This is a genomic window from Mesorhizobium sp. WSM4983 (genome assembly GCF_029625765.1).
Lineage (GTDB): Bacteria > Pseudomonadota > Alphaproteobacteria > Rhizobiales > Rhizobiaceae > Mesorhizobium.
In genome coordinates this window covers 983,924-1,099,266 of sequence record NZ_JARTVM010000001.1, presented here as the reverse complement: position 1 = coordinate 1,099,266, position 115,343 = coordinate 983,924, and the positions used below count along the sequence as shown (strand labels likewise).

91 protein-coding genes and 6 pseudogenes (2 of these 97 running past the window's edge) are annotated in these 115,343 nt (G+C 63.8%); 66 read left to right on the top strand and 31 right to left on the bottom strand.

Annotated elements, in window-relative coordinates; genetic code table 11:
• The 3 genes from P9254_RS05390 to otsB form a co-directional block, all read left to right on the top strand.
• Positions 1-804 carry the end of an amylo-alpha-1,6-glucosidase gene (locus P9254_RS05390; RefSeq protein WP_278054296.1) on the top strand. 1,359 nt of this gene lie to the left of the window's left edge, so only the last 804 of its 2,163 coding nucleotides appear in the window; its start codon lies off the left edge, out of view; its stop codon occupies positions 802-804.
• Between the two features lie 188 nt (positions 805-992).
• On the top strand, positions 993-2,786 hold the full coding sequence (locus tag P9254_RS05385) for an alpha,alpha-trehalose-phosphate synthase (UDP-forming) (RefSeq protein ID WP_278054294.1): 1,794 nt from the start codon (positions 993-995) through the stop codon (positions 2,784-2,786).
• Positions 2,783-3,565, top strand: coding sequence for a trehalose-phosphatase (gene otsB, locus P9254_RS05380; RefSeq protein WP_278054293.1), 783 nt, complete (start codon positions 2,783-2,785; stop codon positions 3,563-3,565). Before P9254_RS05385 ends, otsB begins: the two co-directional genes overlap by 4 nt.
• Positions 3,566-3,657: 92 nt before the next feature.
• Here otsB and P9254_RS05375 read toward each other — a convergent pair whose 3' ends face one another.
• Both P9254_RS05375 and P9254_RS05370 read right to left on the bottom strand, forming a co-directional pair.
• Positions 3,658-3,963: a hypothetical protein gene (locus P9254_RS05375; protein ID WP_095779425.1), complete on the bottom strand. Its 306-nt coding sequence runs from the start codon at positions 3,961-3,963 to the stop codon at positions 3,658-3,660.
• Positions 3,964-4,190: 227 nt separating this feature from the next.
• Positions 4,191-5,222 (bottom strand): hydroxyacid dehydrogenase, encoded by a 1,032-nt coding sequence (locus tag P9254_RS05370; protein ID WP_278054291.1) that lies wholly within the window; start codon positions 5,220-5,222, stop codon positions 4,191-4,193.
• A 138-nt stretch (positions 5,223-5,360) separates the two neighbouring features.
• On the opposite strand from P9254_RS05370, the gene P9254_RS05365 reads away from it, so the two are divergent.
• The 5 genes from P9254_RS05365 to P9254_RS05345 all read left to right on the top strand — a co-directional run bounded on the left by P9254_RS05365 (position 5,361) and on the right by P9254_RS05345 (position 10,262).
• Positions 5,361-6,434 carry a LacI family DNA-binding transcriptional regulator gene (locus P9254_RS05365; RefSeq protein ID WP_127239830.1) on the top strand — a complete coding sequence of 358 codons (1,074 nt, stop codon included), beginning with the start codon at positions 5,361-5,363 and terminating at the stop codon, positions 6,432-6,434.
• A 72-nt stretch (positions 6,435-6,506) separates the two neighbouring features.
• Positions 6,507-7,496: a sugar ABC transporter substrate-binding protein gene (locus P9254_RS05360; protein WP_245460845.1), complete on the top strand. Its 990-nt coding sequence runs from the start codon at positions 6,507-6,509 to the stop codon at positions 7,494-7,496.
• Positions 7,497-7,640: 144 nt separating this feature from the next.
• A complete protein-coding gene (locus P9254_RS05355) occupies positions 7,641-8,633 on the top strand; it encodes an ABC transporter permease (RefSeq protein ID WP_067328839.1) in 993 nt (330 codons plus the stop codon).
• On the top strand, positions 8,630-9,406 hold the full coding sequence (locus tag P9254_RS05350; RefSeq protein WP_066992195.1) for an ATP-binding cassette domain-containing protein: 777 nt from the start codon (positions 8,630-8,632) through the stop codon (positions 9,404-9,406). The genes P9254_RS05355 and P9254_RS05350 overlap by 4 nt, the downstream gene beginning before the upstream one ends.
• Position 9,407: 1 nt before the next feature.
• Positions 9,408-10,262 (top strand): sugar phosphate isomerase/epimerase family protein, encoded by an 855-nt coding sequence (locus tag P9254_RS05345; RefSeq protein ID WP_278054287.1) that lies wholly within the window; start codon positions 9,408-9,410, stop codon positions 10,260-10,262.
• Positions 10,263-10,268: 6 nt separating this feature from the next.
• On the opposite strand, the gene P9254_RS05340 is transcribed toward P9254_RS05345, so the two are convergent.
• Positions 10,269-11,927 carry a sulfatase-like hydrolase/transferase gene (locus P9254_RS05340; protein WP_278054286.1) on the bottom strand — a complete coding sequence of 553 codons (1,659 nt, stop codon included), beginning with the start codon at positions 11,925-11,927 and terminating at the stop codon, positions 10,269-10,271.
• A gap of 145 nt (positions 11,928-12,072) precedes the next feature.
• Between P9254_RS05340 and P9254_RS05335 the strand changes: the two genes are divergently transcribed.
• The 5 genes and pseudogenes from P9254_RS05335 to P9254_RS05315 all read left to right on the top strand — a co-directional run.
• Positions 12,073-13,062, top strand: coding sequence for a sugar phosphate isomerase/epimerase family protein (locus P9254_RS05335; protein WP_067328846.1), 990 nt, complete (start codon positions 12,073-12,075; stop codon positions 13,060-13,062).
• Entirely contained in the window at positions 13,059-13,928 is an 870-nt protein-coding gene (locus tag P9254_RS05330; protein WP_278054284.1) for a MurR/RpiR family transcriptional regulator, read from the top strand. The genes P9254_RS05335 and P9254_RS05330 overlap by 4 nt, the downstream gene beginning before the upstream one ends.
• Positions 13,929-13,941: 13 nt before the next feature.
• Positions 13,942-14,877 carry a PfkB family carbohydrate kinase gene (locus P9254_RS05325; protein WP_278054282.1) on the top strand — a complete coding sequence of 312 codons (936 nt, stop codon included), beginning with the start codon at positions 13,942-13,944 and terminating at the stop codon, positions 14,875-14,877.
• A 56-nt stretch (positions 14,878-14,933) separates the two neighbouring features.
• Entirely contained in the window at positions 14,934-15,749 is an 816-nt protein-coding gene (gene pcaD, locus P9254_RS05320; RefSeq protein WP_278054280.1) for a 3-oxoadipate enol-lactonase, read from the top strand.
• Between the two features lie 60 nt (positions 15,750-15,809).
• Positions 15,810-15,971 (top strand): annotated as a pseudogene (locus P9254_RS05315) (4-hydroxybenzoate 3-monooxygenase); the annotation flags it as partial.
• A gap of 13 nt (positions 15,972-15,984) precedes the next feature.
• Here P9254_RS05315 and pcaF read toward each other — a convergent pair.
• The 3 genes and pseudogenes from pcaF to P9254_RS05300 all read right to left on the bottom strand — a co-directional run bounded on the left by pcaF (position 15,985) and on the right by P9254_RS05300 (position 18,844).
• The gene (gene pcaF / locus P9254_RS05310) at positions 15,985-17,190 is read right to left on the bottom strand and encodes a 3-oxoadipyl-CoA thiolase (RefSeq protein ID WP_278054278.1); all 1,206 of its coding nucleotides are present in this window, start codon (positions 17,188-17,190) and stop codon (positions 15,985-15,987) included.
• A pseudogene (locus P9254_RS05305) lies at positions 17,190-17,989 on the bottom strand (CoA-transferase subunit beta). The gene pcaF and the pseudogene P9254_RS05305 overlap by 1 nt, the downstream one beginning before the upstream one ends.
• Positions 17,986-18,844: pseudogene (locus P9254_RS05300) on the bottom strand (CoA transferase subunit A). The pseudogenes P9254_RS05305 and P9254_RS05300 overlap by 4 nt, the downstream one beginning before the upstream one ends.
• Before the next feature lie 194 nt (positions 18,845-19,038).
• Here P9254_RS05300 and P9254_RS05295 point away from each other — a divergent pair.
• The 11 genes and pseudogenes from P9254_RS05295 to P9254_RS05245 all read left to right on the top strand — a co-directional run bounded on the left by P9254_RS05295 (position 19,039) and on the right by P9254_RS05245 (position 29,231).
• A complete protein-coding gene (locus tag P9254_RS05295; protein WP_278054276.1) occupies positions 19,039-19,764 on the top strand; it encodes a GntR family transcriptional regulator in 726 nt (241 codons plus the stop codon).
• A gap of 2 nt (positions 19,765-19,766) precedes the next feature.
• Complete coding sequence (locus tag P9254_RS05290; RefSeq protein ID WP_067328864.1) at positions 19,767-20,798, top strand: ADP-ribosylglycohydrolase family protein; 1,032 nt, start codon at positions 19,767-19,769, stop codon at positions 20,796-20,798.
• Positions 20,795-21,769: a PfkB family carbohydrate kinase gene (locus P9254_RS05285; RefSeq protein ID WP_067328867.1), complete on the top strand. Its 975-nt coding sequence runs from the start codon at positions 20,795-20,797 to the stop codon at positions 21,767-21,769. Before P9254_RS05290 ends, P9254_RS05285 begins: the two co-directional genes overlap by 4 nt.
• 38 nt (positions 21,770-21,807) lie before the next feature.
• Positions 21,808-22,872, top strand: a complete 1,065-nt coding sequence (locus tag P9254_RS05280) for an ABC transporter substrate-binding protein (protein WP_066992230.1) — start codon at positions 21,808-21,810, stop codon at positions 22,870-22,872.
• A 28-nt stretch (positions 22,873-22,900) separates the two neighbouring features.
• Positions 22,901-23,770 carry an ABC transporter permease gene (locus P9254_RS05275; protein ID WP_066992233.1) on the top strand — a complete coding sequence of 290 codons (870 nt, stop codon included), beginning with the start codon at positions 22,901-22,903 and terminating at the stop codon, positions 23,768-23,770.
• Positions 23,770-24,558: an ABC transporter permease gene (locus P9254_RS05270; RefSeq protein WP_067328872.1), complete on the top strand. Its 789-nt coding sequence runs from the start codon at positions 23,770-23,772 to the stop codon at positions 24,556-24,558. Before P9254_RS05275 ends, P9254_RS05270 begins: the two co-directional genes overlap by 1 nt.
• Complete coding sequence (locus P9254_RS05265) at positions 24,558-25,622, top strand: ABC transporter ATP-binding protein (protein WP_278054270.1); 1,065 nt, start codon at positions 24,558-24,560, stop codon at positions 25,620-25,622. The genes P9254_RS05270 and P9254_RS05265 overlap by 1 nt, the downstream gene beginning before the upstream one ends.
• 95 nt (positions 25,623-25,717) lie before the next feature.
• Positions 25,718-26,830, top strand: coding sequence for a Gfo/Idh/MocA family protein (locus P9254_RS05260; RefSeq protein WP_278054268.1), 1,113 nt, complete (start codon positions 25,718-25,720; stop codon positions 26,828-26,830).
• 26 nt (positions 26,831-26,856) lie between these two features.
• Entirely contained in the window at positions 26,857-27,771 is a 915-nt protein-coding gene (locus P9254_RS05255; protein ID WP_278054267.1) for a sugar phosphate isomerase/epimerase family protein, read from the top strand.
• Positions 27,771-28,870, top strand: a pseudogene (locus P9254_RS05250) (fatty acid desaturase family protein). The gene P9254_RS05255 and the pseudogene P9254_RS05250 overlap by 1 nt, the downstream one beginning before the upstream one ends.
• A gap of 46 nt (positions 28,871-28,916) precedes the next feature.
• Positions 28,917-29,231, top strand: coding sequence for a MocE family 2Fe-2S type ferredoxin (locus tag P9254_RS05245; protein WP_095824968.1), 315 nt, complete (start codon positions 28,917-28,919; stop codon positions 29,229-29,231).
• 243 nt (positions 29,232-29,474) lie between these two features.
• Here the strand turns inward: P9254_RS05245 and P9254_RS05240 are convergent, their stop codons facing one another.
• The 3 genes from P9254_RS05240 to P9254_RS05230 form a co-directional block, all read right to left on the bottom strand.
• The gene (locus tag P9254_RS05240; protein ID WP_278054264.1) at positions 29,475-30,455 is read right to left on the bottom strand and encodes a glycosyltransferase family 8 protein; all 981 of its coding nucleotides are present in this window, start codon (positions 30,453-30,455) and stop codon (positions 29,475-29,477) included.
• Between the two features lie 203 nt (positions 30,456-30,658).
• Positions 30,659-32,164: an HAL/PAL/TAL family ammonia-lyase gene (locus P9254_RS05235; RefSeq protein WP_095802323.1), complete on the bottom strand. Its 1,506-nt coding sequence runs from the start codon at positions 32,162-32,164 to the stop codon at positions 30,659-30,661.
• Positions 32,161-33,162 (bottom strand): ornithine cyclodeaminase family protein, encoded by a 1,002-nt coding sequence (locus P9254_RS05230; RefSeq protein WP_127216175.1) that lies wholly within the window; start codon positions 33,160-33,162, stop codon positions 32,161-32,163. The genes P9254_RS05235 and P9254_RS05230 overlap by 4 nt, the downstream gene beginning before the upstream one ends.
• Before the next feature lie 111 nt (positions 33,163-33,273).
• On the opposite strand from P9254_RS05230, the gene P9254_RS05225 reads away from it, so the two are divergent.
• A complete protein-coding gene (locus P9254_RS05225; RefSeq protein ID WP_278054709.1) occupies positions 33,274-34,719 on the top strand; it encodes an MFS transporter in 1,446 nt (481 codons plus the stop codon).
• Positions 34,720-34,724: 5 nt separating this feature from the next.
• Positions 34,725-34,829, top strand: a pseudogene (locus tag P9254_RS05220) (amidohydrolase family protein); the annotation flags it as partial.
• Positions 34,830-34,949: 120 nt separating this feature from the next.
• Here P9254_RS05220 and P9254_RS05215 read toward each other — a convergent pair.
• Both P9254_RS05215 and P9254_RS05210 read right to left on the bottom strand, forming a co-directional pair.
• Positions 34,950-35,948 (bottom strand): ABC transporter permease, encoded by a 999-nt coding sequence (locus P9254_RS05215; RefSeq protein WP_066992267.1) that lies wholly within the window; start codon positions 35,946-35,948, stop codon positions 34,950-34,952.
• 41 nt (positions 35,949-35,989) lie between these two features.
• Positions 35,990-36,733 carry an ATP-binding cassette domain-containing protein gene (locus tag P9254_RS05210; RefSeq protein ID WP_066992363.1) on the bottom strand — a complete coding sequence of 248 codons (744 nt, stop codon included), beginning with the start codon at positions 36,731-36,733 and terminating at the stop codon, positions 35,990-35,992.
• Between the two features lie 451 nt (positions 36,734-37,184).
• On the opposite strand from P9254_RS05210, the gene P9254_RS05205 reads away from it, so the two are divergent.
• Positions 37,185-38,174, top strand: coding sequence for a sugar-binding protein (locus P9254_RS05205; RefSeq protein WP_066992270.1), 990 nt, complete (start codon positions 37,185-37,187; stop codon positions 38,172-38,174).
• A 171-nt stretch (positions 38,175-38,345) separates the two neighbouring features.
• A complete protein-coding gene (locus tag P9254_RS05200) occupies positions 38,346-39,113 on the top strand; it encodes a FadR/GntR family transcriptional regulator (RefSeq protein ID WP_067328889.1) in 768 nt (255 codons plus the stop codon).
• Positions 39,114-39,131: 18 nt separating this feature from the next.
• Here the strand turns inward: P9254_RS05200 and P9254_RS05195 are convergent, their stop codons facing one another.
• Positions 39,132-40,070, bottom strand: coding sequence for an NAD(P)-dependent oxidoreductase (locus P9254_RS05195; RefSeq protein ID WP_278054262.1), 939 nt, complete (start codon positions 40,068-40,070; stop codon positions 39,132-39,134).
• 156 nt (positions 40,071-40,226) lie between these two features.
• On the opposite strand from P9254_RS05195, the gene P9254_RS05190 reads away from it, so the two are divergent.
• Positions 40,227-41,123, top strand: coding sequence for an NAD-dependent epimerase/dehydratase family protein (locus tag P9254_RS05190; protein ID WP_095783976.1), 897 nt, complete (start codon positions 40,227-40,229; stop codon positions 41,121-41,123).
• A 101-nt stretch (positions 41,124-41,224) separates the two neighbouring features.
• Positions 41,225-42,001: a FadR/GntR family transcriptional regulator gene (locus tag P9254_RS05185; protein ID WP_278054260.1), complete on the top strand. Its 777-nt coding sequence runs from the start codon at positions 41,225-41,227 to the stop codon at positions 41,999-42,001.
• A gap of 3 nt (positions 42,002-42,004) precedes the next feature.
• Here the strand turns inward: P9254_RS05185 and P9254_RS05180 are convergent, their stop codons facing one another.
• Positions 42,005-42,334, bottom strand: coding sequence for a DUF3175 domain-containing protein (locus P9254_RS05180; protein WP_278054258.1), 330 nt, complete (start codon positions 42,332-42,334; stop codon positions 42,005-42,007).
• A gap of 271 nt (positions 42,335-42,605) precedes the next feature.
• Here P9254_RS05180 and P9254_RS05175 point away from each other — a divergent pair, with 271 nt between their 5' ends.
• The 10 genes from P9254_RS05175 to P9254_RS05130 all read left to right on the top strand — a co-directional run bounded on the left by P9254_RS05175 (position 42,606) and on the right by P9254_RS05130 (position 54,968).
• Entirely contained in the window at positions 42,606-43,760 is a 1,155-nt protein-coding gene (locus P9254_RS05175; RefSeq protein WP_442920300.1) for an MFS transporter, read from the top strand.
• A 237-nt stretch (positions 43,761-43,997) separates the two neighbouring features.
• Entirely contained in the window at positions 43,998-45,080 is a 1,083-nt protein-coding gene (locus P9254_RS05170) for a substrate-binding domain-containing protein (protein ID WP_095802325.1), read from the top strand.
• Between the two features lie 80 nt (positions 45,081-45,160).
• On the top strand, positions 45,161-47,410 hold the full coding sequence (locus P9254_RS05165) for an ABC transporter permease (RefSeq protein ID WP_278054253.1): 2,250 nt from the start codon (positions 45,161-45,163) through the stop codon (positions 47,408-47,410).
• Positions 47,403-48,185, top strand: a complete 783-nt coding sequence (locus tag P9254_RS05160) for an ATP-binding cassette domain-containing protein (protein WP_066990523.1) — start codon at positions 47,403-47,405, stop codon at positions 48,183-48,185. The genes P9254_RS05165 and P9254_RS05160 overlap by 8 nt, the downstream gene beginning before the upstream one ends.
• Before the next feature lie 192 nt (positions 48,186-48,377).
• Complete coding sequence (locus P9254_RS05155) at positions 48,378-49,406, top strand: LacI family DNA-binding transcriptional regulator (RefSeq protein ID WP_067328901.1); 1,029 nt, start codon at positions 48,378-48,380, stop codon at positions 49,404-49,406.
• A gap of 295 nt (positions 49,407-49,701) precedes the next feature.
• Positions 49,702-50,826 carry a sugar ABC transporter substrate-binding protein gene (locus tag P9254_RS05150; RefSeq protein ID WP_066990529.1) on the top strand — a complete coding sequence of 375 codons (1,125 nt, stop codon included), beginning with the start codon at positions 49,702-49,704 and terminating at the stop codon, positions 50,824-50,826.
• Positions 50,827-50,901: 75 nt separating this feature from the next.
• Positions 50,902-52,449 (top strand): sugar ABC transporter ATP-binding protein, encoded by a 1,548-nt coding sequence (locus tag P9254_RS05145; RefSeq protein ID WP_278054252.1) that lies wholly within the window; start codon positions 50,902-50,904, stop codon positions 52,447-52,449.
• Positions 52,446-53,426: an ABC transporter permease gene (locus P9254_RS05140; protein WP_067328907.1), complete on the top strand. Its 981-nt coding sequence runs from the start codon at positions 52,446-52,448 to the stop codon at positions 53,424-53,426. Before P9254_RS05145 ends, P9254_RS05140 begins: the two co-directional genes overlap by 4 nt.
• Positions 53,423-54,409 carry an ABC transporter permease gene (locus P9254_RS05135; RefSeq protein WP_278054250.1) on the top strand — a complete coding sequence of 329 codons (987 nt, stop codon included), beginning with the start codon at positions 53,423-53,425 and terminating at the stop codon, positions 54,407-54,409. The genes P9254_RS05140 and P9254_RS05135 overlap by 4 nt, the downstream gene beginning before the upstream one ends.
• A 76-nt stretch (positions 54,410-54,485) precedes the next feature.
• A complete protein-coding gene (locus P9254_RS05130) occupies positions 54,486-54,968 on the top strand; it encodes a gluconokinase (RefSeq protein ID WP_278054708.1) in 483 nt (160 codons plus the stop codon).
• An 82-nt stretch (positions 54,969-55,050) separates the two neighbouring features.
• Here P9254_RS05130 and P9254_RS05125 read toward each other — a convergent pair whose 3' ends face one another.
• The 10 genes from P9254_RS05125 to P9254_RS05080 form a co-directional block, all read right to left on the bottom strand.
• Positions 55,051-56,202: a hypothetical protein gene (locus tag P9254_RS05125; protein WP_278054248.1), complete on the bottom strand. Its 1,152-nt coding sequence runs from the start codon at positions 56,200-56,202 to the stop codon at positions 55,051-55,053.
• A 95-nt stretch (positions 56,203-56,297) separates the two neighbouring features.
• Entirely contained in the window at positions 56,298-56,747 is a 450-nt protein-coding gene (locus P9254_RS05120; protein WP_013530871.1) for an RrF2 family transcriptional regulator, read from the bottom strand.
• A gap of 256 nt (positions 56,748-57,003) precedes the next feature.
• Positions 57,004-57,993, bottom strand: a complete 990-nt coding sequence (locus tag P9254_RS05115) for a sulfate ABC transporter substrate-binding protein (protein WP_278054246.1) — start codon at positions 57,991-57,993, stop codon at positions 57,004-57,006.
• A 199-nt stretch (positions 57,994-58,192) separates the two neighbouring features.
• On the bottom strand, positions 58,193-59,233 hold the full coding sequence (locus P9254_RS05110) for a sulfate/molybdate ABC transporter ATP-binding protein (RefSeq protein ID WP_095831663.1): 1,041 nt from the start codon (positions 59,231-59,233) through the stop codon (positions 58,193-58,195).
• Between the two features lie 52 nt (positions 59,234-59,285).
• Complete coding sequence (gene cysW, locus P9254_RS05105; RefSeq protein ID WP_067328919.1) at positions 59,286-60,170, bottom strand: sulfate ABC transporter permease subunit CysW; 885 nt, start codon at positions 60,168-60,170, stop codon at positions 59,286-59,288.
• Positions 60,163-61,014, bottom strand: coding sequence for a sulfate ABC transporter permease subunit CysT (cysT, locus tag P9254_RS05100; RefSeq protein ID WP_066990552.1), 852 nt, complete (start codon positions 61,012-61,014; stop codon positions 60,163-60,165). Before cysT ends, cysW begins: the two co-directional genes overlap by 8 nt.
• 109 nt (positions 61,015-61,123) lie before the next feature.
• Positions 61,124-62,152, bottom strand: a complete 1,029-nt coding sequence (locus tag P9254_RS05095) for a sulfate ABC transporter substrate-binding protein (RefSeq protein WP_127242007.1) — start codon at positions 62,150-62,152, stop codon at positions 61,124-61,126.
• A gap of 200 nt (positions 62,153-62,352) precedes the next feature.
• On the bottom strand, positions 62,353-62,916 hold the full coding sequence (locus P9254_RS05090; protein WP_278054705.1) for a M15 family metallopeptidase: 564 nt from the start codon (positions 62,914-62,916) through the stop codon (positions 62,353-62,355).
• Positions 62,917-63,150: 234 nt separating this feature from the next.
• Positions 63,151-65,241, bottom strand: coding sequence for a penicillin-binding protein 1C (pbpC, locus tag P9254_RS05085; protein WP_278054243.1), 2,091 nt, complete (start codon positions 65,239-65,241; stop codon positions 63,151-63,153).
• A gap of 163 nt (positions 65,242-65,404) precedes the next feature.
• A complete protein-coding gene (locus P9254_RS05080; protein ID WP_278054241.1) occupies positions 65,405-70,885 on the bottom strand; it encodes an alpha-2-macroglobulin family protein in 5,481 nt (1,826 codons plus the stop codon).
• A 278-nt stretch (positions 70,886-71,163) separates the two neighbouring features.
• Between P9254_RS05080 and P9254_RS05075 the strand changes: the two genes are divergently transcribed.
• From P9254_RS05075 to P9254_RS05050, 6 genes are all read left to right on the top strand, one after another.
• Positions 71,164-73,092, top strand: coding sequence for an autotransporter assembly complex protein TamA (locus tag P9254_RS05075; RefSeq protein WP_278054239.1), 1,929 nt, complete (start codon positions 71,164-71,166; stop codon positions 73,090-73,092).
• A gap of 2 nt (positions 73,093-73,094) precedes the next feature.
• Positions 73,095-81,014: a translocation/assembly module TamB domain-containing protein gene (locus tag P9254_RS05070; RefSeq protein WP_278103874.1), complete on the top strand. Its 7,920-nt coding sequence runs from the start codon at positions 73,095-73,097 to the stop codon at positions 81,012-81,014.
• Positions 81,015-81,284: 270 nt separating this feature from the next.
• The gene (locus P9254_RS05065) at positions 81,285-82,943 is read left to right on the top strand and encodes an ABC transporter substrate-binding protein (protein ID WP_095779087.1); all 1,659 of its coding nucleotides are present in this window, start codon (positions 81,285-81,287) and stop codon (positions 82,941-82,943) included.
• Positions 82,944-83,092: 149 nt separating this feature from the next.
• The gene (locus tag P9254_RS05060; RefSeq protein ID WP_067328931.1) at positions 83,093-84,127 is read left to right on the top strand and encodes an ABC transporter permease; all 1,035 of its coding nucleotides are present in this window, start codon (positions 83,093-83,095) and stop codon (positions 84,125-84,127) included.
• A gap of 12 nt (positions 84,128-84,139) precedes the next feature.
• Positions 84,140-85,297: an ABC transporter permease gene (locus P9254_RS05055; RefSeq protein ID WP_278053224.1), complete on the top strand. Its 1,158-nt coding sequence runs from the start codon at positions 84,140-84,142 to the stop codon at positions 85,295-85,297.
• 50 nt (positions 85,298-85,347) lie between these two features.
• On the top strand, positions 85,348-87,558 hold the full coding sequence (locus tag P9254_RS05050) for a dipeptide ABC transporter ATP-binding protein (RefSeq protein WP_066990565.1): 2,211 nt from the start codon (positions 85,348-85,350) through the stop codon (positions 87,556-87,558).
• A gap of 20 nt (positions 87,559-87,578) precedes the next feature.
• Here P9254_RS05050 and P9254_RS05045 read toward each other — a convergent pair whose 3' ends face one another.
• Entirely contained in the window at positions 87,579-88,169 is a 591-nt protein-coding gene (locus tag P9254_RS05045; RefSeq protein ID WP_127245822.1) for a transglycosylase SLT domain-containing protein, read from the bottom strand.
• 212 nt (positions 88,170-88,381) lie between these two features.
• Between P9254_RS05045 and P9254_RS05040 the strand changes: the two genes are divergently transcribed.
• Positions 88,382-89,920, top strand: a complete 1,539-nt coding sequence (locus tag P9254_RS05040; protein ID WP_278057303.1) for a trimethylamine methyltransferase family protein — start codon at positions 88,382-88,384, stop codon at positions 89,918-89,920.
• Between the two features lie 219 nt (positions 89,921-90,139).
• The gene (locus P9254_RS05035; RefSeq protein WP_278057304.1) at positions 90,140-92,566 is read left to right on the top strand and encodes a GcvT family protein; all 2,427 of its coding nucleotides are present in this window, start codon (positions 90,140-90,142) and stop codon (positions 92,564-92,566) included.
• Positions 92,567-92,593: 27 nt separating this feature from the next.
• Here P9254_RS05035 and P9254_RS05030 read toward each other — a convergent pair whose 3' ends face one another.
• A complete protein-coding gene (locus P9254_RS05030; protein ID WP_127325143.1) occupies positions 92,594-92,986 on the bottom strand; it encodes a DoxX family protein in 393 nt (130 codons plus the stop codon).
• Between the two features lie 199 nt (positions 92,987-93,185).
• Between P9254_RS05030 and P9254_RS05025 the strand changes: the two genes are divergently transcribed.
• The gene (locus tag P9254_RS05025) at positions 93,186-93,674 is read left to right on the top strand and encodes a hypothetical protein (protein ID WP_067328944.1); all 489 of its coding nucleotides are present in this window, start codon (positions 93,186-93,188) and stop codon (positions 93,672-93,674) included.
• 124 nt (positions 93,675-93,798) lie between these two features.
• On the opposite strand, the gene P9254_RS05020 is transcribed toward P9254_RS05025, so the two are convergent.
• On the bottom strand, positions 93,799-94,575 hold the full coding sequence (locus P9254_RS05020) for a VOC family protein (RefSeq protein ID WP_278057305.1): 777 nt from the start codon (positions 94,573-94,575) through the stop codon (positions 93,799-93,801).
• 278 nt (positions 94,576-94,853) lie between these two features.
• On the opposite strand from P9254_RS05020, the pseudogene P9254_RS05015 reads away from it, so the two are divergent.
• The 7 genes and pseudogenes from P9254_RS05015 to P9254_RS04985 all read left to right on the top strand — a co-directional run bounded on the left by P9254_RS05015 (position 94,854) and on the right by P9254_RS04985 (position 100,338).
• A pseudogene (locus P9254_RS05015) lies at positions 94,854-95,579 on the top strand (gamma-glutamylcyclotransferase).
• Between the two features lie 111 nt (positions 95,580-95,690).
• Positions 95,691-97,055 (top strand): NAD(P)-dependent oxidoreductase, encoded by a 1,365-nt coding sequence (locus P9254_RS05010; protein ID WP_278057306.1) that lies wholly within the window; start codon positions 95,691-95,693, stop codon positions 97,053-97,055.
• Positions 97,056-97,057: 2 nt separating this feature from the next.
• Entirely contained in the window at positions 97,058-98,371 is a 1,314-nt protein-coding gene (gene preA / locus P9254_RS05005) for an NAD-dependent dihydropyrimidine dehydrogenase subunit PreA (protein ID WP_278057307.1), read from the top strand.
• Positions 98,372-98,480: 109 nt separating this feature from the next.
• A complete protein-coding gene (locus P9254_RS05000; protein WP_278057308.1) occupies positions 98,481-98,999 on the top strand; it encodes an RrF2 family transcriptional regulator in 519 nt (172 codons plus the stop codon).
• An 11-nt stretch (positions 99,000-99,010) separates the two neighbouring features.
• Positions 99,011-99,469: a carboxymuconolactone decarboxylase family protein gene (locus tag P9254_RS04995; RefSeq protein WP_278057309.1), complete on the top strand. Its 459-nt coding sequence runs from the start codon at positions 99,011-99,013 to the stop codon at positions 99,467-99,469.
• Positions 99,470-99,719: 250 nt separating this feature from the next.
• Positions 99,720-99,899: a hypothetical protein gene (locus P9254_RS04990; RefSeq protein ID WP_278057310.1), complete on the top strand. Its 180-nt coding sequence runs from the start codon at positions 99,720-99,722 to the stop codon at positions 99,897-99,899.
• A 100-nt stretch (positions 99,900-99,999) separates the two neighbouring features.
• Complete coding sequence (locus P9254_RS04985) at positions 100,000-100,338, top strand: hypothetical protein (RefSeq protein WP_127241673.1); 339 nt, start codon at positions 100,000-100,002, stop codon at positions 100,336-100,338.
• A gap of 5 nt (positions 100,339-100,343) precedes the next feature.
• Here P9254_RS04985 and P9254_RS04980 read toward each other — a convergent pair whose 3' ends face one another.
• On the bottom strand, positions 100,344-101,060 hold the full coding sequence (locus tag P9254_RS04980) for an SDR family oxidoreductase (protein ID WP_127241672.1): 717 nt from the start codon (positions 101,058-101,060) through the stop codon (positions 100,344-100,346).
• Positions 101,057-101,902 carry an SDR family NAD(P)-dependent oxidoreductase gene (locus tag P9254_RS04975; RefSeq protein ID WP_127324034.1) on the bottom strand — a complete coding sequence of 282 codons (846 nt, stop codon included), beginning with the start codon at positions 101,900-101,902 and terminating at the stop codon, positions 101,057-101,059. Before P9254_RS04975 ends, P9254_RS04980 begins: the two co-directional genes overlap by 4 nt.
• Before the next feature lie 102 nt (positions 101,903-102,004).
• Between P9254_RS04975 and P9254_RS04970 the strand changes: the two genes are divergently transcribed.
• Positions 102,005-102,877, top strand: a complete 873-nt coding sequence (locus P9254_RS04970; RefSeq protein ID WP_127215520.1) for a helix-turn-helix transcriptional regulator — start codon at positions 102,005-102,007, stop codon at positions 102,875-102,877.
• Positions 102,878-102,889: 12 nt separating this feature from the next.
• On the opposite strand, the gene P9254_RS04965 is transcribed toward P9254_RS04970, so the two are convergent.
• Positions 102,890-103,519, bottom strand: a complete 630-nt coding sequence (locus P9254_RS04965; protein ID WP_095812645.1) for a TetR family transcriptional regulator C-terminal domain-containing protein — start codon at positions 103,517-103,519, stop codon at positions 102,890-102,892.
• 254 nt (positions 103,520-103,773) lie between these two features.
• Here P9254_RS04965 and P9254_RS04960 point away from each other — a divergent pair, with 254 nt between their 5' ends.
• The 4 genes from P9254_RS04960 (at position 103,774) to P9254_RS04945 (ending at position 108,318) form a co-directional block, all read left to right on the top strand.
• Positions 103,774-105,102: an aspartate aminotransferase family protein gene (locus P9254_RS04960; RefSeq protein ID WP_127243162.1), complete on the top strand. Its 1,329-nt coding sequence runs from the start codon at positions 103,774-103,776 to the stop codon at positions 105,100-105,102.
• A gap of 69 nt (positions 105,103-105,171) precedes the next feature.
• Entirely contained in the window at positions 105,172-106,422 is a 1,251-nt protein-coding gene (locus tag P9254_RS04955; protein WP_278057311.1) for a Zn-dependent hydrolase, read from the top strand.
• Positions 106,423-106,486: 64 nt separating this feature from the next.
• A complete protein-coding gene (gene hydA / locus P9254_RS04950; RefSeq protein WP_095824943.1) occupies positions 106,487-107,938 on the top strand; it encodes a dihydropyrimidinase in 1,452 nt (483 codons plus the stop codon).
• A gap of 2 nt (positions 107,939-107,940) precedes the next feature.
• Positions 107,941-108,318 (top strand): hypothetical protein, encoded by a 378-nt coding sequence (locus P9254_RS04945; RefSeq protein ID WP_176477743.1) that lies wholly within the window; start codon positions 107,941-107,943, stop codon positions 108,316-108,318.
• Between the two features lie 17 nt (positions 108,319-108,335).
• On the opposite strand, the gene P9254_RS04940 is transcribed toward P9254_RS04945, so the two are convergent.
• Positions 108,336-108,740, bottom strand: a complete 405-nt coding sequence (locus P9254_RS04940) for a cupin domain-containing protein (RefSeq protein WP_067328967.1) — start codon at positions 108,738-108,740, stop codon at positions 108,336-108,338.
• Between the two features lie 116 nt (positions 108,741-108,856).
• Between P9254_RS04940 and P9254_RS04935 the strand changes: the two genes are divergently transcribed.
• The 5 genes from P9254_RS04935 to P9254_RS04915 all read left to right on the top strand — a co-directional run bounded on the left by P9254_RS04935 (position 108,857) and on the right by P9254_RS04915 (position 113,670).
• A complete protein-coding gene (locus tag P9254_RS04935) occupies positions 108,857-109,648 on the top strand; it encodes an ABC transporter ATP-binding protein (RefSeq protein WP_066990627.1) in 792 nt (263 codons plus the stop codon).
• Positions 109,649-110,009: 361 nt separating this feature from the next.
• The gene (locus tag P9254_RS04930) at positions 110,010-110,888 is read left to right on the top strand and encodes an ABC transporter permease (RefSeq protein ID WP_278057312.1); all 879 of its coding nucleotides are present in this window, start codon (positions 110,010-110,012) and stop codon (positions 110,886-110,888) included.
• Positions 110,885-112,039 (top strand): ABC transporter permease, encoded by a 1,155-nt coding sequence (locus tag P9254_RS04925; protein WP_278057313.1) that lies wholly within the window; start codon positions 110,885-110,887, stop codon positions 112,037-112,039. The genes P9254_RS04930 and P9254_RS04925 overlap by 4 nt, the downstream gene beginning before the upstream one ends.
• A gap of 39 nt (positions 112,040-112,078) precedes the next feature.
• Positions 112,079-113,050, top strand: coding sequence for an ABC transporter substrate-binding protein (locus tag P9254_RS04920; protein WP_066990642.1), 972 nt, complete (start codon positions 112,079-112,081; stop codon positions 113,048-113,050).
• Between the two features lie 173 nt (positions 113,051-113,223).
• Entirely contained in the window at positions 113,224-113,670 is a 447-nt protein-coding gene (locus P9254_RS04915) for a CHRD domain-containing protein (protein WP_066990644.1), read from the top strand.
• 51 nt (positions 113,671-113,721) lie between these two features.
• Here the strand turns inward: P9254_RS04915 and P9254_RS04910 are convergent, their stop codons facing one another.
• Positions 113,722-115,343, bottom strand: partial view of a thiamine pyrophosphate-binding protein gene (locus P9254_RS04910; protein ID WP_278057314.1) — the 3' portion only. Its footprint extends 28 nt past the window's final position; 1,622 of the gene's 1,650 nt are visible here — the last part of the coding sequence; the start codon falls outside the window, past its right edge; the stop codon is at positions 113,722-113,724.

Here is a 115,343-nt window from a genome sequence, read left to right as displayed (position 1 = left end):
GAAGTGCAAGGCTATGTCTTTGCCGCTTATCGCGGCCTTGCCGCGCTCGCACGCCGCCGCGGCGAGTTTGCCGATGCCGAACATTGGGAGAACCGCGCCGAGGAAATGCGGATCGCCGTCGAGCGTGACTTCTGGATCGAGGATCTGAACTTCTACGCCATCGCGATCGACGGCGAAGGCCAGCCCTGCAAGGTGCGAACGTCAAATGCGGGGCATCTGCTTTATGCCGGGCTGCCGCAGCCGGAGCGCGCCAAGATTGTCGCCGATCAATTGCTGTCGGCTTCCTTCCATTCCGGCTGGGGACTGAGGACGCTTGCGGACGACGCGATCTTCTTCAACCCAATGTCCTACCATAACGGCTCGATCTGGCCGCACGACACGGCGCTCTGCGGTGTCGGCCTCTCGCGTTATGGAGAGCGCGAAAGTGTCGTGCGGCTGATGAGCGGCACGTTCGAGTCGGCCGTGCACTTCAACATGCGGCTGCCGGAATTGTTCTGCGGCTTCACCCGGGCGCCAGGCGAGGCGCCGATCGCCTATCCTGTCGCCTGTCTGCCGCAGGCCTGGTCGGCAGGCTCCACCTTCATGCTGATGCAGGCCTGCCTCGGTCTGGAAATCGACGGTTGGAAAGGCGAGTTGCGCGTCACCCGCCCACGGATGCCTATCGGTATCGACACGCTCACGCTCCGGCATCTGTCCGTCGGCAATAAGACTATCGACCTCACCTTCCAGCGTGTCGGGGACCGCGTCGTTGCCTTCCTCGCCGATCGGCATGAGGGCCTGGTGCCGCTGATTGTGCGGACTTAGACGGGTCGATTGCGCAATTCCGGACGGAAAACCGTTACGAGAGCGGAGTTCCGCAAATGCATCCGGCAGTCGAAAAATGTCGGAACCGACGAGCGCCCTATGCGTTTGCAAACCGGAACCGGCACACCTCTCCGCAGCCGGCAAGAACGAAAACAAAATAGCGGACAGCCGGAGGCAACCTGGCATCAATGGCACAGTATGGCGTCGACCTCTTGTGGGTCCTTATCCTAGCTAGTCTCGGACTCAGCGCTCTCGCGATCTTCGTCTCAATAACCAGGCACCGTCACCAGCATGCAACGGCTGCGAACACGCCCGGTGCGGGCGAGGACGTCGCATCGGAAGCCGCACGCAAGGTGTTGCGCGAATTCGAGAAGAACGGGCAGTCGGTCGACGCCGCCCTCGTCACCTGGTCACCGGAGACGCTGCGCAAGATCCTTGCCGAGGATCTGCCGGACGCGCAGGTCATCGTCGTCTCCAACCGCGAGCCCTACATCCACAATGAGGACGAGAACGGCGATGTCGAGCTCGTCGTGCCGGCGAGCGGACTGGTCTCGGCACTGGAGCCGATCACGCGCGCCTGCGCCGGCACTTGGATCGCCTATGGCGGCGGAAGCGCGGATCGTCAGGTCGTCGACCGTCACGACCGGGTACAGGTGCCGCCCGAAAATCCATCTTATGCCCTGCGCCGGGTCTGGCTGACCGATGAGGAATATCAGGGCTATTATCTCGGCTTCGCCAATGAAGGGCTTTGGCCGCTCTGCCATATAGCCTTTACCCGACCGATCTTCCGCGAGTCGGACTGGGCGGCCTACGAGGCCGTCAACCGCAAATTCGCCGAAACGGTGGTTGCCGAGGCGCGCAACGAGAGGCCGATCGTGCTGGTCCAGGATTATCATTTCGCGCTGCTGCCGCGCATGATCCGCGAGCGCCTGCCCGAGGCGATTGTCATCACCTTCTGGCACATCCCGTGGCCGAATTCGGAAGTGTTCAGCATCTGTCCGTGGCGCGAGCGCATTCTGGATGGGCTGCTGGGCAGCTCGATCATCGGCTTCCACACCCAGTTCCATGCCAACAACTTCACCGAGAGCGTCGACCGTTTCATGGAGAGCCGGATCGAACGGGCGGATGCCGCGGTGTCCTATGGCGGCCAGACGACTTTGGTCCACGCCTACCCGATCTCTATCGAATGGCCTGTGCAGCTCCTGAAGAGCCTGCCGCCGGTCGAGGAATGCCGCGCGCAAATCCGCGAGCGGTTCGGGATTCCAGCCGACGCCAAGCTGTGCGTCGGTGTCGAGCGCCTCGACTACACCAAGGGCATTCTCGACCGCTTCCATGCGCTGGAGGAACTGTTCATCCGCTACCCTGAAATGATCGGTAAGGCGGTGTTCCTGCAGGTCGCCGCACCGAGCCGGGGCACATTGCCGGCCTACAAGCACCTGCATGAGGAATGCCAGCGGCTCGCCGAGGGACTCAACGAGCGCTACGGCAACGGCAGCTATCGTCCGGTCGTGCTCGTGGCCGAGCATCACTCGCAGAAGGACGTCTACAAGATCTACCGCGCGGCCGACATCTGCCTCGTCACCAGCCTGCATGACGGCATGAACCTCGTGGCCAAGGAGTTCGTTGCCGCGCGAGACGACGAGGAGGGCGTGCTCCTGCTCAGCACGTTTGCCGGCGCCTCGCGCGAACTGCTCGAGGCGCTGATCGTCAATCCTTACGACGCGGCGATGATGAGCGAAGCCATGCGGCAGGCGCTGGTCATGGGGCCCGACGAGCAGCGCGAGCGCATGCGCCGCATGCGCGAGATCGTACGCGACAACAATGTCTATCGCTGGGCCGGCAGCATGCTGCTCGACGCGGCGCGATTGAGGAAGCGCGGCGAGCTCGACCGCGTCACGGCCTTGTCCGACCGCTCGGCAAACACCAACGGCGACAATGTCGTCTCTATCTTCGAACGCAAACAGGCAGTCGGATTCCGATGAACATCCAGGCAGATTTGACACCACCGCTCCCCGAAGGCCGGTGGGCGCTCTTCCTCGATATCGATGGCACCTTGCTCGAGCACGCAGCCCATCCAGATAGCGTCGCGGTCAGCGCGGAGTTGCGTTCGCTGCTGCAAGCGGTCGAGCACCGGCTGGATGGAGCGCTCGCCTTCATCACCGGCCGCTCTATCGCGGCCGTCGACCGGCTGTTCGACCCTGTGAAGCTGCGGATCGCCGGCCTCTACGGGCTGGAGCACAGGCTGACACCGGGCGGGAAAATCGAGGCCGCCGACGAGCCGGCGGATATGGCCGCACTTGCCGACGAAATCGAGCTGGAGCTGGCAAGCAAGGCCGTCTATGTCGAGCGCAAGGGGCCGGTGCTCGCCATCCACACGCGGGCAGCGCCGCAATTGCTGGCCCGCGCGACGGAACTGGTCGAGACAGCACTTGCCCGGCTGCCGAAAGGCTACCGCGTAATTGCCGGCAATGCCGGTGTCGAACTGATGCCGCTGGAGGCGGCCAAGGGCGCCGCAATCCGGCGCTTCATGCAGCTTGAACCTTTCACCGGACGGCGTCCGGTATTCCTCGGCGACGACACGTCCGACGAAAACGGTTTTGAGACCGTCAATGCCGCGGGCGGGATCTCGATCCGCGTGAGACCGCAGGGCGAGACCGCGGCGCGTTTCGCCATCGCCGATGTCGCCAGCGCGATCGCCTGGCTCGCGGCGAATTTCAATGACGGCTTCGAGCCGGCGGACCGCAGCGATCTGGTTGCCTGATCAATCTCGGGAAAAGTGCGTCACGGTCCTTCGTCTGGGATCGCAAAACGGCCCCACAACGGGGCCGTTTTGTCGGTAGCTGCACTGATTGGTTACTTGCTGCCGCCGTTCTCCTTGACGCTGCTGCAGAACTCCGGATGGCTGTTGGCTGCATTGGCGTTCTTGGCCTCGTCCTCACAAGCCGTCATCATCGCGGTCTGGTCCTCCGGCGACATTGCCTTCCACGCCTTCACGAAGGCGTCCTTGCTGACCATCGTCTTCATGCTGGAGTCGGTGTAGAAGGGCTGCATCTTGGCTGGGTCATCCAGCGCCGACGTGCCGGTTTCGCCAGCGGCGAGAGCCGAGCCGGCGACCATCGAAAGGGTCATTGCGCCAAGGCAGATCATCTTGATGTTCATGACATAAACCTCCTGTTTCTCTGGATCGTTCGAGAAACGATCGTGTCATCAACGGAAGGTCCGGATCAAAGTTCCTCTATTCCCGTGAAATGCAGAAAAAAATTCTGAAGAAAAATGGTCCTGAGAGGGCCGAAACTCTCCGTGGTCCGGCCGTTAAGTTTGGTTGCATTACACTCAGGGCGGCAATCAGTAGCAGGAACGCTAATGTTCCAGGCGACGAGGCGCGATCAGTTCCTGTCGACCGGCTTGGAGCGCATCCGCGAAACGGTCTCTCGCTCGGCGCGCTTGGAGCGCATCGGCGGCAGACCGCGATCGACGAGGTCCATGTCCTCCAGCACCATGTCGCCCATGCGCTTGAAGGCAACGTCGAGCGCGCCGGCGCGGTGTGCCGAGCGCAGAAAGCCGGAAAGCGAGCGCACCGGATGGTCCTTCGCCAGCGGCTCCTCGGGAAACACGTCGCTGGCCGCAACGACATGGCCGCTTTTGACCGCTTCCATCAGCGCCGGGAAATCGACGACGCCGGCGCGGCTGAGCAGGATGAAAGCGGCGCCCTGGCGCATCTTGGCGAAAGCGTCGGCGCCGAGAAAACCCTGGTTCTCGCTGGTCACCGAGGCGACGACGAAAACGAAATCGCTTTCCGACAGCACCCTTTCGAGCGAGGCCGGCTCGACGCCATGCTCCACCAGCACGGAAGGCGGTAGCCAGGGATCGAAGACCCTAGTGCGCGTTCGGAAGCCGGTCAGCAGCCGATTGAGAGCGCGGCCAAGATCGCCGAAGCCGATGATGCCGACATCCGAACCCGAGAGGAGTCGCGCCGTCTGGTTGCCGTCACCGCCCCATAGTTCCTTGCCTTGCCGGAAGGCGAGGTCGGCATCGACGATGCCGCGCGCCAAGTTTAGCGCCATGGCAAGGCCGAGTTCCGCCACCGGCTCCGCGAACACCAGGCCGGTGGTGACGACGTGAATGCCGCGGGCAAACAGCGTCTCATAGGGCATGTTGTTGATGAGATTGGTCTCGACGTTGAAGATGCAGCGCAGCGCTTTCAACCTCTCCAGCGTCTGAGGGGTGATCGGCGGCTGGCCGACGATGTAGCGGGCTTCGGCCAGCACATCTGTCGGCAACTCCGAGACGCCTTCCGGCGTTGTCTCGACGATGCGATATCTTTTGCGGAAGCGCGCCAGCTGCGGCGGCGTGAAGATCAGGTCGAGCGTGCGCGGTTCGGGTGCGCTGATCACCAGCGGCGAGGCTTTGTTGGACATGATTTTCCTCCCGGCGCGATTGGATCGCATCAATCATATCAGCGTTTTTACTCCCAATGAAACGATTTACAACAGCGAAAAATCGATTTATCGATTATGTTAACGAGAGGGCGACCACTCGCCTCCGGGAGAAGATTAATGGCGCAACAGCAGGCCCAGCAGCGGCGCGCGTCGATCCACGATGTGGCAAGCCAGGCGGGCGTGTCGGCGGCCACTGTTTCCAAGGTTCTTTCCGGCGTCACCACGGTAAAACCGGAAAACGCGCAGCGCGTCCTCGATGCCGTCGAGCTTCTGGGCTACCGCGTCGATCCGCTCGCCTCGGATATGCGCAGGGCCAAGCGTCGCATCATCGGCGCCATCATGCCGGAGTTCGAAAGCGAGTTCTTCGGCCAGATGGTGAGCGAGCTCGAAGGCCTCGCCGAGCAACGCGGCTATACGCTGGTCGCCGCCTCCAGCCGGGAATCGGAGCAACGTGAGAAGGAGATCCTCGCCCGCATGCATGACTGGCGCGTTGCCGGCGTCGTACTGGCGCCGGTGCGAAACGAGCACGGACCGGCGGCTGGTTTCATGAAAGCGAACGGCATGACAGGGGTGCTGATTGACCGCGTGCTTGCCGATGACGCCTTCGACACGGTTTCGGCCGACAGCGCTGCGGCAAGCGCCGAAGTGGCGCGCGCGCTGGTCAGCCAGGGCCATCGTCATGTTCTTGTGGTCGGTCTCGGCCAGCAGGCGGCGACCGTGCGCGCCCGGCTCGAAGGGTTTCGCAAGATGGCGCTTGAGCTTGCGCCCGACATCCGGATCGACGTCGTACTCTGCGAAAGCGATGTCGGGCCTTTGCGGACGCTGCTTCGCGATTATTTCAGCCAGCGGGAAGACGGCGGCGACAGGCCTACGGCGGTCTATTCGCTCTTCCTGAAGGGCACGCTGGTGGCGCTTTCGGAGTTTCGGCGGCGCGGCTGGCACTGCCCAAACGACATCTCGCTGGTCGGCTTCGACGACGCCGAATGGATGCAGGTGACGTGGCCGGCGATCGCCGCGGTGGTGCAGCCGGTGCGCGAGATCGCCGCCAACGCAATGGAGGTTTTGTTTCGCAGGATCGAAGGCGAGCGCGGCCCGCCGAGGGCGCGGCTCGAACCTTGCAAGGTGTTCATGCGGGAATCCGTTGGCTCGCCAGGCAGCGTCCCGCATTCCGGGGGAGGAGACCGACAATAACCCCCATGTCGACAACGGAAGAAGAGTGCCGGCCCTGGCCGAGGCATCCGGCGCAAACAAACGGAGGACGGAATGACATCGCTTTCCACAAAGATAAATCGATTTACTCTCGCATTGGGCGTGGCGCTTACCTTTGCCGCGGTCGGCACTGCTAAGGCCGAGGACGGCGAATATGGCGTGCTGATGAAGACCTTGGCCAATCCGTTCTGGGGCGCGATGGCGCAGGGCGTCGCCGACGGCGCCAAGGAAGCCGGCGTGAAATACTTCCAGCAGGCGGCCGAAAGCGACCAGGCGGCCGAGCCGCAGCTCAACCTCTGCAACACGATGCTCGAGCGCAAGCCGGTGGCGATGATCACCGCCGCCATCAACTCGACCAACCTTTTGCCCTGCCTGAAATCGGCGCAGGATGCCGGCATCAAGATCGTCGATCTCGACAACAATCTTGACCAGGCGGTTCTCGACAAGGAAGGCGTCAAGGTCACCTTCCATATCGGTTCCGACAACGTCGCCGCGGGTGCGCAAGGGGCCGAATATCTCGTCTCCAAGCTTGGCAAGGACGCCAAGGGTCCGGTGCTGGTGATCGAGGGTCTCTCAGGCAACATCACCGGCGAGAAGCGCGCCAAAGGCTTTGCCGACAAGCTCAAGGAACTGGCGCCGGGGCTCGAGGTGGTCGCCTCGCTGCCGGGCGATTGGGATCGCGGCAAGGCCGCCTCGATCGCCACCGACACACTGACGGCGCATCCCGATCTGGTTGCCATCTTCTGCGCCAACGACGGCATGGCGTTGGGCGCCGTTGAATCGGTCTACGCCGCCGGCAAAGGCGAGCAGGTGACGATCATCGGCGTGGACGGCAACATCGACGCGGTGAAGTCGATCAAGGAAGGCCGCCTGAACGCTTCCGTCGCGCAGCTTCCCTATCTCGTCGGCAAGCAGGCGGTCGAGAACGTCAAGAAGGCGCTGGCCGGCGAGAAGGTCGAGGAAAGCATCGCGGTGCCCACCCTGGTGCTGACCAAGGACGTGCTCGACGCCGGCAAGGAGCCGATGCTGCAATATGTGAAGTAGCAAGAGAAGGGACTAGGGGAGCAGGTCAGTAGGGGAGTAGGTCAGTAGTAGGGGGTAGGAGGAGGAAGGTTTGCACTTCCCAGACCCGGCTCTCTCCCGCTGACTTCCCTATTCCCCTAGTCCCCTACCCAGAAGGGTCAAAACATGGCTTCCGAAACGGCGCAGCCCGGGTTTTGGGCTCGGGTGCAGCGCGCATCCGTCGAGAGGCTCCACATCAGGCTGGAGTCGCTGCTGGTGCTTGTGCTGCTGAGCGCGGCGATGGCGATTCTGTCGCCTTTCTTCCTGTCGCTCAGCAATTTCCTCAACATCCTGCTCGCCACGTCGACGATCGGCGTGCTGGCGATCGCCGCGACCTTCGTCATCGGTTCAGGTGGGCTCGATCTGTCGCTGGGATCGGTCATGGGCCTTGCCGGCGTGGCGGGGGCCTTCGTCGCCGTCAACCTCGGCTGGCCGTCGGTGTTCGCGGTGATCGCCTGCATTCTGGCCGGAAGTATCGCCGGCTACATCAACGGCCAACTGGTCACCCGCGCCTTCGTGCCGGCCTTCATCGTAACGCTCGGCATGCTGGGCCTTGCGCGCGGGCTGGCGCTCGTCATCTCGCAGGGCAGGGCGATCTACGGCCTGCCGCCGGAGATCGTCTATATCGGGCAAGGGAGGCCGCTCGGCATTCCGATGCCCGTCATCATCTTCGTGCTGACGGCGATCGTCGCGCATACGGTGCTTGCCTATACGCGCTTCGGCCGCCACACTTTGGCGCTCGGCGACAGCGAGGGCGCGGCGCGCGCAGCCGGCATCCGCGTCGAGCAGCATCGCCGCATCATCTACACGCTCTCCGGCGCGCTTGCCGGGCTTGCCGGTCTCTTGTTCACCGCCCGCGTCAATGCGGGCGATCCGACCGCCGGCATCAACTACGAACTCACCGCGATCACCGCGGCGATCATCGGCGGCACCAACCTGTTCGGCGGCCGTGCCTCGATCCTCGGCACCATGATCGGCGCTCTGATCATGGGCGTGCTGCAGAACGGGCTGACGCTGCTTGCCGTGCAATCCTATTACCAGCAGATGGCGATCGGCGCGGTTCTCATCCTCGCGGTCTTCATCGACCAGTATCAGGTGCGGAAGGAGTCGCGCGTATGACCCTGCTTTCGCTCCACAAGATCCGCAAAAGCTTCGGGGCGGTCGACGTGCTGCATGGCGTCGACCTGTCGGTCGCAGCCGGCGAGGTGGTCGGGCTGGTCGGCGACAACGGCGCCGGCAAGTCGACGCTGATGAAGACCATCACCGGCATCTACCGCGCCGACACCGGCTCGATCGAGTTCGACGGCAAGGACATCCTCGCCCTCGACCCCGGCCAGCGGCGACGGCTCGGCATCGAGATGATCTACCAGGATCTGTCCTTGGCCAAGCAGCAGGACGTGGCCTCCAACATCTTCCTTGGCCGCGAGCCGACGAAAAGGCTGCTCGGCCTCTTCCCCGGCTTTGTCGACAAGACCGAGATGGATCGGCAGGCGGCGCGGATGATCGAGCGGCTCGGGGCGCACCTGCCGTCGATCAGTCGTTCCGTCGGCTCCTTCTCCGGCGGCCAGCAGCAGACGGTGGCCATCGCGCGGGCGCTCACCTTCAACCCGAAGCTCGTCATCATGGACGAGCCGACGGCGGCGCTGGCTGTGCGCGAGGTGCAGAGCGTGCTCGATCTCATCCGGCGGCTGAAGTCTGAAGGCATCGCCGTCATTTTGATTTCGCACCGGCTGAACGACGTGCTGTCGGTCACCGACCGCATCGTCGTGCTGCGCCACGGCAGGGCGGATGCCGATCTCGTCACCGCCAAAACCAACATGAACGAAGTCGTCAGCCGCATCGTCGGCGGCGGCGACACGGCCGCCGCGGCGGCGCACGAACAACGAGGCTGATATGAATGTTTTCGGACTGCACACTTTCGCCATCGCCCCGGTCTGGGATCTGGCCCGCATCGAGCCGCAGATGGGCCGGCTGAAGGAGCTCGGTATTGGCCTCATGGAAATCCCGCTGCTCAGACCCGAGGAGATCGACACCAAGCGCACGCGCGGTTTTGCAAACCATTATGGCGTGCAGCTCATTCCGTCGCTCGGCCTGCCGCGCGCACTCGACGTGGTGGAGCGGCCGGAAGAAGCGCTCGATTTCCTGCAGCCGGCCTTCAAGGTCTGCAACGAGGTGGGCGCCGAGGCGCTCGGCGGCGTCACCTATGGCACGATCGGCAAGACCACCGGCAGGGCGCCGACGCAGCGGGAGATCGACGGCATGTGCCGCTTCCTCGAAAGGGCGGCAAAGTCGGCGAAGGCCCGCAGCCTGAACCTCGGCATCGAACCCTGCAACCGCTACGAGACGCATCTGATCAACCGCGGCGTCGACGCGGCGCGCATCATCGAGCGCATCGGCGCCGACAACATCTTCATCCATCTCGACACCTACCACATGCATATCGAGGAAGAGAGCTTCGCGGCCGGCTTCGAGGCGGCGGCGCCCTTCCTCGGCTATGTGCATGTGTCGGAGGCCAATCGCGGTGTGCCGGGGCGCGGCATGCTGAACTGGGCAGCCTGCATGAAGGCGATCGCCGACATCGGCTATGAGGGCCCGATCACGCTCGAAAGCATGAACCATGTCGACGTCGACATCGCCGGGGGGCTCGCGGTGTGGCGCCCGGTGGCGGAAGACCCTCGCGACGTCATCGAGGTGGGGCTGCCGTTCCTGCGCGAGGAAGCGAAGAAGGCGGGGCTGACACTCGGGTAACGAAAGCTAGTTGCCCCGGCGCGTCAGCCAGCGGCGACGCGCCTCCAGCTGTTCGGCGAGTTCGGCCTCGTCCCAATAGCCGATGAGCACGCCGGAGCCGATGATCGGGTCGAAATGGCCGACCTTGTCGTCGATCTCCGTCAGCCACTCGTCGGGGACGGTAATGCGATTGTTGGGCAGCGCCAGCCAGCGCATCAGCATTTTGCGCAGCCGGTCAATGTCGCCGGCGGCCGACGGCTCGCGGCCGAGGTCGCGCAATTCGCCGGGGTCGTTGTGGAGATCGAAGAACATCGGCTCGACACCTTCGCCATGGACGAGTTTGAAGCGGCCGTCGGTGATCATGTAGAGCTTGCAGCCCGACACCGGCATGGCGAGCTTCAGCCGCGCCGCATCGCCGCTGTAGTCATACTCGCTTATGGCATAGTTGCGCAGGCTCTTCCGCTCACCCGAAGTCAGCGACAGCAGCGAGCGGCCTTCGAGGACATGCGGCTTGGGCCTGCCGCCGAAATAATCGAGAAAGGTGGGTGCGAGATCGATCATCTCGACCAGCGCGTCCAACGTGGTTCCTCTTGTGGCGTCGGCTTCCGGACGAGGATCGTAGACGATCATCGGCACCTTCACCGCGACGTCGTGGAACAGGTATTTCTCGCCGAGCCAATGGTCGCCGAGATAGTCGCCGTGGTCAGAAGTGAAGACCACAAGCGTGTTCTTGAATAGGCCGCGCTTCTCCATGAAGTCGAACAAATGGCCGAGCTGATCGTCGATCTGCTTGATCAGGCCCATGTAGCAGGGAACGACCGTTTCGCGGACCTCATCGCGCGAGAAGTTCTTCGAGTACCGCTCCTGCTGGAAGGCCTCGAAGATCGGGTTTGGCGAGATGCGCTCGGCTTCGCTGCGAACGGGCGGCTGGATGTCCGCCTTGCCGTACATGGCGTGGTAGGGCGCGGGCACGATATAGGGCCAGTGCGGCTTGATGTAGGAAAGATGCGCGCACCAGGCTTCGCCCTTGGCCTCGGCGTCCTCAATGAAGCGCATGGCGCGGCGCGTCATGTAAGGCGTCTCGGAATGCTCCTCCGGAATGCGCGCCGCCTTATCGGCATGGACGAGCAGCCAGCCGTTGAAATTCTCGCCATTCTCGCCTTCGCCGGAATTCGCCCAATGCTCCCAAGGATTTTCGGCCTCGAAGCCGTGCTGGCGCAGATAGGAGTCGTAGGCCGGATCGGGGTCGTAGCTGGTCGAGGGGTGCAGGCCGTCATCGCGCTCGAACGGCTCGAAGCCGCATTCCGCGACACGCACGCCGATGACGGAATCCTTGGCGATGCCGAGGCGCTCCATCCCTTCCTCGTCGGCCTTCATATGTGTCTTGCCGATGAGCGCACAACGCACGCCGACCTCGCGCAGATGGTCGCCCAGCGTCGGCTCGCCGACTCTGAGCGGCACGCCATTATGCGTCGAGCCGTGCGAGCGGACGTAGCGGCCGGTATAGGCGCTCATGCGCGAGGGGCCGCAGACCGTCGATTGCACATAGGCATTGGTGAAACGCACGCCGCGGCTGGCGAGCCGGTCGATGTTCGGCGTCGTCAGACTCTTGTGCCCGGCGCAGCTCAGATAATCGAACCGCAGCTGGTCGCACATGATGAAAAGGACGTTGTGTTTCGAGGTCATTGCTGCCCGTCGGAATGGTTCTCGAACCCGGTAATGCCAGAACAATCAGCGCATGCCAACCAGGGCAACCAGCCTGTACAGCTCACCAGAGAACTTTACAAAATCATTTTTTCATGTGAAGTCTCAGGCATCCCAAGGATCCCAAATGACATCCCACCGTTTTGCCACCCGTCTCAATTCCTTCGCCTCGCGGCCTGAGGCGGAGTGGGCCGGGCTTACCGGGAAGCCCTCGGTGCTGCAGATGGCGGCGCGGGCGGCTAAGGTCGAGGGGCTCACCGATCTCGACCTCAACTTTCCCGACCATATCGGTGAAAACCCCAGGGAAATCGCACGGAGGCTTGGTGATCTCGGGCTTTCCATCAATGGCTTCGCGATGCGCTACTATTCCAATCCCGCCTTCAAGCTCGGCGCGTTCACCAATCCCGATCCGGCAGTGCGGCGTGAAGCCATCGACCTCACCAAGGCTGGCATCGACGCGGCGCGAGAGGCCGGCGCCGGTCTCATGACGTTGTGGCTGGGGCAGGATGGTTTCGACTACGCTTTCCAAGCCGACTACGCGACACTTTGGCAACACGAAATCGACGGTATTCGTGAAGTTGCGTCGCATGACCCCGATTGCGCCATCAGCCTCGAATATAAGCCGAACGAGCCGCGTTCCTATTCGCTGATGCCGGATGCCGCGACCACGTTGCTGGCGATCCGCGAGGCCGGCCTGCCCAATCTCGGCGTCACCCTCGACTTCGCGCATGTTCTTTATGCCGACGAGCAACCGGCCTTTGCCGCCGCTCTTGTCGCCCGTCACAGCAGGTTGCTCGGCGTTCATCTCAACGATGGCTACGCCAAGCGCGACGACGGCCTGATGGTCGGCGCCGTGCACACGCTGCAGACCATCGAGCTGCTGCGCCAGATACGCAGGGACGGCTACGCCGGTGCCATCTATTTCGACACCTTTCCGGACATGACCGGTCTCGACCCGGTGCGCGAATGCGAGGTCAACATCATGACCGTCAAGCGCATGTTGCGGGTCGTCGAGCGGCTGGAGCGGGACAATCGGTTGGCGGCTGCCCTCGATGGGCAGGACGCGGTTGCCTCGCAGGCTATCGTCCAGGAAATCCTGCTCGGAGCTGCAGGATGACGTCCGCGGATCTCCGGGCCGTGGGGCCGCGCATCCGCATGATGATGCCGCATCTCACACCGCTGGAGGCAAAGGTGGTGGAAACCGTGTTCGGCCGCCGCGGTTTCGACGAGACGATCCCTTTGAAGGAGATCGCTGACGAGGCCGGCGTCTCCGAGGCGATGGTGGTGAAGATCGCCAAGAAGCTGGGCTTCTCCGGCTATCGCGACTTCCGGACGGCAGTCTGCGAATACAGCCGCTCGCCGACCGCCGAGATGCACCGGGAACTCTCCGTCGACGACAGTTCGGCCGAGATCGTGCAAAAGGTCTTCCGCACTTCGATACAGGCGCTGGAGGAAACGCTGGCGATCCTTGACATCGGCAATTTCGACCGGGCCGCCGACCTCATTTATCGATCCAAGCATCGCGACTTCTATGGCGTCGGCGGTTCGGCTCAGATTGCCCGGGATGTCTCGCACAAGTTCCTGCGGATCGGCATCCGCGCGGCGGTTTACGACGATTCCCACATGATGCTCATGTCGGCCTCGCTCCTCGGCGCCGAAGACATTGCCGTCGGCTTTTCCCATTCCGGCAACAGCAGCGCGGTGATTGATGCCGTTCAACTTGCCAGAAAGAACGGCGCCAGAACGCTTGCCATAACCAACTACGCCAACTCGCCGCTGGCAGCCGAGGCGGATGTCGTGCTCTGCTCGACCGCGCGGGGGTCGCCGCTGATGGGCGAGAATGCGGCCGCCCGTATCGCCCAGCTCAACATCCTGGATGCGCTGTTCGTCGCGGTGGCGCAGCGCGACTATCAGGCGGCGGAGCACAATCTCGGCCGCACCATGTCGGCAGTGACGTCGAAACGCCGAGACAAGTACAGATGAAAGATCGTCGCGGATGAGCGATGCTTCAGCGGGGTTGGTGGCCGTGTTCGGCAGCCTGCATTACGACATCCTGGTCGACGCACCGGATCGTCCGCGCAAGGGCGAGACGGTGACCGGTTTCGGCTGGCAGCCGAAATGCGGCGGCAAGGGCGGCAATCAGGCCCTGTCGGCGGCGCGCGCGGGGGCGAGGTCGGCGATGATCGGCGCCGTCGGCGACGACGATTTCGGCCGCGCGCTGCTCGCCAATCTCAGCCGCAGCAATGTCGAGCACCGCTTCGTGCGAACAGAACCGGGGACCCGATCAGGCATGAGCGTGGCCATCTTCGACGACGATGGCGACTACGGCGCGGTGATCGTTTCCGGCAGCAATCTGACACTCGGCGAAAAGAATGTCGCGGCCGCCGCCGGTCTGCTCGCGCAGGCTGAGGTGCTGTTGCTGCAGAACGAAGTTCCGGAAATCGCCAACATCGCTGCCGCGCGCGCGGCGAAGGCTCACGGCTGCTGCGTCGTGCTCAACGCGGCGCCGGCCCGGCCGCTGCCCGCCGAACTCACCGGGCTCGTCGACATCGTGATCACCAACGCCATAGAGGCGGAGTTCCTGGCCGGCATTCCGGTCGTCGACACGCTTGAAGGCGCAGCTGAGGCAGTGCGGCAATTGGCAATCGTTTATCCGGCTGCAATCGTCACCGCCGGCGGCGATGGCGTCGCCTATCACGATCGCGATGGCCGCGCCTTTGCGCTCGCTGCCATTCCGGTAAGGGTGGTCAGCACCCATGGCGCAGGTGACGAATTCGTCGGTGCCTTTGCGGCTGCGCTTGCTCGCGGCGAGCCCACCGAGGCCGCCATCGCCGCCGCGAATGCCGCCGCCGCCCTGCTGGTCTCGACCCCGGAGAAGGATCGCCAAACGCCCCCTCAAAAGATCCAAGGCGGCGTGCACCGTCCAGAGTAGCCCTCGGTTTACCGATCTAGACAACTGGTGCAATGTTGGTTTGGAGGATCGAGATCGTGCCATTCGTCAGTATCGGCGGCATTGCGTTGCACCATCGCCTTATCGCCGGGACGGCTGCTGCGCGCCCGATCATCTTCATCAATTCGCTCGGCACCGACTTGCGGATCTGGGACGATATCGTCGCACGGCTTGCCGGTGAGATGCCGATGCTCGTCTATGACAAGCGCGGCCACGGACTTTCCGACATCGGCAGCGGCGTGCGCTCGATCGACGACCATGTCGACGATCTGAGCGCGCTCATCGATTGCTTCGGCTTCCAGAAGGTCGTGCTTTTTGGCCTGTCGGTCGGCGGCATGGTCGCGCAGGGGTTCTATGCACGGCGGCCCGAACTCGTCGAAGCGCTGATCCTCAGCGACACCGCGCACAAAATAGGTACCGCCGAGAGCTGGAACAGCCGCATCGCGACGGTCGAGCGTGACGGCATCGAGGCGATTGCCGATGGCATCATGAAGGTGTGGTTCACGCCGGATTTTCATGCCAACCGCGTCGCAGAGCTTGCCGGTTGCCGCAACATGCTGACCAGGCAGGCGCTGCCAGGTTACATCGGCACGTGTATGGCGGTTCGCGACGCGGATTTCACCGACAGCGCGCGCCGCATCGCGGTGCCGACGCTCTGCATCGGCGGCGACCAGGACGGTTCGACGCCGCCCAATCTCGTGCGCTCGCTTGCCGACCTGATCCCCGGCGCGCGCTTCGAGCTGATCCGCGGCGCCGGGCACATTCCCTGCATCGAGCAGCCCGATGCGCTCGTCGCCCTGATCCGCGCCTTCGTCGCGTCGTTGCCTGAGGGGAAGCCTCCCCATGGACGATGACGCAAACAATGCCAACCGATACCGGACCGGGCTCGAGGGCGACGCCATCGCATCGATTGCGAGGCGGTGCGCTTCTCCTGGTGGATGACGACGATCCTCCACCGCTTCCCCGAGGCGGGTGAGTTCGGTCAGCGCATCCAGGAAGCCGAGCTCAATTATCTCGTACACTCCATTGCCGCCTCGACCGCGCTGGCGGAGAACTATGTCGGCCTGCCTTACTGAGCGGGCCGAGCCGTCAGACCCGTTCCAGTGCAATCGCAATGCCCTGGCCGACGCCGATGCACATGGTGGCCAAAGCGCAGCGTCCGCCGCGCTCGCGCAGCTCCAGCGCCGCCGTGCCGGTGATGCGCGCGCCCGACATGCCGAGCGGATGACCGAGCGCGATCGCGCCGCCGTTGGGGTTCACATGCTCCGCCTGCTCGGAAATTCCGAGTTCGCGCAGCACGGCAACGCCTTGCGAGGCGAAGGCTTCGTTCAACTCGACGACGTCGAATTGGTCAGGCCTCAAGCCGAGACGGGCGCAGAGCTTTTTGGTTGCCGGCGCGGGACCGATACCCATGATGCGCGGCGCGACGCCGGCAACAGCACCGCCGAGAATGCGGGCGATCGGCGTCAGGCCATGTTTCCTGGCCGCCGCTTCGGAGGCCATGATCAGCGCAGCAGCACCATCATTGACGCCGGAAGCATTGCCGGCAGTCACGGTGCCGCCCTGGCGGAACGGCGTCGGCAGCTTGGCCAGGGCCTCGATGGTCGTGCCGGCGCGGGGATGCTCGTCCTTCGAGACGACGATTGGCTCGCCCTTTTTCCGCGGGATCGCCACCGGCGTGATCTCCTTCGCCAGCCGGCCATTGGCCTGCGCCGCAACAGCCTTGTCCTGGCTGCGCACGGCAAAGGCGTCCTGGTCGGCTCTGCTGACCGAAAACTCCTCGGCGACGTTCTCGCCGGTCTCCGGCATGGAATCGACGCCGTACTGCTTCTTCATCAGCGGGTTGACGAAGCGCCAGCCGATGGTCGTGTCGTAGATCTCGGCATTGCGCGAGAAGGCGGTGTCGGCCTTCGGCATGACGAAGGGCGCGCGGCTCATCGACTCCACCCCGCCGGCAATCATCAGCTCGGCCTCGCCGGCCCTGATGGCCCGGGCGGCGATGGTGACGGCATCCATGCCCGAGCCACAGAGCCGATTGATCGTGGAGCCCGGAATGTCCTGGGGAAGGCCGGCCAGCAGCAACGCCATCCGCGCCACGTTGCGGTTGTCCTCGCCGGCCTGATTGGCGCAGCCAAAGACGACGTCGTCGACCGCGGCCCAGTCGACGCCCAGGTTGCGCTCGACCAACGCCTTCAGCGGAATGGCGGCGAGATCGTCGGCTCGCACCGAGGATAGCGCGCCGCCGAAACGACCGATCGGCGTGCGGATGTAGTCGCAGATGAAGGCATCAGTCATTATGCAGCTTTCCCCTTGTCGGTACCCGCATGCGCGGCTTTGGTGCGCGCCTGCAAATCGCGCAACGTCTTCAGCTCGAGTTCCGTCGGCGCCGGCGTCTCGTCAAGCGCCTCGGCAAACTTTGCTTCCCAGCCACAGGTCGCCTGCACCTCTTCGCGGGCGACGCCGGGATGCAGCGACACGACGGTGAATTCGTTGGTGACAGGGTCCGGCTTCCAGACGGCGAGGTCGGTGATCAGCAAAGTCGGACCGGCGGTGTCGATGCCGAGCCGCTTGCGGTGGTCGCCACCCTCGCCATGGCCGAAGGAGGTGAAGAAGTCGATCTTTTCGACCATGCCGCGCTTCGACTGCGCCATAGTGATGTAGACCTCTCGCGAGGAAGTGGCGATTTCCGGCGCGCCGCCGCCGCCGGGCAGCCGCGTCTTGGGATGCGAATAGTCGCCGATGACCGTAGTGTTGATGTTGTGAATTTGTCGAGCTGGGCGGCGCCGAGGAAGCCGATGGTGATGCGGCCGCCCTGCAGCCAGTAGCGGAACATCTCCGGCACCGCGACGGTGGTGACCGCCGTCTCGCACAATTCGCCGTCGCCGATCGACAGCGGCAAAACGTGGGGCGCGGTGCCGATGGTGCCGCTCTCGTAGATCAGCGTGATGTCCGGCGCATGGGTCAGCCGCGCGACATTGCAGGCGGCCGACGGCGCCCCGATGCCGACAAAGCAGACATCGTCGTTCTTCAGCGCACGGCTCGCGGCAATCGTCATCATCTCGTTGGGAGTGAAGCCCAAATCGATCTCGCTCATGCGGCTTTCCTCAGATGCTCGACGCGAGCAGCGAAGTCGTCTGCGCTGCTCTCGATGACGTTCTTCTGCATCCCATGCCTGGAAGCGGTCGCGGTCGGCGGCGATCTCGTCCCATTCGAGATAGGCGGAGTTGTCGCGCTCGTAATAGCCATGCGTGTAGGACGGATGGGAGCCGCCCGGGACGATCGAGATTGCCGCGATCGTCCAATTCGGCAGCACGGTGAGATTGGGGTGGAGATCGTCGAAACTGTCGACCACTTCCTCGACCGTCACTACGGCGCGTTTGGCGGCGAGCACGGCCTCCTTCTGGATGCCGATGATGCCCTCGACCAGCACATTGCCTTTGCGGTCGGCCTTCTGCGCGTGGATGAAGGCGACGTCGGGCCGGATCGCCGGAACGGCGGCCAGCACCTCGCCGGTAAACGGGCAGGTTATGGACTTGATGGTTGCATTGACGGCGGCAAGGCCTGCGCCGCGATAGCCGCGGAACACCGCGCAGGGCAGGCCGGCGGCCCCCGCCTCATAGGCGTTGGCCATGCCGGCGTGGCTGTGCTCCTCGACCTCGATCGGCCGCGGAAAGCCGTTCTCGATGGCGTCGCGAACGCGCCTGAGCAGGCCGACGCCGGGATTGCCGAGATAGGAGAAGACGATCTTCTTGGCCATGCCCATGCCGATCATCTGATCGTAGATCAGGTCGGGCGTCATGCGGATCAGCGTCAGGTCGCGAAAGCCCTGGCGGATTGCCTCATGGGCCGCGGCGGTCGGGATCAAATGGGTGAAGCCCTCGAAGGCGACCGTATCGCCATCGTGCAGAGTCTCCGCAACGGCCTTTTTCAGCGGCAGGAACTTGACCATCGTCCATTGCTCCGGAGATTAGAAGGTTCGTATCGGAGCATATGAGAGCGCCCCTCTCGCGTCACTATGAGGATGCCTGCAGGCAAACGAGGTGCAGCGCAAAACAATCGGGACATGCGGGACTTGGCCGTTGACGCTTTGTCTCACATACGCTAATGAACAGGATTATACAGGTTCATTGAACAGGTATCTATATGGCCCGTCGCGCGACGCAACTCACTCCCGGCACGGGCAAGCCCGAGCAGATCGCGACGGTTCTGGAGCACGAGATCCGCTCAGGCGTGCTCGGCTTTGGCGAACGCCTGCAGAGCGAGAACGAGCTCGTCCAGCGCTTCTCGGTCAGCCGCAACACGGTTCGCAAAGGGCTGGAAGAGCTTTCAAGCCGCGGCCTCATCACCACCAAGGTCGGCATCGGGTCCTTCGTCACTTTCGACGGCATGCCGGTCGATGACGCGATCGGCTGGTCGCGCGCGCTCGCCAATGCGGGCGCCAATGCCGAAACCCGGACGCTTAGGCTCGAGATCATCGAGAATGCCGAGCTCGCGGCAAAGCTCGGTGTCGAGAGTTCGTCTTTCATCGCCGTCGATCGCGTCCGTACGAATGCCGATGACGGCCATGCGATCTCGATCGAACGCAGCCGCCTGCCACTGTCGCCCGAGCTGGAAGACGTGCCGCTGCGCGGGCTTCGCGAAGGCTCGCTGCACCAGACGCTGCGCGGGGCAGGGCTGGTGTCCGACCATGGCGAGGAGTGGGTCGACATCGAGATGCTCAGCGCTGCTGATGCCGCCATCCTCGATTGCGCGCCGGGCACGCCGTTCCTCAGGACGCGGCGGCTGACGCGCGCCGCCGACGGCCGCGCCATCGAATTCGTCACCAGCCTGCTCAACCCGGCGCATTTCGCGCTGCATCTGGAGTTCTGAGCATGGCGGCCGACGCGATCGACCGGGCGATGGGCGCGCTGATCGGCGGCGCGCTTGGCGATGCGCTGGGCATGCCGACACAGCTTCTGTCGCCCGCCCGCATCGCCGAGCTCTATGGCCATGTCGAGGGTTTCGTTGCGCCCGCCGTCGACCATCCGGTGTCGAAGGGGCTGTCGGCAGGTGCCATCACCGACGACACCGAGCAGGCCCTGCTGCTCGGCCGCATCCTGGTCAGCTCCGGGAATCGCTTCGACCATGCGCGATGGGTCAACGCGCTGCTCGACTGGGAGCGCGACGTCAAGGCGCGTGGCAGTTACGACCTGCTTGGACCGTCGACCAAGCGGGCCATCGACGCCATCAATAACGGCGTGCCGGCGGAAGAAGCGGGGCGAACTGGCGACACCAACGGCGCCGCGATGCGGATTGCGCCGGTCGGCATTATGATCCGCCCGGAGCCGCTCGATGCCCTGGTTCTCAAAGTCGCGGAAACCTGCCGGGCTACGCACAATACGTCGATTGCGATTGCCTCCGCAGCCGCAGTTGCTGCCGCGGTCAGTCTCGGTGTTTCGGGCGCCGACTGGCGCGCTGCTTCCGGCCATGCCGTCGCGGCGGCAAAGCTTGGTGCCGCGCTCGGTCACTGGGTCACCGGCGGCGACATCGCCGAACGCATCCTCTGGGCGCAGGAACTTGTGCGCGGGAAGCGCGACAAAGAGGCGATCCGGTTGATCGTTGACCTGATCGGCACGGGGGTTGCCAGCCAGGAGTCGATTCCTGCAGCATTCGCCGTGCTGGAGGTTGCCAACGGGGATGCGTGGCGAGCGGCAGTGATCAGCGCCAATCTCGGCGGCGACACCGACACCATAGGCGCCATCGCCGCGGGCATGGCGGGCGCCTGTTCGGGCCTGTCGGGCCTGCCGCAAGATCAAATCGCGGGACTGAAGGGCATCGATCTCGCGGAGGTCGAGCCGTTGGCCAATGATCTTGTCGCGGCACGCATGCCGAAGGCCCGTGGCGGCAAGGAGGACGCCGCATGAGCGGGCGCCTCGTTCATGTCGGCAGCGCGGTGGTCGACTATGTATATCGCATCGACGCTCTCCCGGCGGCGGGCAGCGAAAAGACCGCGACGAGCTATTCGCGCGTCGCCGGCGGCGGCTTCAACATGATGGTCGCGGCAAGCCGCACCGGCATGAAGGTGGTGTTCGGCGGACAGCTTGGCATCGGGGCAGACGGCGACTTCCTGCGCGCGGCTTTCGCCGCTGAAGGCATCGAGACGCTGACGCCGCCGTCACCCTTGATGGACAGCGGCAATTGCGTCGCCATGATCAGCAGCGATGCGGAACGTACCTTCGTCTCATGGCCGGGCGCAGAGAGCGTGCTGACACCGGACATGATGGCGCCCGTCCAAGTCATTCCGGGCGATTGGGTTTTCACCTCCGGCTATACGTTGAGCTACCCTGGCAGCCGCGAAGCGCTCGCCGCCTGGATCGACGCGCTGCCGGAGGAAGTTCCCGTGGTCTTCGATCCGACGCCTGTGATCGCGGAGATTCCGCGCCCGATCTTGGAAAGGGTGCTTGCCCGCACCGCTTGGCTGAGCTGCAACGCCGACGAGGCCGCCGCAATAGCCGGCCGTGGCGACGCGCAGACCGTCGCGATCCGGCTTCTGGCCGAACACTGCCCGAAAGCCGCGGGCGTCGTGATCCGCGCCGGCGCGCATGGCTGCCTTGTGCGGCTGGCAGAAGGCGGCACGCACGCGATCCCCGGCTTCGCGGTCAGCGCCGTCGACACCAATGGTGCCGGCGATACGCATATCGGCGCCTTCGTCAGCGCATTGTGGCGCGGCCTGTCGCCCTGCGAAGCGGCGCGCTACGCGAACGCCGCGGCGGCCGTTTCCGTCACCCGTCATGGCGGCTCGTCCGCGCCGACCGACAGTGACATCCAGGAATTCCTAAGCCATCACGATCAAGGAACGATAGCGCATGGCCGGGAGGACGCGACTGCAACTTAACAAGCCCATCAACCGGGCCAACAATGAGAGGAAAAAACATGCGCATGCCCAGACTCACCGCTTTTCTGACGGCGACCGCCGTTTTCGTCTCAGCATTCACGTTTGCCGCCCAGGCCGCCGAGGAAGTGCATGTGCTCAACTGGAAGGGCTACGGCGCCGACGAGCCATGGGCGGTCGCCAACTTCGAGAAGGCGACCGGCTACAAGGTCGTCAATGACTTCTTCAACTCCGAACAGGAGATGCTGACCAAGCTGAGGACCAATCCCGGCCTCTACGACGTCGTCATGATCAACGCCGCCTTCAACGACCAGGCGATGGCCGGCAAGCTGATCCAGCCGATCGATACGTCGAAGCTCTCGAACTATGCCGATATCGCCAAGGACAAGGCCGGCTCGCCGATGCTGAACCATGACGGCAAGGTCTATGGCGTGCCGTGGGTGTGGGGCCTGACCGCTCTAGCCATCAACGAGAAGTCGTTCGACAAGCCGCCGACGAGCATCGCCGAGATGTGGGATCCGGCACATAAGGGGCGCGTCATCATCCGCGACGACGCCGTCGAGGCGGTGCAGTTCGGCGCCATCGCATCGGGGCAGAACATCAACGACATCAAGGATATGGGCGCGGTCAAGGCGAAGCTCACCTCGCTGATGCCGCAGATCAAGACCTTCTGGAGTTCGGAGAACGACTGGAACCAGATGGTTGCCTCCAACCAGATCGATATCGGCACCTACTGGAGCGGCTCCGCCGACCGCGCCAAGACGCATTTCAAGCTGCCGGTCTCGCTGGTCATCCCGCAGGAAGGGGCCGTCGCCTGGCTGGACGCCTTCTCCATCCCGGCCGGTTCCAAGAATGTCGCCGGCGCCGAGGCCTTCATCAACTACATGATCGACCCGAAATTCTATGTCGAATGGGTCACCAAGGTCGGCGCACCGGTTTCGGCCAACACCAAGGCGGTCGAGGCGCTGCCCGAGGACGCATTCAACCGAAAGGTCATGGGCAGCCCAGAGGTCGCCAAACGTATCCAGTTCCAGGCGCCGGTCACGGATGAGCAGCGCGAGAAATACCTGGCACTTTGGCAGGAGCTGAAGGTCAACGTGAAATAGTTGGCGTCTTACGGGGAGGGAACGCATCATGGCAGAGCAGCTCGCGACCGGTTCGCGCCGCGGACTGCGGCCAGCCCTGCCGCTTCTGCTTCCCGCTTATCTGTGGTTGACGGTGGCGATCTTTCTGCCGCTGTCGGCCATGGTGTTCTTCTCCTTCATGACCGATCTGCCGCTGGCCGGGAAGGAGTGGTCGTTCACGCTTGGCAACTACGCCGCCTTCTTCTCGCAAAGCCTTTATCTGACACTTCTTCTGGCTTCGCTGCGGCTCGGCCTTGAGGTCACGCTTTGGTGCGTCGTCATCGGATATCCGGCGGCTTACGTGCTGGCGAAGGTTCTTAAAGGCCGCAGCCGCGAGGCGATCTTCCTGCTGGTCATCCTGCCTTTCTGGTCGAACGGGCTGGTGCGAATCTTCTCCTGGGCCATGGTGCTGCGTGAGGGCGGCATTCTCGACACCACGCTCAATGCGGTCTTGCCGTTCAAGATCAATATCGATCTCATGTATTCCTACCCGGCGGTCATCATCGGCCTGGTGCACTCCTACGTGCCCTATATGGTGCTGACCTGTTACCTCACGCTGCAGGCGATCGACGACTCGCTGATCGAGGCGGGCCGCTCGCTCGGGGCTTCGCGGCTGCAGGTGCTCAAGCGGGTGATCATCCCGCTGTCGATGCCCGGCCTGATCGCGGGTGCGGCGCTGATCTTCGTGCCGGTCGTGGGTTCTTTCATGGAGCCGCGCATCCTCGGCGGCCGCACCGGCACTTTCTACGGCACCGTCATCGAGGACCAGTTTGTTGCCGTCTTCAACTGGCCACTGGGCGCGGCACTCTCCTTCATCCTGCTTGCCGTCGTGCTGGTCATCCTGGCGCTCGCGGCACCGGTCTTGCGGAGGGCCGGCTGATGGCGACGACGCGCATTCTGGAATGGGTCGGGCGCTTTTACATCTTCCTGTTGCTCGGCTTCCTCTATCTGCCGATCATCATCATGGCGCTGATGTCGTTCAACGCCTCGCCTTTTTACCAGCTGCCGTTCGAGTGGACGACGGACTGGTATGCTTCGCTCGCGCAAAACGACCAGCTGATCGCGGCGACCTGGAACAGCATCGAGATCGCGATCATCACGACGATCCTTTCAACGCTGCTTGGTTCGATGGCGTCGCTAGCGCTCTATCGCTACGAATTCCGCGGCAAGAAATTCCTGCAGGCGCTGCTGTTTCCGCCGATCGCAATTCCGTGGCTTATTACCGGCACCGCGATGCTGATCTTCTTCTTCGGCATCGGCATCGGCCGCGGGCTCATCGCAATCCTGCTCGGCCATGTCGCGCTGGCGCTGCCCTACGTCATCGTCGTCGTGTCCGCCCGCCTGCAGACCTTCGCGCCGGAGCTGGAAGAAGCGGCGCGTTCGCTCGGCGCCAATCAGTGGCAGGTTACCGTGCGCGTAACTTTGCCCTGGATCATGCCTGGCGTGATCGCCGGCGGACTGTTCGCATTCGCTGTCTCGTTCGACCAGTTCGTGGTCTCGTACTTCCTGTCGACGCCAGGCCAGACGACGCTGCCGGTCGAAATCTACGCCGCGATCCGCAAGGGATTCACGCCCGAGATCAACGCGGTGTCGACCATCATCATCGTGGTGTCGATGGCGCTCATGCTGCTGACGGCGCGCTTCTTCAAATTCGGCGGAGATAAATAATGGCCGGCGTCCAGGTATCGAACGTCTCCCGCAGTTTCGGCGCGCACAAGGCGCTGGACCATGTCTCGATCGACTTTCCCGACGGTGGCTTCTATGCGCTGCTCGGGCCTTCGGGCAGCGGCAAGACCACGCTGCTCAGGCAGATCGCCGGCTTCGACTTTCCGGATACCGGCCGCATCGCCATCGGCGGCGAAAGCGTCGAGCGCGTGCCGGTGGAGAAGCGGCGCATCGGCATGGTATTCCAGAACTATGCGCTGTTTCCCAATATGAGCGTCGCCGACAACGTCGCCTTCGGCCTTTCGGTGCGCGGCGAGCCGAAGGCGACGGTCGCTACGGAAGTGCAGCGGGCGCTGGATCTCGTCCAACTCGGCAAGCTCGGCGGCCGGCGGCCGCACCAGCTCTCGGGCGGCCAGCGGCAGCGTGTGGCGCTGGCGCGCGCCATCGTCACCAAGCCGCGCGTGCTTTTGCTCGACGAGCCGCTCGGCGCGCTTGACAAGGCGCTGCGCGTCGACATGCAGATCGAGCTGAAGCGCATCCAGCGCGAGATCGGCATCACCACCATCTTCGTCACCCACGACCAGGAAGAGGCGCTGACGATGAGCGACCGCATCGGCATATTGCGCGACGGCCGACTGGTGCAGGAGGGGCCGCCCGAGGAGATCTACGACAGGCCGCAAAGCGAGTTCGCCGCGACCTTCCTCGGCGACGCCAACATCTTTCGCGGCGATGCGATCGGCAACGGCATCAGGCTGCCCGACGGTACAGCAATCGCCGCTGCGTCGGGTGCGTCTCTCTCGGCCGGCGCCAAGGCGAGCTGCGCCGTGCGGCCCGAGCGCATCCAGATTTCAACCGGCTCTGCAACGTCCGAGGCGGGATATGCTAACACGGTCAGGGGCCAGGTTTCAAAACGCATCTTCGCCGGCAACAACAGCACCTATTTCGTCGACCGCGATGGACAGACGGTGAAGGTCATTGTCCAGAACACCGGCGCCGAGCGGCTGGCCGAAGGCCAAGAAGTGATGCTCAGCTGGTCGCCGGAGAGCACGGTGCTGATCGCCGCGTAAGCCGGATCCACCGGTCCCTGATGGGAAATGATGGCGCGGCCCTTGGCTGACCGCCTGATCCTGGCGTTAAATCCAGTCCTCGACGGGAGGAATGGATGGCGAGCATGGATTTCGAGCCGGACGTGAAAGTCCGAGTCAAGGAGTACCGGATCGGCTGCATCGGCGCCGGCATGATCATGGCCGAGTGCCATCTCGCCGCCTACGCGCAAGCCGGCTTTCCGGTGGTGGCGATCGCCTCACGAACCAGGACGAATGCCGAAAAGGTCGCCGGCCGCTGGGGCATTCCGACCGTCTGCGATACGCCGGAGCGGCTGATCGAAGACAGCCGCGTCGAGATCGTCGACCTTGCCTTCCCGCCGGACCAGCAGCCCGCGCTGATCCGCCATGCACTGAACCAGCCGCACATCAAGGCGATTCTGGCGCAGAAGCCGCTGGCGCTCTCGGTCGAGGAAGCGGTGAAGCTGCGCGACGAGGCGGCGGCCTCCGGCAAGATCCTCTCGGTCAACCAGAACATGCGCTACGACCAGTCGATGCGCGTCTTGAAGCAGATCATCGATAGCGGCGCGCTGGGCGAGATCGTCTTCGCCGAGATCGACATGCATGCCATCCCGCACTGGCAAACCTTCCTCGCCGGATATGACCGGCTGACGCTCGCCAATATGAGTGTGCACCACCTCGACGTGCTGCGCTTCCTGTTCGGCGACCCTGACGAAATCACGACGCTGACGCGCAGGGATCCGCGCACCAAGTTCGAACATTCCGACGGCATCACCGTTTCGACGCTGCGCTTTCCCTCCGGCGTGCTCGCGGTGTCGCTGGAGGACGTCTGGTCCGGCCCGCGTCAGGAAGGCTATTCCGACGACCAGCATATCGACTGGCGCGTCGATGGCACCAAGGGTGTCGCCAAGGGCACGATCGGTTGGCCGAAGGGCGTCGCCTCGACGCTGACCTACGCCTCGACAGAGACGACCGGCGGCAAATGGGTCAGCCCGAGCTGGGAGACGATGTGGTTTCCGCATGCCTTCATCGGCGTCATGGAGCAGCTGCAATATGCGCTCAAGACCGGCACGCCGCCGGCGCTTTCCGTTGCCGACAACGTCAACACCATGGCGCTGGTGGAGGCCGGTTACCGGTCGATAGCAGAGGGCCGCACCGTCAGGCTGTCCGAAATCCCTGTCGACCGGGCGACTAAGAAACGGGGCAATTGAATCGCTTATCGGGAGGACTTCACCTCATGATGCAGGCAGGTATCTTCACAGGCTATTTTCCGTATGAGCTCGAGGAGGTCGCCAGGCGCATCCGGGCGCTCGATTTCAACACCGTGCAGCTCGACCTGCATTTCAAGGATATCGACCTCTCGGCCGGACAGATCACCAGGGACAAGGCGAGGCGGGTGCGCGATACGTTCCGCGACCACAACCTGCCGGTTTGCTGCGTGTCCGGCTACACGAACATCATCCACCCGGACAGGGCCGAGCGCGAGCGGCGGCTTGCCTATCTGAAGGAGATCATCCGGAAAGCGCGCGATTTCGGCTCGCCTTACGTGATCTCGGAAACCGGCACCTACAACACCGAATCCGACTGGGTGCATCATCCGAAGAACAAGACCGAGGAAGGTTTTGAGGAGTGCCGCAAGGTGATCTCGGATCTTGCCCAGACCGCCTACGAGCACGGCGCGGTGTTCCTGCTCGAAACCTACGTCAACAACGTTGTCGGCTCGGTCGAGGAGACGGTCAGGATGTTCGCTCAGGTCGATCATCCCGGCCTCGGCCTGTTGATCGACCCGACGAACTATTTCGAGGCGCACAACATCGACCGCATGGATCAAGTGCTGAACCAGGTGTTCGACACGCTGACGGACAAGATCAAAATCGCGCATGCCAAGGACGTGAAGCGTTCGGGCGGCGACAAGACGGAGAAGCATGCCGATATCGGCGACGCGGAGGCGCATGAGGGGCTGACCTTCCGCGGCGTCGGCGAGATCGAACTGCCGGCGCCGGGGCTCGGCGTGCTGAATTACGATCTCTATCTCAAGCGTCTCAGCGAAAAGCACCCGAACATCCCGGTAATCATCGAGCATCTCGACGAGGAGGACGTGCCGCGCGCCAAGAAATTCCTCGACGGGAAATTCCGCGCCAACGGGCTTTAATGACGATGACGACCACCGGTACGAAGCGCGACTACAGCCTTGTCGGCGAGAGCACGCGGCTTGCGATAGAGACCGGACTTGCATCGGCCGAGTGGTACCACACCGACGTGCCGCGGAAGGTGATGAAGGAGCTGATGCAGCGTTGCGACGGGCCGGCGATCCGCGATAGCGTCATCTGGATCTCGGCGATCCTGGGCTCAGCCGCCGGCATTATCTGGTTCTGGGGCACGTGGTGGGTCGTGCCATTCATGTTCGTCTATGGCGTGCTCTATGGCTCGTCGAGCGACTCGCGCTGGCACGAATGCGGGCACGGCACCGCGTTTCGCACGCGCTGGATGAACGATGTCGTTTATCACATCGCCTCGTTCATGCTGATGCGCAACCCGGTGCAGTGGCGCTGGAGCCATGCCCGTCACCACACCGACACGATCATTGTCGGCCGCGATGCCGAGATCGCCGTTATGCGGCCCCCGGACCTCATCAAGGCTGCGCTCGCCTTCACGGGCATTCTCGACTTCCGCTATTCGCTGCCCACGCTGGTGCGCCAGGCCTTCGGCAAGCTGTCGGACGACGAGAAGAGCTACGTCCCGGAGATGGAGCAGCATAAGGCGGTGATCGCGGCGCGCTGGCACATCGCGGTATACGTCGCGACGATCGCTGTGGCGATCGCGCTTAGGTCATGGATACCGCTGGTGCTGATCGGCTTGCCGCGGCTCTACGGCACCTGGCACATGGTGACGACCGGCCTGCTGCAGCATATCGGGCTGGCCGACAACGTCACCGACCATCGGCTCAACACGCGCACGGTTTACATGAACCCGATCAGCCGGTTCATCTACTGGAACATGAACTACCATGTGGAGCATCACATGTTCCCGATGGTGCCCTATCATGCGCTGCCCAGGCTGCATGACTTGATCAAGCACGATTTGCCGGAGCCGAGCCCGTCGATGTGGCATGCCTATCGCGAGGTCTGGCCGGTGCTGGTCAGGCAGCTGAAATACGAGGACTATTACCTCAAGCGCGAATTGCCGCCGACGGCCAAGCCTTACCGCGGCGATTCCACGATCTCGACATAACGGCTGCGGCTGCCGAATAAGGTCGGTGCGCGCGGCAGTTGTGCGAACCCAATCAGGAGAAGGACGATGGCGGAGTGGGTCGAAGCTTGCGCGGTCGACGAGGTGGATGAGGAGGACGTGATCCGCTTCGACCATGGCGGCCGCACCTTCGCGATCTACCGCTCGCCTGACGACGAGTTCTTCGCCACCGACGGTTTCTGCACGCATGAAAAGGCGCATTTGGCCGACGGGCTGGTGATGGACGACATCATCGAATGCCCGAAGCATAATGGCCGCTTCAACTATAAGACCGGCCAGGCCAAGGGCGCGCCGGTCTGCGTCAACCTCAAAACCTATCCAGTCAAGGTCGAGGCCGGCAAGGTGATGATCGATATCGGCTGAAGGCAAGCGGAGCGCATCGCGGCGTTCTCGGAAAATGTCGGCGACGTCAACAGCGGCGCCTATCCGGAAGACCGGCACATCGTGCATATGGATCCAGACGAGCTCAGGCGTTTCATGAAGAAAGTGGACGCAAGAGCCTGAACGGGCACTGCGATGGGTCTGCCTGGGTTCGCCGCCAAGTGCGGCAGGTATTGGGCCGGCCTCGCGGCCCGAGCCGGTAAGCTTTCGTCGAGAGATCGGCGCCTATTTCCGTAGCTTGACCACGCCCATCAGGACCTCCGGATAGGTTGCGGCCATCATCCCCTGATCGGCCTGCGCGGCAAAAATGGCGGTGCACCGTTCGGCGCTGAATCGGAAACGGCGTCTGTATTTTTCCTTGTTGAGAATGATCCCGGAGAGGCCGTCGAATTTGCGGAGCAATCGCTTGCGCAGACCTCTCGTCCAGAGCGGACGCTTGAACCGATCGAGCCAGGGCGTATCTTTCGCCAGGTTGCGATAGATCGCCATCGCGGCGAGTTCCACTCCTTCAGGGCTTGGCCACCACGGCTTTCCGAAGGTGAAATGACGCGCGAAGGCTCTACTGAAGGGTATCTGGCTGGAATAGTTGGTCTGCAGATTCCAGAGCGGATGCATCGTTTGCCAGCGTCCGGCAAACGCTATGTTGAGCGCTCCCTGATCGAGCTTCGGTACCCGCCGCAGCGCCAGTTCGCGCGCCCGCTCCAAGAGCCCCTCGGCGCGGATCATTGGCATGTTCAGCACCAGTATGCCGGCGTTGAAATGCGATGAGCCGGGCTCCATCTCAAGAGACTCACGGCAGCTCGGATCGAAATAGGTCTGTTCGTCATGGGCCGCCAAGAGTGGGGCATTCAGTTCAACATCGGCCAAGTCGGTGATCGACCGGTTGAAGATAACATCGGTGTCCACATAGACGAGCCTGTCGTAGGGCTCGAATACCGCCAGCTTGTCGGCAAGCAGGCGAATGTAGGTTGCTACGCTGAGGTGACCGGGATCGAAATCGAATTCCTTCATGAGATCGGACACGTCGACGATCTTGACGGCAGCCCCGAGCAATCGGTCCGCGACCGCCAAATCCTCAGTTCCGGCGCCGATATGAAGGATGAAACCGTCGATAGGCGCAGATACGTCCAGTATGCGCCGCGCGCCCAGAACAGCGTATGGGAAATTTTTTGCGTCTGCCGCCAAGACGAAGCAGGAACGATGCAATTGAGCCACCCCTTATATGCCCTTGGCTCTTCATATCCGAACTCATCGTGCAACCCAAGAGGGTGCCGAGGGCGCCGTCCGGCGGGCCCATAAGCGGCGGAGCCCGGCCATCCGATTCGGGGCGAGCGGCCAGTTGGCCTGAGGGTTGGCTTGGGCGGGTGGTGATCTCGATCGTCCGCAACGATGCGGTGTCCTGATCTCGTTTAGTCGAGCAGTATTTGGTGCACCGCAGGGAGCCAATACCCGTCGGCGAGCACCGCATGGAGCGCATCGGCATGGGATCCGAGCGGCCGGTCTTCCTTAAGCGTCGGCACATGGGCGCGGACGGCCGCGTGGATCGCGCTGGTGGCCGGCGCAAGTGTCAGACCTTCGCGAAGATCGACGGCCTGTGCGGCGGCCATAAGCTCCAGGGCGATCAGCCGCCGCCACAGTACGATCATCTCGACGCATTTGGCGACGGCGAGGGGAGTCTGCGTCGCATGATCCTCAACACCTTCGGACACGGGCAGGAAGTCGAGCATCACCGGATTGGCCTTGTGGCGGATGGCGGCCAGGATCGCCGTCACCGTCTTCTGCAGCGGCACGAAGCCGGCGGACGCGCCGCCGATTGGCGACAGATATTTCGGCAAGCCGTGGCGGGTTGAGCCGGTGAGCTGGATGAAGCGCGCGGCCGACGCCGCCGCGCATTGCGCAATCGCCAGACCTAGCGTCTCGAAGGCGAGCGACAGCGAGGCGGTGTGGAAATTGCCGGTCGACAGCACGAGTGAGTCGTTGGCGAGCACCAGCGGGTTGTCGGCGGACGCGTTGAGCTCGATCTCGACCGTGAGCCGGGCATGGTCGATCGCCTGGATGAGCGCGCCGTGGATCGAGGGCATGCAGCGGATCGACAGCGGATCCTGAAGGGTGGTCGGCGCGGGCGTCCCGTCGCGGGTGAGCAGGTCGCGCAACGCCTTTGCCGCTACCTGCTGGCAGGCGGCCGGCCGCGCCAGATGCAGGCGCGGGTCAAGGATGGTGCGGTTGGCCCCGAACGCTTCCATGGTGAGCGCGCCGGCCTGCTCCTGCTGTTCGAGTGCCGACAGCGCGTCGACGAGCGCCAGCGCGCCGGCGCCGGTAGAAACCGCGGAAGCGTTGATCAGCGACAGACCATCCTTCGGTGCCAGGCTGACTGGCGCAAGCCGCGCCATCATCAGCGCCTTTGCCGAAGGCATGCGCCTGCCCTGATAGTCGGCATCGCCTTCGCCGATCAGCGTGTGGGCTATCGCGGTCATCAGCACCAGGTCGCCGGCGCCGATCGAGCCCAGCGACGGCATCACCGGATGGATGCCGGCGTTGAGCAGATCGACAAGCGCGGTGAGGACATGCGGCGACAGGCCGGAGCCGCCGGCGGAAAGCATGGCGATGCGGGCAAACATTGCGGCGCGCACGAGCTGGGCGGGCAATGGGTTTCCCACCGCAGCTCCGCGTCCGTCGAGAAGCTGGCGCTGGAAGGCACCGGCATCGCCTTCGACAGCCGTGCCGAGATTGGCGCCCAGCCCGGTGTTCAGCCCATAGATCTGCTGGCCGCCGGCAGCGGCGTCATCGAGGACCTGGCGGGCCTTGCCGAGTTTCTCGATGACCGCCGGCGTGATCTCGACCTTGCCTGCACTGCGCGCTACGGCGGCCACGTCCTCGATGCTGACGCCGGCGCCGGTGAGAACGAGCGGGGTCATGCGAAACGCAGCCTCTGGCCGATGCCTTGTTCCGCGGCTTTGGCCAGCATCGCCTTGCCGAGCGCGATGTCGGAGAGCGACAGACCCCGATGCCAGAACAGGATCGTCTCGCCGTCGCTTTGCCGGCCCGCTTTGTGCCCGGCAGCGATCTGGCCGAGCTCGGCATGCAGCGTCGCCTCGCTCAGCCGTCCCGTCTCGACATGGGCGCGCAGCGAGCCGAACTTGCCGCCCTTGCACTGACCCCAGTCGTCGACGACGATCTTTTGCATGATGTCGGTAAGCGAAAGCTCCACCGCGCTCATCGTGCCATAGGGCACGACCAGCGCGCCGCGCTTGATCCAGGCGGTCTTGAGCAGGGGTTGCGGTTCCGGTAGCCGCGAGGCTTCGACAACGATGTCGGCGCCTTCCACGCAGCTCTTCCAGTCGGCAACGGCGACAACCGGCTTGCCGAGGTCGGCGGCAAGCTTCGCGGCGAAAGCGTCGCGGCTTTCGGGGCGGCGCGAATGGACGCGGATCTCGTCGAAGTCGAACAGGTGATCGAGCAGTCGCACGTTCCAGTAGGCGGTGCCGCGCGCGCCGATGTGACCGAGCACCCTGGATGATTTCTTCGCCAGATGCTTGGCGCCGATGGCGGTGACCGCGCCGGTGCGCATATCGGTGATGACGGTGGCGTCGAGGATGGCGCGTGGCGCGCCGGTGCGCGGGTCGAACAGGTTGAGTATGCCGAATTCGGACGGCAGGGCGTGCAGGTAGTTGTCGACATAATCGCCGACGATCTTGACGCCGGCCGCATCGAGCGGCGCCACATAGCCGCGCAGCACGTTGAAATGACCGCGGAAGGACGGATCCGGCTCAAGATGGACGCGCGGCTCGATCACCGTCTGGCCCTTGCCCTGGGCGACGAGCCCGGCTTCGACGGCGCCGATGATCTCGGCATCGCTCAGGCCAAGGGCTTCAATGTCGAGAGCATTGAGGTAGTCGATATAGATCGGCTTCATGCATTTCCCTCGTCCGGCCCGCGCTCATCCATAACAGGCGGCGGGGCGACACGAAAGTTTGTTGGATAAGCTCTGGACTGGTTCAGCCTTATGCTGTTCAACCGGCGCGTCATGACCAGCATCCCCGAAAATGAGGCCGTATCCCAGCTCGTGCCGACGGCGGCGCGCCAGGCGCGGCGCGTCGCGCTGATCGTTGCCGTCGCCTTTTTCATGCAGTTGCTGGATTCGACGATCATCTCGACGTCGCTGCCCCAGATGGGGCAGTCTTTCGGCGTGCCGGCAGTGGCGATGAGCATCGGGATCACCGCTTACATGTTGACCATGGCGGTGTTCGTGCCGTTGTCGGCCTGGCTTGCCGACCGGTTTGGCGCGCGCAACATTTTCCTCGTCGCGATCGGGCTGTTCACGCTGGCGTCGATCGCCTGCGGCTACTCACAGAGCCTGACGCAATTCGTTGCCGCCCGCATCGTTCAGGGCCTCGGCAGCGCCTTGATGACGCCGGTCGGCCGCATCCTGGTGCTGCGCAACGCCGCCAAGTCCGAATTGCTTGCCGCCACGGCGCTGATCACCTGGCCGGCCTTGTTCGCGCCGGTGATCGGGCCGATGCTCGGCGGGTTCATCACCACCTATCTGTCCTGGCACTGGAACTTCTTCATCAACGTTCCGCTCGGCCTCGCCGGGCTGCTGCTTGTCGCGCGCTTCGTTCCGGGCGATCGCGAATCCGAGACCAGGCCGCTCGACTGGCCGGGATTCTTCCTCACCGCGCTCGGCCTCGCCGCGATGCTCTATGGGCTGGAACGGCTTGCGCATCCCGAGGATGGCATGCTGCCGACAGTGGGCCTGGTTGCCGCCGGCGTCGCGGTCGGCTGGGTCGCCGTGCGGCACTTGCGGCGGGTGACGCATCCGCTGCTCGACCTGTCCCCCTTCAAAGTGCCGACCTTCGCCATCTCGACGCTCTCGGCGGGCACGATCTTTCGCGTCGCCATCAACGCCACGCCGTTCCTGCTGCCGCTGCTCTTCCAGGTGGGCTTCGGCATGCGGCCGGTGGACGCCGGCCTGCTGATCCTGGCCTACTTCCTCGGCAACCTCGGGATGAAAGCGGTGACCACGCCGACGCTCAGACTCTTTGGCTTCCGCCGGGTGCTGGTGGTCAACGGGGTGATTGCCTCGCTTGGAATCGCGGCGTGCGGCGTGATTTCGCCGCAGACACCGCTGGCACTTGTCGTGGCGTTGATGCTGGTCGCCGGTCTGACGCGCTCGATGCAGTTCACGGCGCTCAACACGCTTGCCTTCGCGGATATCGGCGCGCCGCAGCGCAGCTCGGCCGCGACTTTGTCCAGCATGCTGCAGCAGGTGGCGATGCTGTTTGGCGTGGCCGTGGCCGCGGCGATCCTCAACCTGTCGCAGATCGTGCGCAGTGGCGCGGCGCCCAACCTAATAGACTTCAGGATCGCCTTTTTCGTGATCGGCCTGATCGGGCTGGTGGCAGCGCTGCGCTTTCTGGTCCTTCCGGCCCATGCGGGTGCAGAGGTCTCAGGCCATACCGGGCGGGACTGAAATGGGCTTGGAAGGCCGGCCTGCGCACGCCCGCGGCGGCACCGAACTTCTACGGCAAACTGTCGGGGCTCGGCACTTTTGTGCATCGCAATGACCCGGAGCTCATCGCCTCTGGCCCCGTCAAGGCGTGGAGGAATGACGACCGCTCCGCACCGACCAGCTGGGCGGATTTTCAGACTGAGCAGGGGTCTCCCCTTCTCCACAAGAAGGGAGAAGGGAAGGTTTGCTCTCTAATCGCTGCGCCTAAAATTACGGATGCGGTCGAACAGCACCGCCAGGATGATCGCGCCCCCGATGAAAGTGCCTTGCCAAAAGGCGTTGATGCCGAGCAGGCCGAGGCTGTTGCGGATGACCTCGATCAGGGCGGCGCCGACGATGGCGCCGAACGCGGTGCCGACGCCGCCGGCGAGGTCGGCGCCGCCGATGACGGTCGCGGCAATCACCTGCAGCTCCATGCCGTTGCCGAGATTGGTGGTGACGGCGCCGAGCCAGCCGGTCTGGATGATGCCGGCGAGACCGGCCGAGAGCGCCGAGATCATGTAGACTGCGACCTTGATCTGGCGCACCGGAACACCGGTCAGTGTGGCCGCATGCTCATTGCCGCCGATGGCGAAGATATGCCGGCCGAACTTGGTCCAGCGCAGGATGAAGCCGGTGATCAACGCCAAAAGGATCATATAAAGCACCGGATTGGCGATGCCGAACACCCAGGCGCCGCCGCCCAGCGCCAGCAGCTTGTCGTGGTCCGGCCCGAACTGGAAGACGACGGTGTTGTTGGAGGCGACCATGGCGAGGCTGCGCGCCACCGACAGCATGCCGAGCGTCACCACGAAGGGTGGGAAACCGAGATAGGCGATGAGCACCCCGTTGAAGGCGCCGATGGCTAAAGCGGTGACGATCGAGGCCAGGATGCCGATTTCGATCGAATAACCGGCATGCATGGTGACGGCCAGCACCATCGAGCACAGGCACAGCACCGAGCCGACCGACAGGTCGATGCCGCCGGTGATGATGACGAAGGTCATGCCGAGCGCCACGATGGCGACGAAGGTGATGTTGCGGGTGATGTTGAAGAGGTTCTTCTGCGTGGCGAAAGCGTCGGTCGCGAAGGACAGGAACAGGCAGGCGAGGATAACCGCGATCACCACCCAGAAGGTCTGGTTGGCAAAGAGCCGTGAGAAGAATGTGTGCTGCTTCTGCGCGATCGTCTGGTCAAGGGTGACTGCCATTATCGACCTTTCCTGAGGCGTTGGACGCCCGATCCACGCGATTACGCAACCTGTTCGATGGCGCCGGTGATCAGCCCGGTGACTTCCTCGGGCGAGCTCGAGGCGATCTTCTTGTCGGCGACTTTCCTGCCGCGCCGCATGACGATGACGCGGTCGGCGACATCGAAGACGTCGGGCATGCGGTGGCTGATCAGCACGACGGCGATGCCCTGGTCACGCAGATGGCGGATCAGGTTCAGTACCTCCGCGACCTGCCTGACCGAGATCGCCGCCGTCGGCTCGTCCATCAGCACGATCTTGGCTTGCGACAACATGGTGCGGGCGATCGCCACCGCCTGGCGCTGGCCGCCCGACATCTGCTTGACGAGGTCGCGCGGCCGCGTCTCGGATTTCAGTTCGGCAAAGAGCTGGCCGGCGCGCTTGTACATCGCGGCGTAGTCGAGAATGCGGAAGGGGCCGATGCCGCGGCGCAGTTCCCGGCCGAGATAGACATTGGCGGCGGCCGTCAGATTGTTGCAAAGCGCCAGGTCCTGATGGACGATCTCGATGCCGTGCTGGCGGGCCTCGGCCGGCTTGTGCAGGATCAGCTCCTTGCCGTCCATGTGCATCGTGCCGTGACTGGGGCGGAAATTGCCGGCGATCATCTTGACCAGCGTCGACTTGCCGGCGCCGTTGTCGCCCATCAGGCCGACGACCTCGCCGGCCTCGAGCGTGAACGAGACGTCGTTCACCGCCTGGATGGCGCCGAAATGCTTCGAGATGTTGGCGAGTTCGAGAACCGACACCAGCCTTAAGCCTCCCCGTTTTCGTCCCTCGACTGCCTTGCCATAATTGCCGGCGCCGCAGGGGCCTCGCGCCTCCAACTCCTCCCGAGCAGGTGCGATAGACTCATTTAGGCAAATGCGGCCATGGGCGTCAATCAATTGTCGGGCGATTAATTTCGAGTCCCGTCGAAAAATCGGTTTTGTAGGACAAATAGCAATTGACGTTGGCAGCGAGCCGTTATTAGCTAGCATTGGAGGAAGAATTTTTCCGTCGCGGAATCGTTGCTCGGCGTGACGCGATGGGCAAGATTCAGGATCCGGCCGGCGCCCATTCGAGCTGGAACGGATCGGCAAATGCTTGTCGGCCCGGCTTGAGACACGAACTTTCGAGCCTATTCCGCGTGTTGCTTGCATCCGGGCCGATCGGTGTGGCGGGCACGTCGTGTCCGTCTGTTTTCAAGGGAGGACTGATATGAGGAAATCACTTTTGCTCGCCGCCGTCGCCGCCATGGCGCTGGGCGCCGGGCCGGCTTTGGCCAAGAAACAGCTCGTCATTGTCGTAAAGGGCCTCGACAACCCTTTCTTCGAAGCCATCCATCAGGGCTGCGAGAAGTGGAACAAGGAGAACGCCAGCTCCGAATATGAATGCTTCTACACCGGCCCGGCATCGACCTCGGACGAGGCCGGCGAAGCCCAGATCGTGCAGGACATGCTGAGCAAGCCGGACACGGCCGCGATGGCGATCTCGCCGTCCAACGCGCCGCTGATCGCGCAGACCATCAAGAGCGCCAATCCGTCGATCCCGATCATGACGGTCGATGCCGATCTTGCCAAGGAAGACGCCGCGCTTCGGAAGACCTATCTCGGCACCGACAACTATCTGATGGGCAAGCGGATCGGCGAATACATCAAGAAGGCCAAGCCGAATGGCGGCACGATCTGCACGATCGAGGGCAATCCGGCCGCCGACAACATCCTGCGCCGCGCGCAGGGCATGCGCGATGCGCTGTCGGGCAAGGAAGGCCTGCCGGCGCTCGCCGGCGAAGGCGGCTGGACGGAAGTGGCGGGTTGCCCGGTGTTCACCAATGACGACGGCGCCAAGGGCGTGCAGGCGATGACCGACATCCTGGCCGCCAATCCGAAGCTCGACGCTTTCGGCATCATGGGCGGCTGGCCGCTGTTCGGCGCTCCGCAGCCCTATCGCGACCTGTTCAAGCCGATGGCCGACAAGATCGCCAAGAACGAGTTCGTCATCGGCGCCGCCGACACGATCGGCGACGAGGTGGCTATCGCCAGGGAGGGCCTTGTGACCGCACTGGTCGGCCAGCGGCCGTTCGAAATGGGCTACAAGGCGCCGTCGGTGATGCTCGACCTCATCCAGGGCAAGAAGGTCGACGATCCGGTCTTCACCGGCCTCGACGAATGCACCAAGGATACGGTCGACACCTGCATCCAGAAGTAGGCTTCGATCCCCGGGGCGCCCTTCGAAGGGCGCCCCTCCACCTTTCGCCAGGACTATGGGCGCGGCCTTGCCGGGGCGGCGGAGCCAAGAGTTTTTGCGCCAGAATTTTCTTATCCCGGCAGAGTTTTTGCGGGCGTCTTGGAGCCCGCGACAGGAGGCACCGGAAGGCGGATGCCACGGGAAAAGTCTGGAAAGCGCTTAGCCGAGCCTGCACAGCCGGCCACGATACGACGACCCGAGGCGACGCGGATCGCCGGCCTCAGCGTGCACGCATCGCTCGCCGGCGAGATCGGCCTCAGGATCGTGCGCGGCGACTATCCGCCCGGAACTGTCCTGCCCAACGAAGCCAAATGGTCGGAAACCTTCAATGTCAGCCGCTCGGCGGTGCGCGAGGCCATCAAGATGCTGATGGCCAAGAGCCTGCTCGCGTCCCGCCCCAAGATCGGCAGTTGGGTCGAGCCGAGGGAGCGCTGGAACCTGCTCGACCGCGACGTGCTCGCCTGGTACGCGACCTCGCCTGACCGCGAGGTGTTTCTCAGAACGGTGCAGGAGTTCCGCCATATCATCGAGCCTGAGGCGGCCGCCTTCGCGGCGCTGCGGCGCTCCGACGAGCAGATGGTCGAAATCAGCCAAGCGTGCCGCGAAATGGGGGAGGCGGCGCATATCCAGGAGCGCACGCGCGCCGATACGCGGTTCCATCTCGCCATCCTGCGCGCCTCGGGCAATGAGCTGCTGGTGCCGCTAGGCGTACTGATCGAATCGGCGCTCGATCATCTCTTCATCTTCGTCACGCGCGAGCACAGCGACCAGCGGCGGGCCCAGTCCCTGCACGAGGCGATCGAGCGAAACATCCGCCTGCAGCGCCCGGCCGCGGCGAGAAGCGCGGTGCACAGGCTTCTCGCCAATACCGACGAGGTGATCGAGCTCTCGAGACGCTGACAGGCTTGGCCGCGGCTTTCAGATCGTCTGCTTTTTGCCGTCCTTCGACGGCATCAGGTCGACGCCGTTGAGCTTGCCGATATGGGTGGCCAGCATCGGCACATACTGCTCGGCCGGCCCCGCCGCGAAGGCGGTCGCGAACGAATTCTTGGTGGCGTTGCCAAGCGGATTGGCGATGCCGGCTGCGCCGGCCATCGATTCCAGATAGGTCAAATCCTTGAAGGCATTGGCGATGGAGAATTTGTGGGCGTCGCGGTCGCCTTCCAGCGTCCAGCGCATGAAGGTCTGGTAGAAGCCGCAATCCATGCGGCCCTTGCGGATCACGCTGTCGAAGCGGGGCGGCGAGATGCCGACCTTCTGCGCCAGCGCCAAGGCTTCCGAATAGATCGCCGCGTAGCCGAGCGAGATGAAGTTGTTGAGCAGCTTCATGCGGTGGCCGTCGCCGGTGTCACCGATATGGACGATGCGGCCGGCCCAGGTTTCGATCACCGGCTTCAACCGTGCGAACACCGCGTCGGGCGCGCCGACCATGGCGTCGAGCGTGCCTTCCCAGGCCTCCTTCGGCGTGCGACTGAGCGGCGCGTCGACATAGTCGACGCCGAGCGCCCTGAGTTCGGCTGCCAGCGCGACGGTAGAGACGGGATCGGATGTCGAGCAATCCACGACCACGCAGCCTTGCTTCAGACCTTCCTTCAGCCCGCCGGGGCCGCGGATGATCGCCTCGACCTCACGCGAGCCGGTGACGCAGATGAAGACGATGTCGGAGGCCGCTGCCACTTCTTTGGACGTGGCCACTTCCTTTGCGCCGCGGCCGAGCAGGTCATCCGCCGGCTTGCGGTTCTTGCGGCCGAGGAAGGTGAGCGGATAGCCCTTGTCGACGATGTTCTTGGCGATGCCATGCCCCATCAGGCCGAGGCCGATGAAACCGATGTTTTCGCGGGCAGCGGTGGTGGTCATGTCGTTTCGTCCCTGTCTTTCCTGATGGTCGGCGCCGGCGCGACCGGCCGGCGAGCTTTGCTGGAGAAGGTTTTCGCGGATCGCGGTTGGCAGGCCGTTGCTGAATGCCATATTGTCTGACAATACACACAATCCTTGAGAAATGTGGAGAGCAAAATGACGAAGCGGATCATGTTCACCGGCGGCAGCGGCAAGGCCGGCCGCCATGTCGTGCAGTATCTGGTCGAGCATGGCTGCCAGGTGCTCAACATCGACACCAAGCCGCTCGACAACCCGAAGGTGCGCACGCTGATCACCGACATTACCGACAGCGGCCAGGTGTTCAACGCGCTGTCGAGCTATGCCGGGCTGCATGAATTCGATCCATCGCTGCGCGCACAGCCGGTCGACGCCGTGGTGCATTTTGCCGCCATCCCGCGGATCATGATCACCCCGGACAACGAGGTGTTCCGCATCAACGCGATGGGCACCTACAACGTCATCGAAGCGGCGGTGAAACTCGGCATCCGCAAGGTGATCATCGCCTCCAGCGAGACGACCTACGGCCTGGTCTTCGCCAACGAGCCGCGCAACCCGACCCATTTCCCGCTCGACGAGGACTATGACGTCGATCCGATGGACAGCTACGCCCTGTCCAAGATCGTCAACGAAAAGACGGCGCGCGCCTTCGCGCTGCGCAGCGGTTTCGACATCTATGCGCTGCGCATCGGCAACGTCATCGAGCCGCATGAATATGCGCTGTTCCCGAAATGGTTTGCCGATCCCGGTTTCCGCAAGCGCATTGCCTGGAGCTATATCGACGCCCGCGATCTCGGCCAGATCGCCTTGCGCGCCATCGAGAAGGATGGGCTGGGCTATCAGGTGTTCAACGCCGCCAATGACGAGACCTCGTCCGATCTGCCGACGGCCGAGTTGCTGAAGCGTTTCTATCCAGGCGTGCCGGTGAAAGCCGAGCTCGGTGAATTCGAGACGCTACTGTCCAACCGCAAGGCGCGGGACGTGCTCGGCTTCCGCCCCGAACACAGCTGGCGCAAATACGTCAAAACAGCGTGAGGGCCGACAAACATAGGTTGAGCTGTGCACAGCGCGGCGTCTAGCGGCAAAGGCGGCCTTGCCGCGCTTGACAGCTTCTGAAAACCGGACTTTCTGGGCGTATGCGGGACGCAAAGCCGAACAACGATAAGAGGCCGACGAAAGCGGCATCCGCCGAGCGTATGGCTGGCGTTCGCCGGCCGGACGCGCCGCGCATCCCTGGTGCCAGCGTGCACACCTCGCTGGCCAGCGAAATCGGCCTTCGGATCGTGCGCGGCGACTACCCGCCGGGCACCATCCTGCCCAACGAGGCCAAATGGTCGGAGACTTTCGACGTCAGCCGCTCCGCGGTGCGCGAGGCGATCAAGATGCTGATGGCCAAGAGCCTTCTGGCATCACGTCCGAAAATCGGCAGCTGGGTTGAGCCGAAGGAGCGCTGGAACCTGCTCGACCGCGACGTGCTCTCCTGGTACGCGACGTCGCCGGACCGTGAAGTCTTCCTGAAGACGGTGCAGGAATTCCGCCACATCATCGAGCCCGAGGCGACGGCTTTTGCCGCAATGCGGCGCACCGATGAGCAGATGGCCGAGATCAGCCAGGCCTGCCGCGAGATGGGCGAGGCGACCAATCTGCAGGAGCGGACGCGCGCCGACACCCGCTTCCACCTGGCCATTCTCAGGGCCTCCGGCAACGATCTCCTGGTGCCCCTGGGCGTCCTGATCGAATCCGCCTTCAATCATCTCTTCGCCTATACGACACGCGAGCTGGACGACCTGCAGCACGCCCAGAAACTGCACGAAGCGATCGAGAGGAACATCCGGCTGCAGCGGCCGGATGCTGCGCGCAACGCCGTGCGCAAGCTGCTCGCGAATACCGACGACGTCATCCGCTCGCGCTAAGGCCTACCGATACCCGGGTGAGGCCCGGTCCGACCTCGACAAGTCCTTAGTCTCCTTCTCGCGCCCGAAAGCGACGCGCAACTCGTCCTTGGCCTTTTCCAGAACTCGCTTGCGCTTCTCCGGCAGGTTCCTGCCGGCGCGGTTGATGTAGAAATTCAGCATCGACATCGCGGATCGGAACGGCTCAGCCTTGCGGCGATGGCTGTGCTCAGCCGAGCGCTTCAGCGAGGTGGCGATCCTCTTGGCATCGTCGGATTCGAAAATGTGCTCCTCGAGATCCAGCGCATCGCTGTGCGCGGTCACTTCGGCCGACCATTTTTTCCTGGCGGTCATGGCGAACCTCCTTCCTGGGGCACAACTCCCCTTGGGCACAACGCTCTCTTGGGGCAAAAACTCTGGGCGGCATGGCCGGTTCCCGATTTCTGGAGCCACGGATTTGTCCCTTGTGGCGCTGCTCGGCACCGGGAATGCGCCGATACTTGGGGTGGAAACCGCCCGATCACCAACAAGCGCGGACAGGAAAGGTGTGACGACAACCGTCTCCAGCCGGGCAGATGGCCCCAGCATCGACAGCGCCTATGCATGGGTACGGCTCGGCGTCTCGATGCTTTTGTCGACGATCGGCGGCGCCGGCATGTGGGCGGTGGTCGTCGTTCTGCCCGCCGTGCAGGCCGAATTCGGCGTCGACAGGGCCGCGGCTTCAATGCCTTATACCGCGACCATGGTCGGCTTCGCCGCCGGCAATATGCTGGTCGGACGCGCCATCGACCGCATGGGTTACTGGATCCCGGCGCTCGTCTCTGCGATTGCGCTCGGCGCGGGCTTCCTGCTCGCCTCGCTGACCAGCTCGATCCTTGCGTTCAGCCTTGTCCAGGGGCTTCTGATCGGACTCGGCACATCGGCGATCTTCGGCCCGTTGATCGCCGACATCTCGCACTGGTTCAACCGGCGCCGTGGCGTCGCGGTGACCGCGGCCGCATCCGGCAGCTATCTTGCCGGAGCAGTCTGGCCGACGGTGATGCCCTATGTCATGCAAGGCGAAGGCTGGCGGTTCACCTATGCCGCGATCGGCATCTTCTGCCTCGCTACCATGGTGCCGCTGGTGCTGATGCTGCGCCGCGGCGCGCCGCTCGAAGCCACCCATGGCTCGCCGGGAAGCCGGCCGACGCAGCCAATCTCGCTGTCGCCGGCGGCGTTGCAGATGTTGCTGGTGATTGCTGGCTTCGGCTGCTGCATGGCGATGTCGATGCCGCAAGTGCATATCGTCGCCTATTGCATGGATCTCGGCTACGGCGTCGCGCGCGGCGCCGACATGTTGTCGATCATGCTGGCGGCGGGCGTTGTCAGCCGCATTGGCTCAGGTTTCCTCGCCGATCGCATCGGCGCGGTGAAAACTTTGATCATCGGTTCGGCGCTGCAATGCCTGTCACTGCTGTTCTATATTCCCTTCGACGGGCTGGCTTCGCTCTATGTGGTGTCGCTGGTGTTCGGCCTCTCCCAAGGCGGCATCGTTCCCTGCTATGCGATCATCGTGCGCGACTACATGCCGGCCAAGGAAGCCGGCCAGCGCGTCGGCATCGTCCTGATGGCGACGATCTTCGGCATGGCCGTCGGCGGCTGGATGTCGGGCTGGATCTACGATCTAACCGGCTCCTATGCCGCCGCCTTCCTCAACGGCATCGCCTGGAACCTGGTCAATCTCGCGGCGATTTTGCTGCTTATGTGGAAGGCGAGGCGAGGCGCGGAAGCGCCAGCCTGATTTCCGCCGGCAACCCTGGCCATTGCAAGCTTGTCTACCGGCGCAAAGGGAGGGGTCAGGTGGATAGTCGTCTGTGCTCTTTCGCATGACGTCGCGTCCGAATACTGGGTGCAGCAGGCTATTTACTTGGAAAGGCTTTCGGCGGAATATCGCGAAAGTGGGAGGAAGCACTCGGAAAATCTCCTGAATAAATGCGCTCGAACGGCTTCCGCCCGTTGAATGCAAGGGAGGATAATCATGAGACGTACTTTCCCGCTCGCGGCATCCGCCGCGGCGTTGTTGCTCGGCGTGCCCTCCGCCTTCGCGCAGTCCGGCGGCGTCGAGAAAGCAGTCGGCGGCTACAGCTTCGAGGAAGCCGCAAAGGAAGCCCCCACCACCAAGGATTTCCATTCGGCCGATGGCCATCTCACCTTCGCCATCGTCACACATACGGCCGGCAACGGCTTCTTCGATCCAGTCTATGTCGGCGCAACCGCCGCCGGCAATCTGATCGGCGCCAAGATACTGCTGCTCGGCTCGGAATCTCCGACCGACGACCCGGCCCGCGAGATCGAAATCCTGAATCAGATCGTGCAGGATCCGACGATCGACGGGCTGATCATGACAACGCCCCAGGTCGGCGCCTATAATGACATCGTCAAGGCTGCCGCGGCCAAGGGCATACCGGTAGCAACGACCAATTCCTTCGACGGCACGATCCTCGACCGCAGCGGCATCAGCCACACCGGTCAGGACGCCTCCGCCGCGGCGATCGCCGGCGAGGCACTCGTCAAGTGCCTGGCGGACAAGGGTATCGAGAAGGGCTCGATCGTTCTGCCGTCATCGACCGCGATGGGCAACATCGAGGTGAACAATCGCGTCACCGCGGCCTTCAACGCGATCGTCAAAGGCCTGAAGGATGCCGGCAAGCTCGAGGCCTTCAAGGTCGACGCAGGTCCCGAGAACACCGGCATCGACACCAATCCGAACGATCCGGTGAACGGTATCGTGACGCTGTTCGAGTCGCGCGGTGACGTTGTCGGCGCCTTCGCCGGCAACAACGTGTTCACGCCCGCGCTGGCCAAGGCCGTCGCCCAAACCGGCAAGACCGGCAAGATCTGCGCCTATGGGTTCGACCTCGGTCCGGCGCAGCAGGATGCGTTGAAGAGCGGCGACCTGACCGGCGCGCTCGGGCAGCAGCCCTTCCTGCAGGGCTTCTATCCGGTCATGCAACTCTATCTGCAGATCGATCGCGGCATCGCGGCCGCCAATCTCGACACGCGCGCCCAACTCGTGACGCAGGAGACCGTTGGAAAGGTCGGCAAGCGTTTCGAGAACTGAATGTCAAAGCGACACTGAACCGGCGCGGGAGGGCTGGTGTCCTCCCGCGCATTTTGGCCTTCGGAACCTTTTATCAAAGAATGCCCGCTGAAGCTCTCGCTCGTCGCCTTCCACCCCAGCTCATCGGCGGCTGGGAAATGGGATTGCTTGCCCTGCTGGCGCTGATCTATCTCGGCGGGGCTGCCGTCAATCCGACGTTTTTCGGCTCGCCGGAGGCGTTCCATGCACTGCTTCGCGATACCTCTCGGGTCGCCATCATCGCCGTCGGAATGACCTTCGTCATCATCAACAAGGACCTCGACCTTTCGGTCGGTTCCATCTACGGCCTTGTGGCCGTCGTTTTTGCGAGGCTGTTCGCGCCAAGCTTCGCCGATCTCGGCATCGTCATGTCGGTGACCGTCTGCGTCCTTCTTGGGATGGTGATCGGCCTCGTCAACGGCGTGCTCGTTACCATCCTAAAAGTGCCGGCGTTCATCGCCACTTTGACCACGCTTCTGATCGGCCGCGGCTTCGTCCTCGCCCTGACGCACGGTCAGGCGATCTACTATCCAGGCAAAGCGAAGGAGGCCCCGCTCTTCTTCCATTTCGGCGAGACGAACGTCTTCGGCTTCAACAACCAGATCGCAATCTTCGCGATCGTTGCCGTGATCGGCGCCTACGTGCTCGCCAACACTCGCTGGGGCTACGAAACCTTTGCGACGGGCGGCAACGAGCAGGCAGCAGTCTATGCTGGCATACCGACGAACTGGGTGCGCATCCGTGCCTATCTGCTCTCGTCGCTCTGTGCCGCCGTTGCCGGCCTCCTGTCGGCCGCTCAGGACAAGGGCGTGACCCCGCTTTACGGCGTCAGCGGCGAACTGACCGTCATCGCCGCGGTGATCATCGGCGGCGCTTCCATTCTCGGCGGTCGCGGCCGCGTCGCCGGGTCCTGCCTCGGCGCCACGCTGGTCGTTCTGCTGGACAAGGTGCTGCGCGAGGGTTTGCCGATCACGCGCACCATCAAGATCGGCGAGGAGGAGGTGACGGTCAACGCCGTCTACTCCCTGCCAGTAGGCGCGGTGCCGGTCTTCCTCGGACTGCTGCTTGTCATCGCAGTGCTGATCGAACCCTATCTCATCCGCCGCCAGGTCGCGGCGCGCCTCTGGGCATGGCTGCGCGGCAGGCCGCCGCCGCCGGCCTTCGAGATCGGCGGCGTCGCGCTCGAGGGCGTGGTGACCAAGGGCGCGATGGCGACCGACATCGCATTGTCGGCGACCGGGTTCGGCAAGTTCCTCGCCCGGCGCGATGCCCTCGCCGTCATCCTGACAGTGGTGCTGTGGCTCACGGGTCTTTTCCTCAGGCCGGATTACTGGTGGAACCTGTCCAACACTTTCGCGATCCTGCTCAACTATACGGAACTGGCGCTGATCACGGTCGGGCTTACCTACGTCATCGCGGCCGGCGATATCGACCTCTCCGTCGGAGCCGTCCTGGCGCTCGCCGGCAGCGCGGCGGCCTATTTCCTGAAGGTCCTGGGTACCGACCCCGTCACCGCTATCGCGATGGGCCTGCTTGCGGGAATGCTTGCCGGCCTCGTCAATGCCGTCGTCGCCGTTGGCTTGAAACTGCCGGCCTTCATCGCAACGCTTGGCATGTTCTACATCGCCCGCGGCCTCGCGGCCTGGTTCGTCGCCGGGCAGCAGCTTACCGGCTGGCCGGAGGGCTACAATTTGCTCGGCCGCAAGGTGAATGACATCCTCCTTCACTTCAGCATCGTGCTTCCGGATGGCATCCTCAGAACACTGGCCGAGGTGGTCAGCGTGCAGACCATCTGGATGATCTTCGTCGCCGTGATTGCCGGCGTCGTGCTCGCCTACACGCCGTTCGGGCAAAAGGTCTATGCAACCGGCGGCAACATCCGCGCCGCCGCCTATGCCGGCATCAACACCAACCGGGCGCGCTTCATCTCGCTCATGCTGGCGGCGTTCTGCGCGACGATGGCCGGGATCATCAACGTCGCCTATTTCCGAAGCTTCAACCCCGTTGCAGGCCAGTTCCGCGAACTCGACGCCATCGCGTCGGTGATAATCGGCGGCGGGTCGATCTTCGGCGGCTACGGCACCATGCTGGGTTCTCTGGCCGGTGCAGCCGTGATCACACTCGTTAGGGCCCTCCTGCAGCTCAATGTCCAGGGCTTCAGCATGCCGCAGCATTGGATCAATGTCTTCATCGGCGTCATCCTCATTGTCGCGGTGCTGATCGACATCTGGGTGCGCCAGGCCAATATCTTCGGTCGCCTGCGAGCCCGCCTCGCGCGAGGCGCACGAACCCGGGAAACCATTCATGCCTGATGCTGCGTTGCCTCAACCGATCGTGGAAATGCGAAGCATCGAAAAAGCCTTCGGTGCCGTTCAGGCGCTTCGGAAAGTCGATCTAGTGCTCTATCCCGGAGAGATCCTTGGACTGGTCGGCGACAACTCGGCCGGCAAGTCGACGCTCATGAAGATCCTGACCGGCGCCTATCAGCGCGACGCCGGCGAAATCCTCGTCGCCGGTCAACCGGTGCACTTCAAGAGTCCGCATGAGAGCCGCGATGCGGGCATCGAGATGATCTACCAGGATTTCGCTCTTTGCGGAAACATGGATGTCGGCCAGAACATCTTTCTCGGCCGCTGGCCGCGCAAAGGCCCTTTCGTCAATCGCCGCAAGATGTACGCGGAAGCCGATAGCGTGCTGAAGCGGCTCAAGGTGGACGTGAACTCCGTTTTCCAGAAGGTCGAGAGCCTGTCGGGCGGTCGCCAGCAATCCGTGGCGATCGCCCGCGCGATTTCGTTCGAGCCACGCGTCGTGATCCTCGACGAACCGACCGCCAATCTCTCGGTGATGGCGACCGCGCGGCTCCTCGAGACCATGCTGGAACTGAAAAGGCAGGGTGTTGCCCAGATCATCATCTCGCATCGGCTGGTCGACATTTTCGCCGTAGGCGACCGTGTCATGGTGCTCAAGCGCGGCGAGAATGTCGGCGACCGTCATGTCAGGAACACCGACGAGCACGAGGTCCTTGAGATCATCGTCTCCGGCACGCGGGAGCAGGCGCTTACCGCCGATCAAGCGAGGGCGGTCTGACCACCGAGGCATTGACCCCGGGGTTTATCGCCTCTGCCGGGGGTCGGCTGAACCAAAATTCGTCGGCTTGACAACGGCCATGGCCTGCGCGACCCAACCGGAATGGGACGGGCTGTGAAACATGGTTGCTGTGGCTAAACTGTTGATCGTCAACTCGCCGCTGCGCTCCTTTCGTGCAAAAAGGACAAGGCGGTGACAAGGCCGCGCTCGCGGCGCGGCGGCGGCCGCCCGACCATCGCCGACGTGGCGCGCAAGGCGGGCGTGGGCGCCATCACCGTGTCGCGTGCGCTGCGCGAGCCTGGGCGGGTTTCGGAAGATCTGCGCCGGCAGATACAGGTCGCCGTCGACGAGCTCGGCTACATCCCGGACCCCAATGCGCGCGCATTGGCCTCGGCGCGCGCGGAGGTCTTCGGCGTGCTGGTGCCGTCGCTCACCAACAATGTCTTTGCCGAAGTGGTGCGCGGCATCTATGACAGTCTTTCGGACAGCCCTTTCCGCATCCAGATGGGCAATACCCACTATTCGGGCCTGGAAGAGGAGCGGCTGCTGCAGCTGTTCGCCTCGCAGCGCCCGGCGGCGCTTATCGTCGCCGGCATCGACCAGACGCCGCAGTCGCGAAAGTTGCTGGAGACGGCCGGCTGCCCGGTGGTGCAAGTGATGGAAACCGGACACGATCCGGTCGATATGCTGGTCGGCTTCTCGCATTTCGACGGTGGCCGCGCTGCCACCGAGCACCTGATCGAGGCAGGTTATCGGCGCATCGGTTTCATCGGCGCGCGCATGGACCCGCGCTCGCAGCGGCGCCTTGCCGGCTATCGCGCGGCCATGGAGTCGGCCGGCCTGTTCGATCCCCGCCTGGTCACCACCACGCCGCTACTGTCCAGCGTGACGCTCGGCCGCGAGCTTTTGCGCGATGCCCTGGCCAAGATGCCGTCGCTCGACGGCGTCTTCTGCAACAATGACGATATCGCGCTGGGGGTCTTGTTCGAATGTCGCCGCGCCGCCATCGCGGTACCGAAGGCCATCGGCATCGTCGGCTTCAACGACCTCGACATGATGCAGGCGGCGTTCCCGTCGGTCACCAGCGTTCGCACGCATCGTTATGAAATCGGACGGCAGGCAGTGGCGATGGCGCTGGCGGCGATTGCGGGCCGGAGGCCCCAGCAGAGGGTTGTCGATCTCGGTTTCGAGCTCATTCGCCGCGAGAGCACCGCACGTTGAAACACGCAAAGACGACTGTGCAAATGCCGGTTTACTACCTTGCATGGTAGCGCTACCATCTTCTGCGTCGAGCAATAAGATGGCAGACGCGAGGCGCTGTTTATTATACATAAGCAAACAGTCCGTACTTGTTTATTATGTATAATATGATAGTTTGCTGAATTGCCCTCAGGCGAGGCAAGAGGAGGCAGCGGGCGGCAAAGGTCGGCCGGCAGGCGATTGGATGCGGCAGGAGGTGCCGGCCAAAACGCCAGGACTTAATCAACAAGCAGAACTGCAACTGGGAGGAATACTGATGATCAAGTCACTTGTTGGCGGTGTGGTTGCCGCCACTGCATTTGTCATGCTGAGCTCGTCGGCGATCGCCGATCCGGAAATCGTCAAAGGGCCCTCGGCCGAGCCCGACTGCTTCGCGCCCTGGGCGGCCGACACACAATTCTTCAAATATCCGAAGAAGGAAGGGCCCTATCGTATCGCGCTCGCGAACGGCTACATCGCCAATACCTGGCGCATCCAGATGATCCAGACGGCCAAAGCCTATGCCGCGCAGCCGGACGTCGCCAAGAAGCTGAAGGAATTCAAGGTGGTATCGACCGGCGAGGATGTGCCGGCGCAGATCTCGGCGATCAATAACTTCATCGATTCCGGCTTCGACGCGATCGTCGTCAACGCCCAGAACCCGACCGCGTTCGGGCCTGTGATCAAGCGCGCCAAGGAAGCCGGTGTCATCCTGGTTGCCTTCGACAACATCCTCGACACCAAGGACGCCATCAACGTCAATGTCGACCAGAAGGGGCTCGGCGAATTGTGGGGCAAATGGCTGGTCTCGCACGTTCCGAACGGCGGCAAAGTGCTTGAGGTGCGCGGCGTCGCGGGTACCTCCGTCGATACCGACCGGCACAATGGCATTCACGAGGTTCTCAACGCGTCGGGCAAGAAATGGGACGTCACCGAGGTCGTCGGCAAGTGGGACGACGGCGTGGCGCAGAAAGCCACGGCCGACGCGATCGCCACCAGCGGACCGTTCGACGGCATCACAGGGCAAGGCGGCGATACCGGCATCGTGCAGGCGATGATCGACGCCAAGCATCCGTTCGTGCCGTTCGGCGGCGAGACGGAAAACGGCTTCCGCAAATTCTGCGCGGCGCATGCGGCGGACGGGCTGAAATGTTCGTCGGCCGGTACCGGCCCGGCGCAGGTTGCCGTTGCCATCAAGACGGCGATTGCCGCGCTCGAAGGCAATGTCGTGCCGCAGTCGGTCAAGCTGCCTTTGGCCATCGTCGAGGATCCGAACTTCAAGGCAGGGCAGGACTACTTCCCCGATCAGTCCGACAATTTCTTCGTCGGCAATTCCTTCCCGACCTGCGGCATCAATTTCACCGCGCAGGAAATCATGGGCCAGACCAAGGAAAACAAATAGTCTGACGGACCGGCGTCGCGGAAGCCGCGGCGCCGGCCGCTTGATGCCAATCACGAACTGGCCTGGGGAGGGCTGATGAACGGCGCGGCTCCGCTCTTCCGCATGGAAGGCATATCCAAGCGCTATGGCGGCGTGCGCGCCCTGGAAAAGGCCGATCTCACCGTCACGGCCGGCAGCATCCACGCCATTCTCGGTGAGAACGGCGCCGGCAAATCGACTTTGATCAAGGTCATGGCCGGTGTCGTCGCGCCGGATGAAGGTACCATGACCCTGGACGGCCGCGAGGTGACATTTGCTTCGCCCGCCGCGGCAAACCAGGACGGCATCGTCTGCATCTTCCAGGAGCTGTCGCTCATTCCGGAGCTGAGCGTCGCCGACAACATCGTCATATCCGACCCGCCGAAACGCTTCGGCATGATCGATCGCAAGGCGCAACGGCGCCTCGCGGAACAGGCGCTTGCCCGCGCCGGTGCCGCCGATATTCACCCCCTGGCGCTGATCAAGGACCTGCCGCTCTCGCGACGACAGATGGTCGAGATCGCCAAGGCGTTGGCCAGGAAGCCGCGCATCCTGATCCTCGACGAAGCGACGTCGGCGCTGACCGCCGCCGATGTCGCGAAGGTCTTCGAGGTGCTGAAGCGGTTGCGCCAGGAAGGGCTGGCGCTGCTCTATATCTCCCACCGAATGAACGAGATCTCCGAGCTTGCCGACCAGTGCACGGTGTTTCGCAACGGCCGCAATGTTGCCAGCTATCGGGCTGGATCGAAGAGCGACAACGAAGTCGTCGAGCTGATGATCGGCCGGGAATACAGCCACATCTTTCCGCCGAAGCCGACCAGGCCCCAGACGGTTGCGGCTCCTGTGCTGGAGGTGCGCAACCTGTCCTGGAGCGATAGGCTGGACAATATCTCGCTCTCGGTTGCGGCCGGCGAGGTGGTAGGATTGGGCGGGCTCGACGGCCAGGGTCAGCGTGAGCTGCTGCTGGCGTTCTTCGGCGTTCTGCGAGGTCTTTCCGGGCAGATCCTGGTCGACGGCAAGAAGGTTTCGATTGCCAGCCCGGCAGCCGCCAGCGATGACCGTATCGGCATGGCGCTGATCCCGGAAGACCGCAAGACGGAAGGGCTGATGCTGCCGATGACGGTGCGCGAGAACGTTTCCTTCGCAGCACTAGACAGGCTGTCCAAGGCCAGCGTCATCGACCGTGCCGCCGAGCAGCGGCTGATCGATGACATGGTTGAATTACTGGCCATCAAGACGGCGGGGCTCGATATCCCTGTCGGGGCGCTGTCCGGCGGCAACCAGCAGAAGGTGGTGATCGCCAAATGGCTGATGCGGCAGCCGCGCATCATTCTGCTCAACGATCCGACGCGCGGCATCGATGTCGGCACCAAGCAGGAGCTCTATCAGCTGATGCGTAAGCTCGCCGACGCCGGCGCCGCGATATTGTTTTATTCGACCGACTATGACGAGCTGATCGGCTGCTGCGACCGCGTGCTCGTGCTTTATGACGGCGCCATCAAGCGCGAGCTGGTTGGCGCCGATATCACCGAGCACGCGCTGATCGCCAGCGCGCTGAATATCCACGGCGGCAGCGGGCGGGCAGAACAAGGAGAGGGCGCGTGAAGGATTGGCGCTATTGGCTGGCCGAACAGCGCGGAACGCTGCTGGCGTTCGCCATCTTCATCGTCATGTTCGCGATCTACAGCGGCAATCATCCAGCCGGCTTCACGGCCAATGTCGTGCAGACGGCGGCGAACAAGGGCGTTCTGCTTGCCTTCGTGGCGATGGCGCAAACGCTGGTTGTGATCACCGCCGGCATCGATCTCTCGGTCGGCATGATCTTCACGCTGACCAATTGCATGGCTTCCTGGCTCGTCATCGGCACGGGTCTCGAGACGGCGTTCGGATTGGTGGCTGTGCTTGGCACCGGGCTCGTCTGCGGGGCAATCAACGGCGCCATCGTGATCTACGGGCGCCTGCAGCCGATCGTCGCTACGATAGCCACGGGCGCCGTCTATTTCGGTCTCGCGCTGCTTTTGCGACCGGTTCCCGGCGGATCGGTCAACGAGGACGTCGCCGATTTCCTGACAGGGCGCTTCTTCGGCGTCGTGCCGGCAAGCCTGATGGCGCTGTTCGTCGTCGTGCTTGTCGTGTGGATGCCGTTCCGCCGCTCCGAGCTCGGCCGCGCCGCTTACGCTGCTGGCTCGTCCGAAACGGCAGCCTATATGTCGGGTGTGCCGATCCGCAGGGGCAAGTTCCTTGCCTACACGCTGGCCGGACTGCTTGCCGCGATTGGCGGCCTGTTCCTCACCTTCTTTACCTATACGGGCGAGGCTGCCTATGCGAGCGGCAATGCCTACACGTTGTTCTCGATCGCGGCAGTTGTGCTCGGCGGCGTCTCGCTGTTCGGGGGCAAAGGCAGCGCGATTGGCGCGATCTTCGGAGCGCTCGCCTTCCGCACCATCGGCGACCTGCTGTTCGTCTTCGATTTCGACCCGCTCTGGCAGCCGCTGTTCCAGGGCATCATCCTGTTGATCGCGGTCAGCCTCGGCGCCTTCGCGCTGTTTCGGGTGCGCAACCGGCTGGAGTGGTTCCTGTGAGCGAAACGACGCTTGGCGGCATCGCCAGCCGCATGCCGAAATTCATCCGCCGCGCCGATCCGGCGGTGGCGACCGCCTTTGTCTGCATCGTTATCCTGCTTCTGCTCGGTAGCCTCTATTCGCGCAGTTTTCTCTCGCCGGAATATCTCCTGCAGCAGCTGAAGGTCGCGTCGTTCCTCGGCGTGATCGCCACCGGCATGATGCTGGTAATCCTGCTCGGCCAGATCGACCTTTCCGTGCCGTGGTCGGTGGCGACCGGCGCGATGATGGCCTGTGCCGCTGCAGCCTACGGTCCGGTCGGCGTCGCGCTCGCCATCCCGTTCGGCGTCCTGTGCGGGGTCGCGATCGGCATCGTCAACGGCGTCGGCGTGGCTTATTTGCGCATTCCCTCGATGATCATCACTCTAGCCACCAACGCCGTCGCGCAAGGGCTGATGGTGGTCTATACGGGCGGGTTCTCGCCGCAGGATTCGGCGACAGCGGCGATGCGCTACCTTGCGACCGGCTTCACCATTCCGGGGGTGCCGAACGCGGTGATCATCTGGGCGCTGATAGGGGCGGCAATGGTTTTCGTGCTGACCCGCACCTCCTTCGGCCGCGTCGTTTACGGCATCGGTAACCGTGAGCGCGCCGCCTATCTTTCCGGAATCGACACGCGCCGCGTGGTGCTGATTGCCTTTGCCGTCTCCGGCGGGCTCTCGGCCTTCGGGGGCGTCCTGCTCGCGGGCTACGCATCGAAGGCGGCGCAGTCGATGGGCGACGCCTATCTGTTGCCGTCGATCGCCGCCGTGGTGCTGGGCGGCACTTCGATCCTCGGCGGCCGCGGCTCATATCTTGGCACCGTCGCCGGCGTAATCCTGATCACGCTGCTGCAATCGATCCTGTCGGTCATGCAGATGCCGGAGGCGGGGCGGCAGATCATTTACGGCGTCGTGATCGTGGCCATGCTTTTGCTCTATGGCCGTGCGCCGGCAAGCCGCTGAGGATGAAGGATCGTAAGGTCACAGCCGTCGGAGGTTTCCATTGAACGACATCCGGTCAGCGCCGGCCATAGTCGTGATGGGGGTCGCCGGCTGCGGCAAGACGGTGATGGGCGAAGCGCTGGCCGAGGCGCTGGGCGCGGTCTTCATCGAGGGCGACCGGTTGCATCCGCCGAAAAACGTGGCGCGCATGGCGCGCGGCGAGCCGCTGACGGATGCGTTGCGCGAGGGTTGGCTCGATGCCATCGGCGAGCGCATCGCAGCCTCGGTCGGCGAGGGACACAAGCCGGTGGCGGCCTGTTCGGCGCTGAAGCGCAGCTACCGGAACCAGCTGCTCAGCTTTTGCCCGGGCATCGTCTTCCTCTATCTGAAGATCGATCGCGAGACTGCCCGGCGACGGGTGTCGGGGCGCAAAGGCCATTTCATGCCGGCGAGTCTGGTCGACAGCCAGTTCGCGACCCTGGAAGAACCGGAGCCGGACGAACCGGCGGTGACGGCGGATGGCGCGCGGAGCGTCGCCGCCATCCTTAAGCAAGCACTGAGCTCAAGCCCCTCGAGCTGAACAGGTTCAGGCGACGCACTTTTCAGTCTTCGTTCTGATGCATGTCGTTGACCCAAAACCGCTGCGCGTCTGGGGGAGTGCATTATGCGGCGTCGGCGCCGATCGCGGCTTGATCCTGCTGTCCGGTGAGCCGGTTGGCGCTGGACCAGGCCATCATCTGCTCGGGATGCAGTTTGACCGCTTCCAGCAGCCGGTCGCGCTTGAGCAGGATATAGGCCGCTTGCAGAACGAGGTTCTTTGCCGCCACGTCCTTTGCCGGCCGGGATGCAGGCTGGACAGCGTTGGGCTTCAGTTCGGGACTGACGATCGCCCGGTATTCGCGAAAGGGCACTGTCTCCAGGGTCGACATGCCAAACAGCGCAGCGCCGGCGCGCGCCGCAAAATTCGCCGGCGCCGAGGCGAGGTGGGTCCAGCCACGCTCGCCCATGGCGCTCTCGGTGAAGGTAGATCCCGCGTGGATGGTGTTGGTCATCAGCACGACTCCGTTCTCCTTCAGCGCCTTCTGGATGCGCGCCGTAACCTGGTAGGCTTCGGCGCGCTCAAAGACGATGCGGCTCTTCAGAAACCGGTTTTCGACCTCGACCAGCGGCTTGTTGATCACATGCAGGCCGAATTTGCTTTCCGAAAAGCCGTGGAAGTTGACGCTCACCTGGTGCGCTTCGATGCCGGCTTCGAAGAGGGCGCGCTTGCCCATGATGGTCTGGGCGACGAACTGATCGCACCAGACGATGGCGCCGCGGCCGCGCTGCAAGGCCTCGCGCAAGCCGTCGATGCCTTCCAGCCGGATCGCCGGCGACCAGCGCCTGCCAGGCGCCAGATGAGCGGCAAGCATCAGACGGCGGCGATGCGCGGCGGCGAGATGTCCCCTGAAAAGGCTTCGCGTGTCGGCATCATCGCCAAGCACCGCTTTGATCGCCACGTCATACCGCGCGAAATCCTTGCGAAAATGACGCTTGTGTCGAAGCGTCGAAACCCAATCGCAGATCGGCGCCCACCAGGCCACCGGCAGCACCGCCGCCACCCCGAGATAGAACATGGATAGCAGGCTTTCGCGCAGATCCTTGTTGGAGACGCTGCGCAACTTGCCGGGGCGGAGGAGCTTGCGGCTGAAGAAGCGGACGGTCTCGCCGCGCTCCGGCACTGCAACGTCGGCGATGATCTCGGTATGATAGATGCTGGCGGATGACGGTTGCCGGTTGGCCCTGCGGGACTTGCCAAGCCGAGGCAGCCTCATGCGTTAGATACCCCCAAACCTTGATCCATCCGTCAGCCGATTTACAGCGTCTGTCGCGGACAGACAACCAACGGCGAGACGGCGCGGCTGAGCGGTCAGATCTGCGACGTGAGTTCGACCGGGAAATCGTCGTTGTCGGCGTCGCGCATGGCGGCGAGGCTGCGGTTGTCGAGCACCTCGGCGATCGCCTGGCGCACTTCCAGCATCATGTGGCGGACCTGGCACGTCGCCTCGTCGCAGTCCTCGCAGCGCTGATATTGCGTGCGGCTGGCGCAAGGGATCGGCGCCAGCGGCCCGTCGAGCACGCGCACGACATGGCCGATCTTGATCTCGGAAGCGGGCCTGGCGAGGCGATAGCCGCCTTCCTTGCCCTTGCGGCTCTGGACGAAGCCGGCATTGCGCAATTCGCCCAGAATGGCGTCCAGGAACTTCTTCGGGATGTTGTTTGCGACCGCTATGTCGTTGACGAATGCAAGCTGGCCAGCCGGCAGGCCGGAAAGATGCACGAGGGCCTTGAGGCCGTATTTGCCTTTTTTGGTCAGCATGCCCGATTCAGTTTATCAAACCCCAATCGCCTGCATCTGGCGGTTGTTTGTGTGCAAATCATGACAGTTTGGCCGCGCTACGCGGTTTGGCACAACAATTCGTCGACACAGGTTAGGCACAAACGCGTTGATTCTTCGTAATGTTTTTCACATTGGCCGCGTTGATTTCGCCGGCAAAGTGATGCCGGCTCCAGATTGAAAAAAGCCGGCGATGCCGACGGCGATGACGGCTTTCCACTTCTTTTGATTGTAAGCGCTACCGGCTGCCATAGGCCTGATCGAGCAAGCCGCCTGCCGCGAAATGCTCTTTCTGCACCCTATCCCAGCCGCCGAAGATCTCGTCTACCGTCAACAGGCGCACGTCGGGGAACTCGGCTTTGTATTTGGCGGCCACTGCTGCGTCGCGGGCCCGCAGGCCGTTGCGGGCGGCAATGTCCTGGCCCTCGGGCGAATAGAGGAATTCGAGATAGGTCTTGGCGAGATCGCGGCTACCGTGCTCGTCGGCGATCCTATCGACGATCGCCACCGGGAATTCGGCCAGCAGGCTGACTGAAGGCGTGACCTGCTCGAACTTGTCGTCGCCATATTCCCTGCGGATGCCGCGCGTTTCGGATTCGAAGGTGATCAGCACGTCGCCGATCTCGCGCTGCACGAAGGTGGTGGTGGCGGCGCGGCCGCCGGTGTCGAAGATCGGCACGTTGGCAAACAGCTTGGCGATGAACTCCTTCACCTTGGCGTCGTCGCCCTTGAAGGCTTCCTTCGCGTAAGCGGTGGCAGCGAGATAGGTATAGCGGGCATTGCCTGATGTCTTCGGGTTGGGGAAGATCACCTGCACGTCGTCACGCACCAGATCGTTCCAGTCCTTGATGTGCTTGGGATTGCCGGCACGAACAAGGAAGGACGGCAGCGAATAGAAAGGCGATGCGTTGTCTGGGAAATCCTTCTGCCAGTCCGCGGAGATCAGACCCCTCTTGACCAGGAAATCGACGTCGGTGACCTGGTTGAAGGTGACGACGTCGGCTGCCAAACCTTCCGCGATGGCACGAGCCTGCGCCGAGGTTCCGGCGTGGGACTGATCGACGGTCACGCCGGGATGCTCAGCGATGAAAGCCTTGTTGATGTCGGCAAACAATTCGCGGCCGACGTCGTAGGAGGCATTGAGCAGCTTGTCGGCCGACCAGGCTTGGGAGGACGCGAGGACGACGAAGCCGGCAAGCGTGGCAATACCCAGCAATAAGCGCTTCATGAAAACGGTCCTCCTCCAGACAATCAGAACTATGGTGTGACCATAAAAAGGAAAGCCTGGCTGCGCGAGGCACGCGGTCCGGGGGACGCACGAGCAGCGGGAAAATCTCCCGCCCGAACAGCCGCTTGGTAGGATTTCTTCCAACCTGTTCATCGCGGCTCCTCTACCGGGCGCCTGGACGTGGCAGGCGGCAAATAGGTCAGGAGGCCGGGAAAAGCTTCCAGCGCCTCGGCCTGAAAGCCACCCGGCTCTTCTGTGCCGCCGGATGGTCGACCGGCAGCTCGATCTCGACGCGCTGACGCTCGCCGCCGATCTCGAGCTCGACCCGCCTTGTGCCGGCGACGCGGCGGCTGGCGGCGACCGTCCCGGCAATGCAGCCGCTGCAGCCGTCGAGCAGCTCGACATCGTGCGGACGAAAGTAGAGCAGGGCCTCTCCCGACTGCGCATGCGGTGCCTGCAGACCGACCGGCCGGTCGGCCAGCCAGATCTCGCCATTGTCAACCTTGACCGGCAGCGAGCTCGATTCGCCGATGAAGCTGTAGACGAAAGGCGAGTTCGGCGTGTCGTAGATCTCGTCGGCCGAGCCGACCTGCTCGATGCGACCTTGGCTCATGACGACAACGCGGTCGGCGAGTTCGAGCGCCTCCTCCTGGTCGTGGGTAACGAAGACCGTGGTGTGGCCGGTGGCGTCGTGGATTTCGCGCAGCCAGCGGCGCAACTCGCGGCGCACCTGCGCGTCAAGGGCGCCGAATGGCTCGTCGAGCAAAAGCACCTTGGGCTCGATGGCCATGGCGCGAGCGAGCGCCACGCGCTGGCGCTGGCCGCCGGAAAGCTGCGCCGGATAGCGCTTTTCCAGCCCCGACAGCTGGACGAGGTCGAGGAGTTCCGAAGCGCGGCGGCGGATCTCCTGCGCCGAGGGACGCGCGGCGCCGTGCCGGACCTTGAGGCCGAAGCCGATATTGTCGGCAACCGTCATGTGTCGGAACAGAGCGTAATGCTGGAACACGAAGCCGACATTGCGCTCCTGGATCGACTTCTGCGAGGCATCCTCTTCGCCGAAGAAGATGGCGCCCTTGGTGGGCCGCTCCAGGCCGGCGATCAGGCGGAGCAGCGTCGTCTTGCCGGAACCGGATGGCCCGAGCAGCGCGATAAGCTCGCCCGACCTGATGTCGAGCGAAACGTCGTGGAGCGCCGGAAACCGCTCGAACTCCTTGCGCACGTTGACAACGCGAACTTCCATACAGATCCCTCAATCAGTTGATGCATGCTACGCGGTTTCGGGCGGCATGCATCTAATGTCCGCGCGTCGCGGCAATCTCGGCGCCGTAGCGCATCTCCAGAAGTGTTTTCAAGACCAGCGTCACCAAAGCCAGACCGGCGAGCAGCGAAGCGACCGCGAAGGCGCCGACGGCGTTATACTCATTGTAGAGAATTTCCACATGCAGCGGCATGGTGTTGGTGAGGCCGCGAATGTGACCTGAGACCACCGACACGGCGCCGAACTCGCCCATGGCGCGCGCGTTGCAGAGTAGCACGCCGTAGAGCAGGCCCCATTTGACGTTGGGCAGCGTCACATACCAGAAGGCCTGCCAGCCATTGGCGCCGAGTGACAGGGCCGCCTCCTCGTCGCCATTGCCCTGTTCCTGCATCAGCGGGATCAGCTCGCGGGCGACAAAGGGGAAAGTGACGAAGATGGTTGCGAGCACAATGCCCGGCACGGCGAACAGGATGACGATGCCATGCGCCTTCAGCCACGCGCCGAGCAGGCCTTGCGCCCCGAAGAGGAGCACATAAACCAGGCCGGAAATGACGGGCGACACCGAGAACGGCAGGTCGATGAGGGTGGTCAGAAAGGCCTTGCCCTTGAACTCGAACTTGGCGATCGCCCAGGCAGCCGAGATGCCGAAAATGAGGTTGAGCGGCACGGAGATCGCCGCCACCAGCAGCGTCAGGCGGATCGCCGAGCGCGTGTCGGGGCTGGCAAGCGCCTCCGTGTAGGCGCCGATGCCTTTGCTAAGCGCCTCGTGGAAGACAACGATCAGCGGCAGAAGCAGGAAGACGGCGAGGAAGGCGAAGGCTATTCCCATCGCCACCCAGCGCACCGGCCGACTTTCGGTCACCGCGGCCGACTGGCTTTCGTGATGCGGTTCATAGGATTTGATCTCGGGATCAGCCATAGCGCTTGCGGCTCCATGTCTGGACGAGGTTGACGACCAAAAGCATCACGAAGGACAGCGCCAGCATGATCGCGGCGATCGCGGTCGCCGCCTCGTAATTGTATTCCTCGAGCCTGATGACGATGAGGAGCGGCGCGATCTCCGACTTGAAGGGCAGGTTGCCGGCGATGAAGATGACCGAGCCGTATTCGCCGACACCGCGCGCGAAGGCGAGCGAGAAGCCGGTGACGATGGCCGGCGCCAGTCCCGGGAAGAGTACGCGGGTGATGGTCTGGAAGCGGTTGGCGCCAAGCGTGGCGGCAGCTTCCTCGACCTCCCTGTCGAGCTCCTCCATGATCGGCTGGACGGTGCGCACCACGAAGGGCAGGCCGATGAACACCAAGGCGATGACGATGCCGAGCGGGGTGTAGGCGACCTTTATGCCGAGCGGCATCAGAAGCTGGCCGATCCAGCCATTCGGCGCATAGAGCGTGGTGAGCGCGATACCGGCGACTGCGGTGGGCAAGGCGAAGGGCAGGTCGACCATCGCATCGGCGATGCGTCGGCCGGGGAAGCGGTAGCGGACCAGCACCCAGGCGACGATGGTGCCGAAGACGACGTTGACCGCGGCGGCCAGGAAGGCGGTGCCGAAGCTGATCTTCAGCGCATTGAGAGTGCGCCGGTCGACGGCGATCGCCCAGAAGTCGGTCCAGCCGAGCGCGGCCGAACGCCAGACCAGCCCCGAAAGCGGAATGAGGATGATGAGCGTGAGGTAGGCAAGCGAGAAGCCGAGCGTCAATCCGAAGCCCGGAATGACACTCGGCTGTCTGAACCGCCACCCCGCCTTGGCGGGTGCTGTGTTCATGCTGTTCTGGATCGTCCCTTCTTACTCAGACCAGAGTGCCCTTCGCCTCGGCTCGGGCACTCGTACAATAGACCCAATCAGGTTTCATCCGGCCTATGGCCGCCATGCTTCATTGGGCGGGCTTGTAAATCTGGTCGAATATACCACCGTCGCCGAAATGATAAGGCTGCGCCTTCTTCCAACCGCCGAATTGCGGATCGTCGATGGTGACAAGCTTGATTGCTGGGAGCTTGGCGAGATCCTCGGCAGGCACCAGGTCGGGCTTGGCCGGACGATAGTGGTTCTTGGCGATGATGGTCTGAGCTTCCTTCGAATAGAGCCATCTCAGATAAGCCTCGGCGACCTTGCGGGTGCCCTTGGCGTCGACATTGCCGTCGACGACGGCGACCGGCGGCTCGGCCAGGATCGAGGTCGGCGGGTAGACGATGTCGAAATTGTCGGCGCCGAATTCATCAAGCGCGAGATAGGCTTCGTTCTCCCAGGCGATCAGCACGTCGCCCAGCCCCTTCTGCGCAAAGGTCACGGTCGAGCCGCGGGCACCGGTATCGAGGACCGGGACATTCGCATAGAGCTTGCCGACGAACTCCTTGGTCTTGGCTTCGTCATTGCCGTCATTGGCATTGGCATAAGCCCAGGCGGCGAGGTAGTTCCAGCGCGCGCCGCCCGAGGTCTTGGGGTTCGGCGTGATTACCTGGACGCCGTCCTTCACCAGATCGCTCCAGTCATGGATGCCCTTGGGATTGCCCTTGCGCACCAGGAAGATGATGGTCGAGGTGTAGGGGGCCGAGTTGTTCTCGAACTTCGTGCGCCAGTCCGGATTGATCTTTTTCGTCTTCGCGGCAATGGCGTTGATGTCGCCTTCGAGCGCCAGCGTCACGACATCGGCGTCGAGACCGTCGATGACGGCTCGCGCTTGGGCGCCGGATCCGCCATGCGACTGTTGGATGGTAACGGTTTCTCCGGTCTCCGCCTTCCAGTGCGCGGTGAAGGCCTCGTCATAGGCTTTGTAGAGCTCACGTGTCGGGTCGTAGGACACATTCAGAATGGTCGTATCGGCAAAAGCGAAACCGAGCGAGCCGAACTGGACAGATGTGGCGACCAGCGCGCCGAGCAGTTTCCCGAAATGAGGGTTGGTCATTTCCGCCTCCGTTGAACGGCCCGAACTCTAGCGAATTTATAGAAATTAGATGCACTCAATGTTGCCTTTTTCATCTCCTTGCAGCAATTTTTCGCCGAGGGGCGGCCAGTCGAAGAAATATCTTCCTCACTTGCCAGCAGCGTGGTTCCTCGTCAGCGGGCCTAATTAGAACCGGCCGCGATCCGGGCAAGTCCTGTGCCCTAGTCGGCGGTCACCGGAAAATCGAAGCGCTGCTTTGGGAACGGCTCGTCGGCGAGGGTGAAATGCCACCATTCCCGCGCATAGTTGCGGAAGCCGGCGGCGCGCATGGCCGAAACCAGCATCGTGCGGTTTGCCGTCGCTTGGAGGGGCAGCGGGCGGTGGGCCGTCTCGCTCGCCGAATCGAAACAGTCGAATCCGGTGCCGAAGTCGAGCGTGCGGGCGTCAGTCGCGCCGCAAGCGGAATGAGCCGGGCTTGTCTTGTCAAGCTCAGCGACGGCGAGGTCAACGGTCGAGCCCCGCGAGTGGCTGGACAGTTCGCCGACATAGCCCTCGGCGATGAGGTCGCCGCGCTCGACCTTCGGATACCATTGCGGATCGGGCGGGCCGCCTTGCCTTGTCCATCTGACCATGTCGGCGACGGCGCGTGCCGGGCGGTAACAGTCGAAGACGATCAGCGTGAGGCCCTCGGCCGTCATTGCTTTCTGGACGACGGACAGCGCCTTCGCCGCCGGCGCGGTCAGGATGCAGACCGGCGCTTCGTAGCCGTCGACCTCGCGCTGCAGGAAGTTTCCCAGCCCGGCTTAGCGAATGTCCTGGCGAATGGTCGGATCGACATCGGCGAGCCGGACGAATCCGGCGGGCAGGGGGTCGGCGTGGGCGGAGAAGGCAGCCAGGAGAGCCAATGCGGGAGGATTATAGCTGCTCCCGCTGAAGGACGGGTGCGCTTCGCAATAAGCCTCGAGAGAAGTGCCTTTCGATCCTTGAAAGGCGCAACGCGCCGAATCGCTTGCCCGCTTCTATTCAACGAAAACCTTCACGCTGGCCGCGCGCCCGGCGGCGTCGATAACGGTGAGCGTCGAATAGCCGGTGCCGTCGGGCTGCCAGGTCGCGGTGCGGCGGCGGTCGATGCCGGCGAGCGGCTTGCCGTTGGCAAGCCAGCGGAAGGGCGCGCGGCCGCCCTGCAGCTTCAGCACAAGCGGCGAAGCGTCCGCCGAATTGGTGCCGAGGTCGACGCGAGCCCCGTCCGGCGGGAAGACGATGGTGGGCGCCGGTTCAGTCGGCGTTGCCTGCACCAGCCCGTCGGAGCCGGCGCTGAAGCGGGCGAGCGTCACCGGCAATTCTTCGCGTTTGGGTTTGAAGAGACCCGGCGGCCGGCCGGGCAGCGGCACGCTGGCCAAACCCGAGCGGACAAAGCCTTCGAAGAGAATGGGCGCGGCCGAAACATAGCCGGAGAGGCCAGGTACCGGGCCGGCGTCGGCACGACCGACCCAGACGCCAAGCACATAGCGGCCGTCGAAGCCAACCGACCAGGCATCGCGATAGCCGTAAGATGTGCCGGTCTTGTAGGCGATGCCGCGCTGGGCCGCACCTTCGGGCGGCTTCACGCCGGACAGGATGTCGTCGATCTGCCAGGCGGCCTGGTCGTCGAGGATAGTGGCGGTGATGCGCTCGGCATCGGCGGGCTCGGTGCCGTCATGCAGCGCGTGCATCTTGCCGCCATTGGCGAGGCCGGTATACAGCTGCACTAGGTCGCGCAAAGTCACCCCGGCGCCGCCGAGGCCGATCGCCAGCCCGGGCGCCTCGTTGAGCGGCAGGACCAGGTTGACGCCGGCCTGGCGGAAGCGCGCCGTGAGCCGTGCGGGACCAACCGCGTCCAGCACCCGGATCGCCGGCACGTTGAGCGACAGCTGCAGCGCCTGCCTGATGCTGACGTCGCCCTGGTAGCCCATGTCGAAATTCTTCGGCCGGTAGCCGCCAAAGTCGGCGGGGCTGTCCTCGATGATCGTCTCCTGCGCCACTAGGCCTTGCTCGAAGGCAAGCCCATAGATGAACGGCTTCAGCGTCGAGCCGGGCGAGCGCACTACTTTGGTCATGTCGATCCAGCCGGATCGGCTGGCGTCGAAGAAATCGGCTGAGCCAACTTCGCCAAGAATGTCGCCGGTGCGGGCATCGGCCATCACCATGGCGACGGAAAGCTTTGGGCCGAGCTTCCTGGCGGCCTCTTTCGCCACCTGCTCCAGCCCTTGCTGAACACTGCGGCGGATGGTGAGTTGCAGCGGCTTGCCGGGTTCAGCCTTGGGCAGCATGGCGTAGGAAGCATGCGCTGCCAATGCCGGCAGCTTGCGGCGCAGGCCGGAGACGTCGTCGAGCGCGGCGCGCGCTGCCTCTCGTTCGTTGAGCAGACCGGCCGAGACCATGCGGGTGAGCACGCGGTCGCGCGCGGCATGCGCGATGTCGAGATTGCGGTCTGGCCGGCGCTTTTCCGGCAACTGCGGCAGCGCGACCAAAAGTGCTGCTTCCGATACGGTCAGCCGCTTCGGCTCCTTGCCGAAATAGGCGAGCGAGGCGGCGCGCACACCTTCCAGGTTGCCGCCATAGGGCGCCAGCGTCAGGTAGCGCTCGAGGATTTCGCGCTTGGACAAACGCCGCTCGATCTGGATGGCGCGCAGGATTTGCCTGGCCTTGGAGGCGAGGCTGCGGCTGTCGCGCGGCTCGATCAGACGGGCAAGCTGCATCGAGAGCGTCGAGCCGCCGGAAACGATGTGGCCGCTGGTGGCGAACTGCCCGGCGGCGCGACAAAGCGCCAGCATGTCGACGCCGCGGTGGTCCCAGAAGCGCTTGTCTTCATAAGCGACCAGCATGTCGACGAACTGCTTGTCGACCTGGTCGAGCCGGGTCCCAAGCCGCCAGTAGCCGTCCGGCGTCGCGAAGGCGCGCAAGAGTTCGCCGTCGCGGTCCTGCACTTCGGTGGAGACCGTCAGCGGCGCCGGGAGCGGCGGCGGGAAGGCGCGGTCGAGCTGCCAGAGAGCGGCGACGGAAAGGGCAAGACAGGCGGCGGAGGAAGCTGCCGTTATGGCAGCGCGGCGCAAAAATCTTTTGGAAAGCATGGTGCTGCCCCTCACCCTGACCCTCTTCCCGTGAAAGACGGGGAGAGGGGGGCGTCAGCGCTGGAGCTTGTCCCTTCTCCCCGTCTTTCACGGGAAGAAGGTGCCGGAAGGCGGATGAGGGGCAGCGCTATCGCCATGTTTGTGATCGCCAGCGTCGGAATACTTACTCCGCCTTGACCTCCACCATGCCGGAGGCGGTGCGGGCCGAATATTGCGGCCGGTACATGTCCTCCACCGTCGCCGCCGGATGGGCATAGGTGCCGGGCCTCACGGCGCGCACGACATAGGCCAGCGTGATGTTGCGGTCGCCGTCGCCTTCGTTGGGATTGAAGGCGGCGACGAAGCGGTCGTCGCGGAACTCCAGATGCGCGGCGTCGGTCTGCGCCAGCCAGGAGAAGTTCGACAACTGAGCGCTGGACACCAGGCTCGGATTGTCTATCTCGAAGCCGGCCGGCAACAGATCGGTGATCAGCAGGCGCGAGGGCCATTTGTTCTGCTCATAGACCTTGAGCACGACCACATAGCGTTCGTTCTGCCTGGCCTCGGTGATGTTGGCCTCGGTGCCGTCGAGCCTGTAGTAGGTACGATCGATGGTGAAGCCGTCGCCGCCGGCCGGCAGCGGCTCGACGGGTGCGGCCACCGCGGTGACCACCGCCTGCAGCGCCGTCGTGCCGGTGTTGGCGATGGCGAGCGGGCTGTCGACAAGGTCGTTGCCGGCAACCCGATCGGAATAGCCGCCGGTATGCGGCGCGCCGTTGACGGAAAGCGTGATCGAATTGTTGCCTTCCTTCAGCGCCCTTGCCGCAAGGAGCATCCAGGATTCGTCCTGCGTGCTCGTCCAGCGGGCGTCGGCGCGTTCACGCGCCACCAGCCTGATCAGCTGCGGCACGATGCTCGGCACCGGCTTCGATTCCGCGGCCAGCGCAAGCATCGCCGCGCCGTCACGCAGGGGCGAGCCATAATCGGAGCGATAATAGTCGTATTCGGTGCTTGCCTGTGCCAGCCGCAAGGCCGTCTGGAAAGTCGCCTCCGAACGCTGGGTGTCGCCATAGAGCGCCAGGCTCGCGGCCAGTTGGGCGACAGCCATCGGGCTCGAGAAGGACTCGAGCTGCGTGTCCGAATAGTAGCGCAGATCGCCGATCGAGGCCTTCTTGTTGCGGGCGAGCACATAGAGCGCGTAGGCGATCTCGCTGCCGCGATCCTGGACGTCCTGGTCATAACCAAGCGAGTTCTGCAGGTTGTTCAGCGCCTGGTTCATCGCCTGAGCCGGCACGTCGTATTTCTGCTCGCGTGCCCGGGTCAGGAACTCCGTGACATAAGCATCGAGCCAGAGATCGCCGGATCCCGGGCCCCAGAGGCCGAAGCTGCCGCTTGATGCCTGGTAGCTCAGCACCTTGTAGACGGCATCTTGGATGCGACCATGCAGGTCCGGATCGCTCTCCATGCCGATGCTTTTTGCCATGTCGTTGACATAGAGCAGCGGCAAGGCACGGCTGGTTGTCTGCTCGGCGCAGCCATAGGGGTAGCGATCGAGCGTCATCAAGAGCGAAGGCACGTCGAAGGCGGCTGCCTGTGAGACGCCGACGCTGACCGAAGCACCGTCGAGCACGCTTGCGGCGAGCAGCTCCTTGTCGACGCGCAAGGCGCCGCCATTGGGTTTCAGGTCGACCACCATGCGGTTGGTGACCGGGAGCTGCGCCGGGCGCACCGGCAGGTAGAGCGTCTGCTCGACCTCGGTTCCGCCGTCATGCGCGAGCTTGACGGTGATCAAAGCGTCGCCCGCCGTCTGCGCGATCAGCGGAAATGAGAGCGCTTGCCGCTTGCCCTGGCTAAGCGTCAGCTTCTCGGGCAGGGGCTTGTCGCCGGTCGAGAGATCGCCGGTCGTGGTGACCGACAGCTTGTAGTCGCCGGCAGGGCCGTCGGTGTCGGCGATGTCGAGACGCATGGTCGCGGCATCGCCAGGCGCCAGGAAGCGCGGCAGGCCGGCGGTGATCACCACCGGATCGCGCACGATGACGTCGGTTTGAGCATGGCCGACGGCCTCTTTGGTCCAGGCGACGGCCATGACGCGCACGGTGCCGTTGAACTGCGGGATGTCGAAATCGATCCGCGCCTTGCCGTTGGCATCGAGCTCGACCGGGCCGGAGAAGAAGGCGACCAGCTTCTCGGTCGGCGGGCTGCCCTGCGACTGCATGTTGGCGCCGTCGCCGCCGGTCCGCAATTTGCCGGTGGTGCCGAGCGAACCGTCGATCAGGCGGCCATAAAGGTCGCGGATTTCCAGACCCAGCATGCGCTGGCCGAAGAACCAGTCCTCCGGATCGGGCGCCTTGTAGTTGGTGAGATTGAGGATGCCGACATCGACGGCCGCGACCATCACATAGGCCTTGCTGCCGGCTTGCGCGCCGCTGACGGCGACCGGGATCGACAGCTGCTGGCGCGGGGCCGTCTTTTCAGGCGGCGTAAGCGCAACAGTGAGCTTCTTCGAACCCGGATCGACGGTCAGCCATTTGACGCCGATTGCGCGGGCCGGCATGCGCGATTCCTGCGCATCGCCGGGCCGGAACAAAGTCGCCGTGACATAGGCGCCGGCTCCCCAGTCGTCGCCGACCGGGATGTCGACGGTGCTGCCGCCGGTCGGCACCGAAGCGGTGACGGTCTTCAACAGCTTCTCGGCGCCGATGGTGACCAGGAGTTCGCCGGCAAAATGCGGCGACACCTTGAGCTTGGCCACCTCGCCAGCGGCGTAAGTGTCCTTGTCGAGAGCGATCTCCAGGCCGTCCGGTGTTTCGGTGGTGGTCGAGGCGACGTACCAGCCGGCGTCGAACTCATAGCTGGTCGCCGGGCCATCGGGGTCGGCCGTCTCGACCTCGAGCCGGTAGCGGCCCCAGTCGACAGGAAGCGACACGGTCGCCTCGCCGTCGGCTTTCAGGTCGATCTGGCCGTTGGCGACGGCCTTGGTGAGGTTCACCGCTTCATAGTTCCAGGAATTGTTCGAACGGTACCACTGGTAATTGCGCTCGACCTTGACCAGCGACCACTGCGCGCCCTTCAGCTCCTCGCGTTTGCCGTTCGGATCGACGGCGATGATGCTGAATTTCGCCGTTCCGCCTTGCGGCACCTCGCCGCCTTCGAAATCCGGGCGGATGCCGATCATCTCCTTTTCCGGATGGACGGCGATGTCGAGCGAGCGCTCGACGGCACGGCCGCCGGCTTCGCGCATGCGGACTGTGACCTTGGCGTTGATCAGCTTGGTCGTGAAGGGCAGTTGGTCGATCGAGACCGGGAAGGTCGCCTTGCCGTCGTCGCCGACGAGGGGAAGGTTGGCCAAAGGCGTCACCGAAGGTTCGGCCGACTGCTCGTCGGCGAGACCGAAGGTGAAGTCCTTGAACCGATCCCAGCTGTCCGTGGTCGACAGCGTCATCTCGCCTTCAAGCGCGAGGCCGGCGGCCGGCGCGCCATAGAGGAAGCGGCCGTCGACGCTGACATTGGCTGTCTCGCCCTGCGCGATTTCCTTCTTGTCGGCCGTCAAGTCGAACTCGATGCGATCCGGCACGAAGTCTTCGACCAGGAACATATGGCTGGCGACCGGTGCCTGCTTGGGATCGGTGTAGATCGACACCGACCAGGTGCCGCGCATGGCGTTAGGCTCGAGCGACAGATCGACGGCATGGGCGCCGGCGGAAGCGCCGTCGCTGACGATACGGCGGTTCTCGACGCCATCGGGTCGGGTGAAGATGAAGGTCAGCGGCAGGTTCTCGACCGCCTTGGCGGCGCCGTCGCGCGCAAGGGCGGCGACATGGACGTCTTCGCCGGCGCGGTAGATGCCGCGCTCGGTCCAGGCATAGACGTCGAGCGCGCCGGGCGCGGCACGCCCGGCAACGCCGCGGTCCGACAGATCGAAACCGGCGCGGCCCATGTCGAGGAAGACGAAGTCGTTGTCGCCCTGCTTGGCCATCAGCACCGCCGGCACCATGCCGCCTTCGCCGCGCGTCAGGCCCGGGTTGAAAACGGCATGGCCCTCGGCGTCGGACGTCGCCGTGCCGAGGATTTCATTGTTCTTGGCAAGCAGCGTCAGTTCGGCGCCGGCAATCGGCTTGGCAGAGCCCAGCGAGCGGGCAAAGACGTTGAGACCGTCCTGGCCGGTATAGGTGGACAGACCGATGTCGGAAACGACGAACCACTGGGTGGCGCGCGAACCATAATCGTCGCTTTTGTCGTCGACCGGCTGGGCGGTCAGCACATAGACGCCGGGCTTGCGCTGCGGGATCGCCTCGTCGACCGGAAAGGAGGTGGTGACCTCCTTGTTGAGGTCGTTGGCGATGTCGAGCGTGCCTTCCCAGACCGGCTCGCCCATCTGGTCGGAAATGGTGGAAATGTCATAGCCGTCGAGCTGATGCAGGAACTGGTAGCCGGACAGAAGCTGCGCCAGCGATCGGTCGCCGATGCGGTAGAGCTTCATCTTGGCGGCGCTCATGTTGACGGTGACGACCGGAATGCCGCGGCGGGCGCCGGCCGGCAGCACGAAGCTGTCGCCAGTGAAGCGGGCCGACGGGGCGCGGTCCTGGACATAGATCGACAGCACGACCGGAGCGGCAATCGACTCGCCGATCGCGGCCGGCAGACCGGCGCGGAAGGTCACGTCATAGTGCTGGCCATGTTCAAGCCCTTCGACGCAGATCTGCTTGTCCTTGGCTTCGACAGCCTTGGGAGCGGCATTGTCGACGGTGACGAACTGCGAATAGTCGACGCCGGTCTTCACCAAGTCCTCGGAGAACTGGGCGCAGATGCGCGGCGAAGAGGAATCGGCATCGACGGAATGGTCGATGACGCGGAAACCCTTGCGCGCCTTGAGGTCGGCGTAGTCGGCCTGCACGGCTGGCGAGTTCACCAGCGCAAGGCTCGCCTCATAGGCCTGAATGGCCGGCCGGAAAAGGTCGCGCTTGTCGAGGCCGGCGGCAAGCAGCGCCAGCGCCTCGGCGCGGGTTTTTGCCGTGCGCACCAGCTTATAGGCGTTGAAAGCGGCCGAGGTGACGTTTGCCGGCAGGGTCGAGGGTTCGGAAGTGTTGGAAGCCGGCTGCACGCCGAGCGTCTCGCGCGCCAGCGCCAGCCAGAGCGCGCCGTCGTCGGGCAGGACGGACAGCGCCGCCTGGTATTTCTGCATGGCCAGGCGATGGTCGCCGGTCAGCGCTGCCTGCTCGGCCGCAGCCTGAAGTGCGGCCAGCCCTTCGGTCGGCTTGTCATACGCCGGATCGGTCAGCTTGTTGCGAAACTGCTGGGCCTGATCGGCCATCCAGTTGGGGAAGAAGGCAAGTGGAGGCGGCGCGCCGATATCGGGGTCGCCATCGACGTTTGCGACTTTGCCGGCGACGGCGCCGCTGAAGGGTTTCAGCTGATTGTAGTCGGATTTGAGAAAGCACCATTTGGCCTTCGTGTTGTAGGTGAAGGCGCGGCAGGCGGGATCGCCGAGGCATGTGGTCTTGCATTGGTCGAGGCTGACATTCTGGTCGGACCTGAGGTCGAAACCGAAATAGTCGGAGTTGTCGGTCGTCACGATTCGCCGGGCTTCGGCCGCTTGCGCGGCCCCGCTCAAGGCAAAGAACAGAAGAACGAGGAAAGAGAGACCACGAGCCGCGCGCATTGCCATATCACCCTCCCGACATTGCAGCGTCCGGCCATGATCAAGCATCAAACAGGCTTGTCAACGCCGAACGCGGCAGGTTTTCAACCCGCCAACGGTTTCCATGCCGGCCACAGGCCGGTATTTCGACAGAACCTCCATGGGACAAGGGTTCACGCTTTCTTGCGAAGGCGCAAAAGGTGTGAATTCCAAGCCCGGTCTATTTCAGACAATTGGATTGTGGCCCCTTTACGAGCGTTTCAGAACTTCATTCCAATTTTAGTTTTGTCGTCTAGGTTAGCGTAATGCCGGCGTATGAAACGCAGATGTCAGGAGGGATCGCGCCAGGGCGCGTGCTTCCGCGCGCCCTGCTTTTGGCGCTCGTCTGCGCGGCCATGCTCGCCGGCGAAGCCCGGCCGGCGGCTGCTTTCGAGATTTTCGGCATCAAGCTTTGGGGCTCGTCCAAGGACGAGGATGCCGACATCGTCGATCCGCTGCGCTATTCGGTGACCATTGACGCTCCCGATGCCGACAAGGATCTGGTCAAGAAGCTGGAAGATGCCTCGGTGCTCAAAAATGACGAGGAGCACCCGGTATCGGGGTCGCTCGGCTTGATGGCCAAGGCGCGCAGCGACCGCGAGCAACTGGTTGCCGCCCTTTATGCCGACGCCCGCTACGAGGGCGTGGTCACCATCACCATAGAGGGCAAGTCCATCGACCAACTGCCGCCGGACGCCGAATTCAAGGGGCCGCAGCCCATTCCGGTGGTCGTCAGCATTGCCGCCGGGCCGAAATTCACCCTCGGCGACATCAGACTGAAAGGCGACGCGGCCGGCCTGGCGAGCGCCGATTTCGGCCTGATCGCGGGCGGCGACGCCAGTTCGGGTGCCGTGCTCAAGGCCGAAGCGGCGATCGTGCGAGCGCTCAAGGAGGAGGGCAGGCCGCTAGCCAAGGTGACGGATCGCGAGATCGTCGCAGACCATGACACCTCGACGCTCGACGTGACACTGACGGTCGCGGCCGGCCCGGTCGCCGGCTATGGCGAGACCACAGTAGAGGGCACCGAAAAGGTCGATCGCGACTTCACCGAATACATGACCGACCTAAAGCGGGGTCAGCAATATTCGCCGCAAGAGATTGACGATGCCCGCGATCGGCTGCTCGGGCTCGAAGTCTTCAACAGCGTGACCATCAAGGAGGGCGAGAGCCTCGACGCCCAAGGCAACATTCCGATCGACGTCCAGGTGAGCGAGCGCAAGCCGCGCTTTTTCGGCGTCGGCGGCACGTTTTCGAACACGGAAGGACTGGGGCTCGAAGGCTATTGGGGCCACCGCAACCTGTTCGGCCAGGCAGAGAAGCTGCGCATCGACGGCTCCATCAGCGGCATCGGCAGCAACAGCATTTCCGCGCTCAACTACAATGCCGGCATCATGTTCGAGAAGCCGGGGGTGCTCGGGCCGACATCCAAGTTCTTCACCGGCGTCAAGACCGTGTTGGAGCACCCCGACGCCTATGACCATTTCTCGGTCAAGGGCGACGTTGGAGTCTCCTACGACCTCGACAAGAGGCAGCGGGTCTCGGCTGAATTCGACCTCGACTACTCGAGGATCACCGACGCCTTCGGCAAGCACACCTATCTGATCGCCAGCATTCCGCTGCAATATGTTTATGACAGCCGCGACAACAAGCTCAACCCGACCAGGGGTTTCCGGGCGCTCGCCTATGCCGAGCCGAGCTACGACATTCTGAACGGCGCGACATTCCTCAAGTTGAAGGGCGAAGGCTCGGCTTACCAGTCGCTCGATACGGCGAGCAGATTCGTCCTCGCCGAACGCGCCACGCTCGGCTCGATCGTTGGCACCGGGCTGCAGAATGTTCCGGCCGACAGGCGCTTCTATTCCGGCGGCGGCGGCTCGGTGCGCGGCTATGCCTATCAAGGTATCGGCCCGAAGGACATCGACGGCCAGCCGATCGGCGGCCTGTCCCTGTTCGAGACCTCGGTCGAGATGCGCATGGCCGTCACCGACACGATCGGCATCGTTCCGTTCGTCGATGCCGGCACGGTCTCGATCAAATCCTTCCCCGATTTCTCCGACCTCAAGGTCGGCGCCGGCGTCGGTCTGCGCTATCTTACGCCATTCGGGCCGCTGCGCATCGACGCCGCCGTGCCGCTCAATCGCGATCCGGGCGATCCGCATTTCGGCCTCTATGCCGGCATCGGTCAGGCGTTCTGATGATGAGGATATTCTGGCGCATCCTTCGTATCTGCCTTTACGCGCTGCTCCTGCTGCTGGTGGTGGCGATCGGCGCCCTCGCCGTGCTGACCGGCACCGAAGGCGGTCGTCAGAATCTCGCCGGTCTGATCTCGAAGCTGGCCTCGACCGAGGACCGCAAGATCACCGTCAGCGGTATCGAAGGCATCTGGTCCGGTCAGCTCAGGCTCGATCATGTCGTGCTGGAGGATCGCACGGGGCCCTGGCTGGTGGCGCGCAAGGTGGCGCTCGACTGGTCGCCGACGGCGCTTTTGTCGCGCAACTTCAGCGCCGATCGCATCGAAGCCGAGCGCATCGAGTTGGCGCGGCTGCCACGAGCCGGCCAACAGCCGTCGCAAGGCGCATCGAACAGTCTGCCGGTCTCGATCGACGTCAAAGAGATCGAGCTGCCGGAGATCGCGCTCGGGCAAGAGCTCGCCGGCAGCGGCATTGCCGAACTTGCCGCCAAGGGTTCGCTCAAGGCCGATCCATCGCCGCTGGCGATCGACACGGTGCTCAAAGTCGCCCGCCGCGACGGCAAGCAGGGCAATGTCGACGCCAAGGTCCGTTTCGCGCCGGCCGACAACAAGCTCGACCTCGATCTCAAGGCGTCGGAGCCGGCCGGCGGCATCATCGCCAATTTGCTCAAGCTCCCCGATGCGCCCCCCGTTGATATCGTCGTCTCCGGCACGGGGCCGCTCGCCAATTGGAACGGCATCGGCACGTTCGTTGTCGACCGTCAGATCGTCGCCCAGCTCACCGGCCGCCATCAGTTGAGCGACAGGGGCCACTATATCGAGGCCAAAGGCGACGGCGAATTCGAGCGCTTCCTGCCGGAGAAGTTCAAGTCGCTGTTTGCCGGCAAGACGAATTTCGACGTGGCCGGGACGGCGACCACGACAGGCGGGATCGATATCGAGCGCGCAATTGTAGAGAGCGGCGCCGTGCACGGCACGGCCACCGGCAATGTCGACCCGAAGGGCGCCAGCGATCTTGCCGTCGAGCTCTCCGCCAAGGACAAGCCCGTCACCATCGACGTCGGCACCAGCGCGGTGCCGATCCTGGTCGCGGTCGAGAAGGCGACCGCACGCGCCTTTGGCGACGGCAAGGCGCCGATAGTCGACATCGGCACCTCCTTGGCCTCGATCGCCGTCGGCGGCACGCAGCTCAACAATGTGACGGGACAGGTCCATTCCGACGGCTTCGACGTCGCGACCCGCACCGGGCCGGTCAATGTCAAGCTCGCGGCCGCCGGCCTGAAGACCGACGTGGCGACCCTGGCGCCGCTGGTGACGGGCAAGCTAGCCGCCGATCTCGCCGGTTCGATCAGCCGCGACACCGTCACCGTCGACCAGGGCACGTTGCGCAGCGATGCGCTCAATGCAGCGCTGACCGCCGGCGTCTCGCTCGCCGACCTGTCGATGACGCTGAAGATGAACGCCGACGCCGTATCGAAGGCGCTGCCGCCGCAGATCAGCTCGCTGCTTGGCGAACGGGTGAAATTCTCGGCTACCGCGACCCGCGATCCGGAAGGCGCTTTCGCGGCCAACGAGCTGGAACTCACCTCCGGCTCGCTCAGCGCCAGCGGCACCGCCAGCGCGCAAGGCTCGGATATCAAGGCAAACGTCAAGGGAACGCTGGACGATGTATCGGCGCTGTCGTCGCTGGCGGGCACGCCGCTTGCCGGCGGGGTCAATTTCGCGCTAACCGCCAGTGGTCCGCGCTGGGCGCCGGATTTCTCGGTGTCGGCCGACAGCGCCAGCCTGACGGCGGCCGGCCGCACGGTGAAGGACATCAAGCTCTCGGCGAAGGGCAAAGCCGACATCGCCAACCCCTCGGCCGATATCTCGCTGACGGGCAGCGTCGAGGAACAGCCGCTCGACATCGAGGCGTCGTTGGTGACCGCCGCCGGCAAGCGCGCGATCAGGGGCCTCAGCCTTGCACTCGGCGACAACAAGGTTTCGGGCGACCTCGCGCTCGACGACCAGTTCCTGCCGGTTGGCACGCTGACGCTGGCCGTTCCCGATGTCGCCCCGCTGGCGGCGCTAGGCGGCCAGACGGCAACCGGCGATATCAACGGCACGATCGCCTTCGCCAAGGATGGCGCGGCTCCGAACCTCACCATCAATGCGGCCAGCACATCGATCGCGCGCGGCGAAGTGGCGGCGAAAGCGATCACCGTCAATGCGCTGATCGCCAATTATCTCAAGGGACCGGCAATATCTGGCACGATCAAGGCCGACAGCGTCACTTCCGGCAAGACAGTGGTCAGCGGTATCGGCATCGACCTGAGGCGCGACGGCGACTGGACCAATTTTTCCGGCGGCGCGACGGCATCCGGCATTCCGGCCACCGCGACCGGGCGCGTGAAGATCGCCGACGGCAAGACCAGCGTCGAGATCGCGTCCGGCGAAGCGACCCTGCGCGGCATCAAGGCGGCGATCGCCGAGCCGTCGCGCCTTGCAATCGCCAACGGCGTCGCCAGCGTCGAGAAGCTTGCGCTCAATCTCGGCGGCGGCTCGGCGACCATTTCCGGCAGCGCCGGCCAGCTCCTCGACCTGACGGCCAATTTCGCCAGCCTGCCTGCGGCGCTCGCCAATGATTTCGTGCCGGGCCTCGATGCTGCCGGAACGCTCGAAGGCACGGCACACCTCACGGGTCCGTCGGCCAATCCCGATATCGAGTTCGACGCCAAGCTTGCCGGCGCCGAGACCAGCCAGACCCGCCAGGCGGGACTTGGGCCGCTCAATCTGGATGCCGCCGGCAGCTATGGTCTGGCGAGCGGCCTGGCCCTGGACCATGCAACGCTTGCGGGCGACAAGATTTCCGGCAACGCCGCCGGCAGCTTGAATCCGAACGGCGTCAGCGATTTTTCGCTCGATCTGACGTCATCCGGACCCAGCCTGCCGTTGACGATCGGCAGCGCCGAAAGCCCGGTCAAGATCGAGGTCCAGTCATTGTCGGCAAAGATAGCCGGCCAAAGCACGCAGGCCCGCCTCGAGGCTTCCGCCATCCTGCCTTCGGTTGCCGCCAGCCAGGTGAATGTGGACGGCCTTGCCGTTGCGCTGCATTCGGATGCGTTCGATCTCAAGGGGCGGGCAGGCCCGGTCTCCGGGACGGTGTCGATCGACAGGATCGGCCTGGACAATCCGATGATCGCGCCGTTGGTTGCCGGCAAGGTTACGGCCGAGGTCAATGGCCGTTTGACGAGCGACGCCGTTGCCGTCAACAGCGGCTCGCTCAAGAGCGATGCGCTCAACAGCCAGGTCGCCGGCCGCATGTCGCTGCGCGACGGCGCCGTCGACCTCAATGTGAACGCCAATGTCGCTTCTTCCGCCTTGCCGGCGGCGGTGCGCGGCATGTTGGGCGAGAGCGCGCAATTGAGCGCCGCGCTGAAACGCGACGCCAACGGCAACGTCAATGTCTCCGGCTTGAAGCTCAACTCGGGCGCGCTGAGCGCCGACGGGCAGGCGAGCCTTGCCGACAACAAGCTTGCCGCCGACATCAGGGGGGCGTTGAGCGACGTTTCGCTGCTGTCGAAAGACGCCAAGGGCGCCATCGCTTTTGGCCTGAATGCGCAAGGTCCGATTATGGCGCCCGACCTCTCGCTGACGGTGAACAGCGACAGGCTGTCCGTGGCGGCGCGCGAGATCACCGGACTGAAGCTCACCGCGACAGGCAAGGCCGATGCCGCCAATCCGGCGGCCGATGTGCAACTGACCGGCAATGTCGCCGGACAGCCGCTGCAGGGCAATGCGGTGCTTGCCACCGCCAATGGCAAGAGCGCGATCAACGGGCTTCTGCTGTCGCTCGGTCCGAACAAGATCTCCGGCGACCTCGCGCTTGACGACGCGTTCGTGCCGGTGGGCACTCTGACGCTGGCCGTTCCCGATGTCGGCCCGCTGGCGGCGCTAGGCGGCCAGACGGCAACCGGCGATATCAACGGCACGATCGCCTTCGCCAAGGATGGCGCGGCTCCGAACCTCACCATCAATGCGGCCAGCACATCGATCGCGCGCGGCGAAGTGGCGGCGAAAGCGATCACCGTCAATGCGCTGATCGCCAATTATCTCAAGGGACCGGCAATATCTGGCACGATCAAGGCCGACAGCGTCACTTCCGGCAAGACAGTGGTCAGCGGTATCGGCATCGACCTGAGGCGCGACGGCGACTGGACCAATTTTTCCGGCGGCGCGACGGCATCCGGCATTCCGGCCACCGCGACCGGGCGCGTGAAGATCGCCGACGGCAAGACCAGCGTCGAGATCGCGTCCGGCGAAGCGACCCTGCGCGGCATCAAGGCGGCGATCGCCGAGCCGTCGCGCCTTGCAATCGCCAACGGCGTCGCCAGCGTCGAGAAGCTTGCGCTCAATCTCGGCGGCGGCTCGGCGACCATTTCCGGCAGCGCCGGCCAGCTCCTCGACCTGACGGCCAATTTCGCCAGCCTGCCTGCGGCGCTCGCCAATGATTTCGTGCCGGGCCTCGATGCTGCCGGAACGCTCGAAGGCACGGCACACCTCACGGGTCCGTCGGCCAATCCCGATATCGAGTTCGACGCCAAGCTTGCCGGCGCCGAGACCAGCCAGACCCGCCAGGCGGGACTTGGGCCGCTCAATCTGGATGCCGCCGGCAGCTATGGTCTGGCGAGCGGCCTGGCCCTGGACCATGCAACGCTTGCGGGCGACAAGATTTCCGGCAACGCCGCCGGCAGCTTGAATCCGAACGGCGTCAGCGATTTTTCGCTCGATCTGACGTCATCCGGACCCAGCCTGCCGTTGACGATCGGCAGCGCCGAAAGCCCGGTCAAGATCGAGGTCCAGTCATTGTCGGCAAAGATAGCCGGCCAAAGCACGCAGGCCCGCCTCGAGGCTTCCGCCATCCTGCCTTCGGTTGCCGCCAGCCAGGTGAATGTGGACGGCCTTGCCGTTGCGCTGCATTCGGATGCGTTCGATCTCAAGGGGCGGGCAGGCCCGGTCTCCGGGACGGTGTCGATCGACAGGATCGGCCTGGACAATCCGATGATCGCGCCGTTGGTTGCCGGCAAGGTTACGGCCGAGGTCAATGGCCGTTTGACGAGCGACGCCGTTGCCGTCAACAGCGGCTCGCTCAAGAGCGATGCGCTCAACAGCCAGGTCGCCGGCCGCATGTCGCTGCGCGACGGCGCCGTCGACCTCAATGTGAACGCCAATGTCGCTTCTTCCGCCTTGCCGGCGGCGGTGCGCGGCATGTTGGGCGAGAGCGCGCAATTGAGCGCCGCGCTGAAACGCGACGCCAACGGCAACGTCAATGTCTCCGGCTTGAAGCTCAACTCGGGCGCGCTGAGCGCCGACGGGCAGGCGAGCCTTGCCGACAACAAGCTTGCCGCCGACATCAGGGGGGCGTTGAGCGACGTTTCGCTGCTGTCGAAAGACGCCAAGGGCGCCATCGCTTTTGGCCTGAATGCGCAAGGTCCGATTATGGCGCCCGACCTCTCGCTGACGGTGAACAGCGACAGGCTGTCCGTGGCGGCGCGCGAGATCACCGGACTGAAGCTCACCGCGACAGGCAAGGCCGATGCCGCCAATCCGGCGGCCGATGTGCAACTGACCGGCAATGTCGCCGGACAGCCGCTGCAGGGCAATGCGGTGCTTGCCACCGCCAATGGCAAGAGCGCGATCAACGGGCTTCTGCTGTCGCTCGGTCCGAACAAGATCTCCGGCGACCTCGCGCTTGACGACGCGTTCGTGCCGGTGGGCACCGTGTCGCTCGATCTTCCTGACATAGGGCCGCTGGCGGCGCTTGCGCTAGAAAAGGCGGAAGGCGACGTCCGCGGCGCGATCGCCTTCTCGAAGGCCGGCAACGCACCGAACGTCGCCGTCAAGGCAACCACGGCAGCGATCAGGCGCGGCGACCTCTCGGCCAAAAAAGTCGCCGTCGACGCCCAGATCGCCAATTACCTCGCAGCACCTGTCATCTCCGGCAAGATCCGCGCCGACAGCGTGACCTCCGGCGGCACTGCCGTTACCGGCATCGATGTCGACCTGAAGCGCGATGGCGACTGGACCGCCTTTTCCGGCGGCGCCACCGTGAAGAACATTCCGGCGAAAGCGGCCGGCCGGGTGAAAGTGGCGAACGGCACGACGACCGTCGAGCTCGCGTCGGGCCAAGCGACGGTGCAAGGCATCAAGGCGGCGATCGCGCAGGCCTCGACCGTGACCATCGCCAACGGCGCGACGACGCTCGACCGGCTGGTGCTCAATCTCGGCGGCGGCACGGCAACGGTGACGGGCAAGGTCACGCAGACGCTCGACATCAACGCCAATCTGGCCCGGGTGCCGGTCTCGCTCGCAAACAGTTTCTCGCCTGGCCTCGATGCGGCAGGCTCGATCTCGGGCACGGTCAAGGTCTCCGGCGCGCCGGCCACTCCGACGGTCGCCTTCAATGTCGATGCTTCGGGCGTGCAGACTTCGCAGACGCGGGGCGCAGGCCTCGGCGGCATGAACGTATCCTCGTCGGGAACCTTTGCCGGCAGCAAGCTTGCCTTCGACGCCAACATCAGCGACGGCGCCGGCCTTGGTCTCAAGGGCGGCGGTACGGTGACGACGGCAGGCGGGCCGACCCTGGCGCTCGATTTCAAAGGCAAGGTGCCGTTTTCCTTCCTTGCCTCGAAACTCGCCGTGCAAGGCCTGGCGCTCAACGGAACCGCCAATGTCGACGTGCAGGTGCGCGGTCCTGTATCCGCGCCGGTGATCAGCGGCAAAGTCACGACGTCGGGCGCCCGTCTCATCGACGCGCGCTCCGGGCTGGCGGTCAACGACATCGGGGCTGACGTCTCGATCGGCGGCGGCGTCGCCAGGATCAATCGCCTTACGGGCACGTTGTCGACGCGCGGTAGCCTTTCGGCGAGCGGCACCGTCGGCATCACGCCGGCGCAAGGTTTTCCGGCCGACCTGTCGATAAAACTCACCGACGCCCGCTACACCGACGGCAGGGTGGTGACCGCCAATCTCGGCGGCGACCTGACCATCAAGGGGCCGCTCGTGTCGGCGCCGGTGATCGCCGGCACCATCAATCTGGCGAGGACGGTCATCACCGTGCCGGACAAGCTGCCCGGCTCGCTCTCGGAGTTGGATGTGAAGCATAAGAACCCGCCGCGCGCGGTGCGCGCGCAGGACAGAGCGCTGAACCCGCCGACATCCAGCAGCGGCGGCAGCAGCGGCAGCGGCCTTGTCCTCGACGTGACGGTCAACGCACCGAATCAGATCTTCATCCAGGGCAGGGGCGTCGACGCCGAGCTAGGCGGCTCGCTGAAGCTGACCGGCCCGGCATCCTCGCCGCAGGCCGTCGGAACCTTCACCTTGCAACGCGGCCGGCTGACGATCCTTGCCAAGCGGCTGACCTTCACCGAGGGCACAGTCGGGTTCCAGGGTTCGCTTGTGCCTTACCTCAACCTGACCGCGACCACGACGACCAGCAGCGCCACCGTCACCATAGTCGTTTCGGGCGAAGCGACCAACCCGAAGTTCAACTTCTCCTCCGCACCGGCGCTGCCTGAGGACGAGGTGCTGGCGCAACTGATCTTCGGCCGCTCGATGTCCAATCTCTCGCCGCTGCAGATCGCCCAGCTTGCCGACGCGGCCGCGCAATTGGCAGGGGCCGGCGGCACGACCTCGCTGCTGGACAATCTACGCAGCGCGATCGGCATCGACGATCTCGACGTGACGACCGACGAGAAGGGGGGCACCGCGGTTTCGGCCGGCAAGTACCTCAACGACCGTACCTATGTGACAATCCAGAAGGGCGACAAACCGGGCTCCGGCAAGGCGACGATTGATCTCAATGTCGGGAGGGGCGTGAAGCTGCGCGGCGAGGCCAACGACGCGGGCGAAGCCAAGGGCGGCGTCTTTTACGAACGCGAATATTGACGGTGTTGCCCGCCCCGGCGGGCTGAAGAGGACTTTTGGCGCGCGCACGAGGCCCTGTCCGCCGGCAATGTCTTGATTTGATTGCCCTGTTAATTTTTGGAAATGTGCTGTGGACTAACAAATTTGCGTCAAGGCTGTCGCTATCACGCCAACCGGCCCCATTCCAAAGTTGCACATTCCCCACCATGTTCCAATTCCAAACCGGCTTTTGACATCACGGTCTGGATGCGGAATGTTAAAAGGCAGAAAGCCAAACAATGGGAGTCAGTCATGGCAATCTACAAAAGTAACGGTGATCGCGTTCCGGACCACATCCTGGCGATGGCCGAAGCGGCCAAGTCGGGCACGGTGGACCGCCGTGAATTCCTGGCTTTGGCCAGCGTTTTCGGTGCATCGACGGCAATGGCTTACGGCATGCTCGGTCTCGCCGCGCCGACGCCGGCCAAGGCCGAGGACGTGCAGGGCAAGAAGGGCGGCGTGCTGAAGGTCGCCATGTCGATCAAGGATCCCAAGGATCCACGCACCGCCGACTGGTCGGAGATTGCGAACGCCGAGCGCCAGGCGCTCGAGCCGCTGGTGAAGTACACGAAGGAGTACACCTTCGCGCCTTACCTGCTGGCAAGCTGGGACATCAACGACGACGCCACCGAATACACGCTGCATGTGCGGCCAGGCGTCGAATGGAATAACGGTGACAAGTTCACCGCCGACGACGTGATCTACAATTTCACCCGCTGGGCCGACAAGGCAGCGGAAGGCAACTCGATGCCTGGCCGCCTCGGCAGCCTGGTCGACGACGGCACCAAGAAGCTGCGCGAAGGCTCCGTGGTCAAGGTCGACGACATGACGGTCAAGCTCAAGCTGAGCAAGCCCGACATCGCCATCATCCCGAACATGTGCGATTATCCGGCACTGGTCGTGCATAAGACCTTCGATGAGAAGGGCGCCAACTTCAAGAATTGCCCGATCGGCACCGGCCCGTTCGAGCTTGTCTCCTACGATGTCGGCCAGAAGGTGGTCTACAAGCGCCGCGAGACCGGCAAGTGGTGGCAGGGCGAAGCTTTCCTCGACGGTGTCGAGTTCATCGATTACGGCACCGATCCGGCGGCGACGGTTTCGGCTTTCGAATCTGGCGAAGTCCAGACCAACCACGAAACGACCGCCGACTACATCAAGATCATCGCTGATGTCGGCGCGCCGGTTTCGGAGGTCGTCACGGCGGCCACCGTGGTGTCGCGCTTCAACATCACCCACAAGCCCTATGACAACCAGAAGGTTCGTCAGGCGATGTTGCTTGCGGTCGACAACGCCACGGTGCTGCAGCTCGGCTACGGCAATGCCGGCACCCCGGCTGAAAACCACCATGTCGCGCCGATCCATCCGGAATATGTCAAGCTGCCCGAGGTCAAGCGCGACATCGCCAAGGCCAAGCAGATGCTGACGGAAGCCGGCGTGATCGATTTCGAGCACGAACTGATCAGCAACGACGAAGACTATCACAAGAACACCACGGACGCGATCGCGGCCCAGCTGCGCGAAGCGGGCATCAAGGTGAAGCGCACCGTGCTGCCGAGCTCGACCTTCTGGAACGACTGGACGAAGTATCCGTTCTCGCAAACCAACTGGAACATGCGCCCGCTGGGCATCCAGGTCATCTCCATCGCCTATCGCTCCGGCGAAGCGTGGAACGAGACGGCCTACGCCAATCCCGACTTCGACAAGAAGGTCAACGAGGCGCTCGGCATCGCCGATGCGGAGAAGCGCAAGGTTGTGATGAAGGACATCGAGCAGACCCTGCAGGATTCCGGCATCATCATCCAGCCTTACTGGCGCAAGCTCTACATCAACATCAAGCCCGAGGTGAAGAACCACTCGATGCACCCGACCTATGAGCACGACTTCGGCAAGGTCTGGCTCGAACAGGCGTGATCCTTTTGCGACAAATATGAGGGGCGTCAGCCCCTCTTATTTGCAGCTTCGTCGCCGTTGCGTATTGTGCAACGGTGGCGGAGCCTCACAAGGTATCCGACACAGGGTTGAACCTATCTGACCCCAACCCGGCCGGCAGGGGAGCGCGCATGTTCTCATTCATTGCCAGACGCATCGGCACGATTCTGCTCACGATGCTATGCCTGACGCTGGTCGTCTTCTTTCTCGTCAATCTCGAGCCCAACTTGAAGAAGCTGGCGATCAGCCAGACCGAGATGCACACGTCGGCCGAACAGCTCGAAAGCTGGCTGGTCAATCACGGCTACCGGCAGAACTTCTTTGCGCGCTACGGCCAATGGCTGGGCGTCCTGCCCAAGCAGCCGATCACCGATCCTGCCACCGGCAAGGTGACGCAGCGCTTCTCCTTCTGCAACGACCCGGTCGAGCCGAAATTCTCCGGCGTGCTGCAGGGCGATTTCGGCTGTTCGACCAAGTTCAAGACGACGGTCGCGGCCAAGCTGTTTCCGGCACTCGGCGCCACCGGCATATTGATGTTCTGGGTGCTGGCGGTGATGGTGCCGATCTCGCTGCTCATCGGCATCCTTGCCGGCATGCGCGAAGGCTCGCGAACGGACCGGACCCTGTCGGTGGCCTCGATCGCCTCGACGGCGACGCCCGAATATGTGTCGGGCGTCATCTTCACCGTCATCTTCGCCTCGTGGTTGGGCTGGCTGAACGGCTCGGCGGCATCCGCCAGCCAGGGCATCACCTTCTACAATTTCACCCTGCCGGTGATCACTCTGGCGATCTACGGCACCGGCTATATCGCGCGCATGACACGGGCCTCGATGGTCGAGGTGATGACGCAGCAGTATATCCGCACGGCCCGCCTCAAGGGCCTCTCCTTCGGCAGTGTGGTGATCAAGCACGCGCTACGCAACGCGCTGATCGCGCCTTTCACCGTCATCATGCTGCAGTTCCCGTGGCTGCTCACCGGCGTCGTCATCGTCGAGGTGATGTTCCGCTACCAGGGTTTCGGCTACACGCTGGTCGAGGCCGCCGGCAACAACGACATCGACCTTCTGCTCGGCTGCTCGCTGGTCTCGGTATTCATCGTGCTGATCACCCAACTCATCTCCGATGTCGGCTACGCGTTTCTCAATCCGCGCATCAGAGTTCAATAGGGGGCACGGCGGATGCAGATCGAATATATCGGTGCCTTCGATGTCGTGCTCGGCGTGCTTTGGCGCTTCTGGCCGGTATGGGTCGCGCTTGTCCTGGTGATGGGCGTTAGCTTTACCTACAAGAAGAAGCTCGGGCTCTACGGCCAGCTCTTTGACAGCGGCGTCGGCATTGCCGGCGTCGGCATCTGCCTGTTCTGGCTGTTCACGGCGATCTTCGCCTCGACCATCTCGCCTTTCGATCCGCTGGCGCAGGTGTCGATCATGAAGGATACGCTGCCCGGCGCGATCGAGCCGACATCGAAGCTCGTCTACTATTTCGGCGGCGACAAGCTCGCCCGTGACGTGTTCTCGCGCATGGTCTATGGCAGCCAGATCGTGCTGATCATCGCGCCGGCGGCGACCGGTTTTGCGCTGATGGTCGGCATCACGCTCGGCCTGCCGGCCGGTTACTACGGCGGCAAGATCGACACGGTGCTGTCCTTCCTCGCCAATCTGGTGCTGGCCTTCCCGGTGATCCTTTTGTTCTACCTGCTGGTGACGCCAGGCATCATGGATACGCCTATCCCGTACGCCCTGGCGGGGCTGTTCTTCCTGTTCCCGATCATCTTCTTCTGCGTGCTGTTCTGGACCCGCTACAAGAACCGGCCGGACCGGCTCTATCTCCTGCTCGGCCTGACGCTCGTCATCGGGGGCTGGATCTATACGGGCCTCGTCTTCGACAAGGATCCGCTGAGGATCGTCCACATCGATCCCAACCAGCTCAACATCTTCGTGGCGGTGGTGTTCGCCTCCAGCCCCGGCGTGTTCCGCATCGTGCGCGGGCTGACCATGGATATCAAGACGCGCGACTACGTGGCGGCGGCGCAGACGCGCGGTGAATCGCCCTGGTACATCATGCTGTGGGAAATCCTGCCCAATGCACGCGGACCGCTGATCGTCGATGCCTGCCTGCGCATCGGCTATACGACGATCCTGCTCGGCACGCTCGGTTATTTCGGCCTGGGGCTGGCGCCCGAGAGTCCCGACTGGGGCACGGCGATCAAGGATGCCAGTCGGCTCTTGCGCTCCTTCATCCACCCGGCGCTGCCGCCGACGATCGCGCTGATGTCGTTCGTGCTGGGCCTGAACCTTTTGGCGGATTCGCTGCGCGAACAGTCGATGAAGGATTGATGGCGGGGCTTCGGGCCCCATCTTCCAGGAAGCAAGGATTGGAGCGACCCATGAACGAGGCAGTTCGAGATCCAGCCAAGACGACCAATGGGCCGATCATCGAGATCGAGAACCTCTCGATCTCCTTCTTCACCCGCAAGGGCGAGATCCCGGCGGTGATGGACTTTTCCTGCACGGTCATGCCCGGCGAGGCGATGGGCATCGTCGGCGAATCCGGCTGCGGCAAGTCGACCGTGTCGCTCGGCATCATGCGCGACCTCTCAAACATCGGAAAGATCGTCGGCGGCCGCATCAAGTTCCAGGGCAGGGACATGGGCGAGATGTCCGACGAGGAGCTTCGGGCCATCCGTGGCAACAAGATCGCCATGATCTACCAGGAGCCGATGGCGAGCCTCAATCCGGCGATGAAGGTCGGCCAGCAATTGATGGAAGTGCCGCTGATCCACGACAAGGTCTCGAAGGAAGAGGCCCATAACCGTGCACTGGAGATGGTGCGCGCGGTCAAGCTGCCCGATCCGGAGCGCATGATGCGCTCCTATCCCCACCAGCTTTCGGGCGGCCAGCAGCAGCGCATCGTCATCGCCATGGCGCTGCTGTCGAAACCGGCGCTGCTGCTCCTCGACGAGCCGACGACGGCGCTCGACGTCACCGTCGAGGCCGGCATCGTCGAACTGGTCAAGGGACTGGGCCAGAAGTTCGGCACCTCGATGATCTTCGTGTCGCACAATCTCGGCCTCATTCTCGAGACCTGCGACAAGATCACGGTGATGTATTCCGGCGAGGCCGTCGAGACCGGCAAGATCGAGGACGTGTTCGACCGGATGCGCCACCCCTATACGCAAGGGCTGTTCCGCTCGATTCCGCTGCCCGGCGCCGACAAGAATTCGCGGCCGCTGATCTCCATTCCCGGCCAATTGCCGCTGCCGCATGAGCGGCCGAAGGGATGCAATTTCGGACCCCGCTGTCACCATTTCGTCGAGGGCGTCTGCAACGCCGCCGAAATTCCGATGGTTGCCGTCGAGGGGCATGAGGGCCATTTCTCGCGCTGCGTGCGTTTCAACGAGATCGACTGGGAAGCGCTGCCGCCCGGCGCCAAGAAGGTCAACGAAAAGGTCGAGCCCGGCGCGCCGGTGCTCAAGATCGACAATCTCAAGAAGTACTACAAGGTCGGCGGCAGCGAGGTGTTCGGCTCGAGCGAAGGCCGCGTCGTCAAGGCCAACGAGACGATTTCGTTCACCGCGCGCGAGTCCGAAACGGTCGCGATCGTCGGCGAGTCCGGCTGCGGGAAATCGACGCTCGCCAAGGTGCTTTTGGGGCTTGAGACCGCAAGCTCGGGCACCGTGACGCTGGGCAACAAGGAGATCCAGTCGACCGGCATCGAGAGCCGCAATGTCGAGACGGTGTCGTCGATCCAGATGGTGTTCCAGAACCCGTTCGATACGCTGAACCCGAGCCACACGGTCGGCTCGCAGATCATCCGCACGCTGGAGAAGTTCAATGTCGGCAAGACGGTCGCCGAGCGGCGCAAGCGCATGCTGGAGCTGCTCGACCTGGTGAAGCTGCCGCGGGCCTTCGAGACTCGCAAGCCGCGCCAGCTCTCAGGCGGCCAGAAGCAGCGCATCGGCGTAGCCCGCGCCTTCGCTGGCGACGCCAAGGTGGTGGTGGCCGACGAGCCGGTCTCGGCGCTCGACGTCTCGGTGCAGGCGGCGGTGACCGAGCTCTTGATGGACATCCAGCGCAAGAACAAGACGACGATGCTGTTCATCAGCCACGACCTGTCCGTGGTGCGCTACATCGCCGACCGTGTCGTCGTCATGTATCTCGGCTATATCGTCGAGCAGGGGACGACGGACCAGATATTCTCGCCGCCCTACCATCCCTACACCGAGGCGCTGCTCTCGGCGATCCCGATCGCCGACACCAGCGTTGTCAAGAAGCACATCGTGCTCGAAGGCGATATCCCATCGGCGATGAACCCGCCGACCGGCTGCCCCTTCCAGACGCGCTGCGGCTACAAGAAGCTGGTGCCGGACAATCTGTGCGAGACGACGGTGCCGCCGGTGAAGAATCTCGGCAACGGCCATATGAGCCTGTGCTGGCTGTCGGACGATGTCTTGGCGAAGATGGAGCCGGTCATCAAGTTCGACAAGGAGCATGCGGCACATGAAGGCGTGCCGGACGACGCGCCGCACGGCACGGGGCCGGGCTTTGCCGGCACCCCGCCCAAGCGCCCGAGGGGCAAGAGGCCGAAGCCGAACTAAGACTTCGCCCGGTCCCGGGGTCAGCTCCCACATTGCCGCAACTGGGCGGCGTAGTCGCGGGCCATCTGATCGGTGGCGTGCGCGTAGTTCTGCACGCCGGCATCGCCGCGATTGCCGCGGCCGTAGGCCGACCAGCCGAGATAGTAGGCGAGATAGAGACTGTAGGTATCGTTGCGGGCGACGCCGAAAGTGTCGACGGTCTTGGAATGATACCAGCCGACGAAGTCGATGGCATCGGCGAAACGGCTGCGGCGCGCTGCCCAGTTGCCGGTCTCCATCTGATATTGCGACCAGGTGCCGTCCAGCGCCTGCGAATAGCCCGCGGCGGTGGAGACATGTTTCCAGGGAATGAAGCCGAGCAGCTTGGTGCGCGGTGGCCGGGCGTTGCTCTTGAAGCCGGATTCCTTGCGCACCGTCGCCATCAGCACCGGAACGGGAATGCCGTATTTTTGTTCGGTGCGCTCGGCGGCGGACTGCCAGTTGTCGAACCAACCGTCATTCTGGTCGAAGACGGCGCAGACATTGTTGATGTGGCTGGGCGCCGTCGCGCAGGCTGAAAGCGCCAGCAGCACAGAGACAACGACAATTTTACTAAAACTCGAGCTAGGCATCGGAAGACGAATAGGGCGAAATCATAAAAGGAATCTTTCGAGCTTCCTTAACGCCGACCGAGGCTCCTCGATCTGGGCCTATCGATATTTCGACTTCACTCGTCGTATTTGTCTTCATCAGAATGAAGAAAATGCCGCCTTGGCTAAAATCACGCCGGCAAATGGCGAATTCCTGACAGCTCGCGCCTGACGTCGGCGCTCTGATAGACGCCATGACCGAACCAAGACGAAAACGCGGCGCCGAACGGACCAGCAACCGCGGGCCCGCCCCCATTCCGCAGCTGCCGCCACGGCGTGTGGTCAACCCTTACCCGCCCATGGCGGTGCTTTCGGCCGACCAGATCGAGTCCATTCACCAGGCCTCGATGCATATTCTCGAAAATTTCGGCATCGAGGTGATGAGCCCGCGAGCGCTCGCGCTGTTTAAACGCGCCGGCGCCAAGGTCGATCACAGCTCGATGAATGTGCGCCTCGATCGGGGCATGGTCGACGAAGCGCTAAAGACGACACAGGCCAGCTACACACTTACGCCACGCAACCCGGCTCACGCCGTTTATCTCGGCGGCAACACGATCAACTTCACGCTGGTGGCCGGGCCGCCCAATGTGCACGACATGGAGCGCGGCCGCCGCGCCGGCAATCTCGCCGACTATTGCGATCTCGTCCGGCTGGCGCAGCATTTCAACTGCATCCACATGCTGGGGAACCAGGTCTGCGCGCCGATCGAGCTGCCGGCGAATTCGCGGCACCTCGACACCTACTTCGCCAATCTGACGCTGACCGACAAATGCTTCCATGTCTCGGCGATCGGCCGGGGCAGGGCCCTGGACGGCATCGAGATGATGGCGATCGCGCGTGGCTTGACTCTCGACCAGGTCGGCCAGGACCCCGGCGTCACCACCATCATTTCCGTCAACTCGCCGCGCCGCTTCGACGAGATGATGGCCGAAGGGCTGATGACCATGGCCGAGTTCGGCCAGTCGGTGGCGGTGACGCCGTTCACGCTGATGGGCGCGATGAGCCCGGTGACGCTTGCCGGCGCGCTGGCGCAGCAAAATGCCGAGGCACTGTTCGGCATCGTGCTGACCCAGTTGGTGCGGCCTGGCGCGCCGGTGATGTATGGCGCCTTCACTTCCAATGTCGACATGAAGTCCGGCGCGCCGGCCTTCGGCACGCCGGAGAACACCAAGGCCAACATCGCCTCCGGGCAATTGGCGCGGCGCTACAATCTGCCGTACCGCACGACGCCGGGCTCGGCGTCCAATGCCGCCGATGCGCAAGGCGCCTACGAGACGCTGATGGCGCTGTGGGGCGCCGTGCTTGGCCACGGCAACCTCGTCTATCATGCCGCCGGCTGGCAGGAGGGCGGACTGACGGCCTCATTCGAAAAACTCATCATCGATGTCGAGATGATGCAGCACATGATGGAATTCCTGCGGCCGATCGTGGTCGACGAAGGCGAATTGGCGGTCGACGCATTGGGCGCCGTGCCGACCGGCGGCCACTTCTTCGGCGAGCAGCATACGCTTGAACGCTATGCCACCGCCTTCTATCAGCCGATGCTCTCCAACTGGCAGAACTACGAGGCCTGGCAGGAGGCCGGCGCGCTCGATGCCACGGCGCGCGCGACCCGGCTCTGGAAGAAGGCGCTGGGAGAGTACGTTCAGCCGACAATGGACCCAGCCGTGCGCGAGGCACTTGAAGCCTATATGGCGCGCCGCAAGGAAGCGATCGGGCAGGGCGAGCCGTGACGGTTTTGGAACGCTGGCGCCGCCCCTCATCCGCCTTCCGGCACCTTCTTCCCGTGAAGGACGGGGAGAAGGGAAGCGCTACAGCGCTGGCGACCCCTCTCCCCGTTTTTCACGGGGAGAGGGCAAGGGTGAGGGGCAGCGCCGACGTTTGAGGAGAGACATGCCACTCATCCTGAATCCACTCAGTCATCCAACTCACTGAGATAACGAGAAGAACCCATGAAGTCGCATGCAAAGGTCGCGGTCATCGGCGGCGGTGTTGTCGGATGTTCCGTGCTGTTCCATCTTGCCCGCCACGGCTGGACGGACGTGGTGCTTCTGGAGCGCGATGAGCTGACCTCGGGCTCGACCTGGCACGCGGCCGGCGGCATGCACACCATCAACGGCGATCCCAACGTCGCCAAGCTGCAGAAATACACGATCTCGCTCTACAAGGAGATCGAGGAGCTTTCCGACCAGGCGACGGGGGTGCATCTGACCGGCGGCGTGCTCTTGGCAGCAACCGAGGCGCGGCTCGACTGGCTGCGCGGCGTCGTCTCCAAGGGCCGCTATCTCGGCATCGACCTCGAGGTGATCTCGGCGAAGGAAGCGGCCGAGTTGATGCCGCTCATCGATCCGAAGCAATTCGTCGGCGCGGTGCGCAACAAGGAGGACGGCCATCTCGATCCCTCCGGCGTCACCCACGCTTACGCCAAGGCGGCGCGGAAGCTGGGCGCGGAAGTGGAGCGCTTCACCAAGGTCGAGGACATCGTGCGCCGGCCCGACGGGCTGTGGCGCGTCATCACCAACAGGGGCGATGTGATCACCGAGCAGGTCGTCAACGCCGGCGGGCTTTGGGCGCGCGAGGTCGGCCGCATGGTCGGGCTCGAACTGCCGGTGCTCGCCATGGAGCACATGTACCTGATCACCGAGGACATGCCGGAGGTCGCCGACTGGAACAAGAAGACCGGCACGGAAATCATCCATGCGGTCGACTTCGACGGCGAGCTCTATCTGCGCCAGGAGCGCGGCGGCATGCTGATGGGCACCTACGAGAAAGCCAACAAGGTCTGGTCCGAATTCTCCACACCCTGGAATTTCGGCCATGAGCTCTTGGAGCCGGATATCGACCGTATCGCGCCTTCGCTCGAAGTCGGCTTCCGTCACTTCCCGGCCTTCCAGAAAACCGGCATCAAGCAGATCATCAATGGACCTTTCACCTTTGCGCCGGATGGCAATCCGCTGGTCGGTCCGGTGCGCGGCCTGCCGGGCTTCTGGGTCGCCTGCGGCGTCATGGCGGGTTTTTCCCAAGGCGGCGGTGTTGGCCTGGCGCTCGCAAACTGGATGATCGAGGGTGATCCCGGCGCCGATATCTGGGCGATGGACGTGGCGCGCTACGGCGACTGGGCGACGATGGCCTATACCAATGCCAAGGTGCGCGAGAATTACTCGCGCCGCTTCTCGATCCGCTTCCCGAACGAGGAACTGCCGGCCGGGCGTCCGCTGAAGACAACGCCCCTTTACGACACATTGTCGGCCAAGGGCGCGCAATGGGGCGTCGCCTTTGGGCTGGAAGTGCCGCTCTGGTATGCGCCCGAAGGGGTCAAGGACGAGTTCTCCTGGCGGCGGTCGACCGATTTCGACCATGTCGGCAGCGAAGTGGCCGCCGTTCGCAACGGCGTCGGCCTCTCGGAGATCTCGAGCTTCGCCAAGTACAAGGTGACGGGCGAGGGGGCGGCAGCCTGGCTCGACCGTCTGCTTGCCTGCAGGTTGCCGAAACCCGGCCGCATGACGCTGGCGCCGATGCTGAAGGAAGACGGCAAGCTGATCGGCGATTTCACGCTCGCCAACATCGACGACAGCGACTGGTTCATCGCCGGCTCCGGCGTCGCCGAGCAGTACCATATGCGCTGGTTCGAAGCGCATCTTCCGAAGGACGGCTCGGTGGAGATAGAATTGCTGGGGCAGAAGCTCACCGGCCTAGCCATCGCCGGGCCGAAGGCGAGGGCGGTGCTGGCCAAAGTCACCCGCGCCGACGTCTCCAGCGCGGCGTTCCCATTCATGGCCGTCGCCAGGATGGATATCGGCATGGCGCCCTGTCTTGTCGGCCGCGTCAGCTACACCGGCGATCTCGGCTATGAGATCTGGGTGGCGCCGGAATATCAGCGCGCCGCCTACCAGGCGCTGGTCAAAGCGGGCGAGGAATTCGGCATCGGCCTGTTCGGCTCACGCGCGCTCAATGCGCTCAGGCTCGAAAAGAATTACGGCTCATGGGCGCGCGAATACCGGCCGATCTACGGACCGGTCGAGGCCGGGCTCAACCGTTTCGTCGCCTATGGCAAGGAGGCTGACTTCATCGGCAAGGAAGCAGCACTTGCCGAGCGCAAGCAGGGCGGCAAGCTCCGGCTGCGCGCCTTCATCGTCGAGACCACTGATGCCGATGTCATCGGTGACGAGGCGATCTGGCATGACGGCGTCGTGCGCGGCTGGGTCACGTCCGGCGGCTATGCGCACAATTCGAAGACGTCGGTCGCCATGGGCTATGTGCCTAAGGAGATCGCCGACAGGCCGGACGGCTTCGAGATCGAGATCCTCGGCAAGCGGCATGCGGCACGCATTCAGTCCGCGCCGCTGTTCGATGCCAATTTCGAGCGGATGCGCGCCTGAAAAACAGGCGCGCGTCCGCACAGGGCATCAGGCACCGCGGCGGTTGTCGAGCGCGAAAGCGCCGGGACCGGCAAAGACCAGATAGAGGAAAATGAAACAGAACGAGATCGCCGCGTCGCCGCCATTGTTAACGGGGAAGAAGTCGCGCGGGAAATGCGCCATGAAATAGGCGATGGCCATCTCGCCGCAGAGCAGAAAGGCCACGGGGCGGGTCAACAGCCCCAGCGCCAGCAGGATGCCGCCGGCGAATTCGAGGATTGCCGAGGTCAGCGCGAGCCCCGTCAGCGCCCCGGCATGGGCGCCGGCGGGGAAATTGAACAGCTTCTGGGTGCCGTGCTCGGTGAACTGCAGCGCCGTCATGATGCGAAGCACGCCCAGCGCCTGCGGCTGATAGCGGGAGAGACCTTCAAAAAGCTTCATCTAAACTCCATCTTGCCCTTCCGGACCCGCCATAAATTATCGCCCGGAAGCGGACCATTCACTTCCCATGCCCTGCCATCAACAATCGGTGAGTGGGCATGAGTTCACCTCTTCCGGCTTATTCTCGCCGTGGTTGCAATTGTCTCTCATAAGTTGTATTGATGCGCGGATACACCAAATCATCCGGGAATCCATCGCCATGAAAAAATTCGCCATCAGCCTCTTCGCATTCCTTGCAGGCACGAGCTTCGCCATAGCTGCCGATGCTGGTTGTGATGCCTTCAAATGGCCGGTGACACGCGAGCAGGCCCTGTTTCCGTCAGCGTCCGCCGCCCAGTCCGGCGCGGCCCTGACAGTCGGGCAAGCGGCGGATTTCTCACTTGCAGCGGTCGACACGATCGGGTTTGAAGTTCCGCCTGGACGTGCACCGGCAGCCGGCACGTTCGGCGCGATGGCAAGCGTGACCGTACCGGCTGAAGGTGAGCTCCAGTTCAGCCTGTCCGATGAGGTCTGGATCGATGTCGTCCAAGACGGCCGCGCCGTGAAGTCGGCGGGCTTCAGCCGCGCGAAGACCTGCCCAGGCATTCGCAAGAGCGTGCGCTTCAAGCTGTCGGCCGGTCCGGCCACCGTGCAGCTCAGCGGCGCCAAGAAGGCCGATCTCAAAGTGGCGGTGCTGACGCCGGAGTGACGCCCAAGAGGGCGACGCCGGCGCCGGGCCAGCGCTCCCCTCTGCCCGGCCCGACCTCCGCAGCAGCTGCGCCGCGGCTGCGGAGGATGGACCGGATATCTGCCCCACAAGGGGGCGGCAGTTTCTACCGCCCAGGCGCCAGCAGCGCGAAATGCGCGCCCTGCGGGTCCTGGCATTGGATGATCCACTGCGCGCTCGGCACCTCCATCGGCCCCATCAATACCTTGCCGCCATTGTCGGTGACACGCTTGGCGGCGGCGTCGATCGCGTCGACGTTGAAATAGAACTGCCAGACCGGGACCGGGATCTGCGGCGGCTTGTTCATCATGCCGCCGCCGGATTCGGGGCCGGCGCCGAAGGTCTGGTAGATGCCCATCTCGCCCATGTCGAACTGACCGGCGCTCTCCCAGCCGAACTGGCTGGAATAGAAGTCGAAAGCGGCTTTCCAGTCCGAGGTGTAGAGCTCGTGCCAGCCGACATGACCGGGCGTGGTAGCGGGTACCGGCGGCTGCTCTGGCTGGTTGGGCTGCAGGAACATGAAGGTCGCGCCCTGCGGGTCGGCGACGACGGCGAAGCGACCGACGCCGGGAATATCATCCGGCGCGCGGTGAACGGCACCGCCGGCCTCCTTGAGCGCCTTCGTCGAGGCATCGACGTCCTTGGTGTAGATGTAGCCGAGCCAGGCCGGCGGCATGCCCATCTTGGCGGCATCATCTGGCAACGTCATCAAACCGCCGACGCCGCGCAGGCTGGAATTCATCACGATATAGCGCGGCATGCCCGGCGCCTTGTCGAAGGGCTCGGCCCGCCAGCCGACGACGGCAGTATAAAAAGCCTCGGCGGCGTCGAGGTCGGTGGTCATCAGTTCGTACCAGAAGAAGGGTTTTGCGGCATTCGGCATGGTCGGTCTCCTCACCGGTTCAGGCAGCGATCGCGGTTCCGATCCATCCTAGGACGATCTCGGCGACAGAAATCCGACATCTGGACCAGAAATCGAGAATGGCAAGGCGCTCATGCATGTCGCTCAAAAATGCGCAGCGGTTTTGGGCGACCGACACGTATCAAAAACGGAGCTTGAAGCGCGTCTCTATCCGTTTCTGCGCGAAGCGCTTCAGGAACCGTGATCTTGCATGGCCCGGGGTTTTAGCCTTTGCTGCGGGCAACGAGGGGCTGTCTTCCCTGCGTCGAATGTCGCTTGCGCCCAAGAGCGGCTTTGTGCCATCGCGAGGAGCTCGACCCTGGTCCGAGCGGGGACTGGACCCAGCTTAACGACGACGATTTCCGCGCGCTCGCCTCGCGCCTGTCAGACGAGGCCGACGAGGGGCCGCTCTGGGTGTTCGCTTATGGCTCGCTGATCTGGAAGCCGGCGTTGGAATCCATCGAGCAACGCCGCGCCTCCGCCTATGGCTGGCATCGCTCCTTCTGCCTCGACATGGTGCGCTGGCGAGGCAGCGCCGCGCAGCCGGGGTTGATGATGCTCGAGCGCGGCGGCCGTTGTGACGGCGTCATCTATCGTCTGCCGGACGGCGAGAAGCCCGCCCAGATCGAGAGATTGCTGCGGCGAGAAATCGACGATCATGAAAGCGTCAGCTCGGTCCGGTGGGTTCCGGTACGCACGGCGCAAGGATCGCTGCGAGCGCTGGGCTTCTGGATCGGGGTGACGGGTAGGGCACGTCGCTCAGGCAGCCGCTCGAAAGGGTGGCAAAGACACTGGCACGCGCGTGCGGCCATGTAGGTTCCGGCGCGGAATATCTTTACTACACCGTCAGCCACCTCGAAACATTCGGCATCCATGACCGCAATCTGTGGCGCCTGCAGGAGCTCGTGGCCGACGAGATCAGGTCGATCCATCCCTCCAGGATTGAATGCGCTGAACAGACAGACATCGGCGTGGCGATAATATGAGTACGACTATCATGTTTTGTCCAAGCAATACAGCAGCTTGGCCGAAAATTGACCAATTGATAAAAAAATAAAACGTGCTAGCCTTCCTCAAAACAAACAAGGGGAACTGGAATGGCGACTGGTCATTTCATCGAAGGCATAGCCGGCGGCCGGCTGTCTGCGGAGCAATACGCCGATAATTTTTCCGACCTGCACCCGCCGCTCGATCACCACGAGGCGCTGGTTGAGGCCGATCGCTGCTATTTCTGCTACGATGCGCCGTGCATGAATGCATGCCCGACCTCGATCGATATCCCGTTGTTCATCCGGCAGATCGCGACCGGCAATCCGCTGGGCTCGGCCAAGACCATTTTCGACCAGAACATTCTTGGCGGCATGTGCGCCCGAGTCTGCCCGACGGAGACGCTGTGCGAAGAGGTCTGCGTGCGCGAGGTCGCGGAGGGCAAGCCGGTGCAGATCGGCCGGCTGCAGCGCTATGCGACCGATGTCGCGATGGATGAGGGCAAGCAGTTCTACAAGCGCGCCGAACCGACCGGAAAAACGGTCGCCGTGGTCGGCGCCGGGCCAGCGGGCCTGGCGGCGGCGCATCGCTTGGCCCGCCACGGCCACGATGTGACGATCCTCGAAGCGCGGCCGAAGGCTGGCGGCCTCAATGAATACGGCATCGCGGCTTACAAGAGCGTCGACGATTTCGCTCAGGCCGAGGTCGACTACGTCACCGCGATCGGCGGCATCGACATCCAGAACGGCAAAGCGCTCGGACGGGACTTCCAGCTTTCCGACCTGATCCGCAACTACGATGCGGTGTTCCTTGGCCTCGGGCTCGGCGGCGTCAATGCGCTGCGCGCCGAAGGCGAGGATACGGATGGCGTCGGCAACGCAGTCGAGTTCATCGCCGAACTCAGGCAGGCAAGCGACCTTTCCAGCCTGCCGGTCGGCCGCCGCGTCGTCGTCATCGGCGGCGGCATGACGGCGATCGACGCCGCGGTGCAGTCGAAGCTGCTCGGCGCCGAGGAGGTGACGATCTGCTACCGGCGCGGCCAGGAGCATATGAATGCCTCCGGCTTCGAGCAGGATCTGGCCGCCGCGAACGGCGTCACGATCCGCCACTGGCTGCAGCCGAAGCGCGTCATCGCCGAGAACGGCAAAGTGTCGGCGATCGAGCTCGAATACACAGCCATGAATGGCGACAAGCTCGCCGGTACCGGCGAAATGCTGAGGCTCGACGCCGACCAGGTGTTCAAGGCGATTGGCCAGAGCTTTGTGCCGGCTCATCTCAACGGCAGCGTTGCCTCCATCGAGCTCGATGGCGGCCGCATCAGGGTCGATGCCGAGGGCCGCACCTCGCTGGCGAAAGTCTGGGCGGGCGGCGACTGCATCTTCGGCGGCGACGACCTGACGGTCTCGGCCGTGGCGCAAGGCCGCGACGCCGCCGAATCCATCCACCGGGCACTGACCTCTAACGGGAGGGCATGAGCATGGCAGACATCCGCAACACCTTCGTCGGCATCAAGTCGCCAAATCCGTTCTGGCTGGCTTCGGCGCCGCCGACCGACAAGGCCTATAATGTCGAACGCGCCTTCAAAGCAGGCTGGGGCGGCGTGGTCTGGAAGACGCTTGGCGAAGAGGGCCCGCCGGTCGTCAACGTCAACGGCCCGCGCTACGGCGCGATCTGGGGCGCCGACCGCCGGCTGCTCGGCCTGAACAATATCGAGCTGATCACCGACCGCGACCTGCAGACCAATCTGCGCGAGATGAAGCAGGTGAAGATGAACTGGCCGGATCGGGCGCTGGTCGCCTCGATCATGGTGCCTTGCGAGGAGGAAAGCTGGAAGGCGATCCTGCCGCTGGTCGAGGAGACCGGCGCCGACGGCATCGAGCTCAATTTCGGCTGCCCGCACGGCATGAGCGAACGCGGCATGGGCTCGGCGGTGGGCCAGGTGCCGGAATATATCGAGATGGTGGTGCGCTGGTGCAAGCAGTATACGCGCATGCCGGTCATCACCAAGCTGACGCCGAACATCACCGACATCCGCAAGCCGGCGCGCGCCGCCAAAGCCGGCGGCACCGACGCGGTGTCGCTGATCAACACCATCAACTCGATCACCGGGGTTGACCTCGACAGTTTCGCGCCGCAGCCGACCATCGACGGCAAGGGCTCGCATGGCGGCTATTGCGGCCCGGCGGTGAAGCCGATCGCGATGAACATGGTGGCCGAGATCGCGCGCGATCCGGAAACGCACGGCCTGCCAATCTCGGGCATCGGCGGCATCACAACCTGGCGGGATGCTGCCGAATTCATGGCACTCGGCGCCGGCAACGTGCAGGTCTGCACCGCGGCAATGACATACGGCTTCAAAATCGTGCAGGAGATGATCGCGGGGCTGGAGAACTGGATGGACGAGAAGGGCCACGCCTCGCTGTCCGACATCATCGGCCGCGCCACACCCAATGTCACGGACTGGCAGTATCTCAACCTCAACTATGTCGCTAAGGCGCATATCGACCAGGACGCGTGCATCAAATGCGGGCGCTGCCACATCGCCTGCGAGGACACCTCGCATCAGGCGATCACCAGCATGGTCGACGGCGTCAGGCATTTCGAGGTGATCGAGGCCGAATGCGTCGGGTGCAATCTTTGCGTCAATGTCTGCCCGGTCGAGGGCTGCATCACCATGGAACCGCTGACCGCCGGCGTGCTGGATCAGCGCACGGGCATGCCGGTGTCGCCGGTCTACGCGAACTGGACGACGCATCCGAACAATCCGATGGCTAAGGTTGCCGCGGAGTAGGGAACACTTTTGAACGAATGCGGCGCCTTCGGGTGCCGTTTTTCGTTCCCGCTATTGCAGATAAAAATTATCCATGATATAAACTATCCATGAATCGGAGTCAAAGATCGTGAAGCTGGGTGAGGGCGTCGAAGCGGCGATCCACTGCGCCGCCATGCTTGCCGGCGTCGACGGCAACAGCACCATGTCGGGCGCGGCCATGGCCGAGGCGTTCGGGCTGTCGCCGAGCTATCTCTTGAAGCATCTCAATCAGCTGACAACGGCGCGCATCCTGGAATCGGTGCCGGGCCCGGCCGGCGGCTACAGGCTGGCGCGGCTGGCCGAGCGGATCACGCTGCTCGACATCGTGCTTGCGGTCGAGGGCAGGGAGCCTGCCTTCCGCTGCGGCGAGATCCGCCAGCGCGGCCCGGTCAAGCTCGACGCCTCGGCCTATGTAAAACCGTGCGGCATCAATGCCGCGATGCTGAAGGCCGAGCGCGCCTATCGTGCCACCCTTGCCGAGGCAAAGCTCTCCGACATCGTCGCCGATTTCATGAACGACGCCGATCCCCGCACGGTCGCCGCAAGCTGCGCGTTCGTCGAGCGCCATCAGCGGGCGCAGAAAGTTCAACAACCGAGCAAAGCGTGAAAGGTAACAGAATGAAACAGAGGCTGCAGTTCTTCGCCAAGGCGCCTGAAATCATGAAGGCGGTGATGGCGCTCAACAAGGCCGTCGAGGAGTGCGGGCTGGAAGAAAGCCTGATGCACCTGGTCAAGCTCAGGGCTTCGCAGATCAATGGCTGTTCCTATTGTGTCGAGATGCACAGCCGCGAGGCAAGGCGAGATGGCGAAACGGAGCAGCGGCTTTATTTGGTCGCCGCCTGGAAGGAGTCGCCGCTGTTTTCCGAGCGCGAGCGCGCCGCGCTCGCCTGGACCGAGAAGGTGACGAACATCTCCGACAACGGCGTTCCGGACGATCTCTACGCCAGGACGCTGGAGCAGTTCTCCGAGGAAGAGCTGGTCAAGCTGACAGTAGTGATCGGCATGATCAACACGTGGAACCGGCTCTGCGTTTCGTTCCAAGCCATCCATCCGATGCCAGCCGCCAAGGCTGCCTGACCATCCAAAGCCGCGCGGATCCGAAGACGGTGCCGCGCGGCTTTCATTTGTGAGATCAATGACATGTTTGAGAATTTTCAGAACGAGATTCTGTTTGCCGCACGCCTGCTGCTCGGCGACGCCTTCGTCATTGCCGGCCTGCGCAACGTCCAGCACAAGACCTATTCATCCCGATGATGGCGGCACGCGGCGTGCCAGGCAGGGCCGGCATTGTGGCTGGGCATGTCCTGCAGGTCGCGCCGGACGGCAGGTGATCGGCGTCTTGTTCACCGCGCTGGCGGCGGCAAGCCTGATCCTGTTCCTGATCGTCGCGACGGCCGATGTTTCACCATTTCTGGGATCATCAGGGTCCGGATCGCGCCTCACGCATCAACGGCTTCGTCGCCAATGTCGCCCTGGCTGCGGGTTCCTGGCGCGGGTCTATGCCTGACAACTGCACTCGGATTCCGCGCAGTCGATGGCGCCGCGTTAATCGGTTTGTCGCGATTGTCCTGTATTAGCAAAAAACAGGTTCGCCCGTCGGAGCGTTCATGGAGCAGAACTGGACTGCATTCTGGGCACGCGTTTCGGATGCCTTCCACCAGGCGCTGGTGATCGGCATCGACAAGTCGAGCGACGGGCCGGACACGCCGATCATCGAATTCGCCGACCGACTGGGCAAGACCTGGCGTTTCTACTCGCACCTGCCGGTCAACAGAACGACCGGGAACGTCGGCGCAGCGGTCGAAGTGATTTATGACCCTCTCCACCCGAAGCGGGCGCGGGAAGTGGGCCGCCCGCTGATGAAGGCAGTCCACCTGGTTGTCTGGTATGCGGTCGTCGCCGGGCTGATGGTGCTGGCCTTCCTGCCCGGCCTCATTTCCAATTGATCCATTCAGGCGGCGAAGCGCAGGCCGCCGTCGCAGGTCAGCACCTGGCCGGTCATGAAACCGTTGGACACCAGGAAGGCGATCGCGTCGGCGACGTCCTCGGCGCGGCCGATACGGCCGACCGGCGTCTTTCCGGCGTACTCGGCAAAGACCGCCTGCCGCTCTTCGCCCGATAGAAAATCCCACCAGGGCGTATCGATGACGCCGGGGGCCACGACGTTGACGCGCAGCGGCTTCAGTTCAACGGCCAGGATCGGGACTACGGTCAAAAGCATGCCGTTGATGGCGCCGATGCCGGCAATGCCGGGTGCTGCGATCTGCGCCGAGACGGCCGAAATGAAAGTGACCGATCCGGCTTTGTTCAAGGTCGGCAGGGCCGCTTGCAAGCAGCCTAGCTGCGGCTTGATCTTCTCGTCGACGCCGCCGCCGATGTCGGCAAGGTCGAGGGTCGCGAACGGCCCAAGGCCCTTGCCGCCGCTTGCGGCGAGAACGAGATGATCGAATGGGCCGAGACCATCGAAGAAGTGCCGGACCGCGTCCGGCTTGGTCGCGTCGAAAGCGGCCTTGCCGACGGTGCCGCCGAGGCTCTTCCAGGCGTTGTTCAGCTTGTCCTCGCTGCGGCCGGTGATCGTCACCTTCATCGTGGGGCTGAGCAGCCGTTTGGCTGTGGCAAGGCCAATGCCAGACGAGCCGCCGATGATGACGCAATGTTCGATTCTCATGAATGCTGTTCCTTGGATGTCGCGGAAGATTGTCCGGTCAGTTCGAGGCTGAGCGCCCGCAACCGGCTGCGGGCTTTTTCGTCATAGGCCTGGGCATCGGCGCGCGCTTCCCGCTGGCCATCGAAATAGAGGCCGCTGCGCCCTTCGAGCGCCGGAGATATTGCCAAGTTGAGGATCGCGTCGGCGCCGGTCTCGACCGAGCTCCACGGTGTGATGCCGGCCTGCCGGACCATGGTGGTATCCATGTAGCTTGCCGGATGGAGTGCATTGACGGTGACGCCGCTGCCTTCGAGCTGCTCGGCCAGATCGATGGTGAACAAGATCTGCGCCAGCTTGCTCTGGCAATAGGCGCGCACGCCGCTATAGCCGCGGGCCAGATTGATATCGTCGAAATCGATCGCCTGCTGGCCGGCGGAGGCGACATTGACGATGCGCGCCGGCGCGCTTGCCTTCAGCAAGGGCAAAAGCTCCGACGACAGCAGGAAGCCTGCGAGATAGTTTACGGCGAAGCGCATTTCGTAGCCGTCGGCGCTCACTTGCCTTTTTGCGCCTTCGCCGCCCGTGCCGACGCCGGCATTGCTGATCAATATGTCGAGCCGGTCGGTTCCTGCCCGCACGGCGCCGGCAAGGCGGCGCACTTCGGCGAGCGACGAAAGATCCGCAAGCAGAAATTCGGCGTTGCCGCCCTCGGCTTCGATGGCAGCGACTGTCGCCTTGGCGCGAGTTTGGTCGCGGCCATGTACCAGCACGCGGGCGCCGGCAGCGCCGAGCCTTTCAGCGACCACGCGGCCAACCCCGTCGGTCGAGCCGGTGACGAGAACGGTCTTATTCTTAAGTTCCATGTTCAGAGCCTCCTTATGCTGCTCTGAACGCAAGATGGGGCGCGGCGCGCAGGCCAAACAGTTCAATTTTTATCCTGGTATCGATACTGCTATAATAGCTGCATGGATGCCGTGCCCCATTCCCCTGACGACAGCCGCCGCCGCGAGCTCGGCGCTTTCCTGCGCTCGCGCCGGGAGCGGCTCTCGCCTGCCGACATTGGGATTGCGAGCGGCGCCAGGCGGCGTACGCCCGGGCTGAGGCGCGAGGAAGTGGCGATGATCGCCGGCGTCGGCACCACCTGGTACACCTGGCTGGAGCAGGGGCGGGACGTGCGGCCCTCGGTCGAGGTGCTGACCGCGCTCTGCGAGGCGCTGCGCCTGGACGCCGTCGAGAAGCGGCATCTGTTCATCCTTGCCGGCCGCCAGCAGCCGGAGCAGCGCACGGCGACGTCTGAAAAGGTCGACGCCACACTGCTGCACATGCTGGGGAGCCTCGTCCTACAGCCGGCTTATGTGGTTGGCCGGCGTTGGGATGTGCTCGCCTGGAATCCGGCGGCGGTCGCCTTGTTCGGCGACTATGGCCTGCTGGAGGGCGATGCCCGCAACATCGTCCATCTGGTGTTCACAAGCCCGCATCACCGCCGGCTGCTGGTCGACTGGGAAGCGCTTGCCCGCGTGGTGCTCGCTTCGTTTCGCGCGGAGAGCGCCAAATATGTCGGCGATCCGGATTTCGAGCGGCTGATCGCGCTGATGATGCGCTCAAGCCCGGAGTTCCGTGATTGGTGGCCGCGGCGGGACGTGGCGAGAAGGCTGACGGGCGTGAAACATGTCCGCCATCCCACAGCCGGCCCGATGGCTTTCGAGCATATGAGCCTGTCGATCGACGACGGCTCAGACATGCGGCTGATCGTCTACACGCCGTTGCCCGAGCAGAATACGATCGCCAAGCTCAAGAAGCTGCTGGAAGAGAAGCCCCCCGAGCGGCGCAGCGCCTGATCTTCGCCCGACCTAAGCTTTCGGCTTCAGCCCATCGAGGAACAGTTGCTCCAGGAACCGGGCAGCATCCTCGAAGCGACCGTCGCCGCCGCGGTCGGGGCCGAGCACGGCGCGCACCTGGACGTCGAAATCGGCGTAATGCTGCGTCGTCGCCCAGATCGAGAAGATCAGATGCCAGGGGTCGGTGCGGGCGATCTTGCCGGCGCGCATCCAGCCCTTGATGACGGCGGCCTTCTCCTCGACCAGCGTTTTCAGCTCGCCCTCCAGCATCGGCATGATGCGCGGCGCGCCCTGCAGGATCTCGTTGGCGAAGAGCCGGCTTTCGCGTGGAAAATCGCGCGCCATTTCGAGCTTGCGGCGGATGTAGCTTCTGAGCTCGGTCATCGGATCGCCGATATCGTCAAGCTCGCGGAGCGGCGCCAGCCAGGTGTCCAGCAGCCGCTGCATCAATGTCTCGTGAATGTCCTCCTTGCGGCGGAAGTAATAGAGAAGGTTCGGCTTCGACATGCCGGCGGCTTCGGCAATCTGGTCGATGGTCGAACCGCGAAAACCGTTGGCGGAGAAGACTTCCAGCGCGGCTTCCAGGATGAGCTCGCGCTTTTCCTGCTGGATGCGGGTGCGGCGTGGAGCTGAGCCTTCCATCCTGTCCGTCATCCTTGCCGGCTGCTGCCGTGTGGGCACTCTGGACCAATTCTCTGGACCAGTTTTTCTCCGAGCCGTGGAGCGCGCTTTCGATGCCGCATTTCCGTTAGTAGTCCCTTGACCGCCGACAGGGCGGTGCTAACGTTTGTCCAACCGGTCAAAATTTTGCGTAGCACGAAAACGCAACGAAGACCAAGCCTTGGGAAGACCAAGCGTTAGCGCACAGAAACAGGTTACAAGGGGAAATCTTGGTCATGTCCAACCGGCTGAAAGTCACGCCGAACGATCTCAGCGCATTCTGGATGCCGTTCACGGCAAATCGGCAGTTCAAGCAGGCGCCGCGCATGTTCGTGTCCGCCAAGGACATGCACTACACGACGAGCGATGGCCGCAAGGTGCTCGACGGCACTGCAGGCCTCTGGTGCGTCAACGCCGGCCACTGCCGGCCGAAGATCACCGAGGCCATTCAGCAGCAGGCCGCCGAACTCGACTATGCGCCGGCCTTCCAGATGGGCCACCCGATCGTCTTCGAACTGGCGAACCGCCTGGTCGATATCGCGCCGAAGGGCATGCACCATGTGTTCTTCACCAATTCCGGTTCGGAATCGGTCGAGACCGCGTTGAAGATGGCGATCGCCTATCACCGTGTCCGAGGCGAGGGCTCGCGCACCCGGCTGATCGGCCGCGAGCGCGGCTATCACGGCGTCAATTTCGGCGGCATTTCGGTCGGCGGCATCGTCGCCAACCGCAAGATGTTCGGCACGCTGCTCGGCGGCGTCGACCATCTGCCGCACACCCATCTGCCGGAGAAGAATGCCTTCTCGAAGGGCGTGCCTGAGCACGGCGCCGAATTGGCGAACGAGCTGGAGCGTCTCGTCACCCTGCATGACGCCTCGACCATCGCGGCGGTCATCGTCGAGCCGGTCGCAGGCTCGACCGGCGTCATCCTGCCGCCGAAAGGCTACCTGCAGAAGCTTCGAGAAATCTGCACCAAGCACGGCATATTGTTGATCTTCGATGAAGTGATCACCGGCTTCGGCCGTCTTGGCGCGCCATTCGCCGCCGATTATTTCGGCGTCACGCCGGATATCATGACGACGGCCAAGGGCGTGTCCAACGGCGTCATCCCGATGGGCGCGGTTTTCGTGAAGAAGGAAATCCACGACGCCTTCATGAACGGCCCGGAGCACATGATCGAGTTCTTCCACGGCTACACCTATTCGGGCAATCCGATCGCCTGCGCCGCGGCTCTCGGCACTTTGGACACCTACAAGGAAGAAGGCCTGCTAACCCGCGGCGAGGAGCTGGCGCCTTACTGGGAAGACGCGCTGCATTCGTTGAAGGGCGAGCCGCATGTCATCGACATCCGCAATATCGGCCTGATCGGCGCGATCGAGCTTGCGCCGATCGCCGGTAGCCCGACCAAGCGGGCCTTCTCGGCCTTCGTCAAAGCGTTCGAACGCGGCGCGCTGATCCGCACAACCGGCGACATCATCGCGCTGTCGCCGCCGCTGATCATCACCAAGGGCCAGATCAACGAACTGATCGACCATGTTCGCGATGTTCTGCGCTCGATAGACTAACTGCTCAAACCGCTCGGGCGGCGACGGGAACCGCCGCCCGACCGGAGACCTGAAATGAGAGGACTTTGAATGGCCGCCCCCGGCGAGAATCTGCGAATCAATTCAGACCGTTTGTGGGATTCCATCATGGAGATGGCGAAGATCGGCCCCGGCATCGCCGGGGGCAACAATCGCCAGACGCTGACCGATTCCGACAAGCAAGGCCGCGAACTGTTCAGGTCCTGGTGCGACGAGGCCGGGCTCACGATGGGCGTGGACCAGATGGGCACCATGTTCATGACGCGGCCCGGCACCGATCCGGACGCGCTGCCGGTCTATGTCGGTTCCCATCTCGATACCCAGCCGACCGGCGGCAAATATGACGGCGTGCTCGGAGTGCTCTCTGGCCTCGAGGTCGTGCGCTCGCTCAACGATCTCGGCATCAAGACCAAACATCCGATCGTCGTCACCAACTGGACGAACGAGGAGGGAGCCCGTTTCGCGCCGGCCATGCTCGCCTCCGGCGTGTTCGCAGGCGTTCACACGCAGGATTATGCCTATGCCCGCAAGGATCTCGACGGCCTTAGCTTCGGCGACGAGCTGAAGCGGATCGGTTGGGTCGGCGACGAGACGGTCGGCGCGCGCAAGATGCACGCCTATTTCGAGTACCATATCGAGCAGGGGCCCATCCTCGAGGCCGAGAACAAGCAAATCGGCGTGGTGACCCACTGCCAGGGCCTGTGGTGGCTGGAATTCACGCTGACCGGCAGGGAGGCGCATACCGGCTCGACCCCGATGAACATGCGCGTCAATGCAGGGTTGGCGATGGCGCGCATACTGGAGATGGTGCAGACGGTCGCGATGGAGAACCGGCCTGGCGCCGTCGGCGGTGTAGGCCAGGTGAAGTTCTCGCCCAACTCCCGCAACGTTTTGCCGGGCACGGTGATCTTCACTGTCGATATCCGCTCGCCCGATAAGGCGAAGCTCGACGGCATGCGCGCGCGCATCGAGAAGGAGGCGCCGAAGATCTGCGAGCCGCTCGGCGTGAAATGCGCCGTCGAGGCGGTCGGCCATTTCGATCCGGTGACCTTCGATCCGACGCTGGTCGGCCGTGTCCGCACCGCCGCCGAGAAGCTGGGCTACAGCCATATGAACATCATCTCCGGCGCCGGCCACGACGCCTGCTGGGCGGCCAAGGTCGCGCCGGCGACCATGGTCATGTGTCCCTGTGTCGGCGGGCTCAGCCACAACGAGGCCGAGGACATCTCCAAGGAATGGGCGGCGGCAGGCGCCGATGTGCTGTTCCACGCGGTGGTCGAGACGGCAGGAATCGTCGAATGACCGAATAGAAATCACCTCGAAAAAGCCGCTCGCAAAGAAGCGTGAAAAGATCAGGGGAACGGATATGACCAAAGTCATCAAGAACGGCACCATCGTCACCGCCGACCGCACGTGGAAAGCCGACGTGCTGATGCAGCACGGCAAGATCATCGCCATCGGCTCGAACCTGCATGGCGATCACGAGTTCGACGCCACCGGCTGCTATGTCATGCCGGGCGGCATCGATCCGCACACCCATCTCGAAATGCCCTTCATGGGCACCTATTCGGCCGACGATTTCGAATCCGGCACGCGCGCGGCGCTTTCGGGCGGCACGACCATGGTCGTCGATTTCTGCCTGCCGGCGCCGCAGCAGTCGCTGCTGGAGGCGCTGCAGATGTGGGACAACAAGACCTCGAAAGCTGCCTGCGACTATTCCTTCCACATGGCGATCACCTGGTGGGGCAAGCAGGTCTTCGACGAGATGGCGACCGTCGTCGACAGGGGCATCACCTCGTTCAAGCACTTCATGGCCTACAAGGGCGCGCTGATGGTCGACGACGACGAGATGTATTCCTCGTTCCAGCGCTGCGCCGATCTCGGCGCGCTGCCGCTGGTCCATGCCGAAAATGGCGACGTGGTCGCGGCACTCTCGCAGAAGCTGCTTGCCGCCGGCAATAACGGCCCCGAGGGGCATGCCTATTCGCGTCCGCCCGAAGTGGAAGGCGAGGCGACAAACCGCGCCATCATGATCGCCGACATGGCGGGCGTGCCGCTCTATGTCGTGCACGTCTCCTGCGAGCAGAGCCATGAAGCCATCCGCCGGGCACGCCAGAAGGGCATGCGCGTCTATGGCGAGCCGCTGATCCAGCACCTGACGCTCGACGAGAGCGAATATTTCAACAAGGACTGGGACCATGCGGCGCGGCGCGTGATGAGCCCGCCTTTCCGCAGCAAGTGGCACCAGGATTCGCTATGGGCAGGCCTGCAGGCCGGATCGCTGCAGGTGGTGGCGACCGACCACTGCTCCTTCACCACCAAGCAGAAGCGCAACGGCGTCGGCGACTTCACCAAGATCCCGAACGGCACCGGCGGCCTCGAGGATCGTTTGCCCGTGCTTTGGACCAGCGGCGTCAACACCGGCCGGCTGACGATGAACGAGTTCGTCGCGGTGACCTCGACCAACATCGCCAAGATCCTCAACATGTATCCGAAGAAGGGCGCGATCGTCGAAGGCGCGGATGCCGACATCGTGGTCTGGGACCCGAAGCGCAAGAAGACGATCACGGCCAAGAACCAGCAGTCGGTGATCGACTACAACGTCTTTGAGGGTTTCGAGGTGACAGGGCTGCCGCGCTTCGTCTTTTCGCGCGGCGAACTGTCGATCGAAGAAGCGGACGTCAAGGCCAAGGTCGGGCACGGGGAGTTCGTGGCGCGCGAACCGAACGCCGCTGTCAACCGCGCGCTTTCGACCTGGAAGGAGATCAGCGCACCGCGCAAGGTGGAGCGCACGGGCATTCCGGCGACCGGAGTTTGAGCGTGCGCGCAACTCACCTTCTCGTCGTGGCAGCCGTGCTGCTGGCCGCCGGCCAAGCTTTCGCCGCCGGCATCGATCTCTCCAAGCCCTGGGGCAACAAATCCGGCTGCATCAACAAGAACGGCCAGGAGGTCTATGCCGAGGACATGCTGCTGTTGACCAGCGAGGCGTTCGTCACGGTCGCCAGCGCCTGCACCTTTACCGACAAGAGACCCCAGGCGAATGGCTCCCTTGTGGTGACGGCGCAGTGCGAGGCGGAAGGCGAGGAGGGGCAGACGCCGGCCCAGTTCATCATCAAGCGCAGCGCCAAGAACGCCAAGAGACTGGTGATCGCCGACAAGGACGGCAACGCGATGGGAGAAGTCTCCCGGTGCAAATGACGGCGGTCCCGTCGACCTCAGGCAACCAACGCATCCAGTTCCGGCATCAGGACCACGCTTTCCTGCTCGTTGGGATCGGTGCGGGCGATGACCGCCGAAGAGGGCGCTCCGCTCAGATTGGCGGGCAGATGCGGCACGCCCGCCGGAATGTAGAACAGGTCGCCGGCCTTGACGACTTCGTGATGCTCGAGCCGGTCGCCATACCAGGTGTGGACCTCGCCGGAGAGCACATAGATCGCGGTCTCGTGGTTCTCATGCATATGCGCCTTGGCGCGGGCGCCGGGCGGCATGGTGAGAAGATGCATACAAATGCCGGAGGAGCCGACGGTTTCGGCGGCTATACCGGCGAAATAGCTCAAGCCTTGCTTGCCTTCATAAGTGCTTTCAGGGCGAATAAGGTGGCATGTGGGTTTAGGCGACATCGGCAAGGCTCCGGGCGTCGATCAAGTGGGACTGGACGAGTGGAAAGCAAGGCAATCGTAAAATCAACCGGATTCCGGCCGGCGCGGCAGCGGCTGCGAAAGACAGGTTTCTGCCGATGAGCGGACAGTCGCCAGCCGTCGTTTCGGCAAGCAAGCTCGGCCTCACCTTCCAGACCAATGACGGTCCGGTGCAGGCGCTGTCCAATGTCGATCTCACCATCGGCAAGGGTGAGTTCGTCTCCTTCATCGGCCCCTCCGGCTGCGGCAAGACAACCTTGCTGCGCGTCATCGCCGATCTGGAGAAGCCGACCTCGGGAACGATCTCCGTCAATGGGATTTCGCCGGAGCAGGCGCGCGAGAAGCGGGCTTACGGCTATGTCTTCCAGGCGGCGGCGTTGTTTCCTTGGCGTACGATCGAGCGCAATGTGGCGCTGCCGCTGGAAATCATCGGCCTCAGTCAGGCCGAGCAGGCGGAACGCATCAAGCGCACCCTCGAACTCGTCAACCTCTCCGGCTTCGAGAAGAAGTATCCCTGGCAGCTGTCCGGCGGCATGCAGCAGCGCGCCTCGATCGCGCGCGCGCTCGCCTTCGACGCCGATTTGCTTTTGATGGACGAGCCGTTCGGCGCGCTCGACGAGATCGTGCGCGATCATCTGAACGAACAGCTTCTCGAACTCTGGGATTCGACCAACAAGACGATCTGCTTTGTCACTCACTCGATCCCCGAGGCGGTCTATCTGTCGACCCGCATCGTGGTGATGTCGCCGCGGCCGGGCCGCGTCACCGACGTGATCGAATCCACCTTGCCCAGGAAGCGGCCGCTCGACATCCGCGAGACGCCGGAATTCCTGGCGATCGCCGCGCGCGTGCGCGACGGGTTGAGGGCGGGGCACAGCTATGATGATTGAGGGTGCTTGCCAGCGGACGGACACCCGCTGCTTCGACATCCTGGGGCGGAGCAAGCGCGAAGCCGCGCGCGTGGCGGGAGCCGACCGCCGTGATTTCGTTATCCTAGGGTGGAGCGACGCGAAGCGGAGCGCAGACCCTAGGATCCATGCCGGGACGTCGACCGAAGGCCGTAAGCGGCTCAGAGTACCCGACGAGCTGAGCGCGGCGCAGCGAGCCGTATTCTGCGCCACAGCGGAGCGTCGAGCTAACGGCATGGATCCTAGGGTCCGCGGCGGGCCGCTTCGCTCCTTGCTCCGCCCTATGATGACGAAAAACGCGCAGCGCCGCGTGCTGCCGTTGCGCCGGGGGAAGGCCCGCTAAATGGACTCCTTCCGTTCCAAGATCATCCCGGTCACGTCAATCCTCGCCGGCGTGGTGGTGCTCTGGTATGTCTTCGCCGTCATCCTCAATGCGCCGTTCCAGCGCGATCTCGACGCCAGAGCCAACGAAACCCCCGGCACGGTCGAATTCATCGGCAAGACATTATCGCAGCCGAAGCCGACGCTGCCGGCGCCGCACCAGGTGGCGGTGAACTTCTTCGAGAACACCTTCCTGCGCGGCATCACCTCGAACCGCAGCCTTGTCTACAATGCCTGGGTGACGCTGTCCTCGACGCTGCTCGGCTTTGCTTTCGGCACGGCGCTCGGCATCGTGATCGCCGTCGGCATCGTGCATGTGACGACGCTCGACCGCAGCCTTATGCCGTGGATCATCGCCTCGCAGACCATTCCGATCCTGGCGGTGGCGCCGATGATCATCGTGGTGCTGGCGGCCATCGGCATCACCGGGCTGATCCCCAAGGCGCTGATCTCGACCTATCTGTCGTTCTTCCCGGTTGCGGTCGGCATGGTGAAGGGATTGCGCTCCCCCGAGCTCATGCATCTCGACCTGATGCACACCTATAATGCCAGCGCCTCACAGACCTTCTGGAAACTGCGCGTGCCGGCCTCGGTGCCGTTCCTGTTCACGTCGATGAAGGTGGCGGTGGCGGCGAGCCTGGTCGGCGCCATCGTCGGCGAATTGCCGACGGGTGCTGTCGCCGGAATCGGCGCCAAGCTGCTCTCGGGCGCCTATTACAGCCAGACGATCGACATCTGGTCGGCGCTGGTTGCGGGCTCGGTGGTCGCCGCGCTTCTGGTCATGGTGGTCGGCATCGCCGGCCGCCAGGTCGACCGCGCCATGGGCGGGAGGCCGGCATGACCTGGCTGAAACCATCCTGGCAAGCGGTGCTGGCGATCCTTCTTTGCGTCGTCGCCTTCGCGCTCGGCGCGATGTCGACACCGGAAGCGGCTGCGCTGGCCGAGCCCGCCGCGACGGTTGCCTACCCATATATGGGCACCAAAGGTCTCATCCTCGGATTGCTGCTCATCGCGGCGCTGGTTTCAACGGTGAGACTCGCGCCACTTGTCGAAGCGATTGTCCTGTTCATCGGCGCTCATGTCGCAGCGTGGCTTCTGGTCAAGGGCATCGGAGGCTTCGAGGGCACGGCACTGGCGCCGTACTTTCTGGTTCTCGCGGCCGCTTGGTTGCTTGCCTGGCGCTGCGTCGCGCTGTTGTCCTCGCTACGGACTGCAGCCAGCGGGGCCAAAACGGCGCTTCGCCTGATCATTCCGGCGATCTTCGGCGCCTGGATCCTGATCATCTGGGAAGCGGTGACGCGCGGCGCCGGCATTCCCTTCATCCTTTTGCCACCGCCGAGCGCCATCGGTGCGCGCATCGCCAACTCGCTGCCGATCCTGGGATCGGACGTGCGGCAGACGATCTTCAAGGCGGTGCTGATCGGCTACATCGTCGGCAATCTCGCCGGCTTCGTCGTCGCTATTCTCGCCGACCGTGTGCCGTTCCTCAGGCGCGGGCTGCTGCCGATCGGCAACATGGTATCGGCGCTGCCGATCATCGGCGTCGCGCCGATCATGGTGATGTGGTTCGGCTTCGACTGGCCGTCCAAGGCGGCGGTCGTGATCATCATGACCTTCTTCCCGATGTTGGTGAACACCGTCGCGGGGCTTGCCGCCTCCGGCCACATGGAGCGCGATTTGATGCGCACCTATGCGTCGGGCTACTGGCCGACCTTGCTGAAGCTGCGGCTGCCGGCGGCAATGCCGTTCATCTTCAATGCGCTGAAGATCAACTCGACGCTGGCGCTGATCGGCGCCATCGTCGCGGAGTTCTTCGGCACGCCCGTGGTCGGCATGGGATTCCGCATTTCGACGGAAGTCGGGCGGATGAACATCGACATGGTCTGGGCCGAAATCGCGGTTGCAGCACTTGCGGGTTCGGTCTTTTATGGCGTGGTCGCTCTTGTCGAAAGAGCCGTCACGTTTTGGCATCCCTCTGTCCGTGGTGGATAGGGGCGGTGGGTTTGGGTGCTAACTTCAGAGGGTAAAAACATGAAAAGACTGGTAATTTCTGCTCTGGCCGGGGCGATGTCGCTGGCCGCTTTCCAAGCGATGGCGGCCGACAAGGTGACGCTGCAGCTGAAATGGGTCACGCAGGCCCAGTTCGCCGGCTACTACGTCGCCAAGGCCAAGGGCTTCTACGAGGCCGAAGGGCTCGACGTCGACATCAAGCCGGGCGGGCCGGATATCGCGCCCGAGCAGGTGATCGCCGGCGGCGGCGCCGATGTGATCGTCGACTGGATGGGCGGCGCGTTGGCCGCCCGTGAAAAAGGCGTGCCGCTGGTCAACATTGCCCAGCCGTTCAAGAAAGCCGGCATGGAGTTGGTCTGCCCGAAGGACGGCCCGATCAAGACCGAAGCCGACTTCAAGGGCCACACCCTCGGCGTCTGGTTCTTCGGCAACGAGTACCCGTTCTATGCATGGATGAACAAGCTCGGCCTCAAGACCGACGGCGGCAAGGACGGCGTCACCGTGCTGAAGCAAAGCTTTGACGTGCAGCCGCTGATCCAGAAGCAGGCGGACTGCATCTCGGTCATGACCTATAACGAGTACTGGCAGCTGATCGACGCCGGCTACAAGCCGGAGCAGCTCACCGTCTTCAACTATTCAGCCATGGGCAACGACCTGCTCGAGGACGGCCTCTACGCGCTGGAGAACAAGCTCAAGGATCCGGCCTTCGAGGACAAGATGGTGCGCTTCGTGCGCGCCTCGATGAAGGGCTGGAAATACGCCGTCGACAATTCGGATGAGGCGGCCGAGATCGTCATGGATAATGGCGGCCAGGACGAGAACCATCAGAAGCGCATGATGGGCGAAGTCGCCAAGCTGATCGACAATGCCGACGGCAAGCTCGATCCGGCCACCTATGAGCGCACCGCCAAGGCGCTGCTCGACCAAAAGATCATCGCCAAGGAGCCGTCGGGCGCCTACACGACCGCGATCACCGACAAGGCGATCAAGTAAGGTCGACCTCGCCAGTCGAGACTTAACGGGGCGGGTGACCGCCCCTTTTGCTTGGCTGTGGTAAAATATCCGTGTGCAGGGATACAAGCGGCCTGCCAACCGTTGCAGTGGGGCATCCGCGCGCCGGGGGAGCCGCGGCGGGGCGGATGCGCGCCAGCCAAGGAGGTTCTCCAATGCGCATCCAATCATGGCCGATGCTTTCGGCCTTTGCTGTCTCGACTGCTTTGCTGCTCGCATCTCCGGCCTTGGCCGAAACTGTGAAGTACAATGCGACGCTCGACGGTAGCCAGCAGAGCCCGCCCGTCACCACCAAAGGCAAGGGAACCGCCACATTCACCTTCGACACCGCCAAGAAGAAGCTCAGCTGGAACGTCAAATATTCCGGCCTCAGCGGACCTGCGACGGCTGCTCACATTCACGGGCCGGCCGCGTCGGGTGAAAACGCACCTCCGGTGATCCCATTCAAGAAGCTCAAGAGCCCGATCAAGGGATCGGCGACGCTGACCGACGCGCAGGCGGCCGACCTCGAGGCCGGCAAGTACTACGTCAACGTCCACACCAAGGCGAATCCGGACGGCGAGATCCGCGGCCAGATCGAGAAAGCCGGCGGATCGATGTAGCGGAGTTTCCTCAGGCAGCAGCGAGGGGGGCGACCGCCTCGTTCTGCCTGATCAGGACTTGTCGCGTATCTGTGTCAGCGTGCGGGTCGGCGTGATGGCTTCGGGATCGAGCCTGATCTCGACGATCGCCGGCTTGCCGCTGGCGCGTGCGCGTTCGAAGGCCGGCGCAAAGTCTTCGGTCTTTTCGACGGTCTCGCCATGGCCGCCATAGGCGCGGGCGAGGGCGGCGAAATCCGGGTTCTTGAGGTCGGTCGCCACGACGCGGCTCGGATATTCCCGCTCCTGATGCATGCGGATCGTGCCGTAAATGCCGTTGTTGACGACCACCACGATGATCGGCAGGTCGTATTGCACGGCGGTCGCGAACTCCTGCCCGTTCATCAGAAAACAGCCGTCGCCGGCAAAGGCGATGACCTCGCGATCCGGGTATAGGGCCTTGGCCGCGACCGCGGCCGGCGTGCCGTAGCCCATCGAGCCGGAAGTCGGCGCCGCCTGCGTGGCGAAGCGGCGGAAGCGGTGGAAGCGATGTACCCAGGTGGCGTAGTTGCCGGCGCCGTTGGTGAGGATGGCGTCTTCCGGCAGCGCCTTTTCCAGATAGGTCATGATCGGCCCCATCTGCACAGCGCCGGGGCCGGTCTGAGGCGGCGTCGACCATTCGAGATAGGCGGCATGCAGCTTTGCCGTCTCCGCCGCCCAACCGGGCGCGGCCGGACCTTTGCGTCTGGCGAAGGCTCGCACGAAGGCGGCGGGGGAGGCGTTGATCGCCAGGGTCGGCCGATAGACGCGGCCAAGCTCGCCGGCGTCGGCGTGGACATGCACCAGCATCTGGTCCGGGTAAGGGCTTTTCAACAGCGTATAGTCCGAGGACGGCATCTCGCCCATGCGGCCGCCGATGAGCAGCACCAGGTCTGCCTGCTTGACCGTTGCCGCCAGCTTCGGATTGATGCCGATGCCGACATCGCCGGCATAGTTCGGATGCAAGTGGTCGAACAGCATCTGGCGGCGGAAGGAGCAGCCGACCGGCAGTGACCAGGCCTCTGCGATACGGGTGACGTCCTGAACCGCTTGAATATCCCAGCGCGTGCCGCCCAGGATGGCAATCGGCCGTTTGGCGGCATTGAGCAGGGCCTCAAGCCGGTCGAGTTCGGCTTCACCAGGGCTTGTTTCGACCAGCGTATGAGCCAGCGCCGTTGGGGCCTCGACCTCGCTGGTCAGCCTGTCCTCGGGCAGCGAGATGACAACTGGGCCAGGGCGGCCTGACGTCGCCACCGCGAAGGCGCGGGTGACGAATTCCGGGATGCGTGAGGCATCCTCGATCTCGACCACCCATTTGGCGATGTCGCCGAAGAAGCGCTTGTAGTCGACCTCCTGAAAAGCCTCGCGCTCCTTGGCGTGACTGGCGACCTGGCCGATGAACAGGATCAGCGGCACCGAATCCTGCATGGCGATATGAATGCCGGCCGAAGCGTTGGTGGCGCCGGGGCCGCGCGTGACAAAGCATATGCCGGGCTTGCCGGTCAGGCGCCCCTGGCAGTCGGCCATCATCGCCGCTCCGCCTTCCTGACGGCAGACGATGGTGCGGATCGGCGAGTCATGCAGCGCGTCGAGCACCGCCAGATAGGATTCGCCAGGAACGCAGAAGATGCGGTCGGTGCCGTTCGCTTCGAGCGCCT

What these genes read in the sequence shown, in the direction of transcription:
- P9254_RS04960 (WP_127243162.1), top strand. Translation starts at nt 103,774, where the DNA reads ATGTCCAACCGGCTGAAAGTCACGCCGAACGATCTCAGCGCATTCTGG.
- P9254_RS05225 (WP_278054709.1), top strand. Translation starts at nt 33,274, where the DNA reads ATGACCAGCATCCCCGAAAATGAGGCCGTATCCCAGCTCGTGCCGACG.
- P9254_RS05060 (WP_067328931.1), top strand. Translation starts at nt 83,093, where the DNA reads ATGTTCTCATTCATTGCCAGACGCATCGGCACGATTCTGCTCACGATG.
- P9254_RS05280 (WP_066992230.1), top strand. Translation starts at nt 21,808, where the DNA reads ATGCGCATGCCCAGACTCACCGCTTTTCTGACGGCGACCGCCGTTTTC.
- cysT (WP_066990552.1), bottom strand. Translation starts at nt 61,014, where the DNA reads ATGAACACAGCACCCGCCAAGGCGGGGTGGCGGTTCAGACAGCCGAGT.
- P9254_RS05035 (WP_278057304.1), top strand. Translation starts at nt 90,140, where the DNA reads ATGAAGTCGCATGCAAAGGTCGCGGTCATCGGCGGCGGTGTTGTCGGA.
- P9254_RS04995 (WP_278057309.1), top strand. Translation starts at nt 99,011, where the DNA reads ATGAAACAGAGGCTGCAGTTCTTCGCCAAGGCGCCTGAAATCATGAAG.
- P9254_RS05360 (WP_245460845.1), top strand. Translation starts at nt 6,507, where the DNA reads ATGACATCGCTTTCCACAAAGATAAATCGATTTACTCTCGCATTGGGC.
- otsB (WP_278054293.1), top strand. Translation starts at nt 2,783, where the DNA reads ATGAACATCCAGGCAGATTTGACACCACCGCTCCCCGAAGGCCGGTGG.
- P9254_RS05150 (WP_066990529.1), top strand. Translation starts at nt 49,702, where the DNA reads ATGATCAAGTCACTTGTTGGCGGTGTGGTTGCCGCCACTGCATTTGTC.
- P9254_RS05295 (WP_278054276.1), top strand. Translation starts at nt 19,039, where the DNA reads ATGGCCCGTCGCGCGACGCAACTCACTCCCGGCACGGGCAAGCCCGAG.
- P9254_RS04940 (WP_067328967.1), bottom strand. Translation starts at nt 108,740, where the DNA reads ATGTCGCCTAAACCCACATGCCACCTTATTCGCCCTGAAAGCACTTAT.
- P9254_RS05190 (WP_095783976.1), top strand. Translation starts at nt 40,227, where the DNA reads ATGACGAAGCGGATCATGTTCACCGGCGGCAGCGGCAAGGCCGGCCGC.
- P9254_RS05175 (WP_442920300.1), top strand. Translation starts at nt 42,606, where the DNA reads ATGCTTTTGTCGACGATCGGCGGCGCCGGCATGTGGGCGGTGGTCGTC.
- P9254_RS04980 (WP_127241672.1), bottom strand. Translation starts at nt 101,060, where the DNA reads ATGAGAATCGAACATTGCGTCATCATCGGCGGCTCGTCTGGCATTGGC.
- hydA (WP_095824943.1), top strand. Translation starts at nt 106,487, where the DNA reads ATGACCAAAGTCATCAAGAACGGCACCATCGTCACCGCCGACCGCACG.
- P9254_RS05200 (WP_067328889.1), top strand. Translation starts at nt 38,346, where the DNA reads ATGCCACGGGAAAAGTCTGGAAAGCGCTTAGCCGAGCCTGCACAGCCG.
- P9254_RS05325 (WP_278054282.1), top strand. Translation starts at nt 13,942, where the DNA reads ATGAGCGATGCTTCAGCGGGGTTGGTGGCCGTGTTCGGCAGCCTGCAT.
- P9254_RS05045 (WP_127245822.1), bottom strand. Translation starts at nt 88,169, where the DNA reads ATGCCTAGCTCGAGTTTTAGTAAAATTGTCGTTGTCTCTGTGCTGCTG.
- P9254_RS04955 (WP_278057311.1), top strand. Translation starts at nt 105,172, where the DNA reads ATGGCCGCCCCCGGCGAGAATCTGCGAATCAATTCAGACCGTTTGTGG.
- P9254_RS05020 (WP_278057305.1), bottom strand. Translation starts at nt 94,575, where the DNA reads ATGCCGAATGCCGCAAAACCCTTCTTCTGGTACGAACTGATGACCACC.
- P9254_RS05335 (WP_067328846.1), top strand. Translation starts at nt 12,073, where the DNA reads ATGACATCCCACCGTTTTGCCACCCGTCTCAATTCCTTCGCCTCGCGG.
- P9254_RS04930 (WP_278057312.1), top strand. Translation starts at nt 110,010, where the DNA reads ATGGACTCCTTCCGTTCCAAGATCATCCCGGTCACGTCAATCCTCGCC.
- P9254_RS05180 (WP_278054258.1), bottom strand. Translation starts at nt 42,334, where the DNA reads ATGACCGCCAGGAAAAAATGGTCGGCCGAAGTGACCGCGCACAGCGAT.
- P9254_RS05055 (WP_278053224.1), top strand. Translation starts at nt 84,140, where the DNA reads ATGCAGATCGAATATATCGGTGCCTTCGATGTCGTGCTCGGCGTGCTT.
- P9254_RS04965 (WP_095812645.1), bottom strand. Translation starts at nt 103,519, where the DNA reads ATGGAAGGCTCAGCTCCACGCCGCACCCGCATCCAGCAGGAAAAGCGC.
- pcaF (WP_278054278.1), bottom strand. Translation starts at nt 17,190, where the DNA reads ATGACTGATGCCTTCATCTGCGACTACATCCGCACGCCGATCGGTCGT.
- P9254_RS05340 (WP_278054286.1), bottom strand. Translation starts at nt 11,927, where the DNA reads ATGACCTCGAAACACAACGTCCTTTTCATCATGTGCGACCAGCTGCGG.
- cysW (WP_067328919.1), bottom strand. Translation starts at nt 60,170, where the DNA reads ATGGCTGATCCCGAGATCAAATCCTATGAACCGCATCACGAAAGCCAG.
- P9254_RS05205 (WP_066992270.1), top strand. Translation starts at nt 37,185, where the DNA reads ATGAGGAAATCACTTTTGCTCGCCGCCGTCGCCGCCATGGCGCTGGGC.
- P9254_RS05350 (WP_066992195.1), top strand. Translation starts at nt 8,630, where the DNA reads ATGACCCTGCTTTCGCTCCACAAGATCCGCAAAAGCTTCGGGGCGGTC.
- P9254_RS05265 (WP_278054270.1), top strand. Translation starts at nt 24,558, where the DNA reads ATGGCCGGCGTCCAGGTATCGAACGTCTCCCGCAGTTTCGGCGCGCAC.
- P9254_RS05065 (WP_095779087.1), top strand. Translation starts at nt 81,285, where the DNA reads ATGGCAATCTACAAAAGTAACGGTGATCGCGTTCCGGACCACATCCTG.
- P9254_RS04985 (WP_127241673.1), top strand. Translation starts at nt 100,000, where the DNA reads ATGGAGCAGAACTGGACTGCATTCTGGGCACGCGTTTCGGATGCCTTC.
- P9254_RS04920 (WP_066990642.1), top strand. Translation starts at nt 112,079, where the DNA reads ATGAAAAGACTGGTAATTTCTGCTCTGGCCGGGGCGATGTCGCTGGCC.
- P9254_RS05245 (WP_095824968.1), top strand. Translation starts at nt 28,917, where the DNA reads ATGGCGGAGTGGGTCGAAGCTTGCGCGGTCGACGAGGTGGATGAGGAG.
- P9254_RS05025 (WP_067328944.1), top strand. Translation starts at nt 93,186, where the DNA reads ATGAAAAAATTCGCCATCAGCCTCTTCGCATTCCTTGCAGGCACGAGC.
- P9254_RS05125 (WP_278054248.1), bottom strand. Translation starts at nt 56,202, where the DNA reads ATGAGGCTGCCTCGGCTTGGCAAGTCCCGCAGGGCCAACCGGCAACCG.
- P9254_RS05070 (WP_278103874.1), top strand. Translation starts at nt 73,095, where the DNA reads ATGAGGATATTCTGGCGCATCCTTCGTATCTGCCTTTACGCGCTGCTC.
- P9254_RS05185 (WP_278054260.1), top strand. Translation starts at nt 41,225, where the DNA reads ATGCGGGACGCAAAGCCGAACAACGATAAGAGGCCGACGAAAGCGGCA.
- P9254_RS05285 (WP_067328867.1), top strand. Translation starts at nt 20,795, where the DNA reads ATGAGCGGGCGCCTCGTTCATGTCGGCAGCGCGGTGGTCGACTATGTA.
- P9254_RS05030 (WP_127325143.1), bottom strand. Translation starts at nt 92,986, where the DNA reads ATGAAGCTTTTTGAAGGTCTCTCCCGCTATCAGCCGCAGGCGCTGGGC.
- P9254_RS05290 (WP_067328864.1), top strand. Translation starts at nt 19,767, where the DNA reads ATGGCGGCCGACGCGATCGACCGGGCGATGGGCGCGCTGATCGGCGGC.
- P9254_RS05010 (WP_278057306.1), top strand. Translation starts at nt 95,691, where the DNA reads ATGGCGACTGGTCATTTCATCGAAGGCATAGCCGGCGGCCGGCTGTCT.
- P9254_RS04935 (WP_066990627.1), top strand. Translation starts at nt 108,857, where the DNA reads ATGAGCGGACAGTCGCCAGCCGTCGTTTCGGCAAGCAAGCTCGGCCTC.
- P9254_RS05075 (WP_278054239.1), top strand. Translation starts at nt 71,164, where the DNA reads ATGCCGGCGTATGAAACGCAGATGTCAGGAGGGATCGCGCCAGGGCGC.
- P9254_RS05130 (WP_278054708.1), top strand. Translation starts at nt 54,486, where the DNA reads ATGGGGGTCGCCGGCTGCGGCAAGACGGTGATGGGCGAAGCGCTGGCC.
- P9254_RS05370 (WP_278054291.1), bottom strand. Translation starts at nt 5,222, where the DNA reads ATGTCCAACAAAGCCTCGCCGCTGGTGATCAGCGCACCCGAACCGCGC.
- P9254_RS05330 (WP_278054284.1), top strand. Translation starts at nt 13,059, where the DNA reads ATGACGTCCGCGGATCTCCGGGCCGTGGGGCCGCGCATCCGCATGATG.
- P9254_RS05170 (WP_095802325.1), top strand. Translation starts at nt 43,998, where the DNA reads ATGAGACGTACTTTCCCGCTCGCGGCATCCGCCGCGGCGTTGTTGCTC.
- P9254_RS05160 (WP_066990523.1), top strand. Translation starts at nt 47,403, where the DNA reads ATGCCTGATGCTGCGTTGCCTCAACCGATCGTGGAAATGCGAAGCATC.
- P9254_RS05115 (WP_278054246.1), bottom strand. Translation starts at nt 57,993, where the DNA reads ATGAAGCGCTTATTGCTGGGTATTGCCACGCTTGCCGGCTTCGTCGTC.
- P9254_RS05385 (WP_278054294.1), top strand. Translation starts at nt 993, where the DNA reads ATGGCACAGTATGGCGTCGACCTCTTGTGGGTCCTTATCCTAGCTAGT.
- P9254_RS05050 (WP_066990565.1), top strand. Translation starts at nt 85,348, where the DNA reads ATGAACGAGGCAGTTCGAGATCCAGCCAAGACGACCAATGGGCCGATC.
- P9254_RS04975 (WP_127324034.1), bottom strand. Translation starts at nt 101,902, where the DNA reads ATGGAACTTAAGAATAAGACCGTTCTCGTCACCGGCTCGACCGACGGG.
- P9254_RS05120 (WP_013530871.1), bottom strand. Translation starts at nt 56,747, where the DNA reads ATGCTGACCAAAAAAGGCAAATACGGCCTCAAGGCCCTCGTGCATCTT.
- P9254_RS05275 (WP_066992233.1), top strand. Translation starts at nt 22,901, where the DNA reads ATGGCAGAGCAGCTCGCGACCGGTTCGCGCCGCGGACTGCGGCCAGCC.
- preA (WP_278057307.1), top strand. Translation starts at nt 97,058, where the DNA reads ATGGCAGACATCCGCAACACCTTCGTCGGCATCAAGTCGCCAAATCCG.
- P9254_RS05040 (WP_278057303.1), top strand. Translation starts at nt 88,382, where the DNA reads ATGACCGAACCAAGACGAAAACGCGGCGCCGAACGGACCAGCAACCGC.
- P9254_RS05270 (WP_067328872.1), top strand. Translation starts at nt 23,770, where the DNA reads ATGGCGACGACGCGCATTCTGGAATGGGTCGGGCGCTTTTACATCTTC.
- P9254_RS04970 (WP_127215520.1), top strand. Translation starts at nt 102,005, where the DNA reads ATGGATGCCGTGCCCCATTCCCCTGACGACAGCCGCCGCCGCGAGCTC.
- P9254_RS05095 (WP_127242007.1), bottom strand. Translation starts at nt 62,152, where the DNA reads ATGACCAACCCTCATTTCGGGAAACTGCTCGGCGCGCTGGTCGCCACA.
- P9254_RS05345 (WP_278054287.1), top strand. Translation starts at nt 9,408, where the DNA reads ATGAATGTTTTCGGACTGCACACTTTCGCCATCGCCCCGGTCTGGGAT.
- P9254_RS05255 (WP_278054267.1), top strand. Translation starts at nt 26,857, where the DNA reads ATGATGCAGGCAGGTATCTTCACAGGCTATTTTCCGTATGAGCTCGAG.
- P9254_RS05260 (WP_278054268.1), top strand. Translation starts at nt 25,718, where the DNA reads ATGGCGAGCATGGATTTCGAGCCGGACGTGAAAGTCCGAGTCAAGGAG.
- P9254_RS05235 (WP_095802323.1), bottom strand. Translation starts at nt 32,164, where the DNA reads ATGACCCCGCTCGTTCTCACCGGCGCCGGCGTCAGCATCGAGGACGTG.
- P9254_RS05375 (WP_095779425.1), bottom strand. Translation starts at nt 3,963, where the DNA reads ATGAACATCAAGATGATCTGCCTTGGCGCAATGACCCTTTCGATGGTC.
- P9254_RS05230 (WP_127216175.1), bottom strand. Translation starts at nt 33,162, where the DNA reads ATGAAGCCGATCTATATCGACTACCTCAATGCTCTCGACATTGAAGCC.
- P9254_RS05110 (WP_095831663.1), bottom strand. Translation starts at nt 59,233, where the DNA reads ATGGAAGTTCGCGTTGTCAACGTGCGCAAGGAGTTCGAGCGGTTTCCG.
- P9254_RS05195 (WP_278054262.1), bottom strand. Translation starts at nt 40,070, where the DNA reads ATGACCACCACCGCTGCCCGCGAAAACATCGGTTTCATCGGCCTCGGC.
- pbpC (WP_278054243.1), bottom strand. Translation starts at nt 65,241, where the DNA reads ATGCTTTCCAAAAGATTTTTGCGCCGCGCTGCCATAACGGCAGCTTCC.
- P9254_RS05365 (WP_127239830.1), top strand. Translation starts at nt 5,361, where the DNA reads ATGGCGCAACAGCAGGCCCAGCAGCGGCGCGCGTCGATCCACGATGTG.
- P9254_RS05145 (WP_278054252.1), top strand. Translation starts at nt 50,902, where the DNA reads ATGAACGGCGCGGCTCCGCTCTTCCGCATGGAAGGCATATCCAAGCGC.
- P9254_RS05080 (WP_278054241.1), bottom strand. Translation starts at nt 70,885, where the DNA reads ATGGCAATGCGCGCGGCTCGTGGTCTCTCTTTCCTCGTTCTTCTGTTC.
- P9254_RS05165 (WP_278054253.1), top strand. Translation starts at nt 45,161, where the DNA reads ATGCCCGCTGAAGCTCTCGCTCGTCGCCTTCCACCCCAGCTCATCGGC.
- P9254_RS04925 (WP_278057313.1), top strand. Translation starts at nt 110,885, where the DNA reads ATGACCTGGCTGAAACCATCCTGGCAAGCGGTGCTGGCGATCCTTCTT.
- P9254_RS05215 (WP_066992267.1), bottom strand. Translation starts at nt 35,948, where the DNA reads ATGGCAGTCACCCTTGACCAGACGATCGCGCAGAAGCAGCACACATTC.
- P9254_RS05355 (WP_067328839.1), top strand. Translation starts at nt 7,641, where the DNA reads ATGGCTTCCGAAACGGCGCAGCCCGGGTTTTGGGCTCGGGTGCAGCGC.
- P9254_RS04915 (WP_066990644.1), top strand. Translation starts at nt 113,224, where the DNA reads ATGCGCATCCAATCATGGCCGATGCTTTCGGCCTTTGCTGTCTCGACT.